At 66.8% G+C, this 115,343-nt stretch carries 98 protein-coding genes and 1 pseudogene (2 of these 99 running past the window's edge); 42 read left to right on the top strand and 57 right to left on the bottom strand.

The window, feature by feature from the left end:
• From hrpA to AC5Y6Y_RS02850, 4 genes are all read left to right on the top strand, one after another.
• Positions 1–3,034, top strand: partial view of an ATP-dependent RNA helicase HrpA gene (gene hrpA, locus AC5Y6Y_RS02865; RefSeq protein WP_499929296.1) — the 3' portion only. Its footprint begins 881 nt before the window's first position; 3,034 of the gene's 3,915 nt are visible here — the last part of the coding sequence; the start codon falls outside the window, past its left edge; its stop codon occupies positions 3,032–3,034.
• 44 nt (positions 3,035–3,078) lie between these two features.
• Positions 3,079–4,581: a glucose-6-phosphate dehydrogenase gene (gene zwf, locus AC5Y6Y_RS02860; protein ID WP_463824296.1), complete on the top strand. Its 1,503-nt coding sequence runs from the start codon at positions 3,079–3,081 to the stop codon at positions 4,579–4,581.
• Positions 4,582–5,658 carry a M42 family metallopeptidase gene (locus AC5Y6Y_RS02855; protein ID WP_499918823.1) on the top strand — a complete coding sequence of 359 codons (1,077 nt, stop codon included), beginning with the start codon at positions 4,582–4,584 and terminating at the stop codon, positions 5,656–5,658.
• A gap of 102 nt (positions 5,659–5,760) precedes the next feature.
• Positions 5,761–6,996, top strand: coding sequence for an osmoprotectant NAGGN system M42 family peptidase (locus AC5Y6Y_RS02850; RefSeq protein WP_463824298.1), 1,236 nt, complete (start codon positions 5,761–5,763; stop codon positions 6,994–6,996).
• Positions 6,997–7,012: 16 nt separating this feature from the next.
• Here the strand turns inward: AC5Y6Y_RS02850 and AC5Y6Y_RS02845 are convergent, their stop codons facing one another.
• From AC5Y6Y_RS02845 to AC5Y6Y_RS02835, 3 genes are all read right to left on the bottom strand, one after another.
• A complete protein-coding gene (locus AC5Y6Y_RS02845) occupies positions 7,013–7,861 on the bottom strand; it encodes an aldo/keto reductase (RefSeq protein WP_463824299.1) in 849 nt (282 codons plus the stop codon).
• 81 nt (positions 7,862–7,942) lie between these two features.
• A complete protein-coding gene (locus tag AC5Y6Y_RS02840; RefSeq protein ID WP_499918824.1) occupies positions 7,943–8,866 on the bottom strand; it encodes a class I SAM-dependent methyltransferase in 924 nt (307 codons plus the stop codon).
• A 65-nt stretch (positions 8,867–8,931) separates the two neighbouring features.
• On the bottom strand, positions 8,932–9,885 hold the full coding sequence (locus AC5Y6Y_RS02835; protein ID WP_499918825.1) for a GGDEF domain-containing protein: 954 nt from the start codon (positions 9,883–9,885) through the stop codon (positions 8,932–8,934).
• Between the two features lie 91 nt (positions 9,886–9,976).
• Here AC5Y6Y_RS02835 and AC5Y6Y_RS02830 point away from each other — a divergent pair, with 91 nt between their 5' ends.
• A complete protein-coding gene (locus AC5Y6Y_RS02830) occupies positions 9,977–10,456 on the top strand; it encodes an SRPBCC family protein (protein WP_499918826.1) in 480 nt (159 codons plus the stop codon).
• Here the strand turns inward: AC5Y6Y_RS02830 and AC5Y6Y_RS02825 are convergent.
• Entirely contained in the window at positions 10,415–10,978 is a 564-nt protein-coding gene (locus AC5Y6Y_RS02825; protein WP_463824303.1) for an FKBP-type peptidyl-prolyl cis-trans isomerase, read from the bottom strand. The genes AC5Y6Y_RS02830 and AC5Y6Y_RS02825 overlap by 42 nt on opposite strands.
• Before the next feature lie 243 nt (positions 10,979–11,221).
• On the opposite strand from AC5Y6Y_RS02825, the gene AC5Y6Y_RS02820 reads away from it, so the two are divergent.
• The gene (locus AC5Y6Y_RS02820) at positions 11,222–13,222 is read left to right on the top strand and encodes a PE domain-containing protein (protein WP_499918828.1); all 2,001 of its coding nucleotides are present in this window, start codon (positions 11,222–11,224) and stop codon (positions 13,220–13,222) included.
• Between the two features lie 47 nt (positions 13,223–13,269).
• Here AC5Y6Y_RS02820 and AC5Y6Y_RS02815 read toward each other — a convergent pair whose 3' ends face one another.
• Positions 13,270–14,436, bottom strand: a complete 1,167-nt coding sequence (locus AC5Y6Y_RS02815) for a serine hydrolase domain-containing protein (protein WP_463824305.1) — start codon at positions 14,434–14,436, stop codon at positions 13,270–13,272.
• Between the two features lie 11 nt (positions 14,437–14,447).
• Complete coding sequence (locus AC5Y6Y_RS02810) at positions 14,448–15,911, bottom strand: biotin carboxylase (protein WP_499918831.1); 1,464 nt, start codon at positions 15,909–15,911, stop codon at positions 14,448–14,450.
• Positions 15,912–16,070: 159 nt separating this feature from the next.
• On the opposite strand from AC5Y6Y_RS02810, the gene AC5Y6Y_RS02805 reads away from it, so the two are divergent.
• Positions 16,071–16,364, top strand: coding sequence for a hypothetical protein (locus AC5Y6Y_RS02805; RefSeq protein WP_499918834.1), 294 nt, complete (start codon positions 16,071–16,073; stop codon positions 16,362–16,364).
• Between the two features lies 1 nt (position 16,365).
• On the opposite strand, the gene AC5Y6Y_RS02800 is transcribed toward AC5Y6Y_RS02805, so the two are convergent.
• Positions 16,366–16,953: a TetR/AcrR family transcriptional regulator gene (locus tag AC5Y6Y_RS02800; protein WP_463824308.1), complete on the bottom strand. Its 588-nt coding sequence runs from the start codon at positions 16,951–16,953 to the stop codon at positions 16,366–16,368.
• 77 nt (positions 16,954–17,030) lie between these two features.
• Between AC5Y6Y_RS02800 and AC5Y6Y_RS02795 the strand changes: the two genes are divergently transcribed.
• The 7 genes from AC5Y6Y_RS02795 (at position 17,031) to AC5Y6Y_RS02765 (ending at position 22,575) form a co-directional block, all read left to right on the top strand.
• Positions 17,031–17,855, top strand: a complete 825-nt coding sequence (locus AC5Y6Y_RS02795) for an alpha/beta fold hydrolase (RefSeq protein WP_499929290.1) — start codon at positions 17,031–17,033, stop codon at positions 17,853–17,855.
• A gap of 81 nt (positions 17,856–17,936) precedes the next feature.
• Positions 17,937–18,401 (top strand): SRPBCC family protein, encoded by a 465-nt coding sequence (locus AC5Y6Y_RS02790; RefSeq protein ID WP_463824310.1) that lies wholly within the window; start codon positions 17,937–17,939, stop codon positions 18,399–18,401.
• A gap of 352 nt (positions 18,402–18,753) precedes the next feature.
• The gene (locus AC5Y6Y_RS02785) at positions 18,754–18,987 is read left to right on the top strand and encodes a hypothetical protein (RefSeq protein ID WP_499918839.1); all 234 of its coding nucleotides are present in this window, start codon (positions 18,754–18,756) and stop codon (positions 18,985–18,987) included.
• Positions 18,977–19,288, top strand: a complete 312-nt coding sequence (locus AC5Y6Y_RS02780) for a type II toxin-antitoxin system PemK/MazF family toxin (RefSeq protein WP_499918840.1) — start codon at positions 18,977–18,979, stop codon at positions 19,286–19,288. Before AC5Y6Y_RS02785 ends, AC5Y6Y_RS02780 begins: the two co-directional genes overlap by 11 nt.
• 128 nt (positions 19,289–19,416) lie before the next feature.
• On the top strand, positions 19,417–19,797 hold the full coding sequence (locus tag AC5Y6Y_RS02775) for a GntR family transcriptional regulator (RefSeq protein ID WP_499918841.1): 381 nt from the start codon (positions 19,417–19,419) through the stop codon (positions 19,795–19,797).
• 263 nt (positions 19,798–20,060) lie between these two features.
• The gene (locus AC5Y6Y_RS02770) at positions 20,061–20,486 is read left to right on the top strand and encodes a PIN domain-containing protein (protein ID WP_499918842.1); all 426 of its coding nucleotides are present in this window, start codon (positions 20,061–20,063) and stop codon (positions 20,484–20,486) included.
• Positions 20,487–21,873: 1,387 nt separating this feature from the next.
• Positions 21,874–22,575, top strand: coding sequence for a hypothetical protein (locus AC5Y6Y_RS02765; RefSeq protein WP_499929287.1), 702 nt, complete (start codon positions 21,874–21,876; stop codon positions 22,573–22,575).
• Positions 22,576–22,635: 60 nt separating this feature from the next.
• Here the strand turns inward: AC5Y6Y_RS02765 and AC5Y6Y_RS02760 are convergent, their stop codons facing one another.
• From AC5Y6Y_RS02760 to AC5Y6Y_RS02735, 6 genes are all read right to left on the bottom strand, one after another.
• Positions 22,636–23,457, bottom strand: coding sequence for an acyl-CoA thioesterase (locus tag AC5Y6Y_RS02760; RefSeq protein ID WP_499929285.1), 822 nt, complete (start codon positions 23,455–23,457; stop codon positions 22,636–22,638).
• Between the two features lie 12 nt (positions 23,458–23,469).
• Positions 23,470–24,486 (bottom strand): CobW family GTP-binding protein, encoded by a 1,017-nt coding sequence (locus tag AC5Y6Y_RS02755; RefSeq protein WP_499929283.1) that lies wholly within the window; start codon positions 24,484–24,486, stop codon positions 23,470–23,472.
• A gap of 24 nt (positions 24,487–24,510) precedes the next feature.
• A complete protein-coding gene (locus AC5Y6Y_RS02750) occupies positions 24,511–24,882 on the bottom strand; it encodes a hypothetical protein (protein ID WP_473139703.1) in 372 nt (123 codons plus the stop codon).
• A 130-nt stretch (positions 24,883–25,012) separates the two neighbouring features.
• Positions 25,013–28,303: an MMPL family transporter gene (locus AC5Y6Y_RS02745; RefSeq protein ID WP_499929281.1), complete on the bottom strand. Its 3,291-nt coding sequence runs from the start codon at positions 28,301–28,303 to the stop codon at positions 25,013–25,015.
• Between the two features lie 120 nt (positions 28,304–28,423).
• The gene (locus AC5Y6Y_RS02740) at positions 28,424–29,446 is read right to left on the bottom strand and encodes a TauD/TfdA family dioxygenase (protein ID WP_499929279.1); all 1,023 of its coding nucleotides are present in this window, start codon (positions 29,444–29,446) and stop codon (positions 28,424–28,426) included.
• Positions 29,447–29,598: 152 nt separating this feature from the next.
• Complete coding sequence (locus AC5Y6Y_RS02735) at positions 29,599–30,624, bottom strand: AbrB family transcriptional regulator (RefSeq protein WP_499929277.1); 1,026 nt, start codon at positions 30,622–30,624, stop codon at positions 29,599–29,601.
• A 309-nt stretch (positions 30,625–30,933) separates the two neighbouring features.
• Here AC5Y6Y_RS02735 and AC5Y6Y_RS02730 point away from each other — a divergent pair, with 309 nt between their 5' ends.
• From AC5Y6Y_RS02730 to AC5Y6Y_RS02710, 5 genes are all read left to right on the top strand, one after another.
• Positions 30,934–32,607, top strand: a complete 1,674-nt coding sequence (locus AC5Y6Y_RS02730; RefSeq protein WP_463824328.1) for a PecA family PE domain-processing aspartic protease — start codon at positions 30,934–30,936, stop codon at positions 32,605–32,607.
• Between the two features lie 63 nt (positions 32,608–32,670).
• Positions 32,671–33,822 carry an AAA family ATPase gene (locus tag AC5Y6Y_RS02725; RefSeq protein WP_499929275.1) on the top strand — a complete coding sequence of 384 codons (1,152 nt, stop codon included), beginning with the start codon at positions 32,671–32,673 and terminating at the stop codon, positions 33,820–33,822.
• Positions 33,823–33,874: 52 nt separating this feature from the next.
• Entirely contained in the window at positions 33,875–34,483 is a 609-nt protein-coding gene (locus AC5Y6Y_RS02720; RefSeq protein WP_463824330.1) for a TetR family transcriptional regulator, read from the top strand.
• A gap of 185 nt (positions 34,484–34,668) precedes the next feature.
• Positions 34,669–35,097 carry an MmpS family transport accessory protein gene (locus AC5Y6Y_RS02715; protein ID WP_499929273.1) on the top strand — a complete coding sequence of 143 codons (429 nt, stop codon included), beginning with the start codon at positions 34,669–34,671 and terminating at the stop codon, positions 35,095–35,097.
• Positions 35,094–38,000: an MMPL/RND family transporter gene (locus AC5Y6Y_RS02710; protein ID WP_499929271.1), complete on the top strand. Its 2,907-nt coding sequence runs from the start codon at positions 35,094–35,096 to the stop codon at positions 37,998–38,000. Before AC5Y6Y_RS02715 ends, AC5Y6Y_RS02710 begins: the two co-directional genes overlap by 4 nt.
• Before the next feature lie 11 nt (positions 38,001–38,011).
• On the opposite strand, the gene AC5Y6Y_RS02705 is transcribed toward AC5Y6Y_RS02710, so the two are convergent.
• Positions 38,012–39,661, bottom strand: a complete 1,650-nt coding sequence (locus tag AC5Y6Y_RS02705) for a PPE family protein (protein ID WP_499929269.1) — start codon at positions 39,659–39,661, stop codon at positions 38,012–38,014.
• Positions 39,662–39,740: 79 nt separating this feature from the next.
• A complete protein-coding gene (locus AC5Y6Y_RS02700) occupies positions 39,741–40,643 on the bottom strand; it encodes a hypothetical protein (protein ID WP_499926233.1) in 903 nt (300 codons plus the stop codon).
• A 99-nt stretch (positions 40,644–40,742) separates the two neighbouring features.
• Between AC5Y6Y_RS02700 and AC5Y6Y_RS02695 the strand changes: the two genes are divergently transcribed.
• On the top strand, positions 40,743–42,992 hold the full coding sequence (locus tag AC5Y6Y_RS02695) for a molybdopterin-containing oxidoreductase family protein (protein WP_499929267.1): 2,250 nt from the start codon (positions 40,743–40,745) through the stop codon (positions 42,990–42,992).
• Here the strand turns inward: AC5Y6Y_RS02695 and AC5Y6Y_RS02690 are convergent, their stop codons facing one another.
• Genes AC5Y6Y_RS02690 through AC5Y6Y_RS02680 form a run of 3 tightly spaced genes read right to left on the bottom strand, consistent with a single transcriptional unit; the run spans position 42,993 to position 46,398 of the window.
• Positions 42,993–44,675, bottom strand: a complete 1,683-nt coding sequence (locus AC5Y6Y_RS02690) for a tetratricopeptide repeat protein (RefSeq protein WP_499926229.1) — start codon at positions 44,673–44,675, stop codon at positions 42,993–42,995.
• A complete protein-coding gene (locus tag AC5Y6Y_RS02685; RefSeq protein WP_499926227.1) occupies positions 44,672–45,568 on the bottom strand; it encodes an alpha/beta hydrolase in 897 nt (298 codons plus the stop codon). The genes AC5Y6Y_RS02690 and AC5Y6Y_RS02685 overlap by 4 nt, the downstream gene beginning before the upstream one ends.
• On the bottom strand, positions 45,565–46,398 hold the full coding sequence (locus AC5Y6Y_RS02680) for an enoyl-CoA hydratase/isomerase family protein (RefSeq protein WP_499929265.1): 834 nt from the start codon (positions 46,396–46,398) through the stop codon (positions 45,565–45,567). The genes AC5Y6Y_RS02685 and AC5Y6Y_RS02680 overlap by 4 nt, the downstream gene beginning before the upstream one ends.
• Positions 46,399–46,492: 94 nt before the next feature.
• On the opposite strand from AC5Y6Y_RS02680, the gene AC5Y6Y_RS02675 reads away from it, so the two are divergent.
• The 3 genes from AC5Y6Y_RS02675 (at position 46,493) to AC5Y6Y_RS02665 (ending at position 50,071) form a co-directional block, all read left to right on the top strand.
• Positions 46,493–47,884 carry an NAD(P)-binding protein gene (locus tag AC5Y6Y_RS02675; protein ID WP_499929263.1) on the top strand — a complete coding sequence of 464 codons (1,392 nt, stop codon included), beginning with the start codon at positions 46,493–46,495 and terminating at the stop codon, positions 47,882–47,884.
• A complete protein-coding gene (locus tag AC5Y6Y_RS02670; protein WP_499929261.1) occupies positions 47,877–48,650 on the top strand; it encodes an acyl-[acyl-carrier-protein] thioesterase in 774 nt (257 codons plus the stop codon). The genes AC5Y6Y_RS02675 and AC5Y6Y_RS02670 overlap by 8 nt, the downstream gene beginning before the upstream one ends.
• An 83-nt stretch (positions 48,651–48,733) precedes the next feature.
• Positions 48,734–50,071 (top strand): acyltransferase family protein, encoded by a 1,338-nt coding sequence (locus tag AC5Y6Y_RS02665; RefSeq protein ID WP_499929259.1) that lies wholly within the window; start codon positions 48,734–48,736, stop codon positions 50,069–50,071.
• Positions 50,072–50,105: 34 nt separating this feature from the next.
• Here AC5Y6Y_RS02665 and AC5Y6Y_RS02660 read toward each other — a convergent pair whose 3' ends face one another.
• Positions 50,106–50,279 carry a DUF3349 domain-containing protein gene (locus AC5Y6Y_RS02660; RefSeq protein ID WP_463824342.1) on the bottom strand — a complete coding sequence of 58 codons (174 nt, stop codon included), beginning with the start codon at positions 50,277–50,279 and terminating at the stop codon, positions 50,106–50,108.
• A gap of 130 nt (positions 50,280–50,409) precedes the next feature.
• On the opposite strand from AC5Y6Y_RS02660, the gene AC5Y6Y_RS02655 reads away from it, so the two are divergent.
• Positions 50,410–52,212, top strand: a complete 1,803-nt coding sequence (locus tag AC5Y6Y_RS02655) for a thiamine pyrophosphate-requiring protein (RefSeq protein WP_499929258.1) — start codon at positions 50,410–50,412, stop codon at positions 52,210–52,212.
• 292 nt (positions 52,213–52,504) lie between these two features.
• Complete coding sequence (gene mbp1, locus AC5Y6Y_RS02650; protein ID WP_463824344.1) at positions 52,505–52,738, top strand: microaggregate-binding protein 1; 234 nt, start codon at positions 52,505–52,507, stop codon at positions 52,736–52,738.
• Positions 52,739–52,805: 67 nt separating this feature from the next.
• On the opposite strand, the gene AC5Y6Y_RS02645 is transcribed toward mbp1, so the two are convergent.
• The 5 genes from AC5Y6Y_RS02645 to AC5Y6Y_RS02625 form a co-directional block, all read right to left on the bottom strand.
• Positions 52,806–53,501 (bottom strand): HAD family hydrolase, encoded by a 696-nt coding sequence (locus AC5Y6Y_RS02645; RefSeq protein WP_463824345.1) that lies wholly within the window; start codon positions 53,499–53,501, stop codon positions 52,806–52,808.
• A 5-nt stretch (positions 53,502–53,506) separates the two neighbouring features.
• Complete coding sequence (locus tag AC5Y6Y_RS02640) at positions 53,507–53,878, bottom strand: hypothetical protein (RefSeq protein ID WP_463824346.1); 372 nt, start codon at positions 53,876–53,878, stop codon at positions 53,507–53,509.
• 124 nt (positions 53,879–54,002) lie between these two features.
• Positions 54,003–54,419 carry a ChaB family protein gene (locus tag AC5Y6Y_RS02635; RefSeq protein WP_463824347.1) on the bottom strand — a complete coding sequence of 139 codons (417 nt, stop codon included), beginning with the start codon at positions 54,417–54,419 and terminating at the stop codon, positions 54,003–54,005.
• 25 nt (positions 54,420–54,444) lie between these two features.
• Positions 54,445–54,984, bottom strand: coding sequence for a DUF1360 domain-containing protein (locus AC5Y6Y_RS02630; protein WP_463824348.1), 540 nt, complete (start codon positions 54,982–54,984; stop codon positions 54,445–54,447).
• Positions 54,985–55,024: 40 nt separating this feature from the next.
• Positions 55,025–55,651 carry a flavodoxin family protein gene (locus AC5Y6Y_RS02625; RefSeq protein WP_463824349.1) on the bottom strand — a complete coding sequence of 209 codons (627 nt, stop codon included), beginning with the start codon at positions 55,649–55,651 and terminating at the stop codon, positions 55,025–55,027.
• A 74-nt stretch (positions 55,652–55,725) separates the two neighbouring features.
• Between AC5Y6Y_RS02625 and AC5Y6Y_RS02620 the strand changes: the two genes are divergently transcribed.
• Complete coding sequence (locus tag AC5Y6Y_RS02620; protein ID WP_499929254.1) at positions 55,726–57,186, top strand: aminotransferase class I/II-fold pyridoxal phosphate-dependent enzyme; 1,461 nt, start codon at positions 55,726–55,728, stop codon at positions 57,184–57,186.
• Between the two features lie 5 nt (positions 57,187–57,191).
• Here AC5Y6Y_RS02620 and AC5Y6Y_RS02615 read toward each other — a convergent pair whose 3' ends face one another.
• Entirely contained in the window at positions 57,192–57,515 is a 324-nt protein-coding gene (locus tag AC5Y6Y_RS02615; RefSeq protein ID WP_463824351.1) for a MerR family transcriptional regulator, read from the bottom strand.
• Between the two features lie 139 nt (positions 57,516–57,654).
• Between AC5Y6Y_RS02615 and AC5Y6Y_RS02610 the strand changes: the two genes are divergently transcribed.
• Positions 57,655–58,101: an Hsp20/alpha crystallin family protein gene (locus tag AC5Y6Y_RS02610; protein ID WP_499926407.1), complete on the top strand. Its 447-nt coding sequence runs from the start codon at positions 57,655–57,657 to the stop codon at positions 58,099–58,101.
• Between the two features lie 115 nt (positions 58,102–58,216).
• Positions 58,217–58,894, top strand: coding sequence for a PAS and ANTAR domain-containing protein (locus AC5Y6Y_RS02605; protein WP_499929252.1), 678 nt, complete (start codon positions 58,217–58,219; stop codon positions 58,892–58,894).
• 12 nt (positions 58,895–58,906) lie between these two features.
• On the opposite strand, the gene AC5Y6Y_RS02600 is transcribed toward AC5Y6Y_RS02605, so the two are convergent.
• From AC5Y6Y_RS02600 to pncA, 11 genes are all read right to left on the bottom strand, one after another.
• Positions 58,907–59,095 carry a hypothetical protein gene (locus tag AC5Y6Y_RS02600; protein WP_463824353.1) on the bottom strand — a complete coding sequence of 63 codons (189 nt, stop codon included), beginning with the start codon at positions 59,093–59,095 and terminating at the stop codon, positions 58,907–58,909.
• Positions 59,096–59,136: 41 nt separating this feature from the next.
• Complete coding sequence (locus AC5Y6Y_RS02595) at positions 59,137–60,024, bottom strand: universal stress protein (RefSeq protein WP_499929250.1); 888 nt, start codon at positions 60,022–60,024, stop codon at positions 59,137–59,139.
• A 15-nt stretch (positions 60,025–60,039) separates the two neighbouring features.
• The gene (fdxA, locus tag AC5Y6Y_RS02590) at positions 60,040–60,384 is read right to left on the bottom strand and encodes a ferredoxin (RefSeq protein WP_463824355.1); all 345 of its coding nucleotides are present in this window, start codon (positions 60,382–60,384) and stop codon (positions 60,040–60,042) included.
• Between the two features lie 76 nt (positions 60,385–60,460).
• Entirely contained in the window at positions 60,461–61,327 is an 867-nt protein-coding gene (locus tag AC5Y6Y_RS02585; protein ID WP_463824356.1) for a universal stress protein, read from the bottom strand.
• Between the two features lie 66 nt (positions 61,328–61,393).
• Positions 61,394–61,651, bottom strand: a complete 258-nt coding sequence (locus AC5Y6Y_RS02580; RefSeq protein WP_499929248.1) for a hypothetical protein — start codon at positions 61,649–61,651, stop codon at positions 61,394–61,396.
• The gene (locus AC5Y6Y_RS02575) at positions 61,648–62,235 is read right to left on the bottom strand and encodes an RNA polymerase sigma factor (protein WP_463824358.1); all 588 of its coding nucleotides are present in this window, start codon (positions 62,233–62,235) and stop codon (positions 61,648–61,650) included. The genes AC5Y6Y_RS02580 and AC5Y6Y_RS02575 overlap by 4 nt, the downstream gene beginning before the upstream one ends.
• A complete protein-coding gene (locus tag AC5Y6Y_RS02570; RefSeq protein ID WP_499929348.1) occupies positions 62,226–62,600 on the bottom strand; it encodes a DUF1190 domain-containing protein in 375 nt (124 codons plus the stop codon). Before AC5Y6Y_RS02570 ends, AC5Y6Y_RS02575 begins: the two co-directional genes overlap by 10 nt.
• 713 nt (positions 62,601–63,313) lie before the next feature.
• The gene (locus AC5Y6Y_RS02565; RefSeq protein ID WP_463824360.1) at positions 63,314–63,838 is read right to left on the bottom strand and encodes an OsmC family protein; all 525 of its coding nucleotides are present in this window, start codon (positions 63,836–63,838) and stop codon (positions 63,314–63,316) included.
• Between the two features lie 75 nt (positions 63,839–63,913).
• Positions 63,914–64,738: a DUF3097 domain-containing protein gene (locus AC5Y6Y_RS02560; protein ID WP_499926405.1), complete on the bottom strand. Its 825-nt coding sequence runs from the start codon at positions 64,736–64,738 to the stop codon at positions 63,914–63,916.
• Between the two features lie 127 nt (positions 64,739–64,865).
• The gene (locus AC5Y6Y_RS02555; RefSeq protein ID WP_499926197.1) at positions 64,866–65,663 is read right to left on the bottom strand and encodes a nuclear transport factor 2 family protein; all 798 of its coding nucleotides are present in this window, start codon (positions 65,661–65,663) and stop codon (positions 64,866–64,868) included.
• Entirely contained in the window at positions 65,663–66,223 is a 561-nt protein-coding gene (gene pncA, locus AC5Y6Y_RS02550) for a pyrazinamidase PncA (RefSeq protein WP_499926195.1), read from the bottom strand. Before pncA ends, AC5Y6Y_RS02555 begins: the two co-directional genes overlap by 1 nt.
• Positions 66,224–66,332: 109 nt before the next feature.
• Between pncA and AC5Y6Y_RS02545 the strand changes: the two genes are divergently transcribed.
• Positions 66,333–67,412, top strand: coding sequence for a DoxX family protein (locus AC5Y6Y_RS02545; protein ID WP_463824363.1), 1,080 nt, complete (start codon positions 66,333–66,335; stop codon positions 67,410–67,412).
• Here the strand turns inward: AC5Y6Y_RS02545 and AC5Y6Y_RS02540 are convergent.
• Genes AC5Y6Y_RS02540 through AC5Y6Y_RS02530 form a run of 3 tightly spaced genes read right to left on the bottom strand, consistent with a single transcriptional unit; the run spans position 67,381 to position 71,425 of the window.
• On the bottom strand, positions 67,381–67,869 hold the full coding sequence (locus AC5Y6Y_RS02540) for a gluconokinase (protein WP_499929245.1): 489 nt from the start codon (positions 67,867–67,869) through the stop codon (positions 67,381–67,383). The genes AC5Y6Y_RS02545 and AC5Y6Y_RS02540 overlap by 32 nt on opposite strands.
• A gap of 26 nt (positions 67,870–67,895) precedes the next feature.
• Entirely contained in the window at positions 67,896–69,914 is a 2,019-nt protein-coding gene (locus AC5Y6Y_RS02535; protein ID WP_499929243.1) for a DUF7064 domain-containing protein, read from the bottom strand.
• A gap of 5 nt (positions 69,915–69,919) precedes the next feature.
• Positions 69,920–71,425 (bottom strand): carboxylesterase/lipase family protein, encoded by a 1,506-nt coding sequence (locus tag AC5Y6Y_RS02530; protein ID WP_499929241.1) that lies wholly within the window; start codon positions 71,423–71,425, stop codon positions 69,920–69,922.
• 78 nt (positions 71,426–71,503) lie between these two features.
• Between AC5Y6Y_RS02530 and AC5Y6Y_RS02525 the strand changes: the two genes are divergently transcribed.
• Entirely contained in the window at positions 71,504–72,154 is a 651-nt protein-coding gene (locus AC5Y6Y_RS02525) for a hypothetical protein (RefSeq protein WP_463824367.1), read from the top strand.
• A gap of 3 nt (positions 72,155–72,157) precedes the next feature.
• On the opposite strand, the gene AC5Y6Y_RS02520 is transcribed toward AC5Y6Y_RS02525, so the two are convergent.
• A complete protein-coding gene (locus tag AC5Y6Y_RS02520; RefSeq protein ID WP_463824368.1) occupies positions 72,158–73,369 on the bottom strand; it encodes a cytochrome P450 in 1,212 nt (403 codons plus the stop codon).
• A gap of 93 nt (positions 73,370–73,462) precedes the next feature.
• On the opposite strand from AC5Y6Y_RS02520, the gene AC5Y6Y_RS02515 reads away from it, so the two are divergent.
• A complete protein-coding gene (locus AC5Y6Y_RS02515; protein WP_463824369.1) occupies positions 73,463–74,095 on the top strand; it encodes a TetR/AcrR family transcriptional regulator in 633 nt (210 codons plus the stop codon).
• A 4-nt stretch (positions 74,096–74,099) separates the two neighbouring features.
• On the opposite strand, the gene AC5Y6Y_RS02510 is transcribed toward AC5Y6Y_RS02515, so the two are convergent.
• The 4 genes from AC5Y6Y_RS02510 to AC5Y6Y_RS02495 form a co-directional block, all read right to left on the bottom strand.
• A complete protein-coding gene (locus AC5Y6Y_RS02510) occupies positions 74,100–75,674 on the bottom strand; it encodes a PE family protein (RefSeq protein WP_499929238.1) in 1,575 nt (524 codons plus the stop codon).
• A 49-nt stretch (positions 75,675–75,723) separates the two neighbouring features.
• Positions 75,724–78,267: a PEP-utilizing enzyme gene (locus AC5Y6Y_RS02505; RefSeq protein WP_499929236.1), complete on the bottom strand. Its 2,544-nt coding sequence runs from the start codon at positions 78,265–78,267 to the stop codon at positions 75,724–75,726.
• A gap of 10 nt (positions 78,268–78,277) precedes the next feature.
• Entirely contained in the window at positions 78,278–90,718 is a 12,441-nt protein-coding gene (locus tag AC5Y6Y_RS02500; RefSeq protein ID WP_499929234.1) for a type I polyketide synthase, read from the bottom strand.
• Between the two features lie 355 nt (positions 90,719–91,073).
• Positions 91,074–91,424 carry a hypothetical protein gene (locus AC5Y6Y_RS02495; RefSeq protein WP_499929232.1) on the bottom strand — a complete coding sequence of 117 codons (351 nt, stop codon included), beginning with the start codon at positions 91,422–91,424 and terminating at the stop codon, positions 91,074–91,076.
• Between the two features lie 169 nt (positions 91,425–91,593).
• Here AC5Y6Y_RS02495 and rbpA point away from each other — a divergent pair, with 169 nt between their 5' ends.
• Positions 91,594–91,929, top strand: a complete 336-nt coding sequence (gene rbpA / locus AC5Y6Y_RS02490; RefSeq protein ID WP_149655556.1) for an RNA polymerase-binding protein RbpA — start codon at positions 91,594–91,596, stop codon at positions 91,927–91,929.
• A gap of 4 nt (positions 91,930–91,933) precedes the next feature.
• Here the strand turns inward: rbpA and lnt are convergent.
• From lnt to AC5Y6Y_RS02475, 3 genes and pseudogenes are all read right to left on the bottom strand, one after another.
• Positions 91,934–94,449: pseudogene (gene lnt, locus AC5Y6Y_RS02485) on the bottom strand (apolipoprotein N-acyltransferase).
• 184 nt (positions 94,450–94,633) lie between these two features.
• Complete coding sequence (locus AC5Y6Y_RS02480) at positions 94,634–96,238, bottom strand: amidohydrolase (protein WP_499929230.1); 1,605 nt, start codon at positions 96,236–96,238, stop codon at positions 94,634–94,636.
• Between the two features lie 9 nt (positions 96,239–96,247).
• Positions 96,248–96,733 (bottom strand): FxsA family protein, encoded by a 486-nt coding sequence (locus AC5Y6Y_RS02475; RefSeq protein ID WP_499929228.1) that lies wholly within the window; start codon positions 96,731–96,733, stop codon positions 96,248–96,250.
• Between the two features lie 73 nt (positions 96,734–96,806).
• Here AC5Y6Y_RS02475 and AC5Y6Y_RS02470 point away from each other — a divergent pair, with 73 nt between their 5' ends.
• Entirely contained in the window at positions 96,807–97,499 is a 693-nt protein-coding gene (locus tag AC5Y6Y_RS02470) for a dienelactone hydrolase family protein (RefSeq protein WP_499923143.1), read from the top strand.
• A gap of 15 nt (positions 97,500–97,514) precedes the next feature.
• On the opposite strand, the gene AC5Y6Y_RS02465 is transcribed toward AC5Y6Y_RS02470, so the two are convergent.
• Positions 97,515–97,904, bottom strand: coding sequence for a PPOX class F420-dependent oxidoreductase (locus tag AC5Y6Y_RS02465; RefSeq protein WP_499923142.1), 390 nt, complete (start codon positions 97,902–97,904; stop codon positions 97,515–97,517).
• A gap of 123 nt (positions 97,905–98,027) precedes the next feature.
• Here AC5Y6Y_RS02465 and AC5Y6Y_RS02460 point away from each other — a divergent pair, with 123 nt between their 5' ends.
• Genes AC5Y6Y_RS02460 through AC5Y6Y_RS02445 form a run of 4 tightly spaced genes read left to right on the top strand, consistent with a single transcriptional unit; the run spans position 98,028 to position 101,816 of the window.
• Positions 98,028–99,230: a DUF1214 domain-containing protein gene (locus AC5Y6Y_RS02460; protein ID WP_499929226.1), complete on the top strand. Its 1,203-nt coding sequence runs from the start codon at positions 98,028–98,030 to the stop codon at positions 99,228–99,230.
• Complete coding sequence (locus AC5Y6Y_RS02455; protein ID WP_463824379.1) at positions 99,227–100,372, top strand: sulfotransferase family protein; 1,146 nt, start codon at positions 99,227–99,229, stop codon at positions 100,370–100,372. The genes AC5Y6Y_RS02460 and AC5Y6Y_RS02455 overlap by 4 nt, the downstream gene beginning before the upstream one ends.
• Positions 100,356–100,997 carry a TetR/AcrR family transcriptional regulator gene (locus tag AC5Y6Y_RS02450; protein WP_499929224.1) on the top strand — a complete coding sequence of 214 codons (642 nt, stop codon included), beginning with the start codon at positions 100,356–100,358 and terminating at the stop codon, positions 100,995–100,997. Before AC5Y6Y_RS02455 ends, AC5Y6Y_RS02450 begins: the two co-directional genes overlap by 17 nt.
• Before the next feature lie 15 nt (positions 100,998–101,012).
• Entirely contained in the window at positions 101,013–101,816 is an 804-nt protein-coding gene (locus AC5Y6Y_RS02445; protein ID WP_499929222.1) for an SDR family NAD(P)-dependent oxidoreductase, read from the top strand.
• 18 nt (positions 101,817–101,834) lie between these two features.
• On the opposite strand, the gene cobN is transcribed toward AC5Y6Y_RS02445, so the two are convergent.
• Positions 101,835–105,410 carry a cobaltochelatase subunit CobN gene (gene cobN / locus AC5Y6Y_RS02440; protein WP_499929220.1) on the bottom strand — a complete coding sequence of 1,192 codons (3,576 nt, stop codon included), beginning with the start codon at positions 105,408–105,410 and terminating at the stop codon, positions 101,835–101,837.
• A 111-nt stretch (positions 105,411–105,521) separates the two neighbouring features.
• Here cobN and AC5Y6Y_RS02435 point away from each other — a divergent pair, with 111 nt between their 5' ends.
• The gene (locus AC5Y6Y_RS02435; RefSeq protein ID WP_463824383.1) at positions 105,522–105,818 is read left to right on the top strand and encodes a CDGP domain-containing protein; all 297 of its coding nucleotides are present in this window, start codon (positions 105,522–105,524) and stop codon (positions 105,816–105,818) included.
• 257 nt (positions 105,819–106,075) lie between these two features.
• On the opposite strand, the gene AC5Y6Y_RS02430 is transcribed toward AC5Y6Y_RS02435, so the two are convergent.
• The 6 genes from AC5Y6Y_RS02430 to AC5Y6Y_RS02405 form a co-directional block, all read right to left on the bottom strand.
• Positions 106,076–106,213: a hypothetical protein gene (locus tag AC5Y6Y_RS02430; protein WP_499929218.1), complete on the bottom strand. Its 138-nt coding sequence runs from the start codon at positions 106,211–106,213 to the stop codon at positions 106,076–106,078.
• A gap of 249 nt (positions 106,214–106,462) precedes the next feature.
• Positions 106,463–106,906: a nitroreductase/quinone reductase family protein gene (locus AC5Y6Y_RS02425; protein ID WP_499929216.1), complete on the bottom strand. Its 444-nt coding sequence runs from the start codon at positions 106,904–106,906 to the stop codon at positions 106,463–106,465.
• 34 nt (positions 106,907–106,940) lie between these two features.
• Positions 106,941–107,708, bottom strand: coding sequence for an SDR family NAD(P)-dependent oxidoreductase (locus AC5Y6Y_RS02420; protein WP_499929214.1), 768 nt, complete (start codon positions 107,706–107,708; stop codon positions 106,941–106,943).
• 10 nt (positions 107,709–107,718) lie between these two features.
• Entirely contained in the window at positions 107,719–108,333 is a 615-nt protein-coding gene (locus AC5Y6Y_RS02415; RefSeq protein ID WP_499929212.1) for a mycothiol-dependent nitroreductase Rv2466c family protein, read from the bottom strand.
• Between the two features lie 56 nt (positions 108,334–108,389).
• On the bottom strand, positions 108,390–109,292 hold the full coding sequence (locus AC5Y6Y_RS02410; RefSeq protein WP_499929210.1) for an LLM class flavin-dependent oxidoreductase: 903 nt from the start codon (positions 109,290–109,292) through the stop codon (positions 108,390–108,392).
• A gap of 9 nt (positions 109,293–109,301) precedes the next feature.
• Positions 109,302–109,505: a hypothetical protein gene (locus tag AC5Y6Y_RS02405; protein WP_499929208.1), complete on the bottom strand. Its 204-nt coding sequence runs from the start codon at positions 109,503–109,505 to the stop codon at positions 109,302–109,304.
• A 155-nt stretch (positions 109,506–109,660) separates the two neighbouring features.
• On the opposite strand from AC5Y6Y_RS02405, the gene AC5Y6Y_RS02400 reads away from it, so the two are divergent.
• Both AC5Y6Y_RS02400 and AC5Y6Y_RS02395 read left to right on the top strand, forming a co-directional pair.
• Positions 109,661–110,269 (top strand): TetR/AcrR family transcriptional regulator, encoded by a 609-nt coding sequence (locus AC5Y6Y_RS02400; RefSeq protein ID WP_499929206.1) that lies wholly within the window; start codon positions 109,661–109,663, stop codon positions 110,267–110,269.
• A 309-nt stretch (positions 110,270–110,578) separates the two neighbouring features.
• Positions 110,579–111,412 (top strand): SDR family oxidoreductase, encoded by an 834-nt coding sequence (locus AC5Y6Y_RS02395; RefSeq protein ID WP_499929204.1) that lies wholly within the window; start codon positions 110,579–110,581, stop codon positions 111,410–111,412.
• 33 nt (positions 111,413–111,445) lie between these two features.
• On the opposite strand, the gene AC5Y6Y_RS02390 is transcribed toward AC5Y6Y_RS02395, so the two are convergent.
• Both AC5Y6Y_RS02390 and AC5Y6Y_RS02385 read right to left on the bottom strand, forming a co-directional pair.
• Entirely contained in the window at positions 111,446–112,837 is a 1,392-nt protein-coding gene (locus tag AC5Y6Y_RS02390; RefSeq protein WP_499929202.1) for an FAD-dependent oxidoreductase, read from the bottom strand.
• 82 nt (positions 112,838–112,919) lie between these two features.
• Positions 112,920–113,594, bottom strand: coding sequence for an alpha/beta hydrolase (locus tag AC5Y6Y_RS02385; protein ID WP_499929200.1), 675 nt, complete (start codon positions 113,592–113,594; stop codon positions 112,920–112,922).
• 71 nt (positions 113,595–113,665) lie between these two features.
• Between AC5Y6Y_RS02385 and cobG the strand changes: the two genes are divergently transcribed.
• Both cobG and AC5Y6Y_RS02375 read left to right on the top strand, forming a co-directional pair.
• A complete protein-coding gene (cobG, locus tag AC5Y6Y_RS02380; RefSeq protein ID WP_499929198.1) occupies positions 113,666–114,757 on the top strand; it encodes a precorrin-3B synthase in 1,092 nt (363 codons plus the stop codon).
• A 9-nt stretch (positions 114,758–114,766) separates the two neighbouring features.
• Positions 114,767–115,343 carry the 5' portion of a precorrin-8X methylmutase gene (locus AC5Y6Y_RS02375; RefSeq protein WP_463824389.1) on the top strand. 50 nt of this gene lie beyond the right edge of the window, so the window shows 577 of its 627 coding nt (coding positions 1–577); the start codon lies at positions 114,767–114,769; the stop codon falls past the right edge of the window.

The raw sequence follows: 115,343 nt of genomic DNA, 5'->3' as shown, positions 1-115,343 counted from the left end.
CGAACTTGCGACCGAGCCACCGGGGGATGTGCTGGTGTTCCTCTCCGGTGAGCGCGAAATCCGCGACACCGCAGAGGCTTTGAGCGGACTGCGTCATACCGAGGTGCTGCCGCTGTACGCACGGCTGCCCACCGCCGAACAGCACAAGGTGTTCGCACCCCACACCGGTCGGCGGGTGGTGTTGGCCACCAATGTCGCCGAGACCTCGTTGACCGTCCCGGGGATCCGCTACGTCGTGGACCCTGGCAACGCCCGCATCTCGCGCTACAGCCGCCGGCTGAAGGTACAGCGGCTACCGATCGAGCCGATCTCGCAGGCTTCGGCGGCGCAACGCGCCGGCCGGTGCGGCCGGGTGGCGCCCGGGGTGTGTATCCGCCTCTACTCCGAGCAGGATTTCCAGGCCCGCCCCCGCTACACCGAACCGGAGATCCTGCGGACCAACCTTGCCGCGGTGATCCTGCAGATGGCGGCGCTGCAACTCGGGGACGTGGAGAACTTCCCCTTTCTGGACCCGCCGGACCGGCGCAGTGTCCGCGACGGCGTGCAGTTGCTGCAGGAACTCGGCGCGTTCGATCAGCAGGGTGCGATCACCGAACTGGGCCGGCGCCTGGCACGGTTGCCCGTCGATCCGCGGCTGGGCCGGATGATTCTGCAGGCTCAGACCGAGGGGTGCGTGCGGGAGGTGCTGGTGCTGGCTGCGGCACTGACCATTCCCGACCCACGGGAGCGACCCGCGGACCGCGCGGAGGCCGCCCGTCAGAAGCACGCCCGGTTCGCCGACGAACACTCGGACTTCATGGCCTACCTGAACCTCTGGAACCATCTGCGTGCCCAACGAAAAACACTGTCCGGCAATGCTTTCCGACGCATGTGCCGCGAGGATTTCCTGCACTACCTGCGGATCCGGGAGTGGCAGGATCTGACCGGGCAGCTGCGCAGCATCGCCCGCGACCTGGGCATCACCGAATCCGACGAGCCGGCGGAGTCGGCACAGATCCACGCGGCCCTGCTCGCCGGTCTGCTGTCCCATGTGGGGATGCGCCGGGAGGACGCACGCGAATATCTGGGCGCGCGCAACGCCCGGTTCGTCCTCGCCCCCGGTTCGATGCTTGCCAAACGGCCGCCGCGTTGGGTGGTGGTGGCCGAGCTGGTCGAGACCAGCCGCCTGTACGGGCGGACCGCCGCGCGGATCCAGCCCGAGATGGTCGAGCGGGTCGCGGGCGATCTGGTGCAGCGCACCTACAGCGAACCGCATTGGGACGCCCAGCGCGGGGAGGTGCTGGCCTTCGAGCGGGTGACGCTGTACGGGCTGCGGCTGGTCGCTCGCCGTCGAGTCGGCTATGCGCGGGTCGAACCGGCGGTGGCACGCGAGATGTTCATCCGTCACGCGCTGGTAGAGGGGGACTGGCGGACCCGCCATCACTTCTTCGCCGACAACGCCCGGCTGCGGGCTGAGCTGGCGGAGCTCGAGGAGCGCGCACGCCGTCGCGACCTGCTGGTCGGCGACGACGACATCTACGCGCTGTATGACGCTCGCATTCCCGCCGACGTCGTCTCGGCGCGGCATTTCGACGGGTGGTGGAAAAAGCAGCGCCACCGCACCCCGGGGCTGCTGACCTTCACCCGCGACGAATTGCTGCACGCCGACAAGACCGATGCCGACGCCGATCGGCCCGGCACCTGGCGGACCGGCGATGCGACGCTGCCGCTGACCTACCGGTTCGAGCCCGGCGCCGCCGATGACGGTGTCACCGTGCACGTGCCGATCGACGTGCTGGCCCGCCTGGGTGGCGACGAGTTCGCCTGGCAGGTGCCGGCCCTGCGCGAAGAGCTCGTCACCGCGCTGATCCGTTCGCTGCCGAAAGACCTGCGGCGCAACTTCGTCCCGGTACCCGACACCGCGCGGGCGGTGCTGGCCGGTATCGAGGCCGGCACCGAGCCGCTGCTGCCGGCGTTGCAGCGCGAACTTCGTCGTCGCACCGGGGTGGTGGTACCTGTGGATGCCTTCGATGTGGGCTCGCTGCCGTCGCACCTGCGGGTGACGTTCGCCGTCGAGTCCGCAGACGGTTCCGAGGTGGCCCGCGGAAAGGACCTCCAGGCGCTGCAGGACAAGTTGGCGGCCCCGGCGCGACAGGCTGTCGCCCGGGCCGTCGCAGGCGAGTTGGAACGGACCGCGTTGCGTACCTGGCCCGACGACCTCGACGAATTGCCGTCCGTCGTCGAACGGGCGGTGAGCGGCCGGACCGTGCGAGGCTTTCCCGCGTTCGTCGACGCCGGCACGACGGTCGAGCTACGCGTCTTCCCGACCGCCGTCGAACAACGCGCCGCGCTGGGCCCCGGGGTACGTCGACTGTTGCGGCTGAGCATCCCATCGCCAGCGAAAACTGTTGAACGGCAACTGAATCCACGTACTCGGCTGACCCTGGGCAGCAATCCCGACGGCTCGCTGAGCGCACTGCTCGACGACTGCGCCGACGCCGCCACCGACGCGCTGGCCACCCAGCCGGTGTGGACGCGCACCGCGTTCGCGGCACTGCGTGACCGGCTTTCCCAGACTCTCGCCACGGCCACCCTCGATGTCGTCCGGGAGGTGGAGACGGTCCTGTCCGCGGCGCGACAGGTCGAACTCGCGCTGCCCGCTGAACCACCGGCAACCCAGGCCGCGGCCATCACCGACGTGCGAGCCCAGCTCGACCGATTGCTGCCGCCCGGATTCGTCACCGCAACCGGGCGCTCGCGTCTTGGTGCCCTGACTCGCTACCTGACCGCGGTGAGCCGTCGTCTCGACCGGTTGCCACACGCCGTGCAGGCCGACCAGGAGCGGATGCGACGGGTGCATACCGTGCAAGACGCCTATGACGACCTGCTGCACACGCTGCCGCCGGAGCGCGCCGCGGCGGCCGACGTCCGCGACATCGCCTACCAGATCGAGGAACTCCGGGTGAGCCTGTGGGCCCAGCAACTCGGCACGCCCCGCCCGGTGAGCGAACAGCGCATCCTGCGGGCGATCGACGCCGCGCGGGACCATTTTTGACCTGCTTGCTGCGCAGCCAGCGCGGCGATGGAAGTATCGCCATGGTGTCCACCAAGAAACCGCAGACGATCTCCTATCCGGCGGCCGACGCACGCCCACACCGCCACGAATCCGACCCGCTGGACCCGCATGTCATCGTGTTGTTCGGCGCTACAGGGGATCTGGCCAAGCGCAAGCTGTTGCCCGGCCTGGCCTACCTGGACCAGTCCGACCTCGCACCGGACATCCAGATCGTCGCCACGTCCATGGAGGACCTCACCGACGACGAGTTTCGCAAGATCGCCAAGGACGCGATCGACTCGTTCGGTACCCACAAACTCAACACCGAACAGTGGGAGGACTTCGCCCGCATCGTCACGTATGTGCCGCAGGGCGCAGGCGCCGAGGCGCTCGCCGACGCGGTAGCGCGTGCCGAACAGAACCTGGGTGCAGGCGTGCGCCGGTTGCACTATCTGTCGGTCCCGCCGAAGGCGGCGCGCGACGTTATCTCGACGCTGCGGGAAGCCGATCTCGTCGACCGGTCCCGGGTGGTGATGGAAAAACCGTTCGGCACCGACCTGGCCAGCGCCGTAGCCCTCAACGACTTCGTGCACGAGACGTTCGAGGAATCGCAGATCTTCCGGATCGACCACTTCCTGGGCAAGGAGGCCGCACAGAACATTCTGGCGTTCCGCTTCGCCAACGGCCTGTTCGAGCCGATCTGGAACCGCAACTTCATCGACCACATCCAGATCGACATCCCCGAAACCCTCGGGTTGGATGAGCGCGCGAATTTCTACGAGAACACCGGCGCCTACAAGGACATGGTCGTCACCCACCTGTTCCAGGTGATGGCGTTCGTGGTGATGGAACCGCCGACGGCGCTGGAACCGTACGCGATCAGCGAAGAGAAGAACAAGGTGTTCCGGTCGATGCTGCCGGTCAAGACCTCCAACGTGGTCCGCGGGCAGTACGCGGGTTACCGCAAAGAGAAGGGGGTGGCCAAGGACTCCGACACCGAGACGTTCATCGCCCTCAAGGTCGGGATCGACAACTGGCGCTGGGCCGGGGTGCCGATCTATTTGCGGACCGGCAAGAAGCTGGCCGAAGGCATCCGCATCATCTCGATCGCCTTCAAAGAAGCTCCCCGCACCATGTTCCCGCCCGGCTCGGGCGTGGGAACCCAGGGTCCCGATCACCTGACCTTCGATCTGGCCGACAACTCCAAGGTCTCGCTGTCCTTCTACGGCAAGCGGCCCGGGCCGGGGATGAAGCTGGACAAGCTGTCCATGCAATTCTCCTCCCAGGAGGTGGACACCGTGGTGGACGTGCTGGAGGCCTACGAGCGGCTGATCCTCGACGCGATGCGCGGCGATCACACTTTGTTCACCACCGCCGAAGGCATCGAATCGTTGTGGGAGCGTTCGCAGGATCTGCTCGACGACCCACCGCCGGCAAAGATGTATCAGGCCGGCACGTGGGGACCAAACGCCATTCACCAGTTGATCGCACCCAACGCGTGGCGGTTGCCGTTCGAACGGGAATGGCGCGAACGCAAAGGGACGTAGGTGCCCGACTCGACCGCCGAACTGCTGCAGGAACTCCTGTGGGCGTACGGGCCGTGCGGTGAGGAAGAAGCAGTACGGACGATCTGTGCCCGTGAGCTGCAACCCCACGTCGACGACATGTGGACCGACGACGCCGGCAACCTGGTCGGCTACCTCGCCGGAGGCGGGGCACCCGCCACGAAGGTGATGGCCCACATGGACGAACTCTCCATGCTGGTCAAGCGCGTCGAACCCGACGGCTCCCTGCACCTGACGCAGTTAGGGACGATGTATCCGGGCAACTTCGGGCTCGGTCCGGTCGCGGTGCTCGGCGACAACGAGACGTTCACCGCGGTGCTCACCCTCGGTTCCGAGCACACCACCAAGGAAAGCCGGCGAATCTGGGAGACCAAACCCGATCAGGGCGACCGGGCGCTGGACTGGCAGCACGTTTATGTCTTCACCGGCCGAAGTCCGGCCGAACTCGCCGACGCCGGCGTGCACCCCGGCACCCGGATCTGCGTCGACCGCAGCAAGCGAACCCTGGTCGACGTCGGCGATTACCTCGGCTCCTATTTCCTCGACGACCGCGCGGCGGTGACCGCGCTCCTGCTCGCCGCGCGCCGACTCGACTCCGACGGGCAACGGCCCGCTGCGGACGTCTATCTGGTATTCACCACCAACGAGGAGATCGGCGGCGTGGGCGGGTCCTACGCCAGCGCCACACTGCCTGGCACGCTCACCCTCGCGCTGGAGGTCGGACCCACCGAAGCGGAATACGGGACCAGCGTCACCGGCGGCCCGATTGTCGGCTACAGCGACGCGCTGTGCGTCTACGACAAGGACGTCGCCGACCGGCTGATGGCGATCGCCGCCGACCACGGATTGACGCCCCAGGCGGCCGCGCTCGGGGCGTTCGAGTCCGACGCCTCCCACGCCAAGGCCTACGGCCTGACTCCGCGCGCTGGGCTGCTGTGCCTGCCCACGCTGAGCACTCACGGCTTCGAAGTCATGGCGCGCAACGCAATTGAAGACATGGCCGCCATCGTCGTGGACTTTCTGGTGGAGCCGCGGCCACCAACCCGCGCACAGACGTAGCGCGGCACGCCGCGCCGAGTCGCGGTGCCCGCCCTCGGCAATCGGCCGATGCGAAACACCGCTAGGTTGAACACGAGTCCAAACAATCTGGAAGGAGGCGGCGTGGTCCACAAGGCGGCCATGGCCGAAGCCGATCGCGCGTGGATGATCGACACGCTGCTCGCGCTGCTGCAGACACCGAGCCCGTCGGGACGTACCGACGCGGTGATGCAACTGATCGGCGGCATCCTCGACGAATTCGGGGTGCCCTTCTCCCTGACGCGGCGCGGAGCGCTCACCGCGGAACTGGCCGGGAAGTCCAAGACCACCGACCGGGCGTTGGTGGTGCACGCCGACACCATCGGCTGCATGGTCCGCAGGCTCAAGGACAACGGTCGCCTGGAGCTGGTCCCGGTCGGCACGTTCTCCGCGCGGTTCGCCGCCGGTGCCCGGGTCCGCATCTTCATCGACGATCCCGACGAGTTCATCACCGGCACGGTGCTGCCGTTGAAAGCCAGCGGGCACGCGTTCGGCGACGAGATCGACACCCAGCCGACCGACTGGGAGCACGTCGAGGTCCGCGTGGATCGCAAGGTGTCCTCGCGCGAAGACCTGGTCCGGCTCGGCCTGCACGTCGGCGATTTCGTCGCCATGATCACCAGTCCCGAACTCACCGCCGACGGCTTCATCGTGTCCCGTCACCTCGACGGGAAGGCGGGCGTCGCAGTCGCGCTCGCGCTGGCCAAGAACTTCGCCGAGAACGAGGTGGTGCTGCCGCACCGCACCACCATCATGGTCACGATCACTGAGGAGGTCGGCCACGGCGCCAGTCACGGCCTGCCCGCCGACGCCGCCGAACTGGTGTCCGTCGACAACGCGGTGTGCGCGCCCGGCCAGCATTCCCTCGAGGACGGCGTGACGATCCCGATGGCCGACATGCACGGACCGTTCGACTATCACCTGACCCGCAAACTGTGCCGGCTCGCCGAGAGCTGCGAGATACCGTACGCGCGAGACGTGTTCCGCTACTACCGATCAGACGCCGCCGCGGCGATCGAGGCGGGAGCCGGCACCCGGGCCGCGCTCGTCGGCTTCGGCCTGGACGGCAGCCACGGCTGGGAGCGAACCCACATGGACTCCCTGGAGGCGGTGTACAACCTGCTGCACGCCTGGCTGCAAACGCCGTTGACCTTCGCCCAGTGGGACGCCAAGCCGTCGGGCAAACTGCGCGACTTCCCGTCATCGAAGCAACCTGCGCCGAGCGAGCAGTGGGTGCCCTTGTCGCGGGGTGAGCACGCCGAACCCGGCGACGCCTCGCCGGGCACGCACTGGCCGCCCTCGGTGGGCCCGCAGAGCTGAGGCGTCCGGGAACCGCTCAGTCCGGGATGTAGTCGAACTCGTCGGGGTGCGCCCCGGTGCGGCCGTCCTCGCCGCGATCCAGCCCGCTGATCACGGTCATGTCGTCACCGCTCAGTTCGAAGTCGAAGATGTCGAAGTTCGACTTCATCCGGTCGATGTTGACCGACTTCGGGAATACGATGTCGCCGCGCTGGATGTGCCAGCGCAACACCACCTGCGCGGGCGATTTGCCAACTGCGCGAGCGACTCCGACGATCGCCTGATCGTCGAGGACCTTGCCCTGAGCAATCGGTGACCAGGCCTCAGTGGCGATCTCGTGCTCCAGGTCGTAGGCGCGCACCTGGTCGTTGGTGAAGTAGGGGTGCACCTCGATCTGGTTCACCGCGGGTACGGTCTGCGATCCGGCGGCCAACTGGTCCAGATGATTCGGCTGGAAGTTCGAAACACCGATGCTACGGGCGCGCCCGTCCCGGGCGAACTCTTCGAGCGTGGTCCAGGTGGCCAGGAAATCACCGTCGTACAGCATCGGCAGCGGCCAGTGGATGAGGAACAGATCGACGTAGTCCGAGCCCAGTGCCAACAGCGTTTCGTCGAAGGCGCGGCGTGCGTCGTCGGGTCGGTGATAGCCGTTGTTGAGTTTGCTCGTGACGAACACCTCGCTGCGGTCCAGGCCCGCATCGCGAATGCCTTGGCCCACTTCCTTTTCGTTGCCGTACATCTGCGCGGTGTCGATGTGTCGGTATCCCACCTCCAGGGCGGAGCGGACCGCGGCCGCCGTCTCCTGCGGCTCGATCTGGAAGACGCCGAAACCCAGTTGCGGGATCGTGTGCCCGTCGTTGAGGTTGATGGACGGGACATGGCTCATGTGCTGGATCCTCCTAGTGCGGTTGAGGACGGGATGCCCACTTCAGCGCGAATCACAACACCGGCGTGCGACGAGCACCCGTCAGCCCAACTCCGCGCTGACATAACCAACGGCCTGACGGAACTCCGCAAGAATCTCGTTGTCCGGCACCACGAAACCGTATTCGGCATACACCTGCTCGGTGGAGTGGTGGGTGACCGTCCAACCGGTGGCCGCCAGATGCTCACCGGCCTGCCGTCGCGGGCCGAGCCACACCAATTCGGCGACGTCGATGTCGAGTCCGTGTTTGCGCCAGCTGCTGCGCATGGCGCGGGCCCGCTCGTCGGTGAAAACGCTCATGTCTTTGATGTTTTCGGTCGCCAGCCGGCTGCCGGGGGCGCTGAGCGCGGTGATGTTGTCCAGTAGCCGGTCCTGAGCGTCGGGCGGCAAGTAGGGGAGCAGCCCCTCGGCGATCCAGGCTGTCGGCTGAGAGGCGTCGAACATGTTGTCCGCCAATGCGGTAGGCCAGTCTTCGCGCAGGTCGATCCCCACCGGACGGCGTTCCACCGTTGGTTCAGCGCCGATCTGAGCCAGGGTGACGCTCTTGAAGGTGATGACATCGGGCTGGTCGACTTCGAAAACCACTGTTCCCAGCGGCCAGGACAACCGGTAGGCCCGGGCGTCAAGCCCAGCCGCCAGAATTACCGCCTGACGGATGCCGGCAGCGGTTGCGGCGCTGAAGAAGTCGTCGAAGAACCTGGTCCGCACCGTCATCTGCTCACGCCGCTGCTGAAAGTCCATCGGCATGTCGGCGTCGTCGAGCGGGATCTCACCGTCCAACATCCGGGTGAAGAAAGGGTGCCCGACCGCACGCACCAGCGGCTCGGCGAAGCGATCGTCGAGCAGCGGATCCGGGTCGGCGGAAGCAAGCGCGCGGGCGGCGGCCACCATCGTCGCAGTCGCGCCGACACTGGAAGCCAGGTCCCAACTGTCCCCATCAGAGCGTGCCGAACCAATAGACGACATACGTTTTCTCCCGTCGCGGGCTATGGAATACTTCGCCAGCCTAATCGCCGTCGGGCGCGCGCCGCTCACTCCGTGGGCAGGCCGCGGGAGCGTTTGGCAGCGTACATGTGCTCGTCGGCCAGTCGCAGCAGATCCTGCTCCCCAGCAGCGATCCCGGCGCTGAACCCGACCTGGCCGCCCACCTCGGACCAGTGGCTGCGAAGCCGGTCAACGACCTGCTCAGCCTGGGCACGATCGGCCCCGAGGAGCATGATCAGGAATTCGTCGCCGCCGATGCGGAAGACGATGTCGTCCTTGCGCACCGACCAGCGCAGCGCGTCGGCGAAGGACACCAGAAGTTCGTCGCCGGCCTCGTGGCCGTGACGGTCGTTGTAGCGCTTGAAGTTGTCGAGGTCGAGCAGGACCACCGCCGATTCGCTGGCGTGCATCGACAACCGGGGTCCCAGCGTGCTGCGATCGAGTAGTTGAGTGAGGGCATCGGTCTGCGCGATCTTGCGCAGCAGTTTGCTCTGTTGTTCCAGCCGGTCGATGAGCCAGGCCGGGACCTCGGCGACCAGCATCCACATGATCGCCGGGGGGATCGCTGCGGGCAGCGCGCCGGGGAAGGCTTTACCGCCCCCGGCGAGGAACGCCACAATGCCGAGCGGGACAATTTTCAACGAGGTCCAACGCGGCCGGGTCAGGCCGATATAGGCGAATGCAATCGTGATGGTGCCTGGAAAATCACGGGTGGCGTGCGGCTCCAACCAGCCGGCCAGGATGGTGACAATCATCCCCGCCACCGGCCATGCCACCAGCATCGTTCGTCGCTCCTGCCACCCCCGCAGCCAGCCGAGCAGCGCACCGGCGATGCCCATCAACGCTGCGGCGCCCAGCAGCCAGTGCAAGCGATCGTCGTTGTGGTCCGCGGTGACCCGCGACGCCGCGGCGGCATAGATACCGAGCATGCCGAGGTAGCCGGCCAGGCCGATCAGATGCCATCGTCGCGCTGACGGCTGCGGGTCCGCTTGCCAGGACACCGGTCAAGAATAAATGCCGACGCGCGGGGCATTCACCATCAGCGCGCCGAGCTACGCTGACGCTCATCCGGTGAGATGACAGGCTGTGCCGATGGCAATCACCGAATCCCGCGAAGTCGTCATTCCAGCGTCGCCGAATCAGGTCATGGACGTGTTGATGGATCTCGAGGCGTTGCCGTCCTGGTCGGCACTGCACGACAAGGTCGAGATCCTGGAGCGGGACGAGAAAGGCCTGCCCAGCAAGGTCCGTCAGACCGTCAAGGTGTTAGGTGCCAGTGACGAGCACGTGATGGCCTACCGCTTTCACGACGATGGTTTGAGCTGGACATTGTTGAGCGGCAACTATTTACGCGCCCAAGAAGGCCGCTACGTCCTGACGCCCGAAGGTGACTCCACTCGACTGCGCTTGGAGCTCATGGTCGATCTTTCGGCGCCGGTGCCGGGTTTTCTGGTCCGCAGAGGAACCAACTGGTTGATGCAATCGGCGACCGGAGGTGTGCGCAAGCGGGTGCTCGCGGTCGCCCGCGGCTCAGCCGGCGGCGCTGAGGATCTTGATGACGAAGATGAGTGAGTCGCCCGGACGGATTCCAGCGCTGGGCTGACCCTCGGGGTAGCCGTCCGCCGGGGTCGCTGCGACGGCGACGGTGGAGCCGACCTTCTGTCCGGTAATGGCCTTCTGAAAGCCGGGGATGACTCCCAGCAGCGAGAAGCTGACCGGGGCGCCCCGGTCGTAGCTGCTGTCGAAGACCGACCCGTCACGTCCGTTGACGCCCAGGTAGCAGACAGAGACCCGCGCGGTGGCCGAGGCCACCGGTCCGTCCCCGGCCCGCAGGGTGTGCACCTGGGTTTGGGCGACGCTGAACGGCCCGGTCACGGTCACCCGCGGAGCAGTCGCATCCGTCGGTCCGGTGACGGCGATGCTGCCGGTGGTTCCGGCCAGCGTCCAGTCGGGCGCCGCTCCGGCCGGTGGGGCTGCGGTGGGGCAGGAGTCGGCGGCGGTCGCCGTGCCTGAGGGCAGGACAACAGCTGCGAGGAAGCATGCGATTGCGAGCGCGACGGCGTAATACGCCGGGGAGGATTTCACGGCGGTCACGTTACCGCGTCGGTCACCGTGGTCCTGCGCGACGAGTCGCTGCGGCCCGCTCAGCAGTCCGCGACCTGACCCCGCTGTGTCAAAAGCGGCTGACGCAGAGCCCAATTCGGCGCTATTCGATGTCCGCCATGACACGTAGGTCAAATGTCAACAAAACGTCCCGTTCGGTGCAGAGCAGCGATACGCTCCGGAAGTCGGACGACTCAGCAACGCAGCGTTTTGTACCGAGAGGGAGACACGCCGGTGTCCTATGTCTTCGCATCACCAGACCTGTTTGCCACCGCAGTCACTAATTTGGCCGGGGTCGGATCGGCCGTTCAGACCGCGAACCAGGCGGCGGCGGCCTCCACCACACAGCTGCTGAGCGCCGCCGGCGATGAAGTGTCCGAGTCGATCGCGGCGTTGTTCTCGACGCACGGGCAGGCGTACCAGGCCATCAACGCCCAGGCGGCGGCATTCGGCGAGCAGTTCCTGCGGACGCTGACCACCAGCGCCAACGCCTACGCCACCGCCGAGGCCGCCAACGTCGGGCAGATGGCACTCGACGTGATCAACGGGCCGACGAACTTCTTCCTGGGCCGCCCGTTGATCGGTGACGGCTACAACGGTGTCAACGGCACCGGGCAAGCCGGTGGAGACGGCGGGATCCTCTGGGGAAACGGGGGACGGGGCGGGTCAGGTACGCCGGGGCAGGCCGGCGGTCGCGGCGGCAACGCCGGGTTCTTTGGTAACGGGGGAGCGGGCGGCACCGGTGGATTGCGCGGCGGTGTGGGCGGCGCCGGCGGGACCGGCGGGTTGTTCTGGGGCAATGGTGGAGCGGGCGGTACGGGCGGGTTCGGCGGCGCCGTTTTCGGCTCGGCAACTCCGACAACCATTTCCCCCGGCGCCGGTGGACCCGGCGGCAGCGGATCTTTCTTGTTCGGCTCGCCGGGCGCGACCGGCAACCCGGGGTCCGTGATCACCGTTTTCGATCTCCAAACCGCCAAGGAATTCGCTATGGCGACACCCGATGCGAATTTCCTGTTGATCGGCACGGACGGCACCAACCTGGCCAGAATCCTGGCCGACCCGGCGAACGTGAACTTCCGCCAGTTCATGCTGAACAGCACTACTTCCGCCTCCACTGTCGTCGGGCATACCAGCGTCTCCAACCCGTCGTGGACGACCATTAACACCGGCGTGTGGAGCGAGACCGCGGGCGTGACCAACAATGTCTTCACCCCCTGGACCTACGACAACTGGCCGACCATTTACAACCAGCTCGAGGGTGCCTATGGGGAAGGTATCGAAACCACGGTCATCGGGAACTGGCCGGTGATCACCGATATCGCGGGCGCCGGCTCGATCCGCGCGGACAACATCACATTTGTTCCGCAAGGTGCCAATGACCCGTACTGGACGGCGTCGCAGGCAGAAGTCCAAAGCAAGACGATTGCCGCAATTCAGGCCGCTGATAGCGATCAGGGCAATCTCATCTTCTCGTACTACGTCGGTGTCGATGAAATGGGGCACGCATACGGTGGTGCCTCCCCGGAGTACGCCGCGGCCGTTCGACAGATGGACAGCCTTCTGGGTCATTACGACACCACTGGACCCGGCACTGGCACTGGCCTGCTCGGGGCAGTCAGCGCGTGGGAGGCTAACCCAGCCAACGGTGGCGAGGAATGGAACGTCCTCATCGTCACCGATCACGGTCACACCGATACGAACATCGCCGGCATCGGTCACGGCTTCCAATCTCCCGTGGAGACAGCGTCTTTCCTCATGTGGGACCAGGCAAACAACGATGTTTACGACGGGTGGATCAATAATTCCTGGCAGATCGTCAGCACCACGCCGACAGTCATGGATACCTTCAACATTGCGCCGCCGGCATACATGCAGGGCGCGCCTCTGACGTCGAGCGTCTTCGATGGCACCTATGTGAATCCCACTATCAGCACCACTCCGTTTGAGACCAACCTGTACAGCGTGATCAGCGCCGACTTCGCCGCCCAGGGTTACCCGGACGTCTTGACGAACTTGAGTCTCGGCTCGCGAACCGTCGCAGCCACGATTCCGTACTACGTGTACGACCCGATTCAAGGGATCGTCGATTCGGTACCCGACTTCCTACGGCTACCGGTGTCATGGGTCGGTGCCGGCGTCTATCAGACGCTGAACATCCCCGCCCAGATCTACGTCCGGTTCACCGGGGTGACCGGTAACCAGATCATCCCGCCGATATTGAACCCGTTCATCTAAGGCTTCTCGACCCTGTTCATCCGGGCCGACGCCAACGGCTCAGGCGTTCAGACCAATTCGCGGGCGACCGCGTCGAACGCGCGCAGCGTATCCACCATGTGCGGCTCGTGGGAGTTCGACTGCGCGGACAGCTTGGCCGCGACCACTTCTGCGCTGCGGTTGATGTAGATCATCTGGCCGCACATGCCCTGACACAACACGACGTTGTTGCCCGGGTAGGGAAACCACATCTGGTTGCGATACATCCCGCCGGGCATTTCGTTGTCGTCGGGGCTGGTGGCGAACGCATGGCGGGAGTCGGGTCCGCCGTTGAGGGTGTCGGCGATCCAGGCTGAAGGCACCACCTGTTGCCCCGTCAACGAGACACCGTCGCGCAGGAACAGCGAGCCGAACCGGATCATGTCAGTGAGAGTGGCGTTGATGCCACCGTCGAAAAAGCCGGTGCCTGAACTGTCTACGCCGATGGTGGCATCACTCTGCGCACCGATACGGCTCCATAACAACTCTGACATGAGTTCGGGCATGCGTTGGGTCCCGGCCACTTCGCAGATCCAGCCGAGTACGTCGGTTTCACACGAGCGATATTGAAAGGCGCCGCCGTGCACGGTTTTCCGCCGCAGGGTCAGCAGGAATTCTTTGAGTGTGGGGACGGCGGCCGGACTGCTTCTGGGCGCCCACCCGATCGCCTGGTCGAGCAGGTGTATCTCGGCGTCCGGGTCGTCGTAGTTCTCGGAAAACGCGATACCTGATCTCATGTCCAGCAGATTGCGCACCGTCGCACCCTGGTAACCGCAATTCGACAGGGCGGGAACATATGTCGTCACTGGCGCGTCGATTTCGATGGCGCCCGATTCCTGCAGCACCCCGACGACGGTTGCCACCAGAGACTTGCTCACCGAGAACAACAGGTGTCTGGTCTCGGGTTTCAGGTCGGTGCAATATTCCTCGGCCAGCATCATCCCGCGGTGGCACACAGCCCATCCGTCGGTAGCGGTGGCTGCCATCACCGCGCCGACAGTTGTTGCGGTCCCACCGGTTCTGGTCACCTCAATGTCCGCCACCGCTGTGCGGGATACCGGCAACGACGCGACCGGCCCGTTGCCGCGCGATATCGCCACCGTCGGCACCATGTCCTCGACGTGCTGAAAAGACCACTGCGCGTAGGGCGCTGACAGCCAGTTTGCCAACGACACCCCGGCCGGGACGCGACTCATGGAGGCGTTGCTCAGGCCCGCGCGACCAGGCGCGAGACGATGGGCGAGGCCGGGGCCAGGGGAGTGGAGACGAACTTGGCCTTCATGCCCTTGACCCAGCGCTTGCAGCGTTCGGTGAGCTGATAATCGTCGGTCTGCAGATGCCCGCGGGTGACCAGCACGCCGAGTTGTGCACCCTCCGAACGCAAGTCGCCCGGCGACGCGACCCGCATGTAGAAGGCCTCGGACCCGTCGAGCAGCGTGGCCCAGTCGTTGGCCGACCGCGCAAACGAGACTCGACCGTCGTCGTCGATCCGCCACACGCCGGTGCGCGGCGTCGCGGTGAAAATCTCGACGTCCGGTGAGGTCTCGGTGAGGATCACCTGACCCCAGACCTCGTTCTCGCCGTAGCCCCGCTCCCAGCGCGTGTTGATCTCCTCGATGTCGAGGTCATACTCCACGTCCATGTATTCGAGCAGGTGGAACAGGAACAGGGGCATGTCGGCGTAGGCCTCTGTCGTCAGGTTCGTCATCGGGCTTGCGCCACTGAGCCGCGGGTTCACCTCGCCGAGGTAGAGCTCGCCGGAGTCCAGGTCATGCAGGAGGTCCACCTCGAAGTAGCCGCGGTAGCCTTCGTGGCTCAGGACGTCACCCAGCTTTCGCACCATCTCGCGGGCGGCGTGGGTCTGGTCGGGCGGCAGCACTTCGCGCCAGATGTCGTTGCCGCACCAGCTGCCGCGGGTGGGAGTCAGCTCCGAATACCCGACGAGACTCGTCATCGCGGGACCGATCACCGTGCCGTGACGGGTCACGGCTCCTTCGATGCACACCTCCACGTTGCGGATGCGCTTCATGACCTTGACTTCTTGTTGACCGATCAGGTTGGCCGCGTGCTGATCCCAGTCACGCTGACCGTGCACGAAAAATGTCCCGCTGCCGGCGGCGCCGTACGCGATGGAGATGACCAGGTCATCTCCCAGGCCGGCGTTCTGGGCGAGCGCCTGCAGTTCGTCGAAGGAGCCAACCCGCCCGATGGCGTGCGGCACACTCGGCACGCCAGCCTCGTTCGCCAGACGCGTCATGACGATCTTCGATCCCAGGCGCTCGCGCAGCTCCACCGGCGGATGCATGATCTCCAGGCCCGCTTGGCGTGCCAGGGACTGGGTTTCGCTGTCCATCATCACGAAGCAGGACTTGCTGCCGGGGCCGCGGCCGGCGATGAACTCCAGCGTCTCGGGATCGGACAGCAGATGGTTGCAGACGTCGCCCATGGAATCGAAGTCGCGGCGGTCGCGGCGGCGGGGGACGAACACGCGCGAATGCGTGCCTTCGAACGAATCAAAGTAGGTCAGGTAGAAGAAATTTCGGATCCAGCGGTCGATCCCCAGCAGATTGAATGGGGTCGGCGAGATGAAGTACAGCGGCACGACATTGTTGTGGAAAAACGCGCGTACGTCGGACAGGCCATCCAATCGGCGCGGTGCGGGCCCGCTCATGCCGGCCGCAGTGACGTCGGCACCTGGATTCGCGGTGCGGGCGAGGGCGCTGCGCTCGGCGCAGCCGGGCTCGGGAGACTCACGTTCATCTCCTCAGTGTGCGGCATGGCGCCGGGCCATTCGTATCGGATCGACATGTGGCGCGAATATCATCGTTTGGTGGACGGACCGGAGACGACCGACGACGGACGCTACATCATGGTCGACGGTCGGCGCTGGCGGGCCACCGATCCGTCAATTCCCGAGGAGCGCCGGGTCGAGCTGGTCCGGATATTGATGGCTTGGCGTCGAGAAGTGCGCCGCACCAAGGGAACACCGCAGGAATCGACTTCCCGGGCGGGTGTGCAGGCCGCGAAAGTCGCTCTGGGTGAACGTGGTTCGCCGCCGTGGTGGGAGCAGACCGACGAGCAACGGCGCGGTCGGTGGCAGGCTGAGGTGTCAGAACCAATCTAGCTCAGGTGGCCGGGCCGGAGTGGACAGCCGCTCGCACTGCCGCTTGAACTCCGTACCCTGCGAACATGATTGGTTCGATCGAGCGCATGGTACGGCAGAGGACGAAGGCGCCTTCGAGGGCAGTCAGGGTGATCGTCGCCAAGCGCCGGCTGTCCTCGTCGGTGATGTCGAGCTGGTTGAACCACTCGGCAAGGCGGGTCAGCCAATTATCGAAGACTTCAGCGGCCTCGAGTCGTAACCGCTCGTTGGTGCTGGCGACTTCCAGGGCGATGGTTTCGATGGAGCACGCTTCGCTGTAGTCCTGGGACTCCAGCAGTTTGCCGGCGTGTTCGAACAACGTCGGGATGCCGTCTAGTGGGTCGGTCTCTGCCAACTGCGCGCCGACGAACTCGCCGTAGCGGATCCCTTCGAGCCGTATGACTTCGACGCTGATCTCCTCTTTGCCGCCTGGGAAGTGGTGGTAGATCGAGCCGAAGGGAGCGCCCGCGGCTGCCGAGATCTGTTTGAGGCCGGTGGCGGGCATGCCCTGGCGTCGGTAAAGCTCGGCCGTCGCGGCCAGAATCCGGCTGCGAGTGTTGGCATCCGCCATGACGCTTCCCTTCTTGCGCGTTGCTCGTCGGCATCATATCGTGAGTCTGATTAGAACGCTCTATCTAGGAGATGGTTGTGCCGTCTGTCGAGTTGCCGTCCGGCCGGATCTACTACGACGACACCGGTGGCGACGGCCCGATCCTGGTATTCGGCCACGGTCTGCTGATGGACGGACGGCAGTGGCGCAAAGTCCTGCCACTGCTGCCGGAGTGCCGCTGTATCACGCCGACACTTCCGCTGGGCGCCCACACCACACCGATGAACCACGACGCGGATCTCTCCGAAACGGGTGTGGCCGCAATCCTTGCCGACTTCCTCGACGCTCTCGCACTCGATGACGTGACTCTCGTCCTCAACGACTGGGGCGGTGGACAATTCCTCATTACCGAAGGTCGGGACACACGCATCGGACGGATGGTGCTGGCATCGTGCACTGCATTCGACAACTACCCACCCAAACCCGCCAGGCCCGCAGCGATGCTGTGCCGATTGCCGGGCGGTGGTTGGATCCTCAGCAAGATGCTGGGAACCCAGTTCTTCCGCCACAGCACCCGGGCCTACGGCGCTCTGAGCAAATCACCGATACCCGACGCGCTGTTCGACGAGTGGTTTCGCCCCGCCGTCGAAAACCGGGCTGTGCGAAGGGATCTGGTGAAGTTCGCCACCGGGGCGCCGTCGCGGCGGCGGCTGCTCGAACTGTCCGACCGAATGAACAGTTTCCACCGGCCGGTGCTGGTGGTCTGGGCCAGGGAAGACAGGATGATGCCGCTGTCACATGCCGACCGCCTCGTCGAGCTCTATCCCGACGCGAGGAAGGTGATTATCGACGACTCCTGGACGCTGATCCCCGAGGATCAGCCGCAGGCGATGGCAGAGGTGCTGCGCGATTTCGCCAAATGATCGGGAAACCGGGGAGCGGGCCACGGTGTGACACGGACGCGGCAACGTTTCACCCCGAGAAAGTTTGGGCAGTGTCAGGGTATGAGCAATAACGAGATGGTCACCGTCGAAAGAACAATCGCCGCGCCCGTCGATGCGGTCTTCGATGTCCTCACCAATCCCAATCGACACCCGGCTCTCGATGGGTCTGGGTTCGTCCGCAGCGTGGACCAGGCCGACCGGATCCAGCGCGTCGGCGACGTGTTCACCATGAACATGCAGGGCGACCACATGGGCGGCGAATACAAAACGGACAACCACGTATCCGGTTATGTGAAGGACAAATTGGTGGCGTGGAAGACCGCGCCGGCGGGCACTGAGCCGCCCGGCTGGGAGTGGCTGTGGGAGTTGGAGGCGCAGGGGCCCAACGAGACCCTGGTCCGGCACACCTATGACTGGTCGAAGGTCACTGACAAGAAATTGCTGGAAAAAGTGAAGTTCCCGCTGGTGACGAAAGATCAGCTGAGCGACACCCTCGCTCGCTTGGATGCCGAAGCTTCCACCTGAAACGCAGGCACCGGACGAACGAGTGAGAACCGGGACGGTACGCCGGTGGCAGAGCTTCGACCGCTGCCTCGTTCCGGCATCGGCCCAGCGAAGCTGATTCGTCGCCGTAAGAATCTCTCGCAGGTAAACCCGGCGCAACATCGACAACCTGATCGACCCGTCGCCGTGACGGAAGCCCCGGGGCGGGGGCTGCTGGATAGCAATGGCCGAGACGATCCAGACGTGCATGTTCTGTTTGCTACCGGCCACACCGGTCGTCGGCGAATAAGCGCTGCTGGAGTTGCCGCTGCTGGGTGAAAAAGCGCTCATCTGGATCCAGCGGTCGTCTTACAAAACGTCGTACACTGTTGTAATGGCTGACACAATCACCTTCAGGCCCGACGAAGACACATTGATGGCGCTGGAGGTCTTGACCAAAGACGGAACCGCCGTGTCCGTAGCCGTTCGATCTGCTCTTATCGATGCCGCACGACGGAAGGCCGGCGCGGCGATTCGTGCCGAGGCGGAAAGGCTTGCCAAAGATGAGTCCGACCGCGCTGCGGCCATGCAGGTGCTGCGCGACATGGAGACGTTGCGTGCGTGGTGAGGTCTTTCAGCTGCGTGCCCCGCGGGCGAGTCGCGGTCACGAGCAGTCCGGTTCCCGCTACGCCGTAGTAGTCCAGTCAGATCAACTGCCCCTGTCGACGTGGCTGGTTGCACCAACATCCACGTCGGCTCGTGCCGCCAGCTTTCGTCCCGAAGTTGAAATCGGCGGCGGGAACACCCGCGTGCTTGCCGAACAGGCGGCCGCAGTCGACCCGGGCCGACTCGGCAAGAGCGTCGGGTTCCTAACCTTCGATGAGATGCGCCGTGTTGATGCGGCACTGCGCATCGTCCTCGATCTATGAGCGTCGGACAGCCTCGGACCAAGTTCGTCGACGCCGTCCGGTTCTAAGACACACCGAGCAGAGGACATTTCACATGAACACCCCCGCCGTCTCCACCTCCGACTACCCTTCGCGGTCCGGTCACCGAGGTGCTACGGTCGGCCCTGATCACCGGTCAGATGCAGCCCGGACACGTCTATCCGGCACCGTATCTCGCCGACTTGCTTGGAGTTTCGGCCACTCTCGTGCGTGAGGCGATGCTGGATCTGGTGCGCAAGGGCATGGTGGAAGTGGTTCCCCACACCGGCTTCCGGGTGACGCAGCTCTCTGGTACCGAACTCGACGAATTGGTGGAGTTGCGGCTGCTGATCGAACCCCCGGTGATGGCTGAAGTGGCGAAGGCGTGTGAGGGCGAACAGGCCGCTGCTGTTGGGGTGCCGCGCCCGCTCGCGCAGGATGAACACAGCGACATTTACTGGCAACCCTGCGTATTCGATTGCTGCATATTCTCCGTCCGCGGCATGGTGTAGCCGCCCGACGCCGCAGGTGTATATACTTGATCAAGGTTTCGTATATATCCAGGTTGGGGCAGCCAGATGACAAAGCGCTTGATTGACCTCGATGATGACCTGTTGGCGGCCGCGCAGAAGGAACTAAAGACGTCCGGCGTATCAGATACGGTCCGGATCGCCTTGCAGCAGGCTGCGGCGGCGTCTGCTCGCGCACGCCAAGTCGCATGGCTGAAGGCTGGCGGTATGAGGGAGATGGCTGACCCTGGTCAACGAGGTGATGTGTGGCGGTAGTAGCTCGGTATCTCATCGACACCAGTGCTGCGGCGCGCATGACACACCCCACCGTCGCCGACCGACTTGCCCCGCTCATCGAGGCAGGATTGGTCGCAACCACCGCCCAGCTCGATGCCGAAGCGCTTTACAGCGCCCGGACCGCCGCGGAGTACACACAGCTGTGGTCAGATCGCCGCCTCGCATACGAGTACCTGCCGACAAACGATGAGCACTGGCAGGTGGCGCTGGATGCGCAGCGGTCGCTGGCCAGCACCGGTCGCCATCGCGCCGTCGGCATGGCCGACCTCCTGATCGCCACCCTTGCCAATGCCCATGATGTGACACTGCTCCACTACGACGCCGATTTCGAGATCGCTGCCGAAGTATTGACCTTCCAGCATCGGTGGGCGTTGGAACGGGGCGCCATCAGTTAGGCCCGGGCAGGGCGTGGAGGGCGATTGAAACCGTTGTCCCGAAGCGCAATATCGCAATATGCAGCATTGCTCAGGCGCCGCGTCGCCGCCGAGGGCAAGGTCGGCTTCTGCGTGGGCTTGGTGCCGCCATGTACGCGCACCTTCACGGGTGTTACGGAGCCTTGCCGCACGGCAGCCGATTTCTCGGCGATCCACGCGGGGAAGGGCGCGCGGATGGCATTCGTCTCTACGAGCGCGCGAGTCTGCACCGTAGGCATGACGGGCGGAAAGTCCTGCACCGCAGCCGAAGACGATGGGAGGAGCGCGATGATTCATCTGATGCAATATGCACTGGTTTACTGGATACCTGCGGTATCAAGTCTGGTCGAATTGTGTCGTGGAGGGTGAACAGTTTGTAGATGATCTGATCAGTGCGCCCCGAGCCGATCGTCGAAACTCCTGGACGCCAGGGGTTTTCGGTTGATTGCACTGACACCGCCTCGACGGGTGAGGATCACACAAACGTTGCATGATTCATCCGATGAAATCGCAGTGGTTTACTTGACATAATGTCGCTTATCGGCAATACCTCGGGGCCGCTTTTTGGTAAGAGGGCGGTTCTTTCGGTTCGAACTGTCCGATCCGGAACTACCTGGGAGTAATCCGGGAAATCCTGGTAGCTGTCGGATTTCTCGGCCTCCGTTCCAGAAATGTCTGGCAGTGACACCCGCCCAGGTCCCTGCCCATGCCTGCGGATCTTCGGCCGGCGGCGCTGAGTCTGAATCCAGGACTATCTGACAGCGCCGGACACGGCCATCGACAGTCCAGAAATACGCAACAGCGGCGGACGCTCCGCGCCTTCGAAGTCCGGCGTGACTGCTTAATTCGTCACTGTGACGTTATGTAGGTGATGCCCCCTTGACTCCCCCGCCCTCGAAACAAGGTCAGCGCCCGGTCCGGCCTGCGCTCGCTCTTCGAGCGTCATGAGTTGACCCGCCTGACCGCCCGACGTCGTCATGCTCGCCTCCGCGAATTCTCGGCTAACCGCGCGTGACCTCAATACAGACCTATGGTCCGCCTGTTGTTCCCCGATACCCGACTTTCCCGTGCCGGAGAGTTCAGCCCGGGAAGTTCAGCGTGGCTGATCACCACTGGCCAGCGACTGCCCGATGAGCTGGGCGCCTGGGGTGCTCAACCCAGCACGATTCGTCACGGTGACGAATTATGTTGCTGTGCACGGCATTTCGTAGGAGCAAGCAGATGGCTGTCCGCCTCAGTGCGGCGAACCTTCGCGCAGCACATCCGGCGCCCGTCCATCGGCACAGGTCCGGTGTCAATTTCCGAGTCGCCGCAACGAGTCGGAGGTACCGGCCGCCACGGCCAGAACAACGCACGCGACAATTCGGCGATGGACGTAGTGCCCAAGCATCCCATCGCCCAGTCATTGGATGACATCAGCCGCTGCGGCGAGATCTCGGCGGCGTTCGTCGCCGGACTCACCACCAATGATCATCGATGGGAGCTGCGAACGTCCGGCGGTGACGTGCTTGCCGTCACCAGGCGTGTGCACAGCGGCGGTCGAATGGCACAACGGATGTGGAAGTTGGTGTCTGCCACCGGAATGGACGCAGGCAACGACATCCACGTCGAACTACTCGGCGCCGACGGCCGGCTGCTCGCGAAGATCAGTTCGAGCAATGACGCGCCCGCGGAAGTCACGGTCACCGGTGTCACCGGCGGTCAGCTCGCGCGAAGCGCACGTCCCAAGACGGCTCTGCTGAGGGTCAAGCATCCGGACAAACTCACCGTCCATGATGCCGACGATCGCGTGTGCGCCGAGATCGACTGCGAGGCCGACAGCCCCTGGCAGCTCCGAAACAAAGCCGGCGAAGCCGTCGGAGAACTGCTCGCTGGCGCGCCCGGGCCATTCCTGTCGCCCCGCTGGTACACCTGGGTGGATCCGCAGTGGGCGATGTCTGAAGCCACCTACAACCGGGGGTTGCATCTCGGTATTCGACGGGTCACCCAATACAGCGCGGTATTTGGTGACGATTCGCCCCGCTCGCTCGCGTTGACGCTGGTGCCGCTGCTCGCTGGTCTCACCTACTGAAGCGATCCGCGTCGGAGGCGTAACCGGTTGACGCTGTTGAGATCCCACCATTGGGCGCATTCAGCGGGCGGGCGGGAAATACATCTCTTGACGCACGCTGCACACCAGATTGCCGTTGCGGTTGAACATCGTCCCACTGGCCAGCGCCAGTGAATCCGCGCTGCTCGGCGAAGACCGTCGGTAGAGAAGCCATTCCGACAACACCGCAGGAGCGTGGAACCACACCGAATGGTCACGCTGCGCCGATTCACCTACTCCCCCGCGCGCGGCGAACGCCGGCTCGGTCAACGTCACCGCCGACAGATAGGCCACCAGACCGGCGGTGAGTACCGGATCGTCAGGGACCTCCCCGTCCGGTCGCCACCACATCGCCGACCGAGCCGGGGGCTCGGTGGATACGTCGACGATGCGGCGCTCGAACCAGCACAGGCTTGCATACCGCCCGGTGCCCGACTCGGCCTCGGCCAGGTGCGGTGGCACCCACGGCAGCGTCTCGGGTGCGGGCACCTGGGGAATCGGCGGCTGGTACTCGAACCGCGCGGCTGTGCGGCCGGTGATTATGAACGACGACATCGCTTCCATCAGGATTCTGTCGTCCTGACGGGCGGTGACCCGGCGTGCTGAAAAGGTCCGTCCCTCTTGCAGGTTGACGACCTCGAAGTCCACCGGCCGCCGGGAATCACCCGGGCGCAGAAAATAGGTGTGCACACTGTGCGGCGCCCGTCCCGGCGCCGTGTGACTCGCCGCCAACAGAGCTTGGGCCGAGATGTGCCCACCGAGAATGTGATGGGCCGGCGCGGGCAACTGCTGCCCGACGAAAGACCATTCGCCGACCCGGCGCAGATCCATGGTGAGCAGCACGTCGGTGAGCGAGGATGACATCGGGACGTATCTTCACACACTGAGTCGCAGATAGCGTTGCAGCCGCCGCCGCCCCGTCGCCGACGCCGTCCCGGCAACGGGTTGCACCGCCTCGTCCAGTCGGGCGCGGACAGTGCCGACGTCGAGATCCATCCCGATGGCGACCAGACAATTCCCGACGGCCCGCGGCGGTGCCTTTCTCACGTGAACTGCGCTACCCACGACGTTGACGACGTAGGTTCTGACAGCGGCGGAATGCCGCACGGCGACAATTCCTTTGAGCCGGAAGACCCCGGAGGGCGGCAGTTCGAGCAGATCGAAGAGTGCGTCGGGATTGACACAACCGGTGCTGCGGACAGTGACAGCGTCGGCATGAACATGGTCGTGCGCATGCGCGGAGTCGGCCCACAACTCCCGAAACGACAGCTGCCCCGACTGCTCGCCGGGTCCTTCGGCGGGGTCGAACAGCAATGCGGGATCGATCCGTCCGCCCGTGGTGCCCACCACCTGGACTCTGGGATTACGTTGTGCCACCCGCTCTTCGATGCGCCGCAGCAGCACCGGGCGCTCGCTGTCCCGAATCTGGTCGAGCTTGTTGACCACGATCAGTGAAGCGACGCCGTAACGCACCGGCGGCAACACGCTGCAGTCGACGGTGTCGAAATGGTTCACCGCGTCGACGACGTCGACAAGACCACCGGGGCGCACTCGCGACAACTTGGAAAAGCCGATAATCCGGGCGATCGCCACCGGATCCGCCAGGCCACTGGCCTCGACGACGATGGCATCCAGGCGGCGCGCCGGGTCGGCGAGTTTGACCAGCGCCTCGTCGAGACCGCCGTCGTCGGGCAGGCAGCAGATGCAACCTCCAGCGATTGACGCCGGCTCGTCGACCTGGCCGGCCACCAGCGCGGCGTCGACGTTCAGGTCGCCAAAGTCGTTGACCACCACGCCGATTCGTGTATCGGGACTACGGAGCAGATGGTTGAGTAGTGTCGTCTTGCCCGCACCCAGGTGGCCGGTGAGCGCGATGACCGGTATCGCGGTCAACGCGGTGGCTCCGGATGTGCCAAGTCAGCAGTCGCCTACCTGGTCGATGACCTTCTTCAACGGCGGGGCGGGGTAGACATTGGGGGTGTAATTGGGATTGTCGATCGCCCACGCGATCTTGGAACAGTAACCAGGTCCTGCCGGCTGGCCCGCACGCCACGTTTCGAGCGTGATTTTGCAGCTGTACATGTCGGACTCCGGGGCGAATTCGGCGGTGTCCTCGGCTCTCGGCGCGTGATGCCAGATGATGAAGCTTCGCGCCGAGGGCAGGTTGCAGGGAAGCTGCGGGATGGGAAGGCGACCGATGTCCCCGCTCGCCGTCGGCGCGAGGGGCAATGCACAGGACGCCATCACCATGGTCGAGGCGGCGATCATGCGGATGGCCAACGCGCTCACCCTCTTTCTCCGACGACAGCGGCATGCCTGCCGCACTAGACGTTAGCTCAACTGTGGTTGCCGAGACAGTGCCGCGCGGGCGGCCCACGCGCACCCGCTTCGAGGCGCGTCCAGTTAATTGCCCGCCCGACTATCTCTCGATATCGGCGGCGTGGCCCGGTCCCGGGTGCGGGTAGCGCGGTACGCCGTGGTGCACATTGACCCGTGGACCGCGCTGCAACGCGTCGGCGGTCGTCTCGTGCAGCCGCAGAATCCGCCCGCCGATCTGGACATAGGCATTGGGCCGCCACACCGCCGGCTCCCAGGCAGTGAGCCTGGACCAGCGCAGCTGGTGCGGTTCGCGCACGAACACGCCGTTGGTCGAGTTGCGGTCGATGATGACCACCGACGCATCGACGATGCGGACTTCGGCGTGGGCCCGGGACATTTCACCGGAATGGTCATCGATGCGCACCGGACGAAGACCCTGTTGGGCCGCATCGGATCCGTTCGGATCCCGGCCGATGACGCAGTCGCGTTCGAGCTCGATCCGCGACCCGTCGTCCAGGGAAACCCAGCGCTTGGGCTGCGGCGCACCAGCCGGCGGCGCAGCGGCAATCCTCCCGCTGCCTGCGGGTTCCGACCGGTACAGCGGCTGGTCTCCCGACATCTCCGGCGCCTGCCCGCGCGACGACGGTATGCGGGTCGACCAGATGACGGCGCCCTGGCCCGGCACGGTTCCGTCGGAGAGCCGGTACACGCCTTGGCCCTGGGCCACCGGCCGCGGCCGCGGGTCGAACTCGTCGACGGTGATGACCGCCGCGACGGCCGGCGCCGGCAGCGACCGGTGGACCAAACGTCCGCGGCCGCGCAACATGGTCTGCCCGGTGCCCTCGTCGAGAGCAACAGTGACGCTGCCGCACAGCAGGATCTCCAGGCCCGTCGGTGTCGGCATGACGATGCCGATGTCGACCAGCGTGCGATCCCACGGCTCGCGCGCGAGCTGCTGGAAGGCGGCGACGAGCTTCTGCGGGCTGGAGCGCCGGACCATGTCGGACAGGGCAGTCATCTGCTGCGCCGCCAGCGAGTGCGCCGACAACTCCGAGCGCTCGCGGTGGGCCACCACGATCACGGTGCCGTTGACGTTGGCCACCAGGTGGTGTCCGGGGATGACCTCGACATCGCTCGGCGGCCGGACCGGGGCGTGGTCGACGGCCACGGGGACCGGGGGGACGGCGACCGGCACCGGCGTCTCCTCGGGCATCGGGGCAGCCGGTGCTGCCGCGACCGGAACCTCCGGCACCTCGTCGGCCGGCGCTTCACTGATACCGACTCGAGAGTGCAGCCACCGCAACGGCTTTGGCGCCCACCAGTTCCAGTCGCCGGCAAGCTGCAAGAAGGCGGGGACCACGATGCCGCGGATGATAGATGCGTCGATCACGACGGCCAGCGCGGTGCCGATGCCGAACATCTTCATGAATGACAGACCGTTGGCGAACGAGATCAACGTGATCGTCAGCAACAGCGCCGCGCTGGTGACGATCCGGCCCACGCGCCCCAGTCCGATGACCGTCGACGCGGTGTTCGACAGACCGGAGTCGCGGGCCTCCTTGATGCGGCTGAGCAGGAAGATCTCGTAATCGACGGACAAGCTGAAGGCGATGGCACACAACAGCACCACCATCGAGAGATTCAGCGGCGCAGGCGTGATGCCCAGCAGGCCGGCGAGATGGCCCTCCTGGAAGACCCACACCATGATGCCCAGCACCCCGCTCAGAACCAGGAGGTTGAGCACGAGTGCCTTGACCGGCACCACGACACTGCCGGTGAACAGGAACAACAGGATGAAGGTGGCGCCGGCGATGAGCCCGATCGCCAACGGGAGCTTGCCCCCGATCGCGGCTTGACTGTCGATGAGCGTGGCGGTCGGTCCGCCCACTTCCACCTGGCGGTTGGTGATCTTGGCCCGGATGTCGCGGACGATGTGTTGGGCGGTATCGGAGTCGGCCTGAACCGAGAGGTAGACGATCGCGTAGCTGGAACCCGACACCGCGGGCGTCGGCCCGGCCGCCTGACCGTTCTCGAACCGGCCGATGGGGCCCGTGACCAGCACGACGCCGTTCATGCGCGAGATGTCCGGGGCCAGGTTCTGCAGCACGGTGGCATCGTTGCGGGTCACCAGGGTGATCGCCTGCGACGGATCCAGCGTGAAGTCCCGCTGCAGCGATTCGGCTACCAGCCGCGCACTGGAGTCCGTCGGCAGGGCTCGCTCATCGGGCGTGGCGAATTGGACGTTGAGAAATGGAATGCCCAAACCCAACAGCAGGACCACCACGGGCAGCGCGTAGAGCAGCGGCCGGTGCGTGACCACCTCGGCGAACCTCCGCCAGAACAGGGAGTCGGCCGAGGGTGGCACCTTACGGCGGATGACGGAGAGCGAGTCCACGCGCTTGCCGAGCAACGCCAGCAGTGCGGGCAGGACGATGATCGCGGCGAACGCCGAGAGCAGCACGGTGGCCGTCGCAGCGAGACCGACCGACCGCAGGAAATAGGTGGGAAACACCAACAGGCTGGTCATCGCCAAGGTGACGGTCGCCGCGCTGAACAAGATGGTGCGCCCGGCGGTGTTGACCGTGGCGATGACGGCCGGGTGGTGGTCTTTGCCGTTGGCCAGTTCCTCCCGGAACCGCGACACCATCAGTAGGCCGAAGTCGATGGACAACCCGAGGCCGAATGCCGTCGTGACGGTCAGGGCGTGCACTGACACATCGGTGACCGCTGTCATCAGCAGCAACACCGACAGGGTGGACACGATGGACACGACGCCGACCACCACCGGCAGTACGGCCGCTATCAGTCCGCCGAACACGATGACCAGCACCGCCAACGAGATAGGCACCGCAATGCTCTCACTGGTCTTGAGGTCGCCTTTGACCTTGTCGCGAATCTCCTGCTGCACGCCGAGCGCGCCACCCGCACGCACCGTGACGCTGGTGTCGTGGGGCAGATTCGCGATGATCCGCTTGGCCGTCTCGGCGGCTTCGTCGGCGGTTCCCCCGACGTGGACGAGCATCAGGCCGGAACGACTGTCCTTGCTGCGTAGGTCGGCGGCTCCCTCGTCGCCGAAGGATCTGGTGATCTTGGCCTTGGGCTCGGCCGCGACGACTTTGAGCACTCGATCCCGGATGGCCGCGACCTCGGGACTGTCGATGGTGCCGTCCCGCGGCAGCAGTTGAACGACGAGATTCGCGGTGGTGCCGAAGTGCTGGTCCAGAAACTCGTCGGCCTTCGAGGATTCCGATGCCGGGTCGGTGTTTCCGCCGGTGCCCAGCTTGTCCGACACCGATCCGCCGAGCACGACACTGATCCCCAGCAGGACCAGAACGGCCGCCAGCACCGATTTCGGGCGCTTGACGGTGAACGCGGCCAGTCGCCTCAACATGTCTGCCTCTCCCCAGTGAACTTCGTGCTGCTCGCGGTGGCTTGTCGTGCGGGCCTGGGCGCTCTCCGAATTGGGATGTCAGCGTGAAATCTAGGCCCGCACCGACAGTCGTGTCGACGGTCAGTTACGCGCCTCGCCGGCGAGCCACAGGCGCACCAGGCAGCGTCGGGCGTGCACGTCGGGCGAATCGATGAAAGCGCGGCGATTGTGCAGGGTCGTGTGGTTGTCGGCGAACAGCACGTCACCCGGGTGCAGCGTGAACTCGACGGCACTGGCGGCGTCGCTCAGTGCACGGTCGAAGGCGTCGAGTGCCTGGCGCTGCCGGTCGGTGAGCGGCCGACCGCTGCGGTAGTGGCCGAGTTCGATGTGCAACCGGTTGTAGCGGATCCGGACACCGTCGGTGGTGTCGGTGAAGATAGCGCCATCGGTGAACGGGTTTTCGCCCGGCTCGGTCTCGTGCGAACGGTCGAAGCAGAACTGCCCGTAGAGCTCGTCGACCAACTCGGGGTGGGCGGCCAGCATCGCGTTGTAGGCGGTGTGCGCACTGACCATCAGCGACTCACCGCCGGACACTGCCTTGCGCAGACACAGCAGCCCCAGGATGTCGGGCCGGCTGCCGGCGTAGGCGCAGGCCGAATCCGTGTGGTAGATCAGCGCGGAGTTGGTCTTGGAGCCGCGGGCCTCGGCCACCGATTGCCCGGTGTCCTGAACCAGGTACACACGGTCGCCCTGCTTGTTCTGCGGCTGCGGCTCACCCAGGTAGGTACCCAGGCCCCAGTACAACATCGAGGCTTCCTCGTCCGTCCAGCCGTCCAGTTGCAGGCCGCGCAGCACACAGAATCCCGGCCCCAGCCGCAGGCAGTGCCGCATGGCGCGGGCGATCTCGACGAGCTCGGGCTCCCGGAAGTCCGCTGCCACGATCGTCTCCAGCCTGCGGCCGCGGCGGCGCAGGTTGTCGCGGATGCGCAGGCATGCCGCCACCTGGCGTGGTCCCACCCCGATCAGGTAGTCCCATGCGTGCAAGCTGTCGCGGTTCCACACCGACGGTCCGGCAATCGGCCGGCGCCCAGTGCCCCGGGATGGGTGTGCCGCGTTCTTGCCCAAGAGTTCGTCCCTGGTGCGAGTGTCGGTGACAGCCCCCATGATCTCATCCCCTTTCTGAAACTTTGGCGCTTTCTATGAGTTTGGCTTGCTGCGCTTGGCGGATTCTTGACGATTTCTGGACGGCCGCTAAAACCAGTCGTGGCCGATCAGCGGGGCACTGATCAGCCACAACGAGGTCCGGCGGGGGTGAGTTACGCGGCGACGGGGATCAGTTCCCGGCGCGACGAGTGCGGCGCCGCGGCGGGGGCACTGAACCGGATGAACATTTTCGCGATGAACGGCGCGGCGAACAGCATCAGGACCACCCGGATCACTTGGGCCGCCATCACGAACGTGACGTTGGAACCCGATCCCGCGGCGGTGCCGAGGACGGCGTAGATACCGCCGGGGCTCGTCGCCAGGTAACCATCCAGCGAGCTCAGGCCGGCCTCGTCGGCCAGCACCACACCCAAGCCGGCCGCGGCGAGGTTCAGGATCACGATCAGCGCGAACGCGCCGGGCAGGATCCGTCGGATGGCGCGCAGCGATTGCCGGTCGAACGACAGCAGCGTCTGCCAGACGATCATCATGATCCCGGCCTGGACCAGCAGCATCGGAACGGCGAAACCCTGTACCAGCCCGGAGAACTCCAGCGCAATCGTGATGGCCATCGGTCCCAGCAATCCCGCGCCGGGTAGCCGCATCGACCGACCGGCGAAGCTGCCCACCAGCACGATGGCCGCGATCAGCGGCAGCGTGACGATCATCGATCGGGAAGACGTGTCGTCGGCATGTGCGCCCTCGGCGGCGGTGCCGTGGAAGAAGACTGCGACGACGACGGGCATGGACGCGGTGATGAGCGCCACGCGCAGGTATTGAACGGCCGCGACCACCCGGTCATCGCCGCCGAGGTCGCGTGCGATGGCGACGAGGCCGGACGAGCCGCCGGCCACCAGGGCCAGACCCCCGGTCAGCGGACTGACGTCCTTGTGCAGACCGAGCAGCGCGCCGCCCGCGACGCTGACGATCAGGGTGCTGACGGTGATGGCGATGACGATCGGCCAGTGCGAACCCAGGGCGGCGAACGATACGTTGCGGACCATGAGCCCGGTGTAGACGCCGAGCACGCCCTGAGCGGCCAGGCCTGCCCCCGACACTGTTCTCGGGGCGTACCGCGCCAAGGCCCAAGCGAAGATTCCACAGCCGATGCCTACAACGGCAAGGTCGATGGTGTTCATGCCGTAGAAGGTCCAACATCGCCCTTGACGAATTCTTAATGCGCAGGTGGAGCGCACTTGTCAACCCAGTGTCCGGATCTCGGACGGGTCTCTCACCTGCCGACTGCGACCCGTGTCCCGTCGTTGGACTGACTCGGCGGCAGGCGGGTGGCAGGGACGACGGACTCCGTCGGCCTTTCGACAGGCCCCGACAGGTTATTTGTGTGAGTATCGGATGAGCCGCGGCCGGTGTTGCGCAAAGCCGCGATGTCTCGGCGGGATCTGGATAGGCTTAGCGCTCACACCGGAGACGGACGTTAAGGGGGCGACGTGTCGTTGCTAACCGTGTCGCCAGACTGGCTGACCGCTGCGGCAGCCGATCTGGAAAACATCGGCACGTCGCTGCACTCGGCGAGCGCGGCCGCCGCCCTCCCCACCACCGGAGTGGCCGCTGCCGCCGCGGACGAGGTGTCGGCCGCAGTAGCGGCGCTGTTCGCCGATTTCGGCGACGAGTTTCAGGCGATAAATTCGCAGGTCAGCGCCTATCACGCGCAGTTCTTGCAGACGCTGGGGGCAGCGGCCGGGTCCTACGCCTCGGCCGAGGCCACCGCGGCCACTGTGCTGGATCCGTTCGTCAACGCGATCAACGCACCGACCCAGCTCCTGCTGGGGCGGCCCCTGATCGGCGACGGGGCCAACGGCACTGCCGCCAGCCCGAACGGCGGGGCCGGCGGCATCCTGTGGGGCAACGGCGGCGCCGGATATTCGCAGACCACAGGCGGTCTGGCCGGCGGTAACGGCGGCTCGGCAGGCCTGATCGGCAACGGCGGCGCCGGCGGCAACGGCGGCCTCAACGCCGCGGGCGGGGCGGGCGGCAACGGCGGCTGGCTGTACGGCAATGGCGGCGCGGGGGGAACCGGTGGCGCTTCGCCTACGGTGGCCTTCGGTGGAGCCGGTGGAGCCGGCGGGCGAGCTTACTTGCTGGGGTCGGGCGCAAACGGTGGTGCGGGTGGATTCAACAGCCCCAGCGATCCGTCGCACGCCATCCGTGGGATGGGCGGCACCGGCGGCGTTGGTGGCATGGTCTGGGGTGGGGCCGGCGTCAGCGGTGCGGGTCTGGACGGCAGAACGATCCCCATGCCCACCGTCGCCAATACCGAGCCGGTGGTGAACATTTCAGTGAACGGCGGCGGCAACGCGCCGATCCTCGTGGACACCGGGTCCGAAGGTCTGGTCATGCAGATCAAGGACATCGGCGGACTGCCCGGCCTGCTCAAGATGGGCCTGCCCACGGGCCTCAACATCAGCGCGTACAGCGGCGGCCTGACGTATCTCTACGCCACCTTCCCCACCACGGTGGACTTCGGCAACGGCATCGTCACCGCGCCCACCAGTGTCAATGTCGTCCTGTTGTCGCTACCGACCTCGCCGTTCGCGATCCAGGCATACCTGTCCAATGTCATCAGGAACCCGTTCGTCACCCCGTTCGACGCGTATTTCGCCTCGGCAGGCGTTGACGGCGTGCTGGGCCTGGGACCCAACGCGGTGGGGCCGGGACCAAGTATCCCAACGCAGGCGCTGCCGGGTGATCTCAACCAGGGGGTCACCATCAACATGCCGGCGCAGGAGTTGCGTTTCGGCCCCAACGATCTGGGCGGCCCGACTGTCTCGCTGAACGGGTCCCCCATCACCAACCTTTACGTCAGGGTAGGTAGCGGACCCCTCCAGATGGTGCCGTCCATCGTGGACTCCGGGGGCGTCTATGGGACCATGCCCTCCTCGGTGATCGGCTCCTCGACATTGCCGGCGGGCACCATGATCACGGTGTACGCCGATTCAGGTGGCATGACGAAGCTGTACTCGTTCAACACGAACGACTACGCGCCCACCGTTATCTCCTCTGGCCTGATGAACACGGGTTACCTGCCGTTCAGTCTGGGCCCGGTGCACGTCGACTACAACCCGGCCGGAGTCGGGACGACGATCCTTTATCCTGTGCCCTAGTCGAATCACTGTGTTGGGCTGAGTGTTCCGACGCTGTCGGCGCCCGACGCTAGAGTCGCCTTCATGCTTCAAACGATCGCTGTCCGCGGCTACCGCTCGCTGCGCGAGGTGGTCCTGCCGCTGAGCCGGCTGTCAATTGTCACCGGCGCCAACGGAACTGGTAAGTCGTCGGTGTACCGGGCGCTTCGCCTGCTGGCCGACTGCGGCCGTGGTGAGGTGATCGGCTCGCTCGCCCGCGAAGGTGGATTGGAATCGGTGCTGTGGGCCGGACCCGAGCAGCTCAGTGGCGCCCGTCGGGAAGGCAACGCTCAGGGCACCACCCGCACCCGACCGTTGTCACTCGAACTCGGCTTTGCCGCAGATGATTTCGGTTATCTCGTCGATCTCGGCATTCCGCAGATGGCCGGCCACCGTAGTGCGTTCGCACGCGACCCGGAGATCAAACGCGAGGCGTTGTTCGCCGGGCCGGTACTGCGCCGCGGGACCACTTTGGTGCGCCGTACCCGTCAACTAGCTGAAATCAGCGGCGACGCAGACGGATTCGACGAACTGTCCCGAAACCTGCCGCCCTACCGCAGCGTGTTGACCGAATATGCGCATCCGCAAGCACTTCCCGAGCTCGCGGCGGTGCGCGAACGGCTGCACAGTTGGCGCTTCTACGACGGCTTCCGGGTCGATGCCGCCGCTCCCGCCCGACAGCCGCAGGTGGGCACGCGCACTCCGGTGCTCTCCGACGACGGCAGAGACCTTGCGGCAGCGGTCCAGACGATCATCGAGGCCGGCTTGGACGACTTGGCCCGCGCGGTCGCCGACGCATTCGACGGCGCCACCCTCGACGTCGACGTCAGCAACGGCCTTTTCGACCTTCGCCTGCAGCAGCGCGGGATGCTGCGACCGCTGCGCACAGCCGAATTGTCGGACGGCACTTTACGATTCCTGCTGTGGGCCGCGGCACTGCTGAGCCCGCAACCACCCTCGCTGATGGTGCTCAACGAACCAGAGACCTCGCTGCACCCCAGCCTCATCGGCCCATTGGCGGCACTGATTCACACGGCAGCCACCCACACGCAGGTGGTGGTGGTCACCCATTCCCGTTCGCTGCTCGACGCCCTCGACAGCGGAGTCGAAATCGAACTGCACAAGGATTTCGGCGAGACCCGCATCGCCGGTCAGAGCCTGCTGACGACGCCGCCGTGGGATTGGGGCAAGCGGTGAGCCCGCGGCGTCAAGTGTGCAAAGTGTGCAGAACGTGCAACTATTGGAAGCTATGGCCAATCAGTTGAGCCTCCGCGAGCGACGACGCCGACAGACCAGCGCGGACATCCGCGGGGCTGCGGTGCGCTTGGCGCAGGTCCGCGGCTGGGACCGAGTCACCATCGAGGAAATCTGCACTCAGGCCGGAATTTCCACCCGCACCTTCTTCAACTACTTCCCCAATAAGGAAGCCGCGATCGCCTACGGCCCGTCGGACCTGCCGCCGGAATTGGCCGACGAGTTCGTCGCAGCCGGACCCGCGCCCCTCCACGTGGTGCTGGCCGAACTGATCACTCTGGCGGCCCACCATCTTCGCGACATGCCACCGGAGCGTGAGCAGGCCGTCTGCATGCTCGACCTGGCAAAAACCACGCCCGCGGTGCTGGCGGCGTTCCTTGCCGACCTGGAGCGTTTCCAGACGCAATTGACCGAGATCGTCGCCAAACGCCAAGGCATGCCCTCCGACGACGAAGTCTCCGCCCTGATCTCCGCGCTAGCGTTGACGGCGGTGCGCTCGGGCATCGAAAGATGGTCGAGCAGCGAACCCGAGGACGCCGGTGACACGCCGATGCCCTATGTCGAACGTGCTGCCGCGCTGGTCAACAGCATCTTCACGCAGTGAGAGCGTGACCGGGATTACAGAAAGTTGCATACTCTGCAAAATATGCAGATGATGTACAGGTGGTCCGGTTAGCTCGTCTTACTATCGCATCGGGCCACCTCGGGCTGCGTAACTCGCGCGACCCATAATCGCTTGTGATGCAAGGCAATTCGTCGTGTGACCAGGAAAGGCTCACGTAGGTGCAGATGGCAAAGATCGTGCGCAACGCCTGGTTGCCGCTGCTGATCGTGGCAGTCGTGGTTATCGGGGGCTTCGCGGTGACCCGGGTCAAGTCGTTCTACAACGCCGACCAGCAAGATGACCTGACCAGCGCAAAGGTTGACGACTCCAAGCCCTTCAAGCCCAAGGTCGTCAAGTACGAGATCTTCGGCTCGGCGACCCGCGCCAACGTCAACTACCTCGATCTCAGCGCCGAGCCGCAGCGGCTGGACGGCGCTCCCCTGCCCTGGACACTGGTGCTCAGCACCACCGCACCCTCGGTCTTTCCGAACATCTCGGCGCAAAGTGACGGCGATTTCCTGGGCTGTCGTATCACCGTCGACGACGAAGTCAAAGACGAACAAACATCCAACGGCGTGCACGCCCTGACTTCCTGCTTGGTGAAATCAGCATGAGCACTACTCTGCAAGACGCGCCCACCGATTCGTTGCCCGTCGCCAAACACGCGGCCCGCGAGGCGATTCCGCACTTCATCCGCAAATTCGCCGTGCTGATCATCCTGGGATGGCTCGCGCTGATCGCGCTGCTCAACGTCGTCGTCCCCCAGCTCGACGAGGTCGGCAAGCTGCGTTCGGTCTCGATGAGCCCGGACGACGCGCAATCGGTGATCGCGACCAAGCGCGTCGGCGAGGTGTTCAAGGAGTACAAGTCCAACAGTTCGGTGATGATCGTCCTGGAGGGCCAGAACGCGCTGGGCGCCGAAGCGCACGCCTACTACGACCAGATAGTCAAAAAGCTCGAGGCCGACACCGCGCACGTCGAGCACGTTCAAGACTTCTGGAGCGATCCGCTCACCGGTGCCGGCGCACAGAGCAACGACGGGAAGGCCGCCTACGTCCAGGTCTACCTCGTCGGGAACATGGGTGAGACCAAGGCCAACGACTCCGTCGAGGCCGTCCAGACCATCGTCAAGCACACCACCCCACCCCAGGGGGTCAAGGCCTACGTGACCGGGCCATCGGCGTTGGAAGCCGACCAACACCTCGCCGGCGACCGCAGCCTGCAGGTGATCACCATGGCGACCTTCGTCGTCATCATCGCCATGCTGTTGATGGTCTACCGCTCCATCGTCACGGTGCTGCTCACGTTGATGATGGTGGTCTTCGAGTTGGCCGCCGCTCGCGGCGCGGTCGCATTTTTGGGCTACTACAAGATCATCGGGCTGTCCACATTCGCGTGCAACCTGCTGGTGACGTTGGCGATCGCGGCGGCCACTGACTATGCGATCTTCCTGATCGGGCGATATCAAGAAGCCAGAGCAGTCGGTGAATCACGAGAAGACGCCTACTACACCATGTTTCACGGCACCGCACACGTGGTGCTCGGCTCCGGCCTGACCATTGCCGGCGCGACGTTCTGCCTGCACTTCACCAATCTGCCCTACTTCCAGACCCTGGGCGTCCCGCTGGCCATCGGCATGGTCGTGGTGGTGTTGGCGGCGTTGACCCTGGGTCCCGCCGTCATATCGGTGGCGTCGCGCTTCCGGCAGACCCTGGAACCCAAACGCGCCCAGCGTATTCGCGGTTGGCGCAAGATCGGCGCGCTCGTCGTCCGCTGGCCCGGCCCGGTCCTGGTCGTGACGATCGGCGTCGCGCTGGTCGGTCTGCTCACCCTGCCCGGCTACCGGACCAACTACAACGACCGCAATTACCTGCCCGCCGACCTGCCGGCGAATGCGGGCTATGCGGCCGCCGATCGGCACTTCTCCAAGGCCCGGATGAATCCCGAGTTGCTGATGATCGAAAGTGACCACGATCTGCGCAATTCCGCGGACTTCCTGGTCATCGACAAGATCGCCAAGTCGATCTTCCGGGTACCCGGCATCAGCCGGGTCCAGGCCATTACCCGCCCCGAGGGAACCCCGATCGAGCACACCTCGATCCCGTTCCAGATCAGCATGCAGGGCGTCAGCCAGCAGATGACCCAGAAGTACCAGGAAGATCAGATCGCGGACATGCTCAAGCAGTCCGAGGAGATGCAGACGACCATCAACAGCATGGTGCAGATGCAGGACATCACCCAGCAGATGACCAACGACATGCACGTGATGGTCGCCAAGATGAAGAGCATGACCATGGACGTCGCCGAATTACGCGACCACATGGCCAATTTCGAGGACTTCTTCCGACCCATCCGCTCGTACTTCTACTGGGAGAAACACTGCTACGACATTCCGGTGTGCTTCTCGTTGCGGTCGGTGTTCGACGCCCTGGACGGCATCGACACGATGACCGATGACATCCAGAGCCTGATCCCGGTCATGGAACATCTGGACACACTGATGCCGCGGATGAACGCGCTGATGCCCGAGATGATCCAGAACATGAAGAACATGAAAACCATGATGCTGACCATGTATTCGACCCAGAAAGGTCTGCTGGAGCAGCAGCAGCGGGCACAGCGCGACTCGTCCGCCATGGGCCGGGCCTTCGATGCGTCGAAGAACGACGACTCCTTCTACCTGCCGCCGGAGACGTTCGACAACCCCGAGTTCAAGAAGGGCATGAAGAACTTCATCTCCCCCGACGGCCACGCCGTGCGCTTCATCATCAGTCACGACGGCGATCCGATGTCCGCGGAAGGCATTTCGCACATCGACACGATCAAGAAGGCCGCCTACGAGGCGCTCAAGGGCACCCCGATGGAGGGCTCCAAGATCATGCTCGGTGGCACCGCGGCCACCTTCAAGGACATGCGGGACGGCAGCAACTACGACCTGCTGATCGCCGGAATCGCGTCCATGTGCCTGATTTTCATCATCATGCTGATCCTGACCCGCAGCGTGGTGGCCTCAGCGGTCATCGTGGGCACCGTATTGCTTTCTCTCGGCGCGTCTTTCGGGCTGTCAGTGCTCATCTGGCAGCACCTGCTCGGCATTGAACTGCACTGGATGGTGCTGGCGATGTCGGTGATCATCCTGCTGGCCGTGGGAGCCGACTACAACCTGCTGCTGGTGTCGCGTTTCAAAGAAGAGATCCATGCCGGTCTGAACACCGGGATCATCCGGGCGATGGGCGGCACCGGTTCGGTGGTCACCTCGGCGGGGTTGGTGTTCGCGTTCACGATGATGACGATGGCGGTCAGCGAGCTCACGGTGATCGGCCAGGTCGGCACGACCATCGGACTCGGTTTGTTGTTCGACACGTTGATCGTTCGGTCGCTGATGACCCCGTCGATCGCTGCGCTGCTGGGCAAATGGTTCTGGTGGCCGCAACGAGTCCGCCAGCGCCCGGTGCCCGCGCCCTGGCCCAAGAAGTCCGGAGAGCGGACCGAACAGGACGCCTTGGCGGGCGTCTGATCGGACGGGAGCTACTGGCGGAACAAACCGGCCACGAAGGTACCCACGTTGTAGACACCGGAGTTGCCGAAGCCCGAATTGCCCAAGCCGGACATGAACAGGAAGCCGGTGTTCAACACACCCGAGGACGAACCGCTGTCGTTCTGGTAGCCCGACGCCGGGGCCGTGTTGCGCACTCCCGATGCGTTGGAGTCGGTGTTCTGGAACCCTGAGGCACCACTGCCGGAGTTGTAGAAGCCGGAGCTGCCGACCCCGCTGTTGAACCAGCCGGAGCTGGAGCCGGTGCCGGCCACCGTCGATCCGACGCCGGTCTGCACACTGCCCGAGTTCCACAGCCCGGTGTTGCTGGCACCGGAGTTGCCGAAGCCGGTGTTGAAGCCGGCGGCGTTGGAGCTACCCGTGTTATAGATGCCCGCGTTGAAGCTTCCGGTGTTGCCGATGCCGGAATTGAAGTTCCCGGTGTTGAAATTGTCGGAGTTGGCGAAGCCGGTGTTCGAGGTGGCGGAATTGAAAAAGCCGGTCGATGACGCGCCGGAGTTGCCGAAGCCGGTGTTCACCTCGCCGCTGTTGGCCAGGCCCCAGTTCTTGGAACCGGCGTTGAACAAACCGGCGTTCTCGGTGCCCGAATTGAAGAACCCCGCGTTCGACGTGCCCGAACTGAACAATCCGACATTGCCACTGCCGGAGTTCAATCCGCCGATGCCGATCTGGTTGTCACCGGTGAGCCCGATGCCGATGTTGCCGTTACCGGTGTTCCACAGCCCCACGTTGCCATTGCCGGTGTTCGCCAGGCCCTGGTTGCCGCTGCCGGTGTTCGCCAACCCCACATTGTGGTTGCCGATGTTGGCCAGCCCGTGATTTCCGATGCCGCGGTTGCCGTTTCCGAGGTTTTCGTTACCGTAGTTCCCCGCGCCGAGGTTCGCGTTGCCGCGGTTTCCGACGCCGAAATTCTGGTTGCCGAGGTTGCCGCCGCCGATGTTCTGATCGCCGCTGTTGCCGCCGCCGAGGTTGGAATCTCCGTAGTTGCCGCTGCCGACGTTTTGGTTGCCGAGGTTGCCGTTGCCGAGGTTGGCCAAACCGTTGTTGCCGTTGCCGAGGTTGAGTTTGCCGAGGTTGCCGATGCCGAGATTGATGGCCGGGGCCTCTTGCAGCAGCTGCCAGGGGGTCAACTGCGCCGCTGCCGACGCCGCTCCGCCGTAGTAGCTCACCATGGCGCTGACGTCGCGAGCCCACATCTGCTCATAGACCGCCTCGGCCGCCGCAATCGCAGGAGCGTTGAGGCCGAACAGGTTTGAGCGCACCAGCGCCACCAGCTGCGAGCGGTTGAGCGCGATCTCCGCCGGATGCACAATGGCCGACCGAGCGGCCTCGAACGCGGTGGCGATCGCCCTGGCCTGTCCGCCCGCACCCTGCGCATGGGCCGCCGCCGCGCTCAGCCATCCTGCATACGGCGACGCCGCAGCCGTCATCGCCGCGGCGGCCGGACCTTGCCACGCCGAATCGACGAGTCCGGCAGTCACCGAACCGAACGACGTGGCCGCAGCGCTGAGCTCCTCGGCCAGACCGTCCCAAGCCGCCGCCGCGGCCAGCAGCGGCTCGGACCCGGCTCCGAGAAACATGCGCAGCGAGTTGACTTCCGGTGGCAACATCGGAAAGTCCATCAGGTCGTCTCCCCCAATGACAGTTCGTGGTCGGCGCTCGGTAGGTCACCTTCGCGCGGCATCACCGGACCCTAGAACATCACGGAGCTATGCGGCTCGTTTCCGCGGAATCGGCACAGCCGAGTACGTCGAAGACCGCTGCGGCCGAGGTGACGGCCTTATCCCCGTTCCCCTCGTCGTGCAGCAACATCCGCACACCGACTCGTCCGGGTCCGCCCGGGTGCGCGCTGCCGTCGACCCGGAATGGCCCTACTTTGCCCCGCGACATAAACATCACGTGCCAGCTGACGACCTGAAGTCTCCGCGTACCGGCAACCTCGGCAGCGAGGTCGGTCGCTGCGGTCTCGAGGACGACATGTTGAGGCCCGATGTGCAGCGCCGCATCGGGCGAGGCGAATTCGGCGCTGAGGGCGGGAAGCACCCAGTGACCGTCGGGACGCTTGCCGGCGCCGAACGCATCCCACAGCGGCGGCAGGTCGGGTGAGTCCTCGATAACCAACTCGGTGCCCGAAACATCCATCCGGTCAAGGCCTTTCGGCGGAATACCGATGATCGCGCCCTGCCCCTCGTTGAACGCGATCACCCGGTCGGGGTTGTCGGCATCGACGATTTTGCACCGGCCGTAACCCATGGTGCGCCCCTGGTGCACGATGCCCGAATCGACGATCTCGATGCGGGACACATCGAAGCCGGGATCGACGATCTGCACCGAGGCGATCACCGGGTTGGGCACCGCCACCATGTCGGTCTGACACCCCTCCGGCGACGAGATAGCAAGCGGCGCAACGAGAATGCCGCCCGCCTCATTGCGCATGTCGCGGCGGATGGTGACCGTGTTGTCGACCTCGCCGAGGTCCATGGAGGAGTGCTTGCGCCCGATGTAGCGGTAACTGAGCAGGCCGGTCCAGCGCCGGTACAGCTCGTCGCGGTAAGCGTCGGAGTCGTCGGCCAGCTCCCGGATGTCCCGTAGTCGCTCAGTCATGGTCTTCCGCCTCTCCTGGCTGCGGACTGTAACAGCAATGCTGAGCGACTGTACAGCGCCGAACTATACAAAATCGGGCTGAAGTGTCACGCTCAAACGATGGATCCGCCCGACCGAACTGCCGGTACGCGGACCGTCTTCACCTTCTGCCGGTATTGCCTGGCCTCGTGCGGGATCGAGGTCAGCGTCGAGGACAACCGGGTGGTCAAGATCGCGGCCGACAAGCAGAATCCGCATAGTTGGCAGGACTTCTGCGCCAAGGGTCGCAACGCCGCCCAACTCGTCGAACACCCGCGCCGGATCCTCGCTCCGATGCGGCGCGTGGGGGACCGATATGTGGCGGCCTCCTGGGACGAGGCCATCGCCGACATCGCGACCCGGATGACCGCGCTGATCGACGCCGACGGACCCGACGCCATCGGCGCGTACTACGGCAACCCCGCCGGATATTCGTCGTCGAATCTGATCTTCATGAACGGCTGGCTGGACGCCGTCGGCACCCAGAATCGCTACGCGGTGGGCTCGGTCGACCAGAATGCGCTGCACGTGGTGGCCGAGGCGATGTACGGCTCGTCGATCATGGTGCCGGTCTCCGATATCGACCACTGCGACTACTTCCTGCTCGTCGGCGCCAATCCCGCAGTGAGCGCGTGGAATTGGGTGGAAAGCGCCCCCGGCGGCTGGAAGCGCGCGCTGGCGCGCCAACGGTCGGGCGCCAAGATCGTCGTCGTCGATCCGTTGCGCACCGAGTCCGCCGACAAGGCCGACGTCCATCTCGCCGTGCGTCCCGGCCAGGACTGGGCACTGCTGCTGGGCATGGTGAAGGTGATCCTCGAGGAGGATCTGCACCACTGCCTCGACTGCGCACGAATCACCAGCGGGTTGCCCGCGCTGCGGGCACTGGTGACTGAGGCAGACCTCGACGACCTGGCTCAACGCTGCGGCATACCGCGCATGCAGATCGAGTGCACGGCAAGGGAATTCGCGGGAGCCGCCGCGGCGATGGCGGTGACGCGCACCGGGATCTCGCTGCACGTGTCCGGCACCGTCGGTGAATGGCTGGGCCAGGTGCTCAACGTGATCACCGGGCGGATGGACCGGCCGGGTGGCCGGCGTTTCGAACCGGGTTACATCGACGCGTTGCAGCTGGCCGCCACCGCCAAACCCTCGGGGCACCGCAGTCGACTGGCCGGTCGCGCCATGGTGGCCGGGGCGCACGCGCTGAGCGAACTGCCGGCCGAAATCACCACCCCGGGGCCCGGGCAGATCCGCGCCCTGGTGATCAATTCCGGCAATCCGGTGGTCTCCGGTCCCGACGGTGCGGCGCTCGACCAGGCGCTGGCTCAACTCGACCTCTTGGTGGCGATCGACTTTGTGCAGCGTGAAAGTCACCGGCACGCGCACTGGTTACTGCCCGCGGTGCACTGGCTGGAGCGCGACGACCTGCTGGCGTTGACCAGCAATCTGCACGACGAGCCCTACGTGCAGTACGGCGTGCGTGCGGTCGATCCGCCCCCGGCCGCACGGGAGGAGTGGCGCGTCTTCGTCGACCTGGCGCTGGCCATGGACGTCCCCCTGTTCGGCGTCAAGGGCGTCAACGCGTTCGTCAAGACGAGCCGACGGCTGGCCCACGCCGTCCGACGGCCCACGCTGGCCTTCTCCCCGCACTGGATCAACCGACTGATCGTCGTGATGTCGCGAAAGGTGAACGGCCGCAAGCTGAAATGGCGCGACTTGCTGGCTCACCCGCATGGCATGGTGCTCGGCCCGCGGGAGTACGGCCACTTCTCGGCTGCCTTGCGCACCGCCGACAAACGTGTCCAGGTGGCGCCACCGGAGTTCGTAACCCGCACCCGCGAGTTGCTGGCCAGTCCGCCACCCGAGGCGCCGTCCGACTACCCGTTCCAGCTGGGTAACCGCCGGCACCGGCACTCCATGAACTCGTTTCTCAACGACCTGCCCGGCCTGCATCCCGGCGGCAAGGGCAGCGCAGTGCTCATCCACCCGGCCGACGCCGCCGTCCTCGGTGTCCGCGACGGCGACCTGGTGCGGGTGTATTCGCCGGTCGGCGAGGTGCGGGCCACCGCGTCGCTGAGCGATCGGCCGCGGCGCGGCTTGATTGTGCTAGACCACGGCTGGGGTTCGCGGGTCTTCGACCCGCACGGCCGCGACGCGCCGCAATCATTCGGGGTGAACCGCAACCTGCTGATCGACGGCGAACCGGTCGATCCGCTTTCGCAGACCCCGGCGATGAGTTCTACCTACGTGGGCGTGGAACGCTGCGTCGGCGACATCCAGAACCACACGACGTTGGGCCGGCAACCGTCGGCACGGGTGCGCGATCCATGATCAACGACGGTGTCGCCCTGTCACGCTGCTAGCGTCGAGTCGGCACGCGCACGACGCGCGAATCGGTACGTCGGCGCGCGCTGCGGCGAGCCTGAGTTGCTGACCGATGATGACGGCTTCGTCGTTGCGCCCCAACCGTTTCAGGCATTCGTGGTAACCGTGCAGGCTCCACACGTTGCCGGGATGCTGACAACACCGGGCCAGCGTCGGGTCGAAGCCCAGATCAGCGGCGTACACCGCGGCCGCCTCGGCCACGTGGTCCTGCTCCAACAGCAGTGCCCCATAGGCGTGCCGGGTGGGCTGCATCCAGCCCCACGGCTCGTCGTAGGGTAGTGCGTCATCGAGTTCGACGGCGCGTCTCAGGTGTGCGAAAGCCTCGTCGAAAGAACCTGCCCGATAGGCGATTTCACCGTCAAGCATGGCGGCGGCCACCGCGAGGATGTCGCGGCTGGTGTTGTTGAACAAGTACCGCGTCTCCGGTATGCGCTGATACGCATCGGCGAAGGCCACGCGCGCCTTCTCGGCCTGTGCGATCTGGCCGGTGGCGGCCAGCGCGACACCGCGACCGTAGTGCACGGTTGCGGCGGTGGTGCAGTACAGCTGCGGGTCCGGCGGTAGCGCCTGCGCGGCCAACTCCGCCCAGCGACCGAATCGGACCAGGACATGAGTGCGCAGCGGCACGAATGCCTCCAGCCAGTCGGCCATCGGCGGGGACTGGATCGACAGCAGCTCGGGTGTCAGCTGCCCGGCGAGCTCGTCGGCAGCTTGCAGCGCGATGCGCGACTGTCCCTGGAACATCGCGGAATACACGATGAAGTGCAGATCGTGCGCACGGTACAACGAGTAGAAATTCAGCGGGCCCGCGCGGTCGAGGAAACGTCGATCCGCCTGCACCGCAGCACGGTTGGCGTCGATCGAACTGCCGTAGTCACCGCACAGCACGTCGATGTGGCTGGGCATGTGCTGCAGATGTCCGGCATCGGGCACCAGGCCGCGCAACGCGTCGGCGGCCGGCAGCGCCACCTCCGGCGTCGCCGACATCTCCATCGCGTGCAGATACAGGTGCAGGATGCCGGGGTGGGTACGGCCTGCCGGCTCGGCCATTGCCCGTTCGAGGATCGCTCGGGCCTCGACCACCCGCGAACCGGCGGCCGGCTCACCGGAAGCGGTGTCCCATAACGCCCATGCAGTGACGTTGAGCAGTGCGTCGGCGGCGAGGGCCTGCACGTCGAGGTCGTCGGGGTAGCTCGCGGCCAGCGCTGTCATCGCATCGGCGTACGCATCGAGAGCAGCGTCCAGCAGTGCGGTGTCCGCGGGGTCCTCGACGGGAAATCGGGTCCGCAGTGCGGCGATCAGGTCCTGCTCGACGGGGCTGCCGCGACCGGCGGCGGCCAGCGCAAGTTCAGCGCGGGCGCGGGCCAGCGAGGAGGTCAGATCGACGGGATCGAAAGCCGCCCAGGCTTTGTTGTAGTTGGGGCCCACCGCGTAGGCGATGCCCCACCGGGCGATGGCCAGATCCGGGTCTGCGTGCAGGGCGCGTTCGAAGCAGGCAATGGCCTCCTCATGGTTGAACGCGTAGGCCCACACCAGGCCACGATCGAACCAGAGCTGCGCGGACGGAGATGCGGTCTCGACCCGGCGGCGGTAGGAACCGAGGTCGTAGTACTGCTCGTCGGCGCTCACGTTCGCCCCAGCCGCTCCACGATGACGGCCCGCGCGGTGCGACCTTCGGGCGTCGGTGTCAGCGGGTAGACGTGCAGTAACCCGTCTTGTTCGTGGTAGTCGACGGATATGCCTGCGGCGGTGGCCTTGTCGACCAAAGCTCGGGCGTCGGGGTGCAGGATGTCACGGGTGCCGCTGAAAATCGTCAGCGGACCCAGTCCGCTGAGGTCGGCCGCCAGCGGACTGACCCGCGGATCATCCACCGGCAGCTCGCCACGCCACCGCTCAGCGAACACGTGCAGGGCATCGCGACGCAACCACGGGTCGTCGACCGAATCGATGAGCGGATTGGACAGTGACAGGTCGACCACCGGTGAGATCAGCACCGTCTGCGGGACGACGACATCGTGATCGTCACGCAGTGACAGCGCCGTCGACAACGCGATCTGCCCGCCCGCGGAGTCGCCGGCCAGCCCTACGCTCTGCCCCCGCGCCACACTCGTGCGCACCATGTCCACAATCACTGGTACCACGTCGCCGGCGGTGGCGAACGGCACCAGCGGGTAGATGGGAACGATCACTTCCGCCTCGGATTCGGCGGCGATCTGTGCGGCCAATCGCCAATGCTGGCTTGCGATTTCGTTCACCCAGGCGCCACCGTGCAGATAGACGACGGTCCGTTCGGGCGGGCCGGTCTTGCGCTTCTTGGGCGTCAGCGTGTAGATCGGCCAACCCGTCCCGCGCTCGAACGCCAACGCCACATCGCGCCGCAACCGCGGCGGCGGACCGAAGAGCTGCCGGTGCTGGGCGCAGTGTTCGATATGCGCGTGCGCCGCCGCCACGCTCGCATAGGCGCGCGTCCGACCCGTCCAGCGAAGCAGCGCCGGCAGCGCCCGACTCCGCAGACTTGTCAACGGTTCATCCCTTCGCCCTCCGCCGGCAACGGCTGCCACTGCCCCGCTACCGAAGTCGTCCAGTGCGGGGCGCGGCGTCCCCGAAACGCCGCTACGCCCTCGCGGGAGTCCGCGCTGCCCATCACCCGGTGATGCAGGCGCGTTTCCAGGTCCGCCACCCGGCGGGGTGGATAGCCGTTGATCATGGTGTCCCACAGCAGTCGCTTGCTCAGCGCGGCCGACATCGGCGCCACATTGACGGCGATGTCATGGGCCACCGCCATGGCATTGTCGAGCACTTGTTCGCTCGGCAGCGCGCGTACGGCGAGTCCCATCGCCACCGCCTCGGCCCCGCCGAAGCTCCGTCCGGTCAGCAACAGATCCGCCGCCACTGCCCCACCCACCAGGTGCGGCAGTGTCCAGTGCGCCATGCAATCCGGTATGACGCCGCGACGTACCTGTGCCACAGCATATTTGGCGTCTTCGGCCACGATCCGGATGTCGGTCTGCAGCGCAATGGTGAGGCCGATTCCGATCGCGTGCCCGTTGACCGCAGCGATCACCGGGGTGCGCAGTTCGAAGGCCGCGGGGTCGGTCGGTGACGCGGTGAACGCCTGGCCGGACGGCGCGTTGAACGGATCTGCTTCGGCGGCGAAGTCGGCACCGGCGCAAAAGGCCTCCCCGGCCCCGGTCAGCACGATCGCGCGTACCGCGTCGTCGTCGTCGCACTGCCGGTACGCCTGGTTGAGCAATGCACCCATCTCCGCGGTATAGGCGTTGCGGCGTTCCGGTCGGTTCAGGGTCAGCAGCGCGACGCCGTCTGCGATTGCGACGGTGAGATCGGCGCCCATCTGCGCAAACCTACCCGGTGGCCACGCTATCGTGGCGCAACGGCCATCTTGACCGTGCGGCAACAGGAGAACCGATGAGAGAAGAAGGCACCCAGTGACTGTCCAGACTCTGGACACCGACTACCTGGTGATCGGTGCCGGAGCTATGGGAATGGCGTTCACCGACACGCTGATCACCGAGTCGCAGGCCCGCGTGGTCATCGTCGACAGAGCACACCAGCCGGGCGGGCACTGGACTACCGCGTATCCCTTCGTGCGCCTGCACCAGCCGTCGGCCTACTACGGGGTGAATTCAAGGACGTTGGGCAACAACACCATCGACGGTGTCGGGTGGAATCAGGGACTCAATGAGCTTGCCCCCGTTGGCGAAGTCTGCGCGTATTTCGATGCCGTGATGCAACAGCAGTTCCTGCCTACCGGGCGGGTCGAGTACTTCCCGATGAGCGAATATCTGGGCGACAACCGTTTCCGCACCCTGGCGGGTGTTGAGTACAGCGTCAACGTGACGCGGCGCGTCGTGGATGCCACCTACCTGCGCGCGGTGGTGCCATCCATGCGCCCGGCGCCCTACGCCGTGGCTCCGGGCATCGACTGTGTGCCGCCCAACGAGTTGCCCCGGTTCGGCGCCCGGGACCGGTACGTGATCGTCGGCGCCGGCAAGACCGGCATGGACGTCTGTTTGTGGCTGCTGCGGCACGGTATCGGCGCCGAGCGGCTGACCTGGATCAAGCCCCGCGACTCCTGGCTGATGGACCGGGCCACGCTGCAACCGGGACCGTCGTTCATCAAGCAGTTCCGGGACAACTACGGCGCACAACTGGAAGCGATCGAGGCCGCGACATCGATCGAGGATCTGTTCGACAGGCTGGAGGCGGCCGGTACCCTGCTGCGACTCGACGCTGCGGTACGCCCGCGGATGTACCGCTGCGCGACGGTGTCGCAGCCGGAGTTCGAGCAACTCCGCCGGATCGAGGACGTGGTCAGGCTGGGGCACGTCCAACGCATCGAGCCGACCGAAATCGTGCTGGACCAGGGTTCCGTCACCTCGACACCGTCGACGCTCTACATCGACTGCACGGCCGACGGTGCGCCCGAGCGGCCCGCCACCGCGGTTTTCGACGGCAGTCAGCTGACGCTGCAGGCGGTGCGCGGGTGCCAGCAGGTGTTCAGTGCCGCGTTCACCGCCCATGTCGAGGTCGCCTACGCCGAGGATGCGGTGAAAAACGAGCTGTGCGAACCGATTCCGCATCCGGACCGCGATGTGGACTGGCTGCGTCTGACCCGTTCCGATCTGCGTAATTTCGCCCGCTGGCTCGACGATCCGGACCTGACCGATTGGCTGAGTGCCGCGCGACTGAATCTGCTCGCCGAGCTGCTGCCGCCGTTGTCGCACAAGCCACGGGTACGCGATCGGGTGGTGTCGATGTTCCAGTCGAAACTCAACACGGCCGCTGAGCAGTTGGAGAAGCTGCTCAGCGATGCCTAGCGGAGCAGCCGTGCCCGACAATGCCGAGCTGGACGCACCGCTGGTCGAGGTGCCCGACCAGGGATACGTGTATCGCACCGGCTGGCGGCTGGGCACATCCGACATCGACGAGCACCGCAGGCTGCGTCTGGACGGCGTCGCGCGCTACATCCAGGAGGTCGGTGCCGAGCATCTCGCCGATGCGCAGCTGGCCGAAGTCCACCCGCACTGGATCGTGCTGCGCACGGTGATCGACGTGTTCGAGCCCCTCGAGATACCCAGCGACATCACCTTCCGCCGGTGGTGTGCGGGACTCTCCAGCAGATGGTGCGACATGCGGGTGCAGCTGCTGGGCGCCGAGCGCGGTCGCATCGAGACCACGGGCTTCTGGATCTGCATGAACAAGGACACTCTGACCCCCTCGCGGCTCAGCGACGGCGCCGTTCAGCGGTTCGGCAGCACCACAGATGAGCACCGACTCAAGTGGCGGCCGTGGCTCACCGCACCGATCGAGGATGCGCGGGAAGTCCCGTTTCCGTTGCGCCGCACCGACATCGACCTCTTCGAGCACGTCAACAACACGGTCTACTGGCACGGCGTACACGAAATACTCGGCCGCGTACCCGAACTGGAGCAGCGACCTTACCGCGCGGTGCTCGAATACCGCCGCCCCATCAAGTACGGCGAGAACTTGATCATCCGCTGGCAGCCCAGCGGCGACACCGTGCGCATGCATTTCACCGTGGGCGACGACGTGCGCGCAGCGGCTCTGGTGTGCAGAATCTAGTCGCCGCCGAAGCACTTCAGCTGTGCCGCGCGGTCGTTGGCTGCGTGCCGTTGCGGCAACCCCGGACGCGTACTCTCGCGCTAATGCACGACGACAAAGAGCGCGACCTGGCAGTGGACTACTACCGCGTGTCCGGTGTGGTCCTCATCGTGCTGGGGCACTGGCTCGCCGCGGCGATCACCTACCACGACGGCCAGTTCGGTCGGCAGAATCCACTTCTCGACCTGCCCTGGACGCAATGGCTGACCTGGATCTTCCAGGCGGTCCCGGTGTTCTTCCTGGTGGCCGGTTACGCCGGCGCGGTGTCCTGGAAACACCGTTACGACGGGGACAGCATGTCGCGTCAGGTGTGGCTGCGGCGTCGGCTGGCGCGCGTCCTCGGACCGACCGCCGTGTACGTCGCGCTGGTGTCCACCGCGGTGGCGATCCTGGATTACACCGGTGTCGCCGGGGCGGTGCTGGAGTACGCCAGCTGGGCGGTGGCCATGCACCTGTGGTTCCTCGCGGTCTACGTGGTGGTGGTGTCGCTGACGCCGATTGCGATTGCCGCCCAGCGACGTTGCGGCCTGTGGGCCCCGGCCATCCTGGGCGTAGCGGTGGTGCTCGTCGACGTGATCTCGCTCGCCGGGCAGGTGTCCTGGCTGGGCTGGCTGAATTACCTGCTGTGCTGGGCCGCGCTGTACCAGCTCGGAATAGCTTGGCGTGCCGGGTCATTGAGTGGCCGCCGCGCGATACTGCTGGCCGTCGGGTCGGCGGTGGCGCTGATGTTGCTGATCTGGCCCGGCCCGTACCCGGTGAGCATGATCGGTGTTCCGGGTCAGGCCATCCAGAACACCACACCCCCATCGATGGCGATGCTGGCGTTCGGGTGCATGCAGGCCGGGATCGCGGTGGCGGTGGCGCCGGCGCTGCACCGCGTGCTGGGGGGACGGTTCGTACGCCGCGCCCTGGCGGTGGCCAACACCAACGTGATGGCCTTGTACCTGTGGCACATGCTGCCCGTGGTGATCGTGGCGGTCATCGCCTACCCGGCGGGGTTGTTGCCCCAGCCGCCTGAAGGAACCGCCGGGTGGTGGTTGGCGCGGCTGGAATGGTGGGCCGTGCTCGGCCTGGTCACCGCCCTAGAGCTGCTCGTGTTGTGGTGGGGCCGGCAGGTTTTCGCCGCGCCGTTGCCCAGCTTCGGGCTGCCGGTCGCGCCACGGTGGACCGAAGCGACGATGTTCACCGGCACCGCGGCCGCGGCGTACGCCCTGGCGTTCCTGGCCGCCTTGGGCTTTGCACCCGACGGCCATCTCCCCGGGCTGACCGTGCTCGTATTCGCCTGCGGCTTGACCCTGGTCGCGTTGTGTCCGGCGACGGCGAGTCGCGCGGCCGTGCCTCAGGATTCAGGTCTGCAGAACGAGTCTGCCGGCGACCGCTGACAGCTCGATCGCCGACCGGCGCGGGGTGGCGTCCCTATGCGGTGGCCGCGGTGGTGCGATCTGCTGAGCCGAGTCGCGCCAACTCCGGATAGGCCGGTCGGTGCGGCAGTACCGCCAATACCGGGAATGTGTCGGTTGCCGGCACTCCTGTGGGGTAGCCGGCCCGCAAGAAATTCACGAACTTCGCGACGGCGTCGATTACAACCATGTTCTTCACTTTCGTGGCCCGGAGAGGCCAGTGATTTCCCGCCAATCCGTGGGTCGAAACAACCCGAGCGCGTCTACAACGTCGCCAAGTGGGTAACCGCGACCACAATGCGAACGAGGGAGGGCCGTCGATGGCTGCCATGGAAGTAGGCGATTATCTGCTGCAGCGTCTGCGGGTATGGGGTGTCACCAAGGTCTTCGGATACCCCGGTGACGGCATCAACGGTCTGCTCGCGGCCTGGGGGCGCGCCAAGAACGATCCGGCTTTCATCCAGGCCCGACATGAGGAGATGGCCGCGTTCGAGGCGGTCGGGTACGCGAAATTCGGTGGTGGGCTGGGGGTGTGCGCGGCCACCTCCGGGCCCGGCGCGATCCACCTGCTCAACGGCCTCTACGACGCGAAGCTCGACCGGGTGCCGGTGCTGGCCATCGTCGGTCAGACCAACCGCTCGGCGATCGGGGGTTCTTATCAGCAAGAGGTTGACTTGATGAGCCTCTTCAAGGACGTTGCCAGTGATTACGTGCAGATGGTCACGGTGCCCGAGCAATTGCCCAACGTGCTGGACCGCGCTATCCGTACCGCCCTGACCCGCCGGACGCCGACCGCGCTGATCATTCCCGCCGACGTGCAGGAGCTCGAGTATTCGGCGCCGACCCACGAGTTCAAGATGGTGCCGTCCAGTCTGGGATTCGAGCAACCCGTGGTCGAACCGTCGCACGAGGGCCTGCGGCAAGCTGCCGACGTGTTGAACGCGGGCGAGCGGGTGGCGATGTTGATCGGTTGCGGTGCACGCGATGCGGTGGCAGAGGTCAGCGAGCTCGCCGATGTGCTGGGCGCCGGGGTTGCCAAGGCGCTGCTGGGCAAGGACGTACTTTCCGACGAATTGCCTTGGGTGACTGGGGCGATCGGCCTGCTGGGCACCCGCCCGAGCTATGAGATGATGCGGGACTGCGACACCCTGATCACCATCGGGTCGAGCTTCCCCTACTCGCAGTTCCTGCCGGAGTACGGCAAAGCGCGTGGCGTGCAGATCGACATCGATCCGACGTTGATCGGAATGCGCTATCCCAACGAGGTGAACCTGGTCGGTGACGCCGCCGCCACGGTCCGCGCGCTGTTGCCGCTGCTGCGACGCAGATCCGACCGGACCTGGCGCGACACGATCGAGCGCAATGTGGCGCGGTGGTGGGAAACCATGGCGATGGAAGCCGATGTCGCCGCCGATCCGATCAACCCGATGCGGCTGTTCGCCGAGCTGTCCCCGCTGCTGCCCGACGATGCGATCGTCACCGCGGACTCCGGCTCCGCAGCGAATTGGTATGCGCGCCAACTGAAGTTGCGCGGCACGATGCGTGGATCGTTGTCCGGCACACTAGCCACCATGGGCCCGGCGGTCCCCTACGCCATCGGTGCAAAATTCTGTCAGCCGGACCGGCCGGTGATTGCGTTCGCCGGCGACGGCGCCATGCAGATGAACGGGATGGGCGAACTGATCACGATCGCGCACTACTGGCACCAGTGGCAGGACCCGCGACTGGTGATCGCGGTGCTGCACAACAACGACCTGAACCAGGTGACCTGGGAGATGCGCGCCATGGGCGGCGCGCCGAAGTTCCCGGAATCCCAGACACTTCCCGACGTCGACTATGCCGGCTTCGCCGCGAGTCTGGGGTTGGGCCATGCCACCCTGACCGATCCGGAGCAGATTTCCGCCGCTTGGGATAGGGCGCTGCACTCCGACCGCCCTACCGTACTGGACGTGCACTGCGACCCGGACATCCCGCCGGTGCCGCCGCACGCGACCTTCGAGCAGATGAAGAGCGCCGCCGGCGCGGTGTTGCGCGGCGACGAGGACGCCATCGGCATCATCAAAGAAGGCATCAAGATCAAAGCACAGGAGTTCCTGCCACACCGGAGCACTCGGAAACAGTGACGCGTATATTCCGCTCAGGCAGAGAGTAATTCGCGCAGACGCGCGCCTGGCCGGCACCGCCTGGTCAGGCCCGCACGGAGCGCGTGGACCTGCGGTCCTGCGACGCGTTGCACGCGTGGGTGACACAGGCCACAGGTTTGATACCTCCGGCACGCGGAAACACCCCTTGATGCAGGGGAAGAAATCGGACAGACAAGTGCGGGAGAGCACGCGGTCCGGAACCTGTTGACCGAGCGCAATCGACGATCAGCGCGAAGTCGCCATGCACGCAAGTGAGCAACAGGAGGAATACATGGCCGAGAAGAGTGGACCCCAAGAGGCAGTCGAGGGTGTCGTCGAGGGCGTAAAGGGCAAGGCGAAGGAAGTCATCGGCGCCGTCACCGGCCGCGACGACGTCAAGCGTGAAGGCCAGGCTCAGCAGGACAAAGCCGACGCCCAGCGCGACGCCGCGAAGAAAGAGGCCGAGGCCGAAGCCGCCCGCGGTGGTGCCGAGGCTGCAGAGCAGCGCCAGAAGGCCAACCAGTAGTTTTCTCTCACAAGAATGGGCCCAGTCCACGACTGGGCCCATTCTCGTGTGCTCCTTGCCGGGACCGCTAGGACCGGCGTGTGCCGAGCCGTCCTATCGGAGTGTCGTCGAGATGTTCCAGCAGCTCGGCAGCATTCTCGAAAACTGCTATCGCACCAGCATTTTCAAGCTCGCCTCGGGACACACCCCCGCTGAGAACGCCGATGATCGGCACTTCGGCGCGTACGCACGCCTCGGCATCCCAGACGGCGTCTCCGACGAAGACAGCGCGTTCGGCGGTAACGCCGGCCTTGTCGAGTGCCACGTTGACAATGTCGGGTTTGGGTTTGGCGGTGTCGACATCATCTGCGGAGGTGACTGCGGCGACCACGTCGTCGCAGTCGAGCACCTCGCGGAGTAGCGACAGCTCGTCCGGCGGCGCTGACGTCGCCAGAACCACTTGCAAGCCCAGGTCAGCCACCCGTTGTAGCAGTTCGCGGGCCCCCGGTAGTGGCTGCAGCAGTGATGCAGACTCTTTGTAGTACTGAGAGTGGAGATCCTTCAATTTCGACTGCACATCATCTGACTCGCCCTCGGAGAACGACTTCACCAGAGTCGTGCCGTCCATCCCGATGGACCGGTGCACGCGCCACATCTCGGCATCGACGCCGAGTTCGGCGAAAGCCCGCTGCCAGGCTTGTACATGCAGGTAGTTGGAGTCCACCAGGGTGCCGTCGATATCGAACAGGACGGCGGGATTTGCCTGATTCTCGTTGCTGGACAAGGTGATCAGAAGATGATCGCGATGGCGGCGAAGTCGATGAGTAGCAACGCGAGTCCGGCCAGCGGAACCAGGTGGCCACGCCGGCGGAATGCGGTGAAGAAGGAGACGACGACCGTCAGCGCGGCCACCACCGGCGCGCCGTAGAAAAGCACGCCGTACAGCAGTCCGCTGGGTCCCAGATTCGGGCAGTGCGCCGCGCTGCAGGCGGCCACGCTCATTGCCGCACCGACGGCGAAGATCATGATCAGAGCCGCCGCGGGCACGGTCAGCAACGCCAGCACCCAGTTCACCAACCCGCGACGCGAACGGTTGCCGTCCGACGGAGAAACGGGCGGGTCAGCGACGTGGTGGGTCGCCTCGCGTTGTTGCAGACTCATGGGCGCTCCTTGGTGGGTCACATTTTTCGACTACCCAGGCTGGTTGGACCGAAACCTGCGCGCTCAGACCCGGCACGCCAGCTCGGCCGCCCGACGCAGCCGGCGCCGCCATCGTCCGGCAGCCTCACCGGCGCGAAGTGGCGCGGCGATTCGCCTTCTTGATCGCTTCCACCAGTTCGGCTTTCGTCATCCGGGACCGGCCGGGCACGTCGAGACGACGGGCGATATCGAGCAGGTGCTTCTTGCTGGCGTTGGCGTCCACACCCTCGTCTGAGGGCAGCGGGTTGTCGAGCCCCCCGCGCTCGGCGCGGTCGTCGGACGGACCGCGTTGATCTTTGGCTTCCCAATGGTCGCCGACCTTTTCGTAGCTGTGCTTGACCGCGGCGTAGGCGACCCGGTGGGCTCGCTCAGCGCTGTCGTACTGTTCGGCGGCCGCGTCGTGGGCCTTGGCGAAGGTGCGCTGCGCCTTCGCGCTCGACCGGCGCAACGTCGCGGGCAGTTCGTCTTTCTTCGCCGCGCCGCCCTTGGTGGTCTTCGGCATCTCAGCGCTCCAAATCTGTTCCGGCTCAAGAACTCTCAGCACGCTGCTGGGCGGCAGCGTAGCCAAGCTGCAGAAAATCGGCTCCCGCCAGCGCGGTGAACGTGCCGGCCATCAGGCGGGTGAACCTGGGCGCAAACACCAGACCGAACGCGAAGCCGGTGGCGACCCACATGTCGAGGCAGAACGGGCAGGTCAGCAATTCGCCCATGGTGTGCCGAAAAGTGCTGTCGTGCCGCGCTTCTTCTTTCACCTCAGCCGGGCCTGCGGCGCCCTGGTAGCGGGTGAACGGCGCCCGGAGCGGGCTCGTCACCGCGTCTTTGGCGATTGTCCTGGACAGCTTGTGGGTACCGATCGTCACCAGCACCAGGTCTTGCGGATGCCAACGCTTCGGCAACCCCCGGCCGGTCACCCTGGCCGCCACCGTCGCCACGCTCACCACCAGGCAGTACAGCGCCATCGATGCGACGTATCCGGCCATCGGCCGGGATTCGGCGCCACGATAGGCATCGGCTTCCTGGCGCACCTTGTCGACGACGGCAACGCCTGCCTCGGTTATCTCAGCCATTTCGCTCCCTTTGACGCTTCCGCCGCGTCACCCATTCCAGTCATGAACCGTACGACGGATAGTTGTGCTGCTTCAGGATCCGCGCCAGATGAACTGCATTGCGCGCCGCTGCTGCGGTGGCCGACGCCACCGCTTCGGGCACCTCGTCGAGATCGTTGTAATCGACGGTTTCCATGGCGCGACCGTTCCAATAGGTGCTGGCCTGCGCCGGCAAGCTGAAGCCAATGTCGTTGAGCCCCTGGAACACATCGGCGATGACCTTGTGGGCCCCGTCCTCGTTGCCGACCACGCTGACCAGCGCCACTTTGCCGACCATCGCCGGCGTCCCGTCGTCGTCGGTATTGGACAGTTCGGCGTCGAGCCGCTCCAGCACGCGTTGCGTGATGCTTGACGGATGCCCCAGCCAGACCGGTGTGCTGATGAGCAGGATGTCGGCGGCCAGAATTTTTTTGCGGATGTCCGGCCACTCGTCACCGTCGCCCATGTCGCTTTCGACACCGGGTGCGATGTTGTGGTCGACACAACGAATGAGCTCACATTCGACCCCGGCACCGCCCAATTCCGTGCTGACATGTTCGGCGATGAGTTCGCTGCTCGAGGCCGCCGGACTGGGTTTGAGGCTGCATACCAGACCCAGGGCGCGCAGCGGCGGCAAGGAGTCAGTCACCCTGGGCAGATACCCGCTAGTCGGGTGGCAAAACGCGATGAGTTGCCGTCGTCGCCACCGGGTAACCGGCCGGGATGGATCAGTCGCAGGCGCCGTTGCTCGAAGCGCTGGATGATTACCACCGCTACCACCGCTACGGCTTCACCCCGCCGGGCCACCGGCAGGGCGCCGGCGCCGACGACCGGGTGTTGGCGATCATGGGCAAAGACCCGTTCCGCAACGACGTCCTGGCCAGCGGCGGCCTCGACGATCGGCTGAGCCGCGGGAAATACCTCAGCCGCGCAGAAGAATTGATGGCCGACGCGGTGGGTGCCGACTCGGCGTTCTTCTCGACGTGCGGCAGTTCACTGTCGGTGAAGGCGGCGATGCTGGCGGTGGCCGGGGGTGCCGACGGTGGCTTGCTGGTGGCCCGGGACAGTCACAAGTCGATCGTTGCGGGCCTGATCTTCTCCGGTGTCCGGCCGCAGTGGATCGCGCCGCGGTGGGACAGCGACCACCACTTGTCCCATCCGCCGTCGCCGGAACAGGTGCGGGAAGCCTGGGACCGGCATCCTGATGCCGCCGGCGCGCTGATCGTCAGCCCCAGTCCGTACGGCACCTGTGCCGACATCGCCGGTATCGCCGAGGTCTGCCACAGCCGCGGCAAGCCGCTGATCGTTGACGAGGCGTGGGGGGCTCATCTGCCGTTTCACGAGGACCTGCCGACCTGGGCGATGGACGCCGGTGCCGACGTCTGTGTGGTCAGCGTGCACAAGATGGGAGCGGGATTCGAACAGGGGTCGGTCTTTCATGTGCAGGGCGACCTGGTGGACGCCAAACATCTGTCGGCCTGCGCCGACCTGCTGATGACCACCAGCCCGAATGTGATGGTCTACGCCGCCCTGGACGGCTGGCGCCGCCAGATGGTGGAGCACGGCCATGAGTTGTTGAGCGCGGAGCTCGAACTGGCCCGGGTGTTGCGGACCAGGCTGTCGGAAATTGCCGACCTCGCTGTGCTCCAGGACGAGTTGCTGGGCAAGGAGGCGTCCCACGACCTGGACACCACCCAGGTGCTGATGGACGTGTCCGCAACTCGGACATCGGGATATCAGGCCGCCGACTGGCTGCGGGAAAACTGCCACCTCGACGTCGGAATGAGCGATCACCGTCGGATTCTGGCCACCATGTCTTTTGCCGACGACCATCGGACCATTGCGCGACTTGTGCAGGCGATGACCCAATGGCGCAGCGCCGCAGCTGATTTCGACGAACCGCCGCAGATTCGGCTGCCCGCACCGGACGAGCTGCAGCTGGAGTCGGTCCACCTGCCGCGCGACGCATTCTTCGGCCCGGCCGAGATGGTACCGGCGGCCAGAGCGGCCGGGCGGATCGCCGCCGAGCAGATCACCCCTTACCCGCCGGGCATTCCGGCGGTCGTGCCCGGCGAACGTCTCAGCGAAGCCGTTGTCGACTACCTGCGTTCGGGCGCCGCGGCCGGCATGAACCTGCCTGATGCCACCGATTCAAGCGCCAGGGAGTTCCGTGTGGTCGCCTGAGCGCTCTACTCGGTGCCGCCCAACGTGCGGTTGGCCGACCGCAAGTCCGTGTTGGCGGCAGTCAATTCGGCGTTGTGGTCCTCCAGACTCAGGATCCGCGCAATACCGGCCAGATTGACACCGGCCTCGACCAGCGCACTGATCCGCTTGAGTCGGGCCAGGTCCGCGCCGCTGTACCGACGGGTTCCGCCCTCACTGCGGGCTGGCGTGACCAGCCCATACCGCTCGTAGAGGCGCAGCGACTGCACGGCGATACCGGACAGTTCCGCGGCGACCGATATCCCGTATACACCGTGATCGGGTGCCGGTACGTCGACACGATCGGCCATTCACATTCCCCTCACATGCGCCACAGAAAACCTGTTTACCATACTTGCGAACAACTATCGAGAGTGTTATAAAAAATCTATGCCAGTTGGCATAGATAGTGAAGTCGCTCAGAGCAGACAGGAGTAAGGAGTGACCGCCATGCTGATGCGTACTGACCCGTTCCGTGAACTGGACCGATTCGCCCAGCAGGTGCTAGGAACAGCGGCGCGACCAGCAGTGATGCCGATGGACGCCTGGCGCGAGGGTGAGGAGTTCGTCGTCGAGTTCGACCTTCCCGGCGTCAGCGCCGACTCGCTCGACATCGACATCGAACGCAACGTGGTGACCGTGCGTGCGGAACGTCCCAGCCTCGACCCCGGCCGCGAAATGCTCGCCACCGAGCGGCCGCGCGGAGTTTTCAGCCGCCAACTGGTCCTTGGTGACAACCTCGACACCGAAAAGATCGAGGCCTCCTACGACGGAGGTGTGCTGCGGCTGCGCATTCCGGTCGCCGAGCGGGCAAAACCGCGCAAGATTTCCGTCGGTCTCCGCAATGGCCACAAGTCGATCGCCGAGGAGAACAGCCGGGAGGTGATAAACGCCTGATTACGCACTGGTTCGGGCCGCGGCCGTGGCCGGCGCTACGGCCGCGCCCGCACCGCGTCAGGCGGCACCGGCCGGTGCAGCTGTGCAACTGAATCTAGGGAAGGCGGCGTCCGCGATGTCCAGGGATCTCGAGGGTCCGACGACACCACCGGGACAGGCCGCGTCCGAGGGGGCGTCCCAGCGGCAGGGTTCGTTTCGGTTCTTCATCGCCGACCAGCGCTGGGAATGGTCAGACCAACTGCAGCTGATGCACGGCTACCAACCGGGCAGCATCAGCCCCACCACCGAACTGGTGCTGTCGCACAAACATCCCGACGATCGCGACAAGGTCGCCGCAGCCATCGCGGACACGGTGAAAACCGGCAGAGCGTGGCGCACGCGTCACCGCATCATCGACGCCACCGGACAGGTGCACCACGTCGTCGTGGTGAGCGACCAGCTCCTCGACGATCACGGAGAGGTTATCGGCACCCATGGCTTCTATGTCAACGTCTCCCCCATCGCCGGCCGGGCGCAAGAAGCACTGGTCACCGCGAAGTTGGCGGAGATCGCCGAGAACCGCGCCGCCATCGAACAAGCCAAAGGCATGTTGATGCTGATCTACGGCATCGACGACGATGCGGCGTTCGATCTACTGAAGTGGCTGTCCCAGGAATCCAACATCAAGCTGCGGGCGCTGGCCGAACAGATCGTCAGGGACTTCCGCACCGTAACGCCCGCAGTTGCCCCGAAGAATGACTTCGACCAGCTGCTGCTGACCGCACACCGGCGGGTCGGCCGCACCACTACCTGAGGTTTCAGCCCTTCAGTTCGATGCGCCCTCGGTGTCGTCGAAGAACGACCATTCTCCGTCTGCGTTGACCTCCAGACGCCAGCCCAGCTCGGAGTTGTCGGCGACCTGGTCGACGAACCAGGCGTGGGCATCTTCGGCGCTTTCGATCTCCTTGGTCGCGACGACTTCACCGTGCGGGTCCATAACTCTGAATTCAGCCATGCCACAGGGGTTCCCACGGGGCCGGGTTTCAACCCGGGTGATCACCGGGCGACGATCACCGGCATCCGCGCTGAGTGCACCACCGCGTTGCTCACCGAACCCAGCAACGCCCCGGCGATGGCACCTCGCCCGTGACTGCCCACGACGACGAGTTGGGCCGATTCCGATCGCGCGACGAGTTGGTGGGCCGGACGATCGGACACCACGACCGGGGATACGGTGACGTCTGGATACCGCTCCCGCCAACCGGCCAGCCGTTCGGCCAGACTGAGCTCGGCTTCAACCTTGACCTGCGACCAATCCAGTCCCGGCAGCTCGATCACTTCCCGGTCGCTCCAGGCGTGCAGCGCGATGAGTTCGACGCCCCGACGCGAGGCCTGGTCGAAAGCCAGCGCGGTCGCCGCTTCCGATGCCGGCGACCCGTCGATACCCAGCAGCACCGGCGCACCGAGCGGATTGGGCATCAACGGATCTTCGTCGTGGATGACAGCGACCGGGCACTTGGCGTGCCGCACCACGCTGGAACTGACCGAACCGAGCAACAACCGGGCCACGGCTCCCCGACCAGACGAACCAACCACCAAAAGATTTGCGTGTGTTGAGATTTCGATCATCGTGGCCACCGGGGTGGCAAAGATCAGTTCGCTGTTGACGGCCAGCTTGCGGTCCGGTGGGACGGATTTCTCGGCGAGCTGGACCGCCTCGGCGACGATCTTGCGTCCGCCGTCTTCCTGCCAGACCGTCCAGGTATCCGGGTAGGGCATCGGCGGCCAGGTCGACACGTCGGTGTTGACCACGTGCACGACGGTCAACGGGATGTTCTTGAGGGCCGCATCGCGGGCCGCCCATACGACAGCCGCGTTCGATGCAGGCGAACCGTCGGCGCCGACCACGACCCCGTCGGCCTTGATGTTCCCGGCTGCCGTCATCTCGCGGCCCTCCGATCAGGTGTTGTTGGCCGGCATGGCTGCGATCAGCGGCGTGTCGACACCCACCCGACCCACCACCGCGCTACCGCCTGGTGATCCGAGCGCGGCGCTGCGACCGGGCAGGATCTGGCGGAAGAACGCCGCGTTGTCGTCGAGGTGGATCAACTCGTCCTCCGGAAGATCGCCTTCCCAATAGATCGCATCCACCCGGCAGGCCGGCTTACAGGCTCCGCAGTCGACACACTCGTCGGGATTGATGTACATCGTTCGGGCGCCTTCATAGATGCAGTCAACGGGGCATTCCTGCACGCAGGACTTCTCGGCCACGTCCAGGCATTCCTTGCCGATTACATAGGTCATGGTGTCACGGTATGCGGCAACCGTCAGCCCCCGCGCCTATCCAAGGCCCTCAACGAGAAGGACCAAAGACCCCTTTTCAGGAGGGGACCACAACCACTGGCACCCGCGCGGCGTGCGCGACCCTCGAACTGACCGAGCCCAGCAGCATCCCGGTGAATCCGCCGCGGCCGCGGCTTCCGACGACGACCAACTGGGCCCGCTCGGCCGCATCCAACAGCCACTTCGCGGGCGTGTCGCAGACCAGCGATCGCTGCACGTGGACGTCGGGATACCGCTCCTGCCAGCCGGCCAATCGTTCGGCGAGCACCTGTTGTCCCTCGCCCTCGCGCTCGTGCCAATCCATGCCCAGCGCCGGGAAGACCCCGACATCGCTCCACGCGTGCAGCGCGACCAGGTCGACGCCGCGGCGGGAGGCTTCGTCGAACGCGAACGCCGTCGCGGCCTCCGACGCCGGCGAACCGTCGATACCCACCAGCACGGGTGCGTGCGGGTCCGGGGCAACGATGCCGTCGCCGCACCGAATGACCGCGACCGGGCAATGCGCGTGCTGGAGCAGCGCCGCCGTGACCGAACCCAGCAGCATCCGGCCCAACGCACCCATCCCCTGGCTGCCCACCACCACCAGCTGGGCCTGTTCGGATGCTTCGATCAGCGACGGAACCGCGTTGGCGTAGACCACCTCCACGTGGACTTCGGGCGGTTCGGTCCCGGTTTCGGACACTGTCTTGCGAGCGTGCGCGACGACCTCGTCGGCGTTGTCCTTCTGCCACGCCGGCATCTCGGTATAGAGCTGACCCACCGGCCAGCCGACGACGACGGGTGCGACCGCGTGCAGCAGGGTGAGCTGCACATCGCGCAGGGCGGCTTCGCGGGTCGCCCATGCCAGGGCCGCGTCGGACTCGGCCGAACCGTCGACCGCGACCAGGATCCCGTATTTCGCCACAAGGCCCGATACTACGAGACCCCTGCCGCCGGGCGTTGGGCCTGGGCTGACGTTGAGACTCGGGTTCTAGCGGCCGTCGCGAAGCATTGTGTCGATGATGCCCAGCACGTCGGTGTCGCTCAGGTGCTGACCGTCCGAGACGATTCTGAGCAGCGCCTTGAGGTCCAGCATCTGCTGCAGATAGACCAGGCACGGTGGGCAGTCGGCCAGATGCCTGGCCACGATCGCGTCCCACTGGCGCGGGTCGGAGTCGACCAGGTCGTCGACGAGCCGGACGAATTCGACGCAGTCGATGGCGGGCACGGAGTCGTCGTAGACGGTCATCGTTGATACCGCCTTTCCAGTTCGTTGCGAAGGTTCCCTCGGGCGCGATACAGCAGCGCGCGCTGCGCGTCGGCCGACAGTTCCAGGATCTCGGCGGCTTCCTCCGACGACGTGCCGACCAGGTCGCGCAGGATGATCAGCTGGCGCTGCCGCACCGGCAGCGTGTCCAGTGCCGCCCGCACGAACCCGACGAGTTCGCGTTGCACGGTCCGGTCTTCCGGCAGGAACCGTCTCGACGGCGGCAGGCTCCAGTGCCCGGCGTCGGGGTGACCCGCCGGGTGCATCCGGCCCGACAGCGGATCGTCGTCCTCGGAGAGCACCTCGTGTTCGCGGATCCGGGTTTCCCGACGACGGTGCCGCAACGCGGTGTGCTTGACGATTCCGAACAACCAGGTGGCGATCGAGGAGCGGCCCTCGAACGACTCCGCTGACCTGAGCACCTGGATCCAGGCCTCCTGCACCACCTCTTCGGCCATTGCGGGTGAACTGACCATCGTGCAGGCGAACTTCACCATCGGCCGGTGATAGTCGCGTACCAGGCCGGCCAGCGAGAATCCGCCGACCGAGTGCTCGCTCAGCGCCATCTCAAGGGCAGCGGCCCAGTTCCCAGCGCAACTGAGCCTCCGACGGCGACTGCACCGGGATGAACGCGGCCTCCCGGTAGCGGCGGCTGGCGGGCGTCCTGCTCGCGTAGCCTTTGCCGCCGGCAGTGCGGACCTCCAAAGCTGCTCCGGCACTGGCGACTTGGGCAGAATCGAGGCGCAATTTCAGCAGTTCCCTCTTGCCGGGCGCCCGTTCTCCCCCGACTGCATCGGCCATTTCGGTCAGCCGCGTCTCTGCTGCAACGAGCTGGTGACCCAGCGTGTCGACCTCGTCGGTGTATACCGCATTCACCCCGGACAACCCCGACCTGGCTTGGGCCACAGCGGTTTTCGCCAAACCGATGCACATGGCGGACTGCAGCACCAGGAAGGTCGGCCGCACCGCGGCAAGGAACTCCTCGAAATCGGTGGACAACACCTGTTCGGCGGGGACGTGCACGTCGGACAAGTTGAGATACGACGACGCCGTGCTGTCCATCGCCAGCAACGTGAACCGGTCTCCTACCGTGACACCTGCGGTCCGCAGCGGCAGCGCAACGATCAGTTGCTCACCTCGGTCGGTACGTGCCGCGGTGACCAGCAGCGAGTCCTCGTACAAGTTCGACGCCCACCGGATCGGACCGCTCACCCGGTAGCCGCCGTCGACCGCTGTGGCGGTGAGTTCGAGGTTGCCGCACCCGGCCGACTCCTTGAAGGCGGCGGCCATGCCGGTCACCCCCAGTGCGGTGCCGGCCAGCAGCGGCTGCACCGCTGCGAGGCTGAATGGCGTTGCCGCCGTATGCAGGTACTCCACCGTCATGCGGTTGGCCCACACCGAGAACCCGGTGCTCATGCACTCCCCGGAGATCGCCTTGATCACCTCGGCCATCCGGCCCAGCTTGCCGTCCGCATTGCCCGGTGCTCCCGCCCCGAGCAGACCCGCGGCACCCAGGCCGGCGAAGCTGCGGCGCGCAGTGTCCGCACCGCGGTCCAATGCGTCGGCCCGGGCACGGATGTCTGCCAACAGATCGGGGTCGAGCAGGCCGGTCATGGCGTCGATCGTGGTTGTCACTCTGTCTGCCTAGCCGATCGAAAGTTCCGAGTCGACAGTTACGGGACGCCTGAATGTATTCACCACGGGCGACCAGGCGATGGCGTTGTCGTGGATCTCTTGCAGCGTTGCATCGTCGGCGTCGCCGGCCAATGTCACCGTGCAGCGCACGTCGGTGATGCCCAGCACTTTGCCGTCCGGAGTGTCACCGACGCCCCACACGGCGGAGATGTCGATGTCGCCCTCCATCTCGACCTCGATCTTGGTCAGGGTCACCCCGCGGTGGGTGGCATTGGCCAGCAATCCGACCGAGATGCACGAGCCGAGCGCCGCCAGGCAGGCCTCGGACGGGTTGGGCGCCGAATCGTCGCCCAGCAGCGCCGGCGGTTCGCCGACCAGCATCGGCGCCAGATCGCGCACGTAGGTCATGTTGCGGAACCCGGACTCGCAGACCGTCTTGGCTTTCAGGGTCTTTCGGCCCGTGCTGGGGTCGGCCTTGGCGTTGCACGACAGGCGGTCCAGACCCTGAGCATCGATGACAAGCGCGTTGGTCATGACGTCCTCCACTTCTGCAGGCGATGTGCTGTTCGAAGCGTTAGTGCCGGCCCGACCGGAGAACGTGACGGTGAGCTACGTCACAAAGTCGATGAGCTCTTCGACGCGGCCGATCAGCGCCGGCTCCAAGTCGTTCCAGTCGCGCACCCTGGACCTGATCCGCTGCCAGGCCCGGGCAATGTCGGCCTGGTTGGCGTGCGGCCAGCCGAGCGCCTGGCAGACCCCGCACTTCCACTCGATGGTCCGCGGCACCGTCGGCCAGGACTCCAGGCCCAGCCGCTGCGGTTTGACGGCCTGCCAGATGTCGACGAAGGGATGCCCGACCACCAGGGTGTCGGCGCCGCCGGGGCCTTGTCGCACAGCCTCGGCGATGCGCGACTCTTTCGACCCGGCGACCAGGTGATCGACCAGCACCCCCAACCGGCGCCCGGGACCTGGCCGGAACTTGGCTACGACCCCTACCAAATCGTCGACCCCGCCCAGATATTCGACGACCACACCTTCGAGTTTCAGGTCCGCACCCCACACCTGGGCGACCAGCTCCGCGTCGTGGCGGCCTTCCACGTAGATGCGGCTGGCACGCGCCACCCGGGCCCGCGCGCCCGGCACGGCGACCGACCCGGACGCCGTCCGCGCAGGCGGGGCCGGTGCTGCCCGGCGCGGTGCGGTGAGGATCACCGGCTGGCCGTCCAGCAGGAAACCCGGACCCAGTGGGAAACCGCGGGTCTTGCCGTGCCGGTCCTCGAGGTCGACGCGGCCGTACTCGACGCGGACCACCGCGCCGACGTAACCGGTCTGGGCGTCCTCGACGACCATGCCCATCTCGACGGGGTGTTCTACAGAGCGGGGTTTGCGCCGCGCACCTCCGGCCAGGACATCGGTTCCATAGCGATCCATCACCCGGCAATAGTTCTTGCCGATCGTGAATTTCACGACGGGACACGCCGTGGGCGCGTCGCCGCTTTCACCCTCGCGGCAGAGGTGTCGACAGTCGGCGCCGCGCGAATGAGTGGCCGGACACGGTGAATCAAGCTGCAAAGTAACGGATCTGATTGATCCGGTCGCCGCGCCATGCCACGTCGGCGAACAAGACGCCGCGTCCGCGGCGGGTGTCGATCGACACCGCCACGGTTGGCCCGGCCCCGATCACCTTGGTCCACTTGGCATCCCGCAGTTGGTCGACGAGTTGGGCGAGGTCGATGCCCTCCTCGTCACCCAGCGTGATGGTGGCCGTGGCCACCAACGCCCGGGACGCGACGCCCTGCTCACCCCGTGCCACCGCACCGAGGAAGTTCTCCAGCACCTTCTTGTGCCGCGCGCCGACCCGACGAAAACCCGCCATGAAACCGACGGTGCCGAGCGGACCCTGATTGCCGAGCAATCCCCGGGCCAGGTTCACACCCGGTGGCAGGGCGCGCGTCCCTGACTTGAGGAACTGCAGCATCATTGCCGGCAACTCCCAGTACGCCCGCAGCCGGGCCACCTGCCACTGATCGCCGACCTTGCGCAGGTCGTAACGCAGGAAGGCCGGAATGCGCATGGTGACCGCCGGTCCCATCCCGACTTCGAGTTCGAGATCGCGCAGAACGGTGTGGCCCACCACGATGTCCAGGTCGCGATGAAACGTGATGTCCCGCGGACCGATGAAGGTGTCGTAGAAACGATAGATCTGGTCGTGCCCGACGTGCGGCCTCGATCCCACCGGGTCCTCGATGCGACCGTCGGCGGCGAAAACCTGCACCCAGGAGGCGCGGTCGTGCGCAGCCACCGCCTGCGGCGACCGCTCGACAGTGGCCAGCAGTTCAGCTCGGTCCGGCGTGGCCATCAGCGGCTCCCGATCAACTCGATGCTGGCAGTGCGCATCTCGGCCAGCGCGCGGGCGGTGGCGTCCGCCGATACGCCGGCAGTCAGACCCAGCAGCACCGTGGTGGTCAAGCCGGACCTGGCCGCGTCGCAGGCGGTGTGCCGCACACAGTGATCGGTGGCGACACCGACCACGTCGACCGCGTCGACGTCGCGCAGGCGCAGCCAATCCAGCAGTGCGGTCCCGATTTCGTCGACGCCTTCGAATCCGCTGTACGCCGCCGCGTAGGCGCCTTTGCGGAAGACCGCCTCGATGGGGCCGGTGTCGAGGGCGGCGTCGAATTCCGCGCCCAGGCTGCCTGCGCGGCAGTGCGGCGGCCAGGACGAGGCGTAATCAGGATGGTCGGAGAAATGGTCGCCGGGGTCGATGTGAAAGTCCTTGGTGGCGACGACGTAATCGTAATCGCAATGGGCGGTGAGGTATTCGTTGATCGCCAGGCTCAGCGCATGTGCACCGGTGACCGCAACAGCTCCGCCCTCGCAGAAATCGTTTTGCATGTCGACGATGATGAGCGCCCGCACGAGTAAACCTTAGCGTCGTCGGACTGGTGCTGGTAGGTGCTCGGGAGTCGGGGTGGATTGGCATGAATCCGGCGGTTTGTGGGCTGTCCGGCCGGGGAACACAGCGGCCATGTTGATCCGACGAATCGCGCGACCCATGTTGTCAGCTGTCTTCATCGGCCAAGGGGTGGAGGCGTTGCTTAACCCGAAACCCGCAGCTCAAGCCGCACAACCGACCGTCGACGGTTTGCAGGCGCTGCCCGAGTCAGTGAGTGCCAACATCCCGTCTGACCCCGAGACGTTCGCTCAGATCAACGCGGCGGTACAGATCGGCGGCGGGGTGCTGCTCGCCGCTGGTCGGCTGCCGCGGTTGGCGTCGGCGGCGCTGGCTCTGACAGTCATTCCGGGCAACCTTGGGACACACCAGTTCTGGACCGAAACCGACCCCGAGCGCAAGGCCGAGAAGCGGCGTGCCTTCCTGGGCGACGTGAGCCTGCTGGGCGGGCTGATCATCGCCTCCGCCGACACCGCGGGTAAGCCGTCGTTGGGTTGGCGGGGCCGACGGGCGGCCGAGCGACTCTCCGAGCGGGTGTCCGGGTCGAGTGACTCGCTGCTCGACTCCGACGTGGCCGAGCGCATCGTGCACGGCCTGCAGGTCGGGGCGGAGCGCAGCCGCGAACTGGCCAGCACCGCCGCCGAGAAGAGCGCACCGTACGCCGAAGCCGCATTGGAGCGGGGCCGCGAACTGGCCAGCACCGCAGCGGAGAAGAGCGCACCGCTCGCCGAAGCCGCGCTGGAGCGCAGCCGCGAACTGGCCAGCACCGCCGCCGAGAAGAGCGCACCGTATGCGAAGAAAGCGCGCAAACGAAGTGAAGAGCTGGCCAGCACTGCGGTCGAGAAGAGCGCGCCGTATGCCAAGAAGGCCCGCAAGCGCAGCAAGAAACTGGCCGACACCGCGCAGGCGCGCAGTCTTGAGCTCGCCGAGACCGCCCGGCACCGCGGTGCCGAGATCGCCGACCGGGCGGCGGCACGCAGCAGCGAACTCGCCGACCGCGCCGCGCACCGGGGCAGCGAACTCGCCGACCGTGCCGCGCACCGGGGCAGCGAACTCGCCGATCGGGCGGTCGCGCGCGGCAACGAACTCGCAGAGACGGCGCGGGACCGGATCGACGACGAGCTCAGCAGCCGTCGCAAGCGCTGGCGTCGTTAGCCAGGAACGCAGTCACGATCGTCTCGACGTCCTGGTGCTCGCTGAGTTCCACCACGACACCGCTTTCGTCCGGGGCCAGCGGCTCCAGGGCGTCGAATTGCGACTGCAGTAATGCGGCCGGCATGAAGTGGGCGGACCGGGCCTGCAGGCGTGCGGCGATCAGCTCGGGTGTGCCGTGCAGGTGCAGAAACCGTGCCGTGTCGTTGTGTTTGCGTAGTTGGTCGCGGTAGCTGCGTTTGAGCGACGAGCAGCCGGCCACGCCGTCGCCGTGTTCAGCGAGCCAGGCGCCGACGCGTTCCAGCCAGGGGTGCCGGTCGGCGTCGGTCAGCGGTTCACCCGCACGCATCTTCGCGATGTTGGCCGGCGGGTGCAGGGTGTCGGCGTCCAGGAACGGCACCGCCATTCGCTGCGCCAGCGCGGCGCCCACGGTCGTCTTGCCCGATCCGGATACGCCCATCACGACTATCGGACCGCGTACGCGGCTCACGGAGCCGGTTCGACGCGGCTGCGGTTCCATTCCATCCAGCCGACGCCACTGCGGCCGTCGGCGGTGGTGACCTCGACCCAGGCCCGCGGGAACTGGCTCACTCGCCCGTTGACGGCGGTCAGCCGTACCGGTGCGTGCGCGCGCACCGAAACGGCCGCGGTGATCCCAACCGGTTCCAGCGTCAACGTGGTGTCCTCCGGTAAACCGTTGGCGCCGAACGCTTCTCGAATTGTCACGGTGCTCAGCTCGACAATGCCGCCCGCTGCGTCCTGGGCGTAGCCGATACTGATGTGCGGCGTGTTCGGTATCTGCAGACTCAAGCCGTGCAGGTGGGTGCCGTCCTGCAGGTGTATCGCGCTCCACATCCAGTCCATGCTCCACCAATCGCGCACCCCCCAGGAGTGGTCGCGTTGTCCTGGCACCGAATCCAGCTGGTAGCGAGCATGTTTGACGGTGACGGCACCTGTGACGGTGCACGGGATCTCATACCGGGTGGTCAGCCGGTATTGGTAGGGGATTCCGACGGTCGTCCAGACCAGGTCCATCGCGACCTCGACCGGCTCGCCCGGCTCGCCGCGCAGCAACGCCGACGGGTCGGCATAGGACTGCCCTTGTGCACGGAGGTCGACCCGGTAGGTCTGCAGGTGCTCGTCGGCTGCGTGGGTGAGTTCGAGGGTCTCGGTTCGCGCCCGCCACGGGTCTTGCGGTAGCGGCACTGTGCAGTCGACAGCGACGGTAGGCAGCTCGGGCCCACACAGCAGTGCCTGTATCCAGGCCTGCTGTTCGTTGGCTATCCGGCCGAGACGAAACCAGCCCCCCAATCCTTCTGCCGCGCAGACGAAATCGGCGTACCAGCTCTCGCTCCACAATGGTTCGTCGGTGGGGGCGTGGGCGAGTTCGTCCTGCGGCGAAGGTCGTAGCGGTTCCGGCACCGCCGCGGCGGGCAGGGTGGCCAACGCGTCGGTATCCAACACGTGCTGGCAGTGCCGCTGCAGCAGCGTCATGAACATGCGGTCGCCGCGCTCGGTCTGCACGACCAGCATGGACGAGACGATCGCCATCATCACGCCGAAGAAACTCTGCCGGCGCACACCTTCCCGGACTTCTGCCAAGGTGATGGGTGACTGCGGCCCCAGCGCCTGATGGTAGGCCTGCAGCAGGTCCTCATACTGGGCGCGACGGTCCGCCACCGGCAGGGCGCAGCCCAGGAAGTAGGCCAGATCGGTCTGCGCCGGACCCCAGGAGACGGTCTGCCAGTCGACGACAGTGAGCGCCCGGTTGGCGCCCGGGGCGCCGAACAGCATGTTGTCCAGCCGGTAGTCACCGTGCACCAGGCCCTGAATTCCGCCGCGGGCGGCTTCTTCGGCCACATATCCGTCGAACGATCCCACCAGGCGCTCGCAGACCTCACGATGTTCCGGTGCGATCTGGTCGCTGTACCGGGTGACGAAGTCGGCGTACAACGCGCTGACCATGGCCTGGTTGAGCGGCGAATCCCGGTTGAGCCACTGCGCGTCAGCCAGGGCCGCATCCCCCAGCAGGGGGCCCTGCAACCGGCCCAGCTCAGTGACCCCCAGCAACGCCTGATCGGTTGTGGCACCGGCGATTTCATCACCCGCAGTGGCGGGACCAGCATCGTCGAGCAACAGATCGAAGATCCCGGTGGAGACGTCGACAGCGGCGTGGTAGCACGGCGCGATCGCCCCACCCAGGCGCGGTGCGATGCTGCGATAGAACCGGACTTCGCGCTCGTAGAGTCCCATCGCCAGGCCGGTCTGCCGGCTCACCGGGTCGGTGGCGGCGACTTTGAGCACCACCGATTGCGGGCGGTCGACATCGGGGGTGGCGTCGGTGGCGTACGTCAGCGCGATGCGGTAGCACTCGCTCATCTGGCCGGTGCCGATGCGTTCGACGGTGAAGTCGGTGACGGTACCGGCGCGCAGCGTCGCGGTCAGCCACTCGGCAGTGAGGTCGCCGGGTCGCTCGAGAGCCTGGTCTGTGTAGGGAGACGCCATACCGGTCAGCGTGCCAGGGAGAAGCCGTCCCAGGCCAGTCTGCGGTGCTGATGCGGATCGAACTCGACGCGGGTTTTCCGGTCGATCACCAGCACGGCACGGTCGGCGTGGGTGTAGACCGGCCAGTCGTCCCCCGGTACCCCGGTACGGCTGAACGCCCGCCAGCGCCGTTGTACCTGGTTGCTGACTTTGAGTGCGGGACGCCGATCGCCGGTGGCGGTCAGCAGCGCGCCGAACCGGGTCCGGTAGATGTCGAAGACGGCGAACAGTTCGGTGGCGTGCGTGGCGCCGAACCCCGACCACTGCAGCGTCCGGGGCGCGTAGTCGTACCGGTACAGATACGTGGGCGCGTGCGCGCCGTGCGCCTCGGCGATCTGCCAGGCCGCGGAACTGAACGCGAAATCACCACCCAGCTGGATGCAGGCCGAGGAATGTGGATACCTGGGGTAGGCGGCGGTAATGCGTTCGCGCGCAGCGGGTTCCAAGTCGGCGAGCAGCGCTTCGACCATCGCCTTATTGGTCGGCAACATGCCGAGGAAGCGGGTGAACAGGCGTCCCTCGTCGGCGTTGGTGCCCACGATCAGCGGGACCTGGTGCGCCTGGCCGGACCGCATCGCCTCGATCGGATCGACCGGCACAACGTCGTCGCCGAAGACCGGACCGATCGGGAAGGCACCCAGCCGCTGTTGCATGCCCTGATCGATGAGCCGGTGCTGCGTGTCGATCAACTCGGCTGCCGACGCCCGCATCACCGCCTCGGCCGCATGCTGGCGGTTCGCGCCGAGCAGCTGGGCGAAACGGTCGGCGAACTCGGCGGCGACCTCCTGCGAACGCGTCATACCGGCTGCCGGGCTCTCCGAGATGGCCCGCTGGAACAGTCCCGCGGCGGCGGGAACGGCCAGCAGTGTCGCAGTGATGTGCGCGCCGGCGCTCTCCCCGAAGATCGTCACGTTGTCCGGGTCACCGCCGAACCCGGCGATGTTGTCCTTGACCCAGCGCAACGCCAGCACCAGGTCGCGCAGGTAGAGGTTGCTGTCGATGGTGACATCCGCGGTGGACAACGCCGACAGGTCCAGACAACCGAGGGCGCCCAACCGGTAGTTGACCGACACGTAGACGCAGCCGCGCCGGGCCAGCGCGGCCCCGTCGTAGATCGGGGTAGCCGAACTGCCCAGGATGTAGCCGCCGCCGTGCACGAAGACCATGACCGGCAACGGTTCGTCGTGCCCCTGTTCGGGAGTGACGACATTGAGGGTGAGGCAGTCTTCGCTCATCGGCTGGTACCTGCCGACACCAAGCAGGGTATAGCGACGCTGCTGCGGTGCGCAGTTGGTGAACCCGTGACAGTGCCGGACCCCGGACCAGGGCTGCGCGGGCTGGGGCGCGCGGTAGCGCAGCGGGCCTACCGGTGGCCGGGCGTAGGGAATGGATCGCCACCGGTTGACGCCGTTGCGGGTGAAGCCTTCGACGGTGCCGGCGGTGGTGCGGGCGCGGACAGTGCGCTCATGCATAGACCGACGGTATCCGACACTACGTACATAGTGCGCACCGAAGCCCGAATCTCTGGGCGCGGCGGATAACCTGTCGGAATGCGCAACGCCGTGCTGGTGGCAGTGACACTGCTGGTTGCCGGCTGCTCGCAGACCGGTGGGGACCATGCCGGTCCTTCGCAGACCAGCAGCGCGGCCAGTTCGACCGTGACCAAGATTCCGTCACAAGCCAACCCGCCGTCGGCGGCGGTACCTGCTGCCGGCGCTCCGGTCGCTGCCGTGATCGCCTGGATCGAAGCTGGTCGCCCCGCCGAAGCCACGGGCTACAAGATCGGTGCGGACACCGCGTTCAGTGCCTCGGGGGGCAAAGCGAAATGCACGACCGACGCCAAGCACACCGCCGGTCTGCTGTCCTGTCTGGTCGAGCTCACCAACCCCCCGCCCCGACCCGAGACCGCCTACGGTGAGTGGAAAGGCGGCTGGGTCGATTTCGACGGCAGCCACCTGCAGGTCGGCTCCGCCCGCGCCGATCCGGGACCTTTCCTCAACGGTACCGGAGCCGAACTGGCCAACGGAGCCTCGGTGGCGTTTGACGACTTTCGTTGCCGCGCAGACCAAGTCGGCTTGTTCTGCGTGAACTACGCCCATCAGTCCGCGGCTCGGTTCAGCGCCGCGGGGATCGAACCGTTCGGGTGCCTGAGTTCGGTGCCGGCGCCCGAGGGTGTCGGGGTTGCCTTCAACTGCCCCTGACCGTCACCAGCTGACCGGTAGCTCTTTCATGCCGTAGATGTCGGATTCCTTGAACCGCAGTTCTGCTGCCGGCACCGCAAGTTTCAGGTCGGGCAGTCGGCGCGCCAACGTCGCGAACGCGACCTGCATCTCGACCCGGGCCAGGTTCGCTCCGATGCACTGGTGCGCACCGTAACCAAAGCCCAAGTGGCCGCGGGTATTTCGATCGACATCGAGATCGTCTGGATGGTCCACGAACGTCTCGTCCCAGTTCCCGGCGGGCAGGTTCATCAGCAACGCATCTCCGGCGCGGATCAGCTGACCACCGAGCTCGAAGTCTTCGGTCGCGATCCGATCCACCTGGCTGTGCACGATGGACAGGTAGCGCATGAGTTCCTCGACGATGTTGGCGATCACCGCCTTATCGTCGGTCTCCCCCAGGCGACGATAGACATCGGGATGCTCGAGTAGCGCAACCGTTCCCAGCGAAATCATGTTGGCCGTGGTTTCGTGACCGGCCTGCATCATGATGACGCTGCTCATCCCCGCCGTCTCGCGGGTGAGCTGTCCGGTCATGACGTAGTCGGTGACCAGGCGGCTGATCAGGTCGTCACCGGGTTCGTGTTCCTTGCGGTCCACGAGTTCCTGAATGTAGGCGTACATGGCCATGAAGGCCTGTGCCTTTTCCTCGTCGGAGGACTTGACGTCCAGGCCGACCGTGGTGTGGTGATGGAACAGTTCGAGGTCTTCGGGCGGCACGCCGAGCAGCAGCGCGATCACCAGCGAGGGGACCGGCAGCCCGAAGTCGCGGACCAGGTCCGCCGGGGGTCCGTTGCTGATCATCCGGTCGAGGTAATGGTCCACCAGTTGCTGAATCTGTGACCGCATCGCCTCGGTGCGCCGGAAGGTGAAATTGCTGGTCAGCATCCGGCGCAGCCGATGGTGCTCGGGATCATCGATCCGGGCGAACATGATCGGCGCGTTCTCGGTGTGCTGCGGTTTGAGGAAATCGGGGATGGTGTCGGCTGACAACCGCGGATCGACCAGCGCCGCCCGGATGTCCTGGTACCGGTTGACCATCCAGGCCTCTTGACCGTGCCACATGACTTTGCGCAGCCCGGCCTCGTCTCGCCAGGTGCCGAATTCGGCGGGCGGCGTGAGCGGGCACTGCGGCGAGCGCGGGACCGGGATGACCGGAAGGTCCGGTTCGGATCGGACATCGGAAGTTGTTGCCATGAACGATGATTCCCAACAAGTGTCAGTTGACTGTCAGTTATCCGAGCGTAGAGCTGCCCGCATCGGCAGTCAACAGCCCGTTACCCTGTAGCGGTGACAGCCGTTCAGGACCGGCCGACGCTGCGGGCCGATGCCGCGCGCAACGTCGAGCGGATCCTGCGCGCCGCGCGGGAGGTCTACGGCGAGATCGGGCCGGACGCGCCGGTGGAGGCGGTCGCGCGTCGAGCCGGCGTCGGCGAGCGCACCCTGTACCGCCGATTTCCCACCAAGGGCGAATTGGTCCGGGCCGCCCTGGACCACAGCATCGTCGAGAACCTGGGCCCGGCCATCGAGGCCGCCGTTCGCAGTGCCGATCCAGTGCGCGGTCTGACACAGCTGATCGAGGCGGCGGTCACCCTCGGCGCCCGCGAACAATCTCTGTTGATCGCAGCGCGGCGGGCCGGCTCACTGACACCGGACGTCTCTGACACCCTGAACGAGGCACTCGGCGAGCTGGTCCGGCGCGGCCAACGGGTCGGCCGCATCCGGTCCGACGTCGTCGCCGACGATTTGCCGCGGTTGATCGCGATGCTCTACGGCGTGCTGTCGACGATGGAACCAGCCAGCGACGGGTGGCGACGCTATCTCGCGCTCGTGATCGACGCGATCTCCAATGACCCGAGGCGACCGTTGCCGCCTGCCCCCGCCTTCTGTTTTGCGCCCGACCCGAACACCTGGTCGATCTAACCCGTCACCCGGATGCGCCGGGGGTCCCGTCGCTGCCGAACAGCAACCCGCCCACGCCACCGTTCCCGCCGGTCCCGTTGGCGCCGACGGTCGTGCCCGGGCCGCCGCCGGCACCGGCTCCCCCGTCGCCACCGTCACCGATCAACGTGGTGGATCCGCCGTCGCCGCCGCTGCCGCCCGGCCCACCGGTACCGGCACCGGCCGACCCCCCGGCACCGCCGCGGCCACCGCCCCCACCATTGCCGAACAACCAGCCGCCGGAACCACCGCGACCACCGCGCGCACCGGCACCGCCCGCGCTGTCAGCGGGCGCGCCGGCACCGCCCACCCCGCCGATCCCGCCCTCGCCGAGCAGCCTGGCGGCACCACCCGCACCGCCGGCACCGCCGTTGCCGCCGACCCCGATCGCCTGGGTCAACGCGTCGCCACCGGACCCCCCGGCACCACCGTTGCCGAACAGCCAGCCACCGGCACCGCCGCTGCCCCCGATGCCGCCGTTCTCGCTGAAGTGCCCGCCACCCAGTCCGCCGCCGCCACCGGCACCACCCGCGCCGATCAACCCGGCACTGCCACCCAGCCCGCCGGCGCCGCCGACGCCGCCCGCTGCACTGGTCCCGCCGCCGCCTCCACTGCCGCCGTTGCCCAGCAACAATCCGCCGTTACCGCCGGCGCCGCCGAAACCACCGAGCCCGCCGGTGTCCGCGGCTGCCGTGACCGCGGCGCCGTGCCCACCGGCGCCGCCGTCACCGATCAACCAGGCGCTGCCGCCGGCGCCGCCCACCCCGCCGTTACCTGCCGCCGTCGCCAGTCCGCCCGGGCCGCCGGCGCCTCCGTTGCCGACGAGCAGACCACCCCAACCGCCGGCTCCACCGTTGCCGCCGCCGTTGGCACCCAAGCCGCCGGCACCGCCGGTGCCGCCCGCCCCGAACAGCATCGCCTGGCCGCCGGCGCCGCCGAGCCCACCGATCCCGGCGGGAGCGTCCCCGCCGGCGCCCCCGGTCCCGCCGTTACCGAACAACCAGCCACCGTTTCCGCCGGAACCACCGACAGCGCCGACCGCCCCCGCACCCCCGGTGCCGCCGTTGCCGAGCAAACCCGCCGCACCACCCCGGCCACCGGCGGGATGAACCCCGCCGCCCGACCCGCCGGCGCCGCCGTTGCCGAACAACAATCCGCCGGCCCCACCGTCGGCGCCGGTCCCGGCCGCGCCGTCGGCGCCGTTGCCGATCAACGGGCGGCCCAAAATCAACTGGAACGGCGCGTTGATCAGGTTCAGCAGGTCGGTCAGCGGCGCCGCGGCGGCCGCCTCGGCCCCCGCATACGCCGCGGCACCCCCGGCGAGCGCCGCCGCGAACTCGGTGTGGAAAGCTGCGGCCTGCGCACTCACCAACTGGTATCCCAGCGCGTGGCGGCCGAACACCGCCGCAATGGCGGCAGACACCTCATCGGCGCCCGCCGCGAGCACCTCCAGTGTCGGGGACGCGGCAATTGCGTTGGCCGCGTTGACCATTGACCCCAGCCGCGTCAACTGCGCCGCGGCGGCAGCCATCGTCTCAGGCGTGGTAACCACGGACGACATCGGCGCACCTCCCCGGATCCCGGCGGACGTGCAGCACAGAGTAGCGCTATCAGAGTTCGAGCAGGTGGATTTCGCCCGTCGTGCCGTCGACCTCGACGAGCGCCCCGGCCGGCAACACCCGGGTGGCGTCCCGCACGTCGACCACACACGGGAACCCGAACTCGCGGGCCACGACGGCTGCGTGCGACATGGGGCCGCCGAGCTCGGTGACCACCGCGGCGGCGTAGCAGAACGCGGCGGTGTAACCGACGTCGGTGACCTCGGCGACCAGGATCTCACCCGGTTGCAGGTCGTCGATGGTCTCCGGACGGACGATGCGCACCCGGCCGCGCACCCGGCCACCACAGACGCCGACGCCGCGCAGCGTGTCCCCGCCGGCCAGCATCGCCGCCGACGAGGTGGTGGGCTGCCAGGTTCCGCTGAACACGGTCGGCGGGACGACGGCCACCAGCCGGCGTTGCTCGGCGCGGCGCCTGGCCACCAAATCACCCACATTCGCGGGCAACGCGTCGAGTTCGTCCACCAACAGGTAGAACACATCGTCCACGGATCCGAACACACCCTCCTCGACCATCCGGCGTCCGTACTCGCGCAGCAGCCCACGAAGAACCCAGATGGCGCGCACCATCCTGTCCCGCCGTACCTCGCGGTCACGCAGCTGGCGGGCTGCCAACACCGCAACGGGCTTGGCGTGCAACGGGATCGACGCATGCTCGGGCGTGGGAGCGGGCGGGACGTCGAGGGCCTTGGTCACCATCCGGACCAGCAACTCGGGATCGTCGGCGTAGCTCGTGGAGAGCATCTCGACCTCGGCCGGGCCACGGTGGCCCATCAGTGCCAGCTCGGCGAACACCGCGGCATGAAACTCCGGCGCCTCGACGGCCAGCTTGCCCAGCCGCGCACCGGGTTCGGCGAGCACCCGAAGCACCGTCGGGTCACGCCGCGCGGCCGCCACCAGCCGCTGCACCGCTTCGACGGATCGGGCGCTGACCAGCTCCGGTCCGGCGGTCGGCGCGGCCTCCCGACCGCACAGCCCCCGCAACAGGACGTTGAACGCGGCGCACAGCATGAACGACCCGGAGGCCAGCAGCCAGCCGTGCACCACGTGGTCGCGGGCCAGCAGGATCAGGCTGCGCAGCCGGCGATCACCGAGCCGGGTCACGTCGTCGCCGACCAGTTGCTCCAGTCGCTGCACGTCGGCGAGGTAGTCATCGGTGTCCAGCTGCGAACCGGCGCTCAGTCCCACCAGGTTGACGCCGAACACGCCGATATTGCGCACGGTGCGCAGCTGCCGGCGCACCGGATTCGTCTCCGACGGCGGACGTTCGTCACCGAAGATCGGCAGCGACGCCATGCTGGGACCGAAGAATCCGCTGTTACTGACGATAGTGGCGGGCTTGGCGAACGGCACTGTTTCGGCCATGAAGTGCGCCGACGTGATGGCCCCGTACAGCCGGTGCGCGAACACCGCGACGGTGCGCATCGCGATTTCCTTCTGCACCACCCCACCGGGCCGCAGCCGTTCGGCGATGCCCACCCCGCCGGCACGCAATCCCCGCACCGTCACCGATGCCGACGACGGCGAGAACGGACCGGGTAGCGCCTCGGACAAATTGGTGGCCAGGAAGGTCGGGAACCGCGGGTCGATCGGGGTGTCGAATTCGCCGTTGTCACCGGCGGGGCCGGCCAGCCGGGGCACCACGCCGTCGTCGGCGGGGGTGTCGACGGCGGGCAGGTCCTGAACGGGGGCCAGCCGCCACGGTAGCGCGAACACCCGCCGGCCCACCGCGACTCGGCCTCGCACCGCCAGCGCGAAATCCTGCAGGCATTCTTCGGCGGTCCAAGCCGGGGTGAATCCCCAGGCGTCATGTAACCGCGAGGTGTCCAGCAGCGCCGCGTCCGGCAGCATGGCCCGACGCCCGAGGGCGGCGAGCCTGGCGCCGACGGGCAGGACCGGACGTCCCAGCGCCGCCGCGAACTGACGCCACGTCAGCGAACCGACTGCGGCCAGATGGATTGCACCGGAGCGCTTTTCGTCGCCCAGTACGGCGAGCGTCAGCAGCCGCAGCACATCATCGGTGTGCACCACCTGCACTCGCCGGTCGGTCGAGGCGACGGGCAGCACCGGGCGCGCGGCGAGCCGGCGCAGTTCATAGTCGACGCCGCGGCCCACCACCAGCGGCAGTCGGATCGCCACCCACGGCGTGCCGGACGCGGCAAGCACCGCCTCGGTCTGCGCCGATCGCCAACCGGCCAGAGTTACCGGATTGACCGCGGCGTCCTCGGTCACCGGTCCGGTCGCATCGCCGTAGACCTGCGCCGAGGAGACGAACACGATGCGCTGGGCTCCGGCCGCGACCACATCGGCGATGCCTTCGGGCGCCAGCTCGAGCAGTACGACGACGTCCGCTCCCGCGGCGGCACGCCGCAGCACCGTGGCGTCGCGGCGCTCAGCGGTAACGAATTCAGCTGCGCCGGGCCAGCTCTCGGGCCGCCGGCGGTCGATACCGATGACCTGGTGACCCTGGTTCAGCAACCCGGTCACCAGGCCGCGGCCCAGCACTCCGCCGGCCCCGGTGACGGCAATCCTCACTGAATCGCCACTATTCGTCGTCGTCCATGAATGCCGCGTTGACCAGGTCGTCGAGGTCCATCTCGGCGATGTCCTTCTGGCCGGATTGAACCGCGCCGTTGCCGGCGCTCGCGGTTTCGTCGGCCAGCGCCAGCAACAGATCCAACACGCCGGCCTGGCGCAGCCGTTTGACGGGGATGGACGCGACGACCCGCTGCAGCTCCTCTTCGCCGGGCGCTGCTGTCGCCCGGTCCTCCTGCCCGTCGGTGCCGAGCAGCTCGCGGTGGAAGTAGCCGGCCAGGGCCGCCGAGTTCGGGTAGTCGAAAATCAGCGTCGGCGAAAGCGGCAGACCGGTGGCAGCTTTGAGTCGGTTGCGCATCTCGACCGCGGTCAGCGAATCGAAGCCCAGTTCCTGGAAGGCCCGGTCCGGGTGGATGGACTCAGGTGTGCCGCTACCGAGCACGGTGGCGATATGTGAGCGCACCAGATCCAGCAGTAAGGCATGCTGCTCATCCTCGGCCAGTCCCTCCAGCCGTTGCAGCAGCGCGGATTTCGACTTCGCGGCGGCCAGCGAGTCGTCGACCTGGCGGCGCGCCGGCGCATTGATCAGGTCGACGAACATCGGCGGCAGCGTTCCCGCATCGAACTTGGCCCGTAGCGCCACCAGGTCGATGTGGGCGGGCAGCAGGAACGGCTCGTCGACAATGACTGCGGTGTCCAACAATTCCAGCGCTTCCTGCGACGACATCGCCACGATCCCGTCCCGGGCGAAGCGGGCCAGATCGGCCTGCCCCAACCCCGCAGCCAAACCGCCGGACTGTTCCCACAGCCCCCAGCCGAGGGAGACGGCGGGCAGGCCCTGCGCGTGCCGGTGGGCAGCGAGCGCGTCCAGGAACGAATTGCCGGCCGCGTAATTGGCCTGCCCGGAGGCGCCCGCCAGGCCGGCGATCGAGGAAAACATCACGAACGCCGACAATTTCAGGTCGCGGGTCAATTCGTGCAGGTTCCAGGCCGCGTCCACCTTGGCCCGCAGCGCCGCGTCCACCCGCTCCGGTGTCAGCGACGTCACCACCGCATCGTCCAATGTTCCCGCCGCATGGATCACCGTCGACAGCGGATGCTGTGCCGGGATGTCGCCGATGACCCGGGTTAGCGCGTCCCGATCGGCGGCGTCGCAGGCCACTACCTGCACGTCGGCGCCGGCGGCGGTCAACTCGGCGGTCAATTCCAGCGCGCCCGGAGCGTCCGGCCCGCGCCGACTCACCAACAGCAGGTGACCTGCGCGGTGGCGGTGCACCAGATGGCGGGCCAGCGCAGCACCCGCCATACCGGTCCCGCCGGTGATCAGGATGGTGCCTTCTGCCAGGGTCGACTGCATGGTCATCACGACCTTGCCGACATGGCGGGCCTGGCTGAGGTAGCGCAACGCCGCGGGTGCGCGTCGCACGTCGAACGTGGTGGCCGGCAACGGCTTCAGCACGCCCGCCCGGAACAGCGCGGCCAGCTGGGCCAGCAGCTGCTGGATGTGGTCGGGTCCGGCTTCGAACAGGTCGAAGGCGCGGTAGCGCACTCCCGGGTGCTGTTCGGCGACGGTGGCGGCATCGCGGATGTCGGTCTTGCCCATCTCCAGGAAGATCCCGCCCGCCGCGACCAATCGCAGGGAGGCGTCGACGAATTCACCGGACAGCGAATCCAGCACGACGTCGAATCCCGCGGCCCTGCCATTCGCGGCAGCGACAGCACTGAACTTGCCCTCGAACTCCAGGCTGCGCGAATCGGCGATGTGATCGTCGTCGAAGCCCAACGCGCGCAGGGTGTCCCACTTGCCCCGGCTGGCGGTGGCGAAGACCTCCACGCCCCAGTGCCGGGCCAGCTGCACCGCGGCCATGCCCACGCCGCCCGCGGCGGCGTGCACCAGCAGCCGCTGGCCGGGTTGCACGTCGGCCAGCACTCTGAGTGCGTAGTACGCGGTCGCGAAGACGACCGGGGCGGTGGCCGCCTCGACATCCGACCAACCTGCCGGTATGCCGATCAACAGCCGCTCGTCGGTGGTGGCCACGGTTCCGGTCCCCTCCGGGAACAGTCCGGCGACCCGGTCACCGACAGCGAAACAGCTTGCATCCGAACCTGTTTCGATCACCGTGCCGGAGGCTTCGACGCCCATCGCCGCATCCGGGTCAGGGTAGAGCCCCAGCGCGATCATCACGTCGCGGAAGTTGGCGGCCATTGCGCTGGTGGCGATCCGCACCTGACGCGGCGGCAACGGGTCGCCGACGTCGGGAAGCGGTTCGGCGCGCAGGTTTTCGAAGGTGCCCGCGGTGCTCATGGCCAACCGCCACGGCCCGTCGGCAGGTGGTGTCAGCAGCGCGCGCACCGCGCGACTGCCGTGCACCCGCGCGATGTGGGTGACGCCGTCACGCAGCAACACCTGCGGCTCTCCGACCGCCAGGACGGCAGCTGCCTCGTCGTCACCGATGGGTACATCGGTGTCCACCAACACGATCCGGCCCGGATTCTCGGTCTGGGCTGAACGCACCAGGCCCCAGACGGCGGCACCGGCCAGATCCTCGACATCCGCGCCGGGCGCCCCCACCGCGCCGCGGGTGACCACGAGCAGCACCCCCGATTCGTGCTCGGCCAGCCACGATTGGACGGCGCGCAGCGCCGCGTGGGTGGCACGGTAGACACCGGCGAGGCCGGCACCAACGGCGGGGGTGGATTCGTAGACCTGGTACGGCGGAATGCTCGTCGCCGCGACCGTCGGCGACGGTGACCAGACCACCTCGAAGAGCCGGTCGCCGCCGGCACCCGTCAGCGCCGCCTTGAGCTGTTGCTCGGTCACCGGGCGGGCCACCATCGAGGCCACCGACAACACCGGCAACCCCAGCGCGTCAGTCAGTTCCAGCGACACCGACGACGGCCCGGTGGGTGTGATGCGGGCCCGCACCGCTGACGCACCGGCGGCGTGCAGGGATACGCCCTGCCAGGCGAACGGCACCAGGACTCCGTCGCTGCGCTCGAGTGCGGCGTCGTCGCCGGCGATCAGCGCGTGCAGCGCCGCGTCCAGCAGCACCGGGTGCACCCCGAAGCCTGCTGGCGACACCCCGGCCGCGTCCGGCAACGTCACCTCCGCGAACAGGTCCTCACCGCGACGCCACATCGCGGTCAGGCCCTGAAAGCCCGGACCATAGCCGTATCCGCATTCGGCGAGCCGCTCGTAGGTTCCTGCGATGTCCACCGGCTGGGCCCCGGCCGGCGGCCACGCCGTCACATCGGTACCGCCCTGCGCGGGTGTTGAACTGACCGTTCCCTCAGCGTGCAGCAGCCATCCCGATCCCTCCGCGCGGGAGAACACCGATACCGCACGCGAGCCGGTGTCGGTGGCGGCATCGACGACGACCTGCACCGCCACCGAACCTGCCTCCGGCACGAGCAGCGGTGCGGCCAAAGTGAGTTCGTCGACCATCGAGCAGCCGACCTGATCGCCGGCGCGGATGACCAGCTCCACGAAACCGGCGCCGGGGAAGATCACCACGCCACCCACGGCGTGGTCTTTCAACCAGCCGTGCGTGGCCGACGACAGCCGACCGGTGAGCACCACTCCGCCCGACGACGGCAGGTCGACCACGGCGCCGAGCAACGCGTGTTCACCGGCGGTCAACCCAAGACCGGCCGCGTCGACGTTGGCGGTCCCGTTGGACAACCAGAATCGGCGCCGCTCGAAGGCGTAGGTCGGCAGTTCGACGAAGTGGGCACGGCCCAGCACGGCCTGCCAGTCCACCTTGGAGCCCACGACGAAAGCCTGTGCCACCGCATTGGTCAGCGTCACCGGCTCGGGCCGGTCCTTGCGCAGCGCACAGACGGTGGTGACGGGGACGTCGGGCAGTGACTCCTCGATGGCGGCCGTCAAACCGCCGGTGGGACCGACTTCGAGGAACCTTGTCGCGCCGGACGATTGGGCGAAGCGGACGCTGTCGGCGAAGCGAACCGATTCGCGGACATGCCGTTTCCAGTAGGCAGCGGAGCCGAAGTCGTCTCCGACGAGTTCTCCGGTCAGGTTCGAGATGACCGCGATCTTGGCCGGCCCGACCGGAAGTCCGGCCGCGACCGCACCGAACTCGTCGATCATCGGGTCCATCAGCGGGGAATGGAAGGCGTGCGACACCGCGAGTTGGTGCACGCGGCGGCCCTCGGCGCGGAAGTGTTCGGTGACCGCGGCCACCCCTGCCGCGGCGCCGGAGACGACCACCGAGGCGGGGCCGTTGACGGCGGCGATGCTGACCTCCGGGCTGAGGCGCGGACGGACTTCGTCCTCCGTGGCCTGGATCGCCACCATGGCACCGCCGGCGTCGAGGCGCTGCATGAACCGGCCGCGTGCGGCGACCAGGACCGCGGCGTTCTCCAGTGCCAGCACCTCGGCGACATGGGCGGCCGAGAGCTCACCGACGGAGTGGCCCATCACGAAATCGGCTCGCACACCCCAGGATTCCAGCAGCCGGAACAGTGCGACCTCGACGGCGAACAACGCCGGTTGCGCGAATTCCGTTGTATTCAGCAGGTTTTCGTCAGTGCCCCACATCACCTCGCGCAGCGGGCGCAGCAGGTGGCGATCCAGCTCGGTGACGACGGTGTCGAACGCCGCGGCGAACACCGGGTAGGTGGCGTGCAATTCCCGGCCCATGCCCAGGATCTGGGCGCCTTGGCCGGGGAAGACGAAGACGGTCTTGCCGCCGGGTTGGGCCACACCCTGGATGGCAGTGCCGGCCTGGTCACCGTGCGCTACCTCGGCGAGCCCGTTCAGCAGCGTTGCGCGGTCGGCGCCGACCACCACCGCCCGGTGCTCGAAGGACGACCGTCCCGCCAGGCTCCAGCCGATGTCAGCGACATCCAGCTCGGCGTGGGCGGTGACGTAATCGGCCACGCGAGCGGCCTGCGCCTGCAGCGCTAGGGCCGACTTCGCCGACACCACCCATGGCACCACCGCCGGTTTGGGCCCGTCCGCGTCGACCACTTCCACAGCCGGCGCGGACTCGATGATCACGTGCGCGTTGGTGCCACTGATCCCGAACGAGGACACACCTGCACGCCGCACCCGGCCCGATGCCGGTTCGGCCGGCCACGGCCGCGCCTGGGTCACCAGTTCGACCGAACCCGCCGTCCAGTCCACGTGCGGGCTCGGCTCATCGACATGCAACGTCGCGGGCACCACCTCATGACGCAACGCCTGCACCATCTTGATCACACCGGCCACCCCGGCAGCAGCCTGCGTATGACCCATATTCGACTTGACCGAACCCAGCCACAGCGGTCGACCCGCCCGACCCTGACCGTAAGTCGCCAGCAACGCCTGCGCCTCGATCGGATCACCCAACGTGGTACCGGTACCGTGACCCTCCACCACATCCACATCAGCAGTCGACAACCCCGCATTGGCCAACGCCGCACGCACCACCCGCTGCTGCGACGGACCATTCGGCGCCGTCAACCCATTCGACGCACCATCCTGATTGACCGCCGAACCCCGCACCACCGCCAACACCGGATGCCCCAACCGCCTCGCATCCGAAAGCCGCTCCACCACCAGCATGCCGCCGCCCTCGGAGAAACCCGTGCCATCGGCGGCCCCGGCGAACGCCTTGCACCGGCCGTCGGCGGACAACCCGCGCATCCGGCTGAACTCGACGAAGATGTCCGGTGTGGCGTTCACCGTGACCCCGCCGGCCAGGGCCAGATCGCACTCCCCCGACCGCAACGACTGCACCGCCATGTGCAACGCCACCAACGACGACGAACACGCCGTATCCACCGACACCGCCGGACCTTCCAGACCCAGCACATACGACACCCGCCCCGAGGCGACACTGGAAGACTGGCCGGTCAGCCGGAAACCCTCGGCGGACTGCGTCGCGCCGATCCCGTAGCCCTGGGTGTATACCCCGGCGAACACGCCCGTAGCGCTGCCCCGCAATTTCGCCGGATCAATCCCGGTGCGCTCCAACGCTTCCCACGACAGCTCCAGGAACAGCCGCTGTTGGGGGTCCATCGCCAGCGCCTCGCTGGGCCCGATGCCGAAGAAAACCGGATCGAAGTCGGCGACACCGTCCACGAAACCACCGGTGCGGGTGTAACAGGTGCCCGCGACGTCGGGGTCCGGGTTGTACAGACCGGCCAGATCCCAGCCGCGGTCGGTCGGGAAGTCGGTGAGCACGTCGCGGCCCTGGATCAGCATGTCCCACAGCTCTTCTGGCGAAGCCACTCCACCCGGGTAGCGGCAGGACATGCCCACGATCGCGATCTGATCCTCCCCCGTCGCGCGCACCGCGGGCACGTGCTTGACTTCCTGGGGCATACCGGCGAGTTCGGTGCGGATATAGGTGGCCAAGCCGTTGGGCGTGGGGTAGTCGAAGATCAGGGTGGGCGACAGCGAGAGCCCGGTGGCGGTTTTCAGCCGGTTGCGCATTTCCACCGCGGTCAGTGAGTCGAAACCCAACTCCTGGAACGCCTTGTCGGGGTCGACGGCCTCGGCGGTCACATTTCCCAGCACGGTGGCGATGTGCGATCGCACCAGGTCCAGCAGCAGGGCATGCTGTTCAGACTCGGGCAGGCTTTGCAACCGCTGCGCGAGTGCGGATTTCGACCTGGCGGCGGCCAGTGAGTCGTCGACCTGACGGCGGGACGATGCATGCACCAGATCGCGGAACATGGGTGGGACCGCGGTCGCGTGTGCCCGCAGTGCGGACAGATCCAACCGGGCGGGCGCCAGGAATGGCTCGTCGACGATCAGCGCGGTGTCGAACAGCTCCAGCGCCTCCTCGGAGGACAGCGCCAGCACGCCTTCGCGGCCCAGGCGCGCCCGGTCGGCAGCGTCCAGCCCGCCGGTCATGGCGCTGGCCTGCTCCCACAACCCCCACCCCAGCGACATAGCGGGCAGTCCGTGCGCGCGGCGGTGGGCGGCCAACGCGTCCAGGAAGCAGTTGGCCGCCGAATAGTTGGCCTGCCCCGACGAGCCCACCAGGCCCGCCATCGACGAAAACATCACGAACGCCCCCACATTGAGGTCGCGCGTCAGCTCGTGCAGGTTCCAGGCAGCGTCGATCTTGGCACGCAGCACCGGATCGATCCGCTCGGGTGTCAGGGAGGTGACGACGGCGTCGTCGAGCACGCCGGTCGCGTGGATCACCGCGGACAGCGGCCGTTGCACCGGAATGTCGGCGATCACCTTGGCCAGCGCCGGCCGGTCGGCAGCATCGCAGGCCACCACCTGCACCTGGGCACCCGCAGCCTCCAGCTCGGCTGTGAGTTCCGCGGCGCCCGGTGCATCCGGGCCGCGCCGGCTGAGCAGCACCAGATGGCGCACCCCGTGCCGGGTCACGACGTGGCGCGCCAGGGCCGAACCGGCCATCCCGGTGCCGCCGGTGATCAGCACGGTGCCCTGCGCCCACACATCGGGCAGCATCATGACGACCTTGCCGATGTGGCGCGCCTGGCTCAGATAACGCAGTGCCGCCGGGGCACGGCGCACGTCGAACGTCGTCACCGGCAGTGGCCGCAGCACGCCGGCGTCGAAGAGTTCGGCGAGTTCGAGCATGTACTGGTGCATACGAGGACGGCCGGGCTCGAATAGGTCGAAGGCCCGGTAGCGCACACCCGGATACTGCTGTGCGATCGCACCCGGGTCGCGGATGTCGGTCTTGCCCATCTCCAGGAAGATGCCGCCGGGGGCCACCAAGCGCAGGGACGCGTCGACGAATTCGCCGGCCAGCGAGTCCAGCACGATGTCGAATCCGGCCGCACCGGTGATGCTGCGGAACTTCTCCTCGAACTCCAGGCTGCGCGAATCGCCAATGTGATCATCGTCAAAACCCATGGCCCGCAGCGTGTCCCACTTGCCCTTGCTGGCGGTGCCGAACACCTCCAGGCCCAGGTGCCGAGCCAGCTGGGTGGCAGCCATGCCCACCCCACCGGCGGCGGCATGGATCAAGACCCGCTGCCCGGGCTTGGCAGCGGCGAGGTCCACGAACGCGAACCACGCGGTGGTGAAGACGGCGGAGATGGCAGCCGCTTCGGCGTACGTCCAATCCGAGGGCATCGGCAGCAGGAGTCGGACGTCGCCGGGAACCAGGGTGCCACTGGTGTCGGGGAAGAATCCGTACACCGAGTCGCCGACCGCGAAATCGGTGACGCCGGGCCCGATTTCGACGACGACGCCCGCGCCCTCGCCACCGAGCAGCGCTTCATGGGTGAACATGCCCAACGTGATCATGATGTCGCGGAAGTTGGCCGCGATGGCGCGCAGGGCGACCCGGACGTGACCGGGCTGCAACGGCGCGTCGGCGTTCGGCACCGGTTCCAGACGCAGGTTCTCGAAGGTGCCGGCACTGCTGAGTCCCAGCCGCCACGGGCCGTCGTTGGGCGGTTCCAAGATGCCGTCGACGGCACGACTGGCGCGCACCCGCGGCGTGTAGGCCTGCGCCTCGCGCAGCACCACCTGGGGCTCACCGACCGTCAATGCCGTGGCTATCGTCGAATCGTCAAGCGGCGCATCGGAATCAACCAAAACCAGCCGCCCGGGGTTCTCCGTCTGCGCAGAGCGCACCAGACCCCACACCGCCGCGCCCGCCAGGTCGGTGATGTCTTCTCCCGGCAACGCCACAGCGCGTCGGGTCGCGACCACCAGCGTTCCGGATTCTTGGTCGGTCAGCCAAGCCTGGACCGCAGCCAACGCGCGATGGGTGCGTTCGTAGCTTGCAGTCACCGGGTCGTCTTCTGCGCCAACGGATTCGGCAACGGATTCAAAGATCTCGAAGGTCGGCACCTCGGCACCCACAGAGGCGGCCGGCGCCCAGACCATTTCGAACAGCCGGTCCGGTCCGGCCCCGGCGACCGCCGCCCGCAGCCGCTGCTCGGTGATCGGACGGGCCGCCATGGCCGCGACCGACAACACCGGTAGACCCAACCCGTCAGCCAGCTCGACCGACACCGCCGATGGCCCGACCGGCGCGATCCGGGCCCGCACCGCAGAAGCCCCCGCGGCGTGCAACGACACGCCCTGCCAGGAGAACGGCAGCAGGACCTCGGCGGCCGGGTTGGCCAGCACCGCCGCGTGCAGGGCGGCGTCCAGCAATGCCGGATGCACCCCGAAACCCGTTGAACCACCCGCCGTTTCCGGCAGACTCACCTCGGCGAACAACTCCTCGCCCCGGGCCCACAACGCGGTCAACCCGCGAAACGCCGGACCGTAGCCGTAACCGTGCTCGGCCAGCCGCTCGTAGCCGTCCGCGACGTCGATCGGGACGGCACCGGCCGGCGGCCACACCGACAGATCGGCCCCCGGCTCGGCGTCGCCGGCGCTCAGCGTTCCCTCGGCGTGGCACACCCAGGCACCGTCGACGTCGCCGTGGGAGTAGATCGAGACGCTGCGCCGCCCGCCTTCTTCGGCGGCGGCACCCACAACCACCTGCACCGCAATGGGATTGGCGGCGGGGATCACCAACGGCGATCGCAGGGTCAGCTCGTCGACCACCGAACAGCCGACTTCGTCGCCGGCGCGGATCGCCAACTCCACAAATCCGGTCCCGGGAAACACCACCATCCCGGACACGGCGTGATCGGCGAGCCAACTCTGGGAGGTCAGCGACAGGCGACCTGTCAGGACCACCCCACCCGAGGCCGGCAACTCGACCACCGCGCGCATCAGCGGGTGTTCGCTGGCGACCAGTCCCAAACCGGAAGCGTCGGCGTCAAAGGCCTCGCTGGACAGCCAGAACCGCCGCCTGTCAAAGGCATACGTCGGCAACTCCACGAAACCGGCACCGTCCAGCGCGCCGCGCCAGTCCACCGCCACCCCCGCGACATAGGCGGACGCCGCCGAGCACAGGAACCGCCGCAACCCACCGTCTTCGCGCCCCAAGGTGGGCACCACGGTCGGCTCCGCGTCGCCGGCCAGACAGTCGTCGAGGGTGCCTTCGATGCCGGCGATCAGCGCCGGGTGCGGGCTGGACTCGATGAACACCCGGAACCCGTGTTCGGATGCGCTGCGTACCGCTTGGTCCAGCTGGACGGGTTGGCGAATGTTGCGGTACCAGTAGTCGGCATCCAACTCGGCTGTGTCCAACCGGTTTCCGGTGACGGTGGAGAAGAACGTGGTGCGCGACGAGGCAGGCTCGATCCCGGCCAGCGCGGTGGTGAGTTCCTCGCGGATCGCCTCGACCTCGGCCGAATGCGACGCGTAGTCGACGTCGATGCGTCGCACCCGCAGCTCGCGATCCGTGCAGAGCGCAATCAGGTCCTCGAGCGCGGCGGCGTCCCCGGAAACCACCACGGCCGCCGGCCCGTTGACCGCCGCGACGTCGACTCGATCACCGAACGGCGCCAACAACTCCCGCACCTGATCCAGGTCGCACGCGATGGACACCATGCCGCTGGGACCGGTCAGACCGGTGAGCAGCTTGCTGCGCAGCGTGACCACCCGGGCGGCGTCCCGTAATGACAATGCGCCCGCAACGCAGGCCGCGGCGATCTCGCCCTGCGAGTGACCGATCACGGCGTCGGGTCGGACGCCGAGCGATTTCCACAGCTCGGCCAATGACACCATCACCGCGAACAGCACCGGCTGCACGACGTCGACCCGGTCCAGTCCGGGCGCACCGGGTGCGCCCCGCAGGACGTCGATCAACGACCAGTCCACGAATTCGGCGAAAACCTCGGCGCACGCTTCGATCTGGCGGGCGAAAGCCGGTGCCGTATCGAGTAAGTCGACACCCATCCCCACCCACTGGGAGCCTTGGCCGGGGAAGACGAAAACGGTCTTGCCGGCGGGTCGGGCCACACCGTGGGTGACAGTGCCGGCCAGGTCCCCCTGCGCCACTTCCGCCAGCCCGCTCAGCAGCCCAGCGCGGTCATCGGCGACCACCACCGCCCGGTGCTCGAAGGACGTCCGTCCCGCCAGCGTCCAGCCGATGTCGGCGACATCCAGTTCGGAGTGGGCGGTTGCGTGCTCGGCCAGCCGGGCGGCCTGCGCCCGCAGGGCCGCCGCCGATTTGGCCGACAGTGCCCACGGCACCGCGGATCGCACCGGACCGGGCTCCCGGGGTGGGGCCGGCGGTACCGATTCGACGATGACGTGCGCGTTGGTGCCACTGATCCCGAACGACGAGACCGCCGCACGGCGGGCCTGCTCACGCTCGGGCCACGGCTGCGGCTCGCTGAGCAGCGCGACCGATCCCGCCGTCCAGTCCACGTGCGGGCTCGGCTCATCGACATGCAACGTCGCCGGCAGCACCTCATGACGCAACGCCTGCACCATCTTGATCACACCGGCCACCCCGGCAGCAGCCTGCGTATGACCCATATTCGACTTGACCGAGCCCAGCCACAGCGGCTGACCGGACCGACCCTGACCGTAAGTCGCCAGCAACGCCTGCGCCTCGATCGGATCACCCAACGTGGTACCGGTGCCGTGACCCTCCACCACATCCACATCAGCAGCCGACAACCCCGCATTGGCCAACGCCGCACGCACCACCCGCTGCTGCGACGGACCATTCGGCGCCGTCAAACCATTCGACGCACCATCCTGATTGACCGCCGAACCCCGCACCACCGCCAACACCGGATGCCCCAACCGCCGCGCATCCGAAAGCCGCTCCACCACGAGCATGGCGCCGCCCTCGGACCATCCGACCCCGTCAGCCGCGCCCGCGTAGGCCTTGCAGCGTCCGTCCGGAGCCAGGCCGCGGTGTCGGCTGAACTCCACGAACACGGTCGGGGTGGCGTTGACGGTCGCGCCGCCGGCCAGGGCCAGATCGCACTCCCCCGACCGCAACGACTGCACCGCCATGTGCAACGCCACCAACGACGACGAACACGCCGTATCCACCGACACCGCCGGACCTTCCAGACCCAGCACATACGACACCCGCCCCGAGGCGACACTGGATGTCATGCCGGTCAGTCGGTAGCCCTCGATCTCCTCGGCAAACATGCCGTAACCCTGTGCGATGATCCCGGCAAACACTCCGGTCGCGGTTCCGCGTAGTCCGCTCGGATCCATGCCGGCTCGTTCGAGAGCCTCCCAGGACAGCTCTAGCAGCATCCGGTGCTGGGGATCCATCGCGAGCGCCTCGCTGGGTGCGATTCCGAAGAAGGCGGGATCGAAGTCGGCGACGCCTTCGACGAAGCCGCCGGTGTTCGCGTAGGTCTTGTGGGCCGCGTCGGGGTCAGGGTCGAACAGCGCGCCGACGTCCCACCCGCGGTCGGTGGGGAATTCGGAGATCACGTCGCGGCCATCGGCCACCATCTGCCACAGCTTCTCCGGGGAATCCACGCCGCCGGGGAATCGGCAGGACATTCCGATGATGGCGATCGGCTCGCTCGACCGCTCCAGCAGCGTGCGGTTGGTGCGCTTCAGGCGTTCAACCTGCACCAGCGCCTTTCGCAACGCTTCGGTTGCATGCTGGAGTTGATCAACCATTACCTGAACCCCTCGCCTAATTTGGTCGTCGTTGACCGTCGGTTGCGGCTGCTGCCGAGTCATCGAGGTGGCTGCACGAAGCGGCGACTTCGGGCTGACCTCCGACCAAGAATGTCGCTGGTGAGTATCGCCAACTCCAGCAGTATCTCAAAAACGTCGGGCACTCCCGACTTCACCGATAAGCACTCGGGCGCCCGTGCCGCACATCGACCGACAGGCTTGCACTCCCTTGTGCACCCGGCCCGCGGCCCATGGCGCGAACTGTACCGCCAATAGTTGTGCGGGCGTCGTTGTCAGGGCACCGCCGTCCCGCGGCCCCGCTCAGCACCACCGCAAGACCGTCGGTGAAGCGAAGCTAGACGCCGACGCGCCGCCATCCGTCGGCCGCTCTGGCAGCCTGCAACAGCTGGTCGCAGAGTACGCGCAACTCAGCGCCGGCGGCGCCTTCATCCAGGGCAGTCGCGACGTCCTCGGCCGCGCACCGCACCTGATAGACGCGATCCGAAAGGTCCATGGCCTCCTCGGCCGACAACACCACCGCATCGGCAGGAAGAGCCGCGGCGTCGCCACGAGTGATCATGGTCCGCTGCTCGTAGGCGCGCTGCCGGCACGACTGCCGGCAGTACTGGCGACGGCGTCCCATTCCGACCTCTGTCACGTCACGACCACACCACCGACAGGGCTGGGGTCGGGTGCGGCGACTCACGCCTGCCGACTTTAGTCCGGTCCGCCCGTCGATCCCGGTATCATGGGATGCCGAGTCGCGCGATATGCCGCGGCTGACAGCCGGGAACTTCGTGAACGGTCTTAACGTTTGCTTAGAGAGAATCTCATTACGGGAGCGTCACAAGCGCACCGGACCCAAAGGAGCAGCAATGGCTGATCGTGTCCTGCGAGGCAGTCGCCTCGGCGCCGTGAGCTACGAGACGGACCGCAACCATGACCTCGCCCCCCGACAGATTGCGCGGTACCGCACCGACAACGGCGAAGAGTTCGAAGTGCCGTTCGCCGACGATGCCGAGATCCCCGGCACCTGGCTGTGCCGCAACGGCATGGAGGGCACCCTCATCGAGGGCGACCTGCCGGAGCCGAAGAAGGTCAAGCCGCCTCGTACGCACTGGGACATGCTCTTGGAGCGGCGTTCGGTCGAAGAGCTCGAAGAACTGCTCAAAGAACGCCTCGAGCTGATCCGCTCGCGCCGGCGCGGCTGACCCGTCAGGCGCGGCTGCGGGCGCGGCTGGTCTTGCGGCCCTCTCGGCGACCCTGCACGCCCCACCGCGTGACCTTGAACAGCGCCTCGCGAATGTTGGATCCGCTCATTTTCGACACGCCGATCTCGCGTTCGGTGAACGTGATCGGCACCTCGGCCACATCGAAACCCGCGTTGACGGTGCGCCAGGTCATCTCGATCTGAAAGCAATAGCCCTTGGAGTCGACGGTGTCCAGATCGATCGTCTCGAGAACCTCGCGACGATAGGCGCGGTACCCGGCGGTGATGTCGTGCACACCGACGCCCAGGGCCAGCCGCGAATAGGTATTCGCCGTCTTGGACAGCGCCAGACGGCGCCACGGCCAGTTCCGCACAGTGCCGCCATGCACGTAGCGCGAACCGATCGCGAGGTCCGCGCCGGCGTCGACCGCCTCCAGCAGGCGGTGCAATTGCTCGGGCGCGTGACTGCCGTCGGCGTCCATCTCGACCAGGACCGCGTAGTCCCGGCTCAGTCCCCAGCCGAAGCCTTCCAGGTATGCGGCGCCCAAGCCGTTCTTGGCGGTGCGATGCAGGACGTGGGTGCGGCCGGCGTCTGCGGCGGACAGCTCGTCGGCAAGCCGGCCGGTGCCGTCCGGACTGTTGTCGTCGACGACCAGGATGTGTACGTCAGGGCACGCGTCCTTGACCCGCCGATGGATCAGCGGCAGGTTCTCCAGTTCGTTGTAGGTGGGGATGATCACCAGGACACGCTGGCTGGGACTGTCGCCCGGTACCGCAGGGACAGGTTGGCCGGTGGTCATGTAGCTCCTTCATTTCGCCCGATAGGGGTGCGCCCGCTGTCTTCATCGTCGGAGGACGCGGCGTCGTTCGCAATCTCAACGTGTGCCGAAGGTGATTCGTTCTCAGCTTCCGAGTCGTCCCGTTCAGCCGAGGGCGTAGCGGGATCCACAACGTCATCGACTGATCCGGAGCGCCGACGCGTCGGCCGCGGAAACGAACCCGGGAGACGGCTCGCGAACCGACCATTCTGCCGTATCGCGGCGAGAATGAGCACTACGGCCGCTCCGACCAGCGTCCACTGCACGATCGGTGCCCAGCGGGTCGCCGGGGTCAGCCTCGTCTTGAGACGTACCGCAGTATCCAGGTAGGCGGGCACGAAGAAGTCGGTGCGCAGCAACTCCCCGCCGTCGGGTGCGATCACCGCGCTGATTCCGGTGGTGCCCGCGACCAGCACGTAGCGGTCGTGTTCGACGGCGCGGACCTTGGCGAAGGCCAGCTGTTGTTCACTCATGGTCTTGGTGAAGGTGGCGTTGTTGCTGGGCACCGTCAGCAGCTGTGCACCGTTGCGCACGGCGTTGCGCGGTGCCCGATCGAAGACCACCTCCCAGCAGGTGGCGACGCCGACCGGAACTCCGGCCAGGCGGACCACGCCGGTGCCGGAGACCGGGACGAAATGCCCGGCTTGGTCGGCATATCCGGACAGGTGCCGGAACAGCCACGCCATCGGCAGGTACTCGCCGAACGGCTGCACGATCGCCTTGTCGTGGCGCTCGGCCGGTCCGGTGCCTGGATTCCACACGATCATCGTGTTGGTGTAGGCCGGGGTATCCCGCATCCGGCCGGGCACCTCCATCACCGTGCCGATCAGGATCGGCGCCCCGATAGCGTCGGCGGCCCGGGAGATACCTTGGGCGGCATCCGGGTTGACCAGCGGGTCGATGTCTGAGGAGTCTTCGGGCCAGATGACGAACTGAGGTTGCGGCGCGGTTCCCAGACGCACGTCCTCGGCCAGTTGCAGCGTTTCGCTGACGTGGTTGTCCAGCACCGCCCGGCGTTGCGCGTTGAAACCCAGACCCAGCCGGGGCACGTTGCCCTGCACGACGGCGACCGTGACGCTGGGCTCCCCGCCCGACCCGACGCCCGCTTTGCGCACCTGCGGCCAGACGAGGATGGCGGCCAACAACACCACGCAGATGGCGACGCCGGGCAACAGCACTGCCGGCGGCGTGGTCCCGTCAGTGGCCCGCACCCCGGCTCGCAACCAGCGCACGATCTCGAGCACCATCGCGGTCAGGCTGGCACCTAAGAGCACCACCGAGGTCGACAACAACGCGACGCCGCCCCACTGGACCAGCGGCAACAGCGGACCGCCGGTCTGACCGAACGCCACCGCGCCCCACGGAAACCCGCCGAACGGAAAGCTGCATTTCAGCCACTCCACCGCGCCCCACACCACCGCGAACCACACCGGCCAACCCGGGAGCCGTCGCACCACGACCGCGCACAGTCCGAACAGGCCGGGATACAGCGCGCATACCGCCGCCAGCACCAACCAGGGCATCGGCCCGACAAGCGTGCTGATCCAGGGCAGCAACGGCACGTAGAACGCCAGCCCGAACAGGAAGCCGTAGCCGAAACCGCCGGCGGGAGTGGTACCGGGCCGGGTCAGCACCCACACCAGCAGCGCGACGGCGGCGACCGCGGCCCACCACCAGCCCAGCGGCGGGAAACTGGCGTACATCAGGCTGCCGGCAATCAATGCAGCGACCAACCGGGCCAACCGGGGCCGCAGTGCGCTGCGCAGCCGGGACAGCACCGGGGTCCGACCCGGCGCGGAATCAGCTGGCAAACTATCGGCAGCGTCTGCCGGCAAATCAGCGGACGTGTGCTCTGGGGCCGCCGCCGGGGCCTCGTCGGGTGGCTGCTCAGCCATAGATAACCGCACCTCGATGCACGGTTTGGCGACACCGCGGCAGCGCGTCCGTCACATCGAGCCGCGGCAGCGCCGGGACCCGCGAGCGGGGGTCGGTGGACCAGCGCTGGACGCTGTCGCGGGGTGCGCTGACGTCCAGAATCCCGGCCTCCCACACCGCGTACGACGCCGGCGCACCCGGCACCAGGGTGCCGCTCACCCCGTCGCGCACACCAGCCGCCCGCCAGCCGCCGCGGGTCGCGGCAGCGAATGCCGCGCGCGCCGACAACCCGCTGCCCGGTGTCCGGTGATGCATCGCGGCGCGCACGCCGGCCCACGGCTCGAAGGCGGTGACAGGCGCGTCAGAACCGAGGGCGAGGGGCACGCCTTGGGATGCTAACAGCGCCAGCGGGTTGAGCCGGCCACCTCGATTCGCACCGAGTCGCCGCGCGTACATGCCGTCGCTACCGCCCCACAGCGCGTCGAAATTGGGCTGGACGCTGGCTATGACTCCCCACGATCCGAGCTTGCCGGCCTGCTCGGCGGTGACCATTTCAAGGTGCTCGAGCCGGTGCCCGCAGCGGGCGACGGCAGCCACTCCCATGTCGTCGACGACCCGTTCCAGGGCGTCGACCACCGCCGACACCGCGGCATCGCCGATCACGTGGAACCCGGCGGTGATCTCGGCCTCGCTGCAGGCCCGCAGATGCGCTTCCAGGGCGGCGGGCTCGAGGTGGCGGGTGCCGGTGCAACCGGGCGCATCAGCGTATGGCTCGTGCAGCCACGCGGTGCGCGACCCCAGCGCACCGTCGACGAACAGATCTCCGGCCAGGCCGCGAGCCCCGGTCTCGGCCAGCAGCACGCGGGCCTGCTGTGCGCTGGTCACTGCCTGGCCCCAGTAGCCGACCACCTCGACACCCGGGCGCAGCGCCGCCAGCTGCAACCAGTCGTCGAGCCCGCCGATCTGTGGACCGGCGCATTCGTGCACCGCGACGATGCCCGCCGCGGCCAGTGCCGCCAACGCGGCCTCACGCGCTTCGGCCAGTTGACCGTCGGTGAGCAGGTCACGGGCCGTGGCTCGGGCCAGGTGATGCGCATCGCCGGTCAGGGGCTGCTGGGCGGAGAAACCGGGGGCCGCGGCCAGGTCCGGCAGCAGCCGTCGCAGACCAGCGGACGCCAGCGCCGAGTGCACGTCGACCCGGGCCAGGTAGGCAGGTCGATCACCAAGCACCGCATCCAGGTCGGCGGTGCTGGGCGGGGTGTTCTCCGGCCACGCCGACTCATCCCACCCGTGTCCCCACACCGGGCGCCCGGGGTGGGCGGCCGCGTAGTCGGCCACCAGCTGTAGACATTGCGCCTTCGATCCGGCCGCGCGCAGGTCCAGCCCGCTCAGGGACAGCCCGGTCGCGCTGAGATGGATGTGGCTGTCGACGAATCCGGGAGCCACGAACGCGCCGTCAAGATCCTGCACCTCGGCGTCCGGGAATTGGTTGCGACCGACGTCGTCGCTGCCCAGCCAGGCGATGACGCCGTCGCGCACCGCCAGGGCGGTGGCATCCGGATGGGTCGGGCTGTGCACCCGGCCATTGAGCAGCAACCGGGTCGGGATCTGCCTCACACGGCAAAGCTACGGGTGCCGGGCGGTCCGCCGGTAGGCGACAGGCAGAGCGGGCGGCGCGGCGTCGATGACGTCGATCACCTCGCCGTCGATGTAATCGCGACTCCGGGTAACAGTGGTGATCAGCGGAATCCGCCGGTCGAACAGCCGCCCGGCGATTGACGCCAGCGCGGGGCGGGCGGCCGCCCGGATGGGCGGGGTGAGCAGCAGCAGGCCCAGCGCGGTGCTGGCCAGGCCGGGAACGACGACCAGGGCGGTGGCCAGAGTGGTCAGCGCGCCATCGGTCAGCGCGCGACGCGGCTCTTGGGTCCCGGTCCGCAGATGCCTGAACTGGCGGCTGAGCTGCACCCCACCCATCGGCGCCCACAGCACCAAACCCAGGACGAACGTGGCTGTCAACGCCACCGCTGTCCAACCGACACCGATTGCTGCCGCCAGCCCGACAGTCACCACGAGCTCGACGACGGCATATCCGAGAAGCAGCCGTCCAATCACGTGAAGCTCAACGTCTGCGGGTGTGGTGTGAGTTCCGCGCACGGTCGCGCCGGGGCTGCAGTTAGATGACGTTATGACGACGATTGAACTCGACACCCCGGCCGGACCGATCGATGCACTACTGAATGTCCCCGCCGGTGACGGGCCGTGGCCGGGTGTGGTCGTGGTGCACGACGCGATCGGTTACGCACCCGACAACGAGGCGGTGTCGCAGCGAATCGCCCGCGCGGGCTATCTGGCGATCACACCCAACCTGTACGCGCGCGGTGGCCGCGCGCGCTGCATCACCAGAGTGATGCGCGAAGTGCTGACCAAGCGGGGCCGTTCCATCGACGACGTGCTTGCCGCCCGCGAACATCTGCTGGCCATGCCCGAGTGCTCCGGACAGGTCGGCATCGCCGGTTTCTGCATGGGTGGGCAGTTCGCACTTGTGCTGTCGCCCAGAGGTTTTGGTGCTTCGGCACCGTTCTACGGCACCCCGTTGCCACGCAACCTCAGCGAGACCCTGGACGGTGCCTGCCCCATCGTGGCCAGCTTCGGCAGCCGGGACCCGCTGGGCATCGGCGCACCTAAGCGGCTGCGCAAGGTGACCGATGCCAAACAGATCACCGCCGACATCAAGTCCTACCCCGGTGCCGGGCACAGCTTCGCCAACCAGCTACCCGGGCAACCGCTGCTGCGCATCACCGGATTCGGGTACGACGAAGCGGTGGCCGAAGACGCCTGGGAGCGGGTCTTCGCGTTCTTCGGTGAACACCTGAGCTGATGGCGCGGGCGCGGCTCAGCTGTCTGCGGCGACCCTGAGTTCGAGGCCAATGTTGTTCGCCATGCCACCGCGCAGCTTGCTGAACACGTTGAAGACCTTGCCGACGATGCCGTACCGCTTGCCGATCGCGTCGTAGACGGCCCCGGTCTGCGATTTGTCGAGCAGCGCTGCCGTGCCCTCGACCGCGTCGCTCTTCGGATTGCCGCGCATGTCGCAGATGGCCAGCGTGACCCGCGGCGTGTTGCGAATCCGCTTGACCTTCCACGACTTTTCCTGGGTGATGACCAGCAACCGGTCGCCCTGGGCCGCCGCCCAGATCGGAGTGGGCTTGGGTCGGCCGTCCTTGGTGAACGTGGTGAGCAGGAGGTATTGCGCTTTGGCCAGGTCGGCGAACGAGGGCGTCACGGTGCCAACCTACTCGCCGAGCAGACGCAGACTCGCACGCGCAGGCCCGTTGTGGTGCGAGTTTGCGTCTGCTCGCAGAGCGGAGTTAAATGAAAACACTATTTTCATTTAAGGGGTTGGCTGTTGTCCTGGTTGCCGTTCTCCATCGCCGAAGCCGCATCGTCGGAAAGCAGCCAGACGCCCGGTCTCGGACAGGCCTGGACCCACCTCCTGGAGCGGCTAGGCTCCGCCGCCCAAGCCGTGGAAGCCGACCCGGCCAATCGGAATCGCGCCGACCTGACGGCCGGCATGCGCCATCTGCTCGTGCTGTTGACCACGGGCATTGACGAGGTGCTGCGATTCGATCCGGAGCCGCCGCTGCGGGTACAGCCCACCAGCACCGACGACGTGATCACCTGGGGCATGGAATGCCCGGACTGCATTTACACCCGCGCGGTCTTGCGGGGTGGTGAAAGCTACCGGCTGTTCGGAAACCGTGGTACGGCACGCTACGTCGGGCTGCAGACGATGAATGGCGTTGCGGCCACAGCCAATGCGCTCGTCGACGAGTTGGAGGTGGACGCCGACGGGAATTTCGAAGTGGTGCTGTCCGGTGACGAGCGGCCCGGAAACTGGATGCGAATCGAAGGCGAGCATCCGACGCTGACGGTGCGACACTTCTTCTACGACTGGGATACCGAGGTGGCGTCCTCGCTGCGCATCGAACGGATCGGCGACCCGGTGGCCGCCGGCGACGGACCATCCGATGCGGGCGGCGCGTTGGCACGGCAGCTGGTCGCGCTCGGGGACTTCGTCGAAGAAAACCTCAAGTTCTTCATGCAGTTCGGGGCCGCGGCGCCGGTGAACGGGTTCCTGCCCCCCATCGATCGCAGCGATATGGGAGCCGCCGCAGAGAATCGTCCGGTGATAGGGCGCTGGGAGCTGGCACCCGATGAGGCATTGATCGTGGAAGTCCAGCCGCCCGAAGGAGTTTACTGGAGCTACTCGATCGGCAACCCGTGGTGGGAGACCATCCACTATGGCCGTCATCAGTCCAGCCTGAACGCCCATCAGGCAGTGGTGGATTCGGACGGACTGGTGCGGGTGGTGCTCAGCGCCGATGACCCCGGGGTAGCGAACTGGCTGGACACCGCAGGCCACAGCAACGGTCCGATCATTCTGCGCTGCGTGCGCACCGAGACCGCCCCGACGCCGACGACACGGGTGGTGTCCTTCGGCGAAATCGAGTCGGCACTGCCGGCCGACACCATCTGGGTTACCCCGCAGCAGCGGGCATCGATATTGGCTGCGCGCCGCAGCGCCGTACGCGAAAGGTTCGGACGATGACGTTCAACGCCGATGAATTGGAGCAAGGCGCCTGCGCCGCAACAGGTCTCGAGGACTTCGGTTCGACGTATTACCGGGAGGGCCTGGAACGGATCGTCGACGCGCTGAACACGGCCGCCGATCTGAACGAACTGGGCAGCGTGATCCAGCACGCCACCATCAGCAATGCATTGATCCAGCGCCTCAAAGTCGAGGACACCTACGCCCGCCATCCCGAGATCGATGACGAGGTGGTGGGCGGCCCGGTGTTCGTGATCGGTTTGCCCCGCACCGGTACCACCGCATTGAGCCAGTTGGTGGCGGCCGATCCGCAGTTCCGTTCGTTGCGGATGTGGGAGTCCCAGGCGCCGGTGCCGCCGCCCGAAGCCGCCACGCAGCACAACGATCCGCGCATCGCCCAGGCCGAAGCGGGTCTGAAGATGCTCGACGACATGTTTCCGTTGATGAAGACGCTCTATAACTCCGAGGCGACGGCGCCCACCGAGTGCCAGGACTTGATGGGCATGAGCTTCCGGACGTTCCACTTCGACGGCGCGGTACGCGCGCCGGAGTATCTGGCCTGGTTGATGGACTGCGACATGCGCGAGACCTACACCTACCACCGGCGGGTGCTCAAGCTGCTGCAATGGCACTGCCCGCCCACCCTGTGGCACCTCAAGACACCCGTGCACATCTTCGCTCTGGATGCTCTGGTCGAGGCGTATCCGAACGCCAAATTCCTGTGGAGTCACCGTGATCCGGCCAAGGTGATGGGATCGGTGTGCAGTCTGATCCGGTACGTGCGCAGCTGGAGCAGCGACCGCGACGACGCCCATGAACTCGGCGCCGAGCAGGTCGACAGCTGGGCCGAAGGCGTGCGTCGGGCCATGGATTTCCGCAGCCGGGTCGGCAGCGACCGCTTCGCGGACGTGTCGTTCGCCGATCTGCAGTCCGACCCGGTGGGCACGCTGACGAAGAGTTACGACACGCTGGGTTTGACGTTCACCGATGCCACGCTGGGTTCGGTGCAAGCCTGGGCGCAGGAGCACAAGCCGGGCTCTCGCGGCGCGCACGACTATGACCTGTCCGACTACGGCCTGACTCCCGACGGAGTTCGGGAACGGTTCGCGGACTATCTCGCCACCTATGACGCAACAGCCTGACCAGACGATCGGTCCGCGCACCCGCCGACGCGCGAAGCTCGCGCCAGACCCCGACGTCCGGCGCGAAATCCTGGCGGCGGCAACGGCGGTACTGCAGGACCAGGGCGTCGGGGGGCTGAGCATCGCCGCGGTGCTGGACCGCGCCGGCCTGGGCACCCGTGCGTTCTACCGGCATTTCGCGTCCAAGGACGAACTGGTGGCCGAAGTGTTCCTGGAATCAGCCCGATCCGAGACACGCCGTCTGCGTCGCCGAATGCTGAGTGCTGCAACGGAAATGGACGCAGTGGTGGCCTGGATCGACGGGCGACTCGATTTGGCGTTCGACGACGGCGTGCGCTCGGACCTGCGGCGGCTGTCGCTGGAGGCACAGTCCCAGACTTCGGCCTCCCCCAGCCTGATTCAGCCCGCGTACGCCGAAATGCTGTTGCCGCTGCACGAGACCCTGACGCGTGGGCTGCAACGCGGTGCATTCCGAGGCATTGACCCGTCGACCGACGCACAGTTCATCCACGGCGTGGTGTGGGCGGGCATCGAGCGGCACTGGACAATCGGTGACTGTGACCGCGCAGAGCTTCGCGAGAACATTCTGCGGTTCTGTTTGCGCGCATTGGGTGTGGACGTCTAACGAGGGAGATGGTCGATGGATCTGGGATATGCCGGCGCTACAGCGGTGGTCACCGGCGGCAGTAAAGGGATGGGACTGGCCGTCGCTGAAACGCTTGCCGCTGAGGGCGCGAAGGTGGCCGTGATGGCCAGAGGACAGGAGGCGCTGGACGCCGCTGTGCGCTCATTACGGTCGGCGGGCGCACCGGACGCCCTCGGGGTCAGCGTGGATATGACCGACGCCGAGTCGATCGCTGCCGGATTCGCCGCGGTGCAGGAACGGTGGGGAGCCCTCAACAGCCTGGTGCACACCATCGGCCCGGGCGACGGTTACTTCGAGCAGATGTCAGATGCCGACTGGGACAACGCTTTCGCGCTGGGCACCATGGCGGCGGTGCGGTCGATCCGGGCTGCGCTGCCGATGCTGCGGTCAGCGGAATGGGCTCGGGTTGTGACGTTCGCGGCGCACTCGATCCAGCGGCAGAACCCGCGCATCGTGGCCTACACGGCCTCGAAGGCGGCGCTGGCCAGCCTCACCAAGAATCTGGCCAAAAGCCTTGCCAAGGACGATATCCTGGTCAACTGCATCTGCCCGGGCACCATCGTGACCGCCAGTTTCACCGAAAACCTCAGGGACATCCTGGCCGCCGACGGATTGGACGCCACCGATCCGCGCGATGTCATGACCTGGATTGACAACAACTTTCACCAACCCTGCGATCTGGGTCGCGCCGGGCTGCCCGAAGAGGTCGCGTCGATCACCGCCTACCTGGCGTCCAAGCGCAATGGTTATGTCACCGGCGCGACGGTGAATGTGGACGGCGGCAGCGACTTCGTCTGAGGACCGCCGCGAAAGGGCCTAGCCCTCCAGGTCGCCCTCGGTTTCCAGCAGCGTCTGGCGCAACCCGTCGAGGGTGTCGGGCTGCGGCTCGGCCCACATCCCCCGGCCGGCGGCCTCCAACAACCGCTCGGCCATGCCGTGCAGCGCCCAGGGATTGGACTCGGTCATGAACTTGCGGTTCTCCGGGTCCATCACGTAGTGCTCGGTGAGTTGCTCGTACATCCAGTCCGCCATCACACCGGCGGTGGCGTCGTAGCCGAACAGATAATCGACGGTCGCGGCCATTTCGAAGGCGCCCTTGTAGCCGTGACGACGCATCGCGGCCATCCACCGCGGGTTGACCACCCGGGCTCGGAACACCCGGGTGGTCTCCTCGGACAGGGTGCGGGTACGGATGGCGTCGGGCCGGGTGTTGTCGCCGATGTAGGCGGCCGGCTCCTGTCCCGTGAGCGCGCGCACAGTGGCCACCATGCCGCCGTGATACTGGAAATAGTCGTCGGAGTCTGCGATGTCGTGTTCCCGGGTATCGGTGTTCTTGGCCGCCACCGCGATCCGCCGGTACTGACGGTTCATGTCGTCCACGGCTTCGCAGCCATCCAAGTTGCGCCCGTAGGCGAATCCGCCCCATGCGGTGTACACCTGAGCCAGGTCGGCGTCGTCCCGCCAGTTGCGGCTGTCGATCAGCTGCAGCAGTCCGGCGCCGTAGGTCCCCGGCTTGGACCCGAAAATCCTTGTGGTGGCGCGTCGCTGGTCGCCGTGCTGGGCGAAGTCGGCGTTGGCGTGTGCGCGCACATAGTTGTCATCGTCGGATTCGTCGAGGTCGGCGACCAGGCGGACCGCGTCGTCGAGCATCGTCACGACATGCGGGAAGGCGTCGCGGAAGAATCCGCTGATCCGCACTGTCACGTCGATGCGGGGCCGGCCGAGTTCGGACACCTCGATGGCGGTCAGGTCCACGACGCGGCGCGACGCGTCGTCCCAGACCGGCCGCACACCCAGCAGCGCAAGCACTTCGGCGATGTCGTCGCCGGCGGTGCGCATCGCCGAGGTGCCCCACACCGACAGCCCCACCGACTGCGGCCACACCCCATGGTCGGCGCGATACCGGGCCAGCAACGAATCCGCCAGTGCCACACCGGCTTCCCAGGCCAGCCGCGACGGCACCGCTTTGGGATCGACGGAGTAGAAGTTGCGTCCGGTGGGCAACACGTTGACCAGGCCGCGCAGCGGCGACCCCGATGGCCCGGCAGCGATGAACCGGCCGTCCAGCGCCCGCAGCACCTGCTCGATCTCGGTGGCGGTGCCGGCCAACCGCGGCACCACCTCGGTGGCGGCGAACCGCAACACCGCGGCAACGTCGGCGTTGTCGGTGATGCGCTCGACGACGGCGGGGTCCCAGTCGGCCTGCTGCAGCGCGGCGACCAGTTCGCGGGCCGCCGCCTCGGCCGCATCCACCGAGGTGCGTTCGTCGGTGCCGTCTTCGGACAGGCCGAGCGCCTGCCGCAGCCCCGGGAGCGCCTGTTGTCCGGCGAAGAGTTGACGGGCCCGCAGAATGGCCAGCACCAAGTCGAGTTCGCCTGCACCCGTTGGTTTCTGGCCGAGAATGTGCAGGCCGTCGCGGATCTGCACATCCTTGATCTCACACAGCCAGCCGTCGACGTGCAGCAGCATGTCGTCGAAGGTGTCCTCTTCGGGCCGTTCGGTCAGACCCAGATCATGGTCCATCTTGGCGGCCCGGATCAGGGTCCAGATCTGCTGGCGGATAGCCGGCAGCTTGCCGGGGTCCAGGGCGGCGACGTTGGCGTGTTCGTCGAGCAACTGCTCCAGCCGGGCGATGTCGCCGTAGGTTTCGGCGCGAGCCATCGGCGGGATGAGATGGTCGACGAGCACTGCGTGCGCGCGTCGCTTGGCCTGGGTGCCCTCGCCGGGGTCATTGACCAGGAACGGGTAGATCAGCGGCAGATTGCCCAGCGCGGCATCGGGTCCGCAGGCAGCCGACATGCCGAGTGTCTTGCCGGGCAGCCATTCCAGGTTGCCGTGCTTGCCCAGGTGTACGACGGCGTGCGCCCCGAAGCCGGAGTCCAGCCAGTGGTAGGCGGCCAGGTAGTGGTGGCTGGGCGGCAGGTCGGGATCGTGGTAGATCGCCACCGGTTTCTCGCCGAACCCGCGCGGCGGCTGGACCATCAACACCAGGTTGCCGGATTGGATTGCGGCGATGACGATTTCACCGTCACGATTGTTGCTGCGGTCGACGAACAGGTCGCCGGGTGGCGGACCCCAGTGCTGGACGACGGCGTCGGTCAGATCGGCGGGCAGGGTGGCGAACCAGGCGCGATAGTCCTTGGCGGACACCCGAATCGGGTTGCCTTCCAGCTGGCCCCGGGTGAGCCAGTCCGGGTCCTGGCCGCCACGTTCGATCAGCGCGTGAATCAGCGCGTCGCCGTCGCCGGCTGCGACTCCGGGCAGTTCGCCCACCTGATAACCGGCCTCGTCCATGGCCCGCACCAGGGCCACCGCGCTGGCCGGAGTGTCCAGACCGACCGCGTTGCCGATGCGGGCGTGCTTGGTGGGATAGGCCGAGAACACCAGCGCCACCCGCTTGTCGGCCGGCGCGACCCGGCGCAGGTGCGCGTGCCGGATCGCCAGACCTGCGACCCGTGCGCACCGTTCGCGGTCGGCGACATAGGAGATCAACCCGTCGTCGTCAATTTCCTTGAACGAGAACGGGACCGTGATGATGCGGCCGTCGAACTCGGGCACCGCGACCTGGGTGGCCACGTCCAGCGGGGACAGCCCGTCGTCGTTGGCGCACCACTGCGCGCGCGGACTGGTCAGACACAGCCCCTGCAGTATCGGAATATCAAGGGCGGCAAGGTGTTCCACATTCCAGCTGTCGTCGTCGCCGCCAGCGGACGCCGCGGCGGGCTTGGCCCCACCCGCGGCCAGCACGGTGACCACCATGGCGTCGGCGGTGCCGAGCGTGTCGAGCAACTCCGCCTCGGCGGTGCGCAACGAGGCGCAGTACACCGGCAGTGCCCGCCCACCGGCTTCTTCGATCGCCGCGCACAACGCCTCGACGTATGCGGTGTTGCCGGCCAGTTGCTGGGCACGGTAATAGAGCACCGCGATCGTCGGGCCGGTTGCGGTGCCGGCGTCTCGACGCTGGAGCACTCCCCAGGTCGGGGTCTGCTCCGGTGGCGTGAACCCGAAGCCTGTCATCAACACGGTGTCGGACAGGAAGGCGTGCAGTTGGCGCAGGTTCTCGACGCCGCCGTGGGCCAGATAGATGTGGGTCTGCACCGCAATCCCCGCGGCGACCGTAGACAGTCCGGTCAACTCGGCATCGGCGGCCTGCTCACCGCTGACCAGCACCACCGGCACGCCGCTGGCCAGCACCGCGTCGATGCCGTCCTCCCAAGCGCGGTAGCCGCCGAGGATCCGCACCACCACAATCGAGGCGCCGGCGAGCAGGTCGGGCAGCTCCACGTCCGCCAGCCGCGCGGGGTTGGCCCACCGGTAGTTCTTTCCGGTGGAGCGGGCGCTGATCAGGTCGGTGTCGGACGTCGACAACAGCAGGACGGTCGGTTCGGCCACTCCCCATTCGTACCGCAGGGTCGCAGTGCCGCCGAATCGCGGGTGACGAGCAGCGAACTTGGGTATTCCAGTAGCCCCCAGCTAGACGGCGGCCATCGAGGAGAGATCACCATGAAGCATTCCCTCGTCGGAGCAGGATTCGCCGCGGTGCTGCTTGCCGGAGGCCTCATCGTTGCGTCGCCTCCGGCCAACGCGGGCTGCCAGTACGGCGGTCCGGGGATCATCAGCAGGTGCGACGGTCCCATTCAGCCGGACGGCACCTGGCAACGTTGCGTGGGTTTCATGTCCTACGTGCCCAACGGCGCCAGCTCCCACCTGGTGCCGGACAAACGCTGTGACGTGTTGGGTCCGGACCAGCGTCCGGGAGATCCCGCCTTGGCAGACCCACCGTCGCACATCGACGACTGAGCCGGCGGTCGGGGCCGGAGGGTCTCACCGTAAAGCGTTGGCGCACAACCGGACATCGTTTCGAGGGTGTTCGGGTGAGAGCCGCCCGGCCAGCCTGGGCTGCCGGCGGTGCGGAACGCCGATGGGAGGCGCTGCCGCTGCTGCCTGTTGCCGACGCGGCACCGTTGTTGGGCTCGCTCGCGATGAGTTGCCGGTTCGCCGGGTCGGTCCGCGCCGGGTCTATATCGACACGCCGCGCCTGCGCGACCTGCTCGACCCTATGCCCCGCTGATCGTCGACGTCGGCACGCAAGCCGCGCCCCAGCTTTCGATGCAAAAGCAGGACAGCGCGAACCCGTGGTCGGCCGCGAAGCCGACGAGCGCCGCCGCGTCCTGGTCGTCTGCGACGTGGACCACCGCGCACCGATTGGTCCGCGGTGGGCAGCCACGGTGTCTTCGCGCGTTCGAATTCGGGGTCCGACGGTAGCCACACCCGTCCCCGCACAGCTGATCGCAGCCCGCCGAGGTCGTCCGCGCGCGCTACCGGGCTGCTCGCCCACCAGGTGGCCGCGACTGTTGCCGCGGCGCCGCCGACGATCATCTATCGCCGGGTGAATCCGGGCCGACGGCTCGGGTTGTCGCCTTCCACGTCTGCCTTTCCCTCGCTCACCCGGTGATCTGAACCTCGAAGACCGGAATGAGACGGTCGGTGGCGGCTTCGTAGCCGGCGAATCCGGGGGCGCGCTCCTTGACGACGGCGAAGATGCGGTCGCGTTCAGCGCCTTCCAACTCCACGGCTCTGGCGGCGGTCGGAGCCCCGCCGTCGAGTTCGACCTGGATGTCGGGGTTGGCCCGCACGTTGGCCACCCACGCCGGGTTGGCGTTACGTCCGGCCGCCGAGCCGACGATGTAGCGCTTGTTCTCGATGTCGAAGTAGCCCACCGGGTTCAGTCGATCGGCACCGCTTTTGGCGCCCACCGTGTGCAACAGGAGCAGATCGAATCCGTCGAACGGGCCACCGACTTTCCCGTGGTTGGCACGGAACTCGTCGATGTTGCGGCGGTTGAGTTCCTGTTCTTGTTCGCGGGTGAAGTTCTGGTAGTCGCTCATGGTTGCGAGCCCTTTCTTGGTTGGTGAGAATGCGTCAGAGTTGGCCGCCGTCGACATGCAGTGTTCTGCCGTTGACGTAGGACGCGTCGTCGGACACCAGGAATGCGACAGCGGCGGCGATCTCAGCGGGGTCGGCGAGTCGTTGTAACGCGGTGAATCCGGAGACGAACTGATCGAAGGTGAGGTGATCGCGGTAGGCCGGGTGCACGTACTGTTCCGCGACGGCGGCGGCCATGTCGGTACCGGTGCCGCCCGGGGCGATGGCGTTGATCCGGATGCCGCGTTGCCCCAGTTCGATCGCCAGATGCGCCACGATCGCCTCGACCGCCGCTTTGCTCGCTCCGTAGAGCGTGTGCTGGAATACCGGGGTCGACGCGCTGGTCGATGATGTCAGCACGATCGCGCCGCCGGGTCCCAACGCCTGTGCGGCCTGTTGGGCGACCAGGAGCTGGCCGAGGGTGTTGGTGTGAAAGACCCGGTCGAAATCCTCGGGGGTGATGTCCTCTAGTGCGCCGAAGTGCTCGATTCCGGCGTTACTGCAGACGATATCGAGTGGGGCGATCTTGGCTGCAGCGTCGAACAGTTCGGCGATCCGCATCGGATCGCTGACGTCGGCCTGAACCAGGGCGGCACGCCCACCCTGGTCCTCGATCTGCGCGACCACCGCTGCCGCTGCGGCGGCGTCGGTGCGGAAGTTGACCACGACCGCGGCTCCGTCGGCGGCCAACCGCAGGGCGATCTGTTTGCCTATCCCGCGGCCACCGCCGGTGACCAGGGCGGATTTCCCGGCTAGGCGTGACATGTCTTGCCGTTCAGCCGAATTCGGGATCTTCGTCGCGACCCCGCCGGATGTCGAAGAAGTGCGGGTTGCGGCTAAGCCCGACCACCGCATCCCACAACGCAGCGGCATCTTCACCGCGGGGTATTCGGGAGAGCACCGGTCCGAAGTAGGCGACCCCGTTGATATGGACGATCGGCGTGCCGACTTCGGCATTGACCTTGTCATACCCCTCGTGATGACTGGTCCGGATCGTGTCATCGAGTTCGGCGCTCTCCGCCATGCGAGCGAGGTCCGCCGTCAAACCGAGTTCCTCGAGGGCCTCGCCGACGACAGTGTCGAAATCCTGGTTGCCCTGCTGGTGAATTCGGGTGCCCATCGCGGTGTAGAGCGGTTCGAGGATTCCGTTGCCCTCGAGTTCAGCAGCTGCTGCGATGACCCGCACCGGTTTCCACGCTTGGGTGAGCTTTGAGGCGAACTCGTCTGGTACGGGTTTGCCGTCGTTGAGGACTGCCAAACTCATCAGGTGGAATTCCACGTTGATATCGCGGACCTGCTGGGCTTCGAGGATCCACCGGGAGGTGATCCAGCACCAGGGGCACACCGGGTCGAACCAGATATCGGCACGGTCATTCTCGGACACTGACATTGGGGAAGCTCCTTCGTGTTGTTCGGGGTGTTATCCGGATACGTGGGTGCCGATGCTCACGGCGCAGTGCGCGCAGCCGCGACCAGCTCCCTGGTCGCAGGCGCGACTTCGTGGGCGATTCGCCCGATGGTGGCCTCATCGTCGGCGGGAAAGATGAAGCCACTGGCACCGCCGTGGACGATGAGGCCGGCGAGATCCTCTGCCCAGGAATCGGGCGGTCCGTGCAGAAACCCTTCGCGACGTGTGCTGAATCGCCCGTCGACGTTGATCAGCCGCCGGATGTCTTGTGGCTGTCTGCCGGCTGCGTCGGCGGCGGCGTCGATCACCGCGCCCAGCGTGGCGATGTCGTCGAAGCCGCCCGCCAGATACGACACCGAGGGCAGCCAGCCGTCCGCGCGCCGCCCGATGAGTCTCAGCATGCGTGGTCCGTAGCCGCCCACCCAGATTTCGATGCGATGCGCGGGTTGGGGTCCACGTTTGACGCCGCTCACCCGATAGTGTTCACCGTCCACGCGAATGGGGCCGGAGGAAGTGGTGTCCCACATCTGTCGCATTACGTCGATCGCTTCATAGAGCGCGTGCAGAGCCTGCCCCGGGGTGCGACGGGGGCCGCCCATCGCGACGATGGGATCCCAGAATCCCCCTGCCCCCAGGGCCATCTCGATGCGTCCACCGGAGAGCAGGTCCAGGCTTGCCGTGCTTCTGGCCAACACCGCAGGCGGTCGAAGCGGCAGATTGAGGACATTGCCGGCGATCCGAATTCGCCGAGTTCTCGCCGCGACGTAGGACATCAGGGTCCAGGTGTCGTGGAAGCCCGCCTGATAGGGGTGATCTTGAAAGGTGACCACGTCCAGCCCGGCCTCATCCGCGACGACGGCGAGGTTGACGGCGCGCGCGGCGGGTGCGTTGACCGGGGTGATGAAGGCCCCGAAAAGCGGCTCGTGTCCGTAATCGGTCATCGGAACGACTTACATCCTTTCGTCTGCCCGGCGGACCGGCGTGCACATGGCCGCGGTCAGGATTCGCGGTGTTGACCGCCAGCTCGGCAGGGCGATATTGGTGATGGTGCCGTCCAAGACCACCATCAGCTGAGCAGTAGCGATGACGGCCAACACAACGGCGGGGTGCGACGCAGTGCCGGCTTCGCGAACGTTGGAGGATCTTTCGACCATGGGTCGCGTGACCTTCCTGTCAGGCGCCGACGCAACGCACTACAAATGTGTACAGCCGTTGAGTTCTCCTGCAACCCAGGATGGCACGTTTCTCACCGCATGTCTAGATCTGGCAGGATGACGAGAACTATCGATGCCGTCAATCAGGAGGATGCGTGCAAGAAGCCACGACGGAGCCATCCGGTGACGACGAGGCTGGCGGCGTCGAACGCAAGGGGCAGCGCACCCGTCGGCGGATTATGACAGCAGCGCGCGGGGTGTTCGCGGCCAAAGGCTACGAGCAGGCCACCATTCGGGCCATCGCCGCGGCCGCCGAGGTCGACAAATCCTCGGTGATCCAGTATTTCGGTTCCAAAGAACAGCTGTTCCGGGAAGCCGTCGCCTGGACCATCCCCACCGACCGCATCGCCACCGACGACCCGGCCCAGACTGCCGACAATATGGTCAGGGGGATGCTCGCCGCCTGGGCCGCAGAATCCAACAGCCCGATGGTCGTTCTCCTGCGCGCGAGCATGACCAGCGAACTCGCCGCCCAGGTGCTCCGAACGAACGTCACCACCCAGGCCATCGACACCATCGCCAGCCGCATCGACGCCCCCGACGCCCGACTGCGCGCCGCAGTAGCGGGAGCAATGCTGATGGGCATTGCCAGTCAGCTCTACATCCTGCACATGCCCGACCTGAGTGCCGCCGAAATCGACGACATCCTGAAACTGGTATCCCCCCTGGTGCGCGACCTCATCGCGCCGACCGTTCCTGGTTAGGGAGCAGGAGTGAGTCGGCGGCAGGCACTTCGATCCGCAACCGCGCCACATTGCATGCGCTTCTGGTCTATGCGGCCCAAGATGATCCGATAGGCGAGCTCGCGGCGATACACCGAACCCAGGAACTGGCCGACCTCACCCAGCACCCCCCGCCTCGTCCTCGGTCAGGTGCAGACGGGTGCGCACCCGAACACCAGCCACCACCGGATCACCAATCCGGCACAACTGCTTACCCACAGCACATCACCAGTTCCAATGTCGCATCAGGTCTTTCACCGAAGAATCGTCGCGAGGTCGTACCGTGTAGCAATGACTGCTCAGAATGTGGCCGGAAAAGTCGTAGCCGTCACCGGCGGTGCCCGCGGAATCGGGCTGGCCATCGCCACGGCCCTGCACGGGCTGGGCGCCAAGGTGGCCATCGGGGACATCGACGAAACCGCCGTCAAGGCATCGGGTGAGCGTCTGGGGTTGGCGATTGCGCGCGCGCTGGACGTCACCGACCGTGCGTCGTTCATCGAGTTTCTCGATGCGGTGGAGAACGAGCTGGGACCGGTGGACGTCCTGGTCAACAACGCCGGGGTGATCGCGGTGGGCGACGCCGCCGACGAGGACGACGCCGTCACCCGACGACTGCTGGACGTCAATGTCTTCGGCGTGATGCTGGGCACCAAGCTGGCCACGCAGCGGATGCGGGGCCGCCGCCGCGGTCACGTGATCAACATCGCCTCCCTCGGTTCCATCCTGCCCACCGAGGGAATAGCCACCTATTGCGCCACCAAGCACGCCGTTCTGGGCTACACCGATTCGGTGCGACTGGAGAACCGCGGCAATGGTGTCCACTTCACCGCCATCATGCCGACCCTGACGAACACCGACATGGTCCTGGGCGTCGGTCACGCGAAGGGATTCAACAACGCCGAGCCGGAGGACGTCGCGGCGGCAGTGGTTGACGTGCTGGGCAAGCCGCGGTCTCGGGTGATCGTGCCGTCCTCGCTGGGCACCACGGTCTCGCTGCAGCAGCGCTTCATGCCGCGTCAGTGGGCCGAAGCGTTGGGGCGTCTGCTGGGTACCGGACGGGTCTTCACCACCGACCTGCAACCGGACAAACGTGCCGGCTACGCGCAGCGGACCGGGACGTCCTGACCCCCGACCAGCCCGCAGACATCAGGTGGCGCGTCAGGCCGGTTGAATCGCCGCGTCGACAGGTTCGGGCAGCAGCGTCTGTTTCGTCGGCCGGCGGCGCTGGGCCCGCACGATACGGCGCATCATGGCCGGCCGCAGCAGCTGAAGCGGTGAGTCCAGCATCCCGGTGATCCGCATGAACTGCGCGGCGACCACAGCATCGGTCTCCATCGCAATCATCACCCGCTCGAAGCACGCGTTGCTGATCCGCATCGACAGCGGGCGCGGCCCGGGCACTTCGGGCAGCGCCAAGTCGGAGGCGACGGCAGTCTGCCAGGCCACCCGGACCGTCTTGGCCGACAGCCGGGTGAAGCGCCGCGTGAGCCCACGGTTGTTGCGGCGCAGGCAATCCCGCAGTACCGTCGCCTCGATCGCTGCCACCGTCATGCCCTGACCGTAGATGGGGTTGAAACTGCATACCGCATCGCCGACGACCAGCAGGGCCTCGGGCAGCCGGCGCATCTTGTCGTAGCGCCGCCAGCGGTTGGACGGGACCCGGTGGTGCACCACACCGTCGAGCGGCTCCGCGGCGTGCAGCGCCTGGACCACTGTTGTCGGCGCCAATTCCGCTACGAGACGCAGTATCTCGGCGCGATCGCGCGGAGGTTCGACTCCCGTCATGGTGCCGGCGCCGATCATCCAGGTGTCGTCCTCGTACTTGACCAGACCGAACATCCGCGGTTGCCCCGGCTCGGGGAACCTCATGATCATGTTCGCGGTCAGCAATCCGGGCGGGATGCGCAGCCGCTGACCCGCGTAGGCCAGGTGCACTTTCACCTCGTCCTCGATGGGACGTCCGTAACCGAGTTGCTCGAGGAAGACCGGCGTTCGCGAGCCGCGGCCGGTGGCATCGACGACGAGGTCAGCGCTCAGCGTCGTCGCGCGATCGCTGGCGCGGTCCACGACGCGCACCCCGGTGATCCGGCGCCGGTCCGGCGTGGCGATCAGTCCGATGACGTCGTGGGCCTCTTGGAAGACGATGTTGCCGATGGCCCGGACCCGTTGTCGCACATGATGTTCCAGCACCGGCCGGCTCGGGGACAGAATGCGGGGTGCATCCGGTACGATGCCCGATCGGACCATTCGATGTCCGCCGAACGATGTGTCGAGGCGGGAGAAGTCGCCGTCGTCCCAGTAGCTGACACCGGCGGCCACCAACTCGTCGGTGAATCCGGGGAACAGCTCGTCGAGGATCTGCGTGAGCCGGGCCAGGCAGGCGTGAATCTGTTTGCCCTGCGGGACACCTCGCCGGTTCTGCGGACCCGTCGGCAACACGTCGCGCTCGACAATCGTCACCCGGTCGTAGCAGTCGGCCAGTACCCGCGCCGCCAACAATCCACCCATGCTGGCGCCCAACACCACCGCATGACCACTCCGATGTGCCATCGCCTTCCCCTGACCCTCGAACGTTGCTGGACTGTTCGAAGTGTTCGCCGCGCCCGACGCGGGCCGTAGAGTAGCCGACTACCTATATTCGCAACGTCGCCGCGATGCGAGCCGCGACCTCCGCGGCCGTGTCTCGGGTCGCTGCGCCGTGTCCGGGCACGTAACGGTCGGCGGCGCTGTCGTATTCGGCCCCGGCGATCGAGCCGTGATCGGCGTCCATCTCCACCAGTTCCACTGGCCAGCCGATCTGCTGCAGCGCTGCGGCGAACTCGCGGCTCGCGGTCACCGGCACCGCGTCGTCCGACCGCCCGTGCAGCAACGTGAATGGCGCACCGACGTGGTTGGTCGGCAAGTCCTCGGTGGCCCGCCGGCCGGTGATCGGATCCCGGGCGATGAAAGCGCCTGCGAGGCAAACCGTATGTGCGATAACGACTTCGTGGCGCTCCGCGTCGATCGTCAGACCGGCCGCGGCAGCGCCGCCCAGCGACCACCCGACGAGCACGATGCCGTTGGCGTCGTTGCCGTGATTGCGCGCGAAATCCAGTGATCCCAGCAGATCGGTGCGGCCGCCGTCCGCGGCGTGTGAGTTCCAGTCGGGCGCCACCACCGCGGCGTCATGGCCGGCGATCAGTTCCGCCAGCGGCCGGACCGCCACCCTGGCGTCGGTCTGCATGCCGTGCCACAGCAGGACGAGGGGTTGGTCTGGATCACCGAACACGTCGGCCAGCCGTCCGGGGGCGTATTCGACCGTTCGCACAGGAAGCGGGGTGCCCGCAAAGATCGACTCCAAACCACAGCGCAGTCCGGCCGGAGTCGTACCGTAGACGGGTGGCCAGGTCGCGCGACTTCGACGCCTGTCCCGGTGCGCTGCAGGTGCACCAGGCAGCCGACGGCGCGCTGGTGCGGGTGCGGTTGCCCGGCGGCATGATCACCGCCGATCAATTGACGACGCTGGCGGCCCTGTCGAGTGCACACGGTTCCGGAATGCTGGAGTTGACCGCGCGCGGCAATGTGCAGTTGCGTGCGATCGCCGACGTTGATGCGGTTGCCCGCGCCGTGGCCGATGCGGGGCTGTTGCCGTCGGAATCCCACGAGCGGGTCCGCAATATCGTGGCGTCGCCGTTGTCGGGACGGCTCGGTGGTGCTGCGGACGTGCGCCCGTGGGTGGCCGAACTGGACGCGGCGATCTGCGCTGAGCCGCGGCTCTCCGGGCTGGGTGGGCGTTTCCTGTTCAGCCTCGACGATGGCCGCGGTGACGTGTCCGGGCTGCGTGCGGACGTCGGCGTGCATGTCACCCAGGACGGACCGGTGCTGCTGGTCGCCGGGCGCGACACCGGGATGTACGTCGACGATGTCACCGCGGCGCTGATCGAGGTGGCTTTGAGATTTGTGAAGATCCGCCAAAAAGCTTGGCGTGTAACGGAACTCGATGACCTCACCGATCTGGTTCCGGGCGTCGTGCTGGGGGCGGGACACGCGCCGGTCACCAGACCACCGGTGGGTTGGCTACCCCAGGACGACGGCCGGGTCACTCTCGGCGCCGGGGTGCCGCTCGGGACGCTGCCCGCCCGGGTGGCGGAGTTTCTCGGAGCGATCGAGGCGCCCCTGGTGATCACGCCGTGGCGGTCGGTGCTGGTGTGTGACCTCAGCGAAGATATGGCAGAGGTAGCCGTTCGCGTGCTGGCTCCGCTGGGCCTGGTGTTCGATGAGCACTCCCCGTGGCTGAATGTCAGCGCGTGCACCGGCAGCCCGGGCTGCGCGCACTCCTCTGTTGATGTTCGGGCCGACGCCGCGGGATCGCTGAACGAGGCGTGCACCGTGCACCGGCACTTCGTCGGATGCGAACGAGCCTGCGGCAGTCCGCCGGCTGGTGAGGTGCTGGTCGCCACCGGCACGGGCTACCGCGTCCTGAGGTCTTAAGGTGAGCGGGTGCTCGACTACATCCGCGACGGCGCGGAGATCTACCGGCAGTCGTTCGCGACCATCCGCGCCGAAGCCGACCTGACCCGTTTTCCCGCCGACGTCGAGCGGGTGGTGGTGCGGCTGATCCACACCTGCGGGCAGGTCGACGTCGCTGAGCACGTGGCGTTCACCGACGATGTCGTGGTGCGGGCCGGCGCCGCGCTGCGCGCCGGTGCTCCGGTGCTGTGCGATTCCTCGATGGTGGCCGCCGGCATCACCGGGGCGCGGCTGCCGGCGGGCAACGAGGTGGTTTCGCTGGTCGCCGACCCGCGCGCGAGCGGGCTGGCCGCGTCGGCACAGACCACGCGATCGGCGGCCGGGGTGCAGCTGTGGGCCGATCGGTTGCCCGGCGCGGTCGTCGCGATCGGCAACGCCCCTACGGCGCTGTTCCGGCTGCTCGAGCTGATCGACGACGGTGTCGCCGCTCCCGCCGCGGTGCTCGGCGGGCCGGTTGGCTTCGTCGGCTCCGCACAGTCCAAACAAGAGCTGATCGACAACCCGCGCGGCATGTCGTATCTGGTGGTGCGGGGGCGCCGCGGCGGCA

The organism is Mycobacterium sp. NGS24 (assembly GCF_059813065.1).
The sequence above is the reverse complement of the archived record's forward strand: the minus strand, read 5'-3'. Positions and strand labels throughout refer to the sequence as shown.

Excerpts from the sequence above, each read along its gene's own strand:
- AC5Y6Y_RS02845 (WP_463824299.1), bottom strand. The coding sequence starts at position 7,861 with ATGAGCCATGTCCCGTCCATCAACCTCAACGACGGGCACACGATCCCG.
- AC5Y6Y_RS02840 (WP_499918824.1), bottom strand. The coding sequence starts at position 8,866 with ATGTCGTCTATTGGTTCGGCACGCTCTGATGGGGACAGTTGGGACCTG.
- AC5Y6Y_RS02830 (WP_499918826.1), top strand. The coding sequence starts at position 9,977 with ATGGCAATCACCGAATCCCGCGAAGTCGTCATTCCAGCGTCGCCGAAT.
- AC5Y6Y_RS02815 (WP_463824305.1), bottom strand. The coding sequence starts at position 14,436 with ATGAGTCGCGTCCCGGCCGGGGTGTCGTTGGCAAACTGGCTGTCAGCG.
- AC5Y6Y_RS02810 (WP_499918831.1), bottom strand. The coding sequence starts at position 15,911 with ATGAGCGGGCCCGCACCGCGCCGATTGGATGGCCTGTCCGACGTACGC.
- AC5Y6Y_RS02800 (WP_463824308.1), bottom strand. The coding sequence starts at position 16,953 with ATGGCGGATGCCAACACTCGCAGCCGGATTCTGGCCGCGACGGCCGAG.
- AC5Y6Y_RS02790 (WP_463824310.1), top strand. The coding sequence starts at position 17,937 with ATGAGCAATAACGAGATGGTCACCGTCGAAAGAACAATCGCCGCGCCC.
- AC5Y6Y_RS02785 (WP_499918839.1), top strand. The coding sequence starts at position 18,754 with ATGGCTGACACAATCACCTTCAGGCCCGACGAAGACACATTGATGGCG.
- AC5Y6Y_RS02765 (WP_499929287.1), top strand. The coding sequence starts at position 21,874 with ATGGACGTAGTGCCCAAGCATCCCATCGCCCAGTCATTGGATGACATC.
- AC5Y6Y_RS02760 (WP_499929285.1), bottom strand. The coding sequence starts at position 23,457 with ATGTCATCCTCGCTCACCGACGTGCTGCTCACCATGGATCTGCGCCGG.
- AC5Y6Y_RS02745 (WP_499929281.1), bottom strand. The coding sequence starts at position 28,303 with ATGTTGAGGCGACTGGCCGCGTTCACCGTCAAGCGCCCGAAATCGGTG.
- AC5Y6Y_RS02740 (WP_499929279.1), bottom strand. The coding sequence starts at position 29,446 with ATGGGGGCTGTCACCGACACTCGCACCAGGGACGAACTCTTGGGCAAG.
- AC5Y6Y_RS02735 (WP_499929277.1), bottom strand. The coding sequence starts at position 30,624 with ATGAACACCATCGACCTTGCCGTTGTAGGCATCGGCTGTGGAATCTTC.
- AC5Y6Y_RS02725 (WP_499929275.1), top strand. The coding sequence starts at position 32,671 with ATGCTTCAAACGATCGCTGTCCGCGGCTACCGCTCGCTGCGCGAGGTG.
- AC5Y6Y_RS02720 (WP_463824330.1), top strand. The coding sequence starts at position 33,875 with ATGGCCAATCAGTTGAGCCTCCGCGAGCGACGACGCCGACAGACCAGC.
- AC5Y6Y_RS02715 (WP_499929273.1), top strand. The coding sequence starts at position 34,669 with ATGGCAAAGATCGTGCGCAACGCCTGGTTGCCGCTGCTGATCGTGGCA.
- AC5Y6Y_RS02710 (WP_499929271.1), top strand. The coding sequence starts at position 35,094 with ATGAGCACTACTCTGCAAGACGCGCCCACCGATTCGTTGCCCGTCGCC.
- AC5Y6Y_RS02705 (WP_499929269.1), bottom strand. The coding sequence starts at position 39,661 with ATGGACTTTCCGATGTTGCCACCGGAAGTCAACTCGCTGCGCATGTTT.
- AC5Y6Y_RS02700 (WP_499926233.1), bottom strand. The coding sequence starts at position 40,643 with ATGACTGAGCGACTACGGGACATCCGGGAGCTGGCCGACGACTCCGAC.
- AC5Y6Y_RS02695 (WP_499929267.1), top strand. The coding sequence starts at position 40,743 with ATGGATCCGCCCGACCGAACTGCCGGTACGCGGACCGTCTTCACCTTC.
- AC5Y6Y_RS02680 (WP_499929265.1), bottom strand. The coding sequence starts at position 46,398 with ATGGGCGCCGATCTCACCGTCGCAATCGCAGACGGCGTCGCGCTGCTG.
- AC5Y6Y_RS02670 (WP_499929261.1), top strand. The coding sequence starts at position 47,877 with ATGCCTAGCGGAGCAGCCGTGCCCGACAATGCCGAGCTGGACGCACCG.
- AC5Y6Y_RS02665 (WP_499929259.1), top strand. The coding sequence starts at position 48,734 with ATGCACGACGACAAAGAGCGCGACCTGGCAGTGGACTACTACCGCGTG.
- AC5Y6Y_RS02660 (WP_463824342.1), bottom strand. The coding sequence starts at position 50,279 with ATGGTTGTAATCGACGCCGTCGCGAAGTTCGTGAATTTCTTGCGGGCC.
- AC5Y6Y_RS02655 (WP_499929258.1), top strand. The coding sequence starts at position 50,410 with ATGGCTGCCATGGAAGTAGGCGATTATCTGCTGCAGCGTCTGCGGGTA.
- mbp1 (WP_463824344.1), top strand. The coding sequence starts at position 52,505 with ATGGCCGAGAAGAGTGGACCCCAAGAGGCAGTCGAGGGTGTCGTCGAG.
- AC5Y6Y_RS02640 (WP_463824346.1), bottom strand. The coding sequence starts at position 53,878 with ATGAGTCTGCAACAACGCGAGGCGACCCACCACGTCGCTGACCCGCCC.
- AC5Y6Y_RS02635 (WP_463824347.1), bottom strand. The coding sequence starts at position 54,419 with ATGCCGAAGACCACCAAGGGCGGCGCGGCGAAGAAAGACGAACTGCCC.
- AC5Y6Y_RS02630 (WP_463824348.1), bottom strand. The coding sequence starts at position 54,984 with ATGGCTGAGATAACCGAGGCAGGCGTTGCCGTCGTCGACAAGGTGCGC.
- AC5Y6Y_RS02620 (WP_499929254.1), top strand. The coding sequence starts at position 55,726 with ATGGATCAGTCGCAGGCGCCGTTGCTCGAAGCGCTGGATGATTACCAC.
- AC5Y6Y_RS02615 (WP_463824351.1), bottom strand. The coding sequence starts at position 57,515 with ATGGCCGATCGTGTCGACGTACCGGCACCCGATCACGGTGTATACGGG.
- AC5Y6Y_RS02610 (WP_499926407.1), top strand. The coding sequence starts at position 57,655 with ATGCTGATGCGTACTGACCCGTTCCGTGAACTGGACCGATTCGCCCAG.
- AC5Y6Y_RS02605 (WP_499929252.1), top strand. The coding sequence starts at position 58,217 with ATGTCCAGGGATCTCGAGGGTCCGACGACACCACCGGGACAGGCCGCG.
- AC5Y6Y_RS02600 (WP_463824353.1), bottom strand. The coding sequence starts at position 59,095 with ATGGCTGAATTCAGAGTTATGGACCCGCACGGTGAAGTCGTCGCGACC.
- AC5Y6Y_RS02595 (WP_499929250.1), bottom strand. The coding sequence starts at position 60,024 with ATGACGGCAGCCGGGAACATCAAGGCCGACGGGGTCGTGGTCGGCGCC.
- fdxA (WP_463824355.1), bottom strand. The coding sequence starts at position 60,384 with ATGACCTATGTAATCGGCAAGGAATGCCTGGACGTGGCCGAGAAGTCC.
- AC5Y6Y_RS02580 (WP_499929248.1), bottom strand. The coding sequence starts at position 61,651 with ATGACCGTCTACGACGACTCCGTGCCCGCCATCGACTGCGTCGAATTC.
- AC5Y6Y_RS02575 (WP_463824358.1), bottom strand. The coding sequence starts at position 62,235 with ATGGCGCTGAGCGAGCACTCGGTCGGCGGATTCTCGCTGGCCGGCCTG.
- AC5Y6Y_RS02565 (WP_463824360.1), bottom strand. The coding sequence starts at position 63,838 with ATGACCAACGCGCTTGTCATCGATGCTCAGGGTCTGGACCGCCTGTCG.
- AC5Y6Y_RS02555 (WP_499926197.1), bottom strand. The coding sequence starts at position 65,663 with ATGGCCACGCCGGACCGAGCTGAACTGCTGGCCACTGTCGAGCGGTCG.
- AC5Y6Y_RS02545 (WP_463824363.1), top strand. The coding sequence starts at position 66,333 with ATGTTGATCCGACGAATCGCGCGACCCATGTTGTCAGCTGTCTTCATC.
- AC5Y6Y_RS02540 (WP_499929245.1), bottom strand. The coding sequence starts at position 67,869 with ATGGGCGTATCCGGATCGGGCAAGACGACCGTGGGCGCCGCGCTGGCG.
- AC5Y6Y_RS02535 (WP_499929243.1), bottom strand. The coding sequence starts at position 69,914 with ATGGCGTCTCCCTACACAGACCAGGCTCTCGAGCGACCCGGCGACCTC.
- AC5Y6Y_RS02530 (WP_499929241.1), bottom strand. The coding sequence starts at position 71,425 with ATGCATGAGCGCACTGTCCGCGCCCGCACCACCGCCGGCACCGTCGAA.
- AC5Y6Y_RS02525 (WP_463824367.1), top strand. The coding sequence starts at position 71,504 with ATGCGCAACGCCGTGCTGGTGGCAGTGACACTGCTGGTTGCCGGCTGC.
- AC5Y6Y_RS02520 (WP_463824368.1), bottom strand. The coding sequence starts at position 73,369 with ATGGCAACAACTTCCGATGTCCGATCCGAACCGGACCTTCCGGTCATC.
- AC5Y6Y_RS02510 (WP_499929238.1), bottom strand. The coding sequence starts at position 75,674 with ATGTCGTCCGTGGTTACCACGCCTGAGACGATGGCTGCCGCCGCGGCG.
- AC5Y6Y_RS02500 (WP_499929234.1), bottom strand. The coding sequence starts at position 90,718 with ATGGTTGATCAACTCCAGCATGCAACCGAAGCGTTGCGAAAGGCGCTG.
- rbpA (WP_149655556.1), top strand. The coding sequence starts at position 91,594 with ATGGCTGATCGTGTCCTGCGAGGCAGTCGCCTCGGCGCCGTGAGCTAC.
- AC5Y6Y_RS02470 (WP_499923143.1), top strand. The coding sequence starts at position 96,807 with ATGACGACGATTGAACTCGACACCCCGGCCGGACCGATCGATGCACTA.
- AC5Y6Y_RS02455 (WP_463824379.1), top strand. The coding sequence starts at position 99,227 with ATGACGTTCAACGCCGATGAATTGGAGCAAGGCGCCTGCGCCGCAACA.
- AC5Y6Y_RS02450 (WP_499929224.1), top strand. The coding sequence starts at position 100,356 with ATGACGCAACAGCCTGACCAGACGATCGGTCCGCGCACCCGCCGACGC.
- AC5Y6Y_RS02445 (WP_499929222.1), top strand. The coding sequence starts at position 101,013 with ATGGATCTGGGATATGCCGGCGCTACAGCGGTGGTCACCGGCGGCAGT.
- AC5Y6Y_RS02435 (WP_463824383.1), top strand. The coding sequence starts at position 105,522 with ATGAAGCATTCCCTCGTCGGAGCAGGATTCGCCGCGGTGCTGCTTGCC.
- AC5Y6Y_RS02425 (WP_499929216.1), bottom strand. The coding sequence starts at position 106,906 with ATGAGCGACTACCAGAACTTCACCCGCGAACAAGAACAGGAACTCAAC.
- AC5Y6Y_RS02420 (WP_499929214.1), bottom strand. The coding sequence starts at position 107,708 with ATGTCACGCCTAGCCGGGAAATCCGCCCTGGTCACCGGCGGTGGCCGC.
- AC5Y6Y_RS02415 (WP_499929212.1), bottom strand. The coding sequence starts at position 108,333 with ATGTCAGTGTCCGAGAATGACCGTGCCGATATCTGGTTCGACCCGGTG.
- AC5Y6Y_RS02410 (WP_499929210.1), bottom strand. The coding sequence starts at position 109,292 with ATGACCGATTACGGACACGAGCCGCTTTTCGGGGCCTTCATCACCCCG.
- AC5Y6Y_RS02405 (WP_499929208.1), bottom strand. The coding sequence starts at position 109,505 with ATGGTCGAAAGATCCTCCAACGTTCGCGAAGCCGGCACTGCGTCGCAC.
- AC5Y6Y_RS02395 (WP_499929204.1), top strand. The coding sequence starts at position 110,579 with ATGACTGCTCAGAATGTGGCCGGAAAAGTCGTAGCCGTCACCGGCGGT.
- AC5Y6Y_RS02390 (WP_499929202.1), bottom strand. The coding sequence starts at position 112,837 with ATGGCACATCGGAGTGGTCATGCGGTGGTGTTGGGCGCCAGCATGGGT.